At 32.3% G+C, this 115,343-nt stretch carries 116 protein-coding genes and 2 tRNA genes (2 of these 118 running past the window's edge); 59 read left to right on the top strand and 59 right to left on the bottom strand.

The features are described from left to right. Positions 1-692 carry the 5' portion of a ribonucleotide-diphosphate reductase subunit beta gene (locus tag P0R33_RS14890; protein ID WP_229355748.1) on the bottom strand. Its footprint begins 286 nt before the window's first position, so 692 of the gene's 978 nt are visible here — the first part of the coding sequence; its start codon is at positions 690-692; the stop codon falls past the left edge of the window. A gap of 335 nt (positions 693-1,027) precedes the next feature. Next, positions 1,028-1,597: a DUF3109 family protein gene (locus P0R33_RS14885; protein WP_184159595.1), complete on the bottom strand. Its 570-nt coding sequence runs from the start codon at positions 1,595-1,597 to the stop codon at positions 1,028-1,030. A gap of 317 nt (positions 1,598-1,914) precedes the next feature. On the opposite strand from P0R33_RS14885, the gene P0R33_RS14880 reads away from it, so the two are divergent. The 3 genes from P0R33_RS14880 to P0R33_RS14870 all read left to right on the top strand — a co-directional run bounded on the left by P0R33_RS14880 (position 1,915) and on the right by P0R33_RS14870 (position 3,408). After that, positions 1,915-2,493 carry a MarC family protein gene (locus tag P0R33_RS14880; RefSeq protein WP_276171959.1) on the top strand — a complete coding sequence of 193 codons (579 nt, stop codon included), beginning with the start codon at positions 1,915-1,917 and terminating at the stop codon, positions 2,491-2,493. 104 nt (positions 2,494-2,597) lie between these two features. Continuing rightward, the gene (locus tag P0R33_RS14875) at positions 2,598-2,801 is read left to right on the top strand and encodes a hypothetical protein (protein ID WP_095954910.1); all 204 of its coding nucleotides are present in this window, start codon (positions 2,598-2,600) and stop codon (positions 2,799-2,801) included. 1 nt (position 2,802) lies between these two features. Continuing rightward, positions 2,803-3,408: an FAD-dependent oxidoreductase gene (locus tag P0R33_RS14870; RefSeq protein ID WP_276175662.1), complete on the top strand. Its 606-nt coding sequence runs from the start codon at positions 2,803-2,805 to the stop codon at positions 3,406-3,408. 98 nt (positions 3,409-3,506) lie between these two features. Here P0R33_RS14870 and P0R33_RS14865 read toward each other — a convergent pair whose 3' ends face one another. From P0R33_RS14865 to P0R33_RS14845, 5 genes are all read right to left on the bottom strand, one after another. Beyond that, positions 3,507-3,824: a hypothetical protein gene (locus P0R33_RS14865; RefSeq protein ID WP_276171958.1), complete on the bottom strand. Its 318-nt coding sequence runs from the start codon at positions 3,822-3,824 to the stop codon at positions 3,507-3,509. A 130-nt stretch (positions 3,825-3,954) separates the two neighbouring features. Further along, the gene (locus tag P0R33_RS14860) at positions 3,955-4,320 is read right to left on the bottom strand and encodes a nuclear transport factor 2 family protein (protein ID WP_276171957.1); all 366 of its coding nucleotides are present in this window, start codon (positions 4,318-4,320) and stop codon (positions 3,955-3,957) included. A 17-nt stretch (positions 4,321-4,337) separates the two neighbouring features. Continuing rightward, complete coding sequence (locus tag P0R33_RS14855; protein ID WP_276171956.1) at positions 4,338-5,915, bottom strand: S41 family peptidase; 1,578 nt, start codon at positions 5,913-5,915, stop codon at positions 4,338-4,340. Then, on the bottom strand, positions 5,905-6,345 hold the full coding sequence (locus P0R33_RS14850) for a dCMP deaminase family protein (protein WP_276171955.1): 441 nt from the start codon (positions 6,343-6,345) through the stop codon (positions 5,905-5,907). The genes P0R33_RS14855 and P0R33_RS14850 overlap by 11 nt, the downstream gene beginning before the upstream one ends. A gap of 4 nt (positions 6,346-6,349) precedes the next feature. Then, positions 6,350-6,943 (bottom strand): HupE/UreJ family protein, encoded by a 594-nt coding sequence (locus tag P0R33_RS14845; protein ID WP_229355738.1) that lies wholly within the window; start codon positions 6,941-6,943, stop codon positions 6,350-6,352. A gap of 168 nt (positions 6,944-7,111) precedes the next feature. Between P0R33_RS14845 and P0R33_RS14840 the strand changes: the two genes are divergently transcribed. Further along, the gene (locus tag P0R33_RS14840) at positions 7,112-7,543 is read left to right on the top strand and encodes a TerB family tellurite resistance protein (protein WP_276171954.1); all 432 of its coding nucleotides are present in this window, start codon (positions 7,112-7,114) and stop codon (positions 7,541-7,543) included. 152 nt (positions 7,544-7,695) lie between these two features. Here P0R33_RS14840 and P0R33_RS14835 read toward each other — a convergent pair whose 3' ends face one another. Further along, positions 7,696-8,199, bottom strand: a complete 504-nt coding sequence (locus P0R33_RS14835) for a hypothetical protein (RefSeq protein ID WP_276171953.1) — start codon at positions 8,197-8,199, stop codon at positions 7,696-7,698. 36 nt (positions 8,200-8,235) lie between these two features. Beyond that, complete coding sequence (gene fbp / locus P0R33_RS14830) at positions 8,236-9,243, bottom strand: class 1 fructose-bisphosphatase (protein ID WP_276171952.1); 1,008 nt, start codon at positions 9,241-9,243, stop codon at positions 8,236-8,238. A gap of 261 nt (positions 9,244-9,504) precedes the next feature. On the opposite strand from fbp, the gene P0R33_RS14825 reads away from it, so the two are divergent. The 8 genes from P0R33_RS14825 to P0R33_RS14790 all read left to right on the top strand — a co-directional run bounded on the left by P0R33_RS14825 (position 9,505) and on the right by P0R33_RS14790 (position 18,253). Beyond that, a complete protein-coding gene (locus tag P0R33_RS14825) occupies positions 9,505-9,993 on the top strand; it encodes a GNAT family N-acetyltransferase (protein WP_276171951.1) in 489 nt (162 codons plus the stop codon). Positions 9,994-10,132: 139 nt separating this feature from the next. Next, positions 10,133-11,392 carry an aspartate kinase gene (locus P0R33_RS14820; RefSeq protein WP_276171950.1) on the top strand — a complete coding sequence of 420 codons (1,260 nt, stop codon included), beginning with the start codon at positions 10,133-10,135 and terminating at the stop codon, positions 11,390-11,392. Between the two features lie 464 nt (positions 11,393-11,856). Next, positions 11,857-12,207 carry an SdpI family protein gene (locus tag P0R33_RS14815; RefSeq protein WP_276171949.1) on the top strand — a complete coding sequence of 117 codons (351 nt, stop codon included), beginning with the start codon at positions 11,857-11,859 and terminating at the stop codon, positions 12,205-12,207. 60 nt (positions 12,208-12,267) lie between these two features. Then, positions 12,268-12,498: a DUF5808 domain-containing protein gene (locus tag P0R33_RS14810; protein WP_276171948.1), complete on the top strand. Its 231-nt coding sequence runs from the start codon at positions 12,268-12,270 to the stop codon at positions 12,496-12,498. 23 nt (positions 12,499-12,521) lie between these two features. Beyond that, entirely contained in the window at positions 12,522-12,749 is a 228-nt protein-coding gene (locus P0R33_RS14805) for a hypothetical protein (RefSeq protein WP_276171947.1), read from the top strand. Positions 12,750-12,820: 71 nt separating this feature from the next. Continuing rightward, complete coding sequence (locus P0R33_RS14800) at positions 12,821-16,252, top strand: hypothetical protein (protein ID WP_276171946.1); 3,432 nt, start codon at positions 12,821-12,823, stop codon at positions 16,250-16,252. Positions 16,253-16,315: 63 nt separating this feature from the next. Beyond that, positions 16,316-16,870, top strand: coding sequence for a hypothetical protein (locus P0R33_RS14795; protein ID WP_276171945.1), 555 nt, complete (start codon positions 16,316-16,318; stop codon positions 16,868-16,870). Between the two features lie 300 nt (positions 16,871-17,170). Then, positions 17,171-18,253, top strand: a complete 1,083-nt coding sequence (locus tag P0R33_RS14790; protein WP_276171944.1) for a glycosyltransferase — start codon at positions 17,171-17,173, stop codon at positions 18,251-18,253. A 93-nt stretch (positions 18,254-18,346) separates the two neighbouring features. Here P0R33_RS14790 and P0R33_RS14785 read toward each other — a convergent pair whose 3' ends face one another. From P0R33_RS14785 to P0R33_RS14775, 3 genes are all read right to left on the bottom strand, one after another. After that, a complete protein-coding gene (locus P0R33_RS14785; RefSeq protein ID WP_276171943.1) occupies positions 18,347-19,657 on the bottom strand; it encodes a porin in 1,311 nt (436 codons plus the stop codon). A 163-nt stretch (positions 19,658-19,820) separates the two neighbouring features. Then, on the bottom strand, positions 19,821-20,906 hold the full coding sequence (locus P0R33_RS14780) for an ATP-binding protein (protein WP_276171942.1): 1,086 nt from the start codon (positions 20,904-20,906) through the stop codon (positions 19,821-19,823). Positions 20,907-21,125: 219 nt separating this feature from the next. Then, positions 21,126-21,809, bottom strand: a complete 684-nt coding sequence (locus P0R33_RS14775; protein WP_095954934.1) for a response regulator transcription factor — start codon at positions 21,807-21,809, stop codon at positions 21,126-21,128. A 235-nt stretch (positions 21,810-22,044) separates the two neighbouring features. On the opposite strand from P0R33_RS14775, the gene P0R33_RS14770 reads away from it, so the two are divergent. The 4 genes from P0R33_RS14770 (at position 22,045) to P0R33_RS14755 (ending at position 27,794) form a co-directional block, all read left to right on the top strand. Beyond that, on the top strand, positions 22,045-24,792 hold the full coding sequence (locus P0R33_RS14770) for a TonB-dependent receptor (RefSeq protein ID WP_276171941.1): 2,748 nt from the start codon (positions 22,045-22,047) through the stop codon (positions 24,790-24,792). A gap of 138 nt (positions 24,793-24,930) precedes the next feature. Continuing rightward, on the top strand, positions 24,931-26,121 hold the full coding sequence (locus P0R33_RS14765; RefSeq protein ID WP_276171940.1) for a hypothetical protein: 1,191 nt from the start codon (positions 24,931-24,933) through the stop codon (positions 26,119-26,121). Between the two features lie 184 nt (positions 26,122-26,305). Continuing rightward, positions 26,306-26,644, top strand: a complete 339-nt coding sequence (locus P0R33_RS14760) for a T9SS type A sorting domain-containing protein (protein WP_276171939.1) — start codon at positions 26,306-26,308, stop codon at positions 26,642-26,644. 169 nt (positions 26,645-26,813) lie between these two features. Further along, positions 26,814-27,794 (top strand): acyl transferase, encoded by a 981-nt coding sequence (locus P0R33_RS14755; protein WP_276175661.1) that lies wholly within the window; start codon positions 26,814-26,816, stop codon positions 27,792-27,794. 380 nt (positions 27,795-28,174) lie between these two features. Here the strand turns inward: P0R33_RS14755 and tyrS are convergent, their stop codons facing one another. Beyond that, entirely contained in the window at positions 28,175-29,470 is a 1,296-nt protein-coding gene (gene tyrS / locus P0R33_RS14750; protein WP_276171938.1) for a tyrosine--tRNA ligase, read from the bottom strand. Positions 29,471-29,717: 247 nt separating this feature from the next. Here tyrS and P0R33_RS14745 point away from each other — a divergent pair, with 247 nt between their 5' ends. Beyond that, complete coding sequence (locus P0R33_RS14745; RefSeq protein ID WP_276171937.1) at positions 29,718-30,719, top strand: NAD-dependent epimerase/dehydratase family protein; 1,002 nt, start codon at positions 29,718-29,720, stop codon at positions 30,717-30,719. On the opposite strand, the gene P0R33_RS14740 is transcribed toward P0R33_RS14745, so the two are convergent. Genes P0R33_RS14740 through P0R33_RS14730 form a run of 3 tightly spaced genes read right to left on the bottom strand, consistent with a single transcriptional unit; the run spans position 30,720 to position 33,279 of the window. Next, positions 30,720-31,193, bottom strand: coding sequence for a DUF4296 domain-containing protein (locus P0R33_RS14740; RefSeq protein ID WP_276171936.1), 474 nt, complete (start codon positions 31,191-31,193; stop codon positions 30,720-30,722). A gap of 9 nt (positions 31,194-31,202) precedes the next feature. After that, positions 31,203-32,543: a dihydroorotase gene (locus P0R33_RS14735; RefSeq protein WP_276171935.1), complete on the bottom strand. Its 1,341-nt coding sequence runs from the start codon at positions 32,541-32,543 to the stop codon at positions 31,203-31,205. A 10-nt stretch (positions 32,544-32,553) separates the two neighbouring features. Next, a complete protein-coding gene (locus P0R33_RS14730) occupies positions 32,554-33,279 on the bottom strand; it encodes a polyprenol monophosphomannose synthase (RefSeq protein ID WP_276171934.1) in 726 nt (241 codons plus the stop codon). Positions 33,280-33,385: 106 nt separating this feature from the next. Here P0R33_RS14730 and P0R33_RS14725 point away from each other — a divergent pair, with 106 nt between their 5' ends. From P0R33_RS14725 to P0R33_RS14715, 3 genes are all read left to right on the top strand, one after another. Beyond that, a complete protein-coding gene (locus P0R33_RS14725) occupies positions 33,386-34,078 on the top strand; it encodes a DUF4271 domain-containing protein (RefSeq protein WP_276171933.1) in 693 nt (230 codons plus the stop codon). A gap of 14 nt (positions 34,079-34,092) precedes the next feature. Further along, the gene (locus tag P0R33_RS14720) at positions 34,093-34,842 is read left to right on the top strand and encodes a uroporphyrinogen-III synthase (RefSeq protein ID WP_109190797.1); all 750 of its coding nucleotides are present in this window, start codon (positions 34,093-34,095) and stop codon (positions 34,840-34,842) included. A gap of 233 nt (positions 34,843-35,075) precedes the next feature. Next, positions 35,076-35,546: an Lrp/AsnC ligand binding domain-containing protein gene (locus P0R33_RS14715; RefSeq protein ID WP_035681816.1), complete on the top strand. Its 471-nt coding sequence runs from the start codon at positions 35,076-35,078 to the stop codon at positions 35,544-35,546. Positions 35,547-35,744: 198 nt separating this feature from the next. Here P0R33_RS14715 and P0R33_RS14710 read toward each other — a convergent pair whose 3' ends face one another. The 3 genes from P0R33_RS14710 to P0R33_RS14700 form a co-directional block, all read right to left on the bottom strand. Beyond that, positions 35,745-36,431 carry a zinc metallopeptidase gene (locus tag P0R33_RS14710; protein ID WP_184159538.1) on the bottom strand — a complete coding sequence of 229 codons (687 nt, stop codon included), beginning with the start codon at positions 36,429-36,431 and terminating at the stop codon, positions 35,745-35,747. Between the two features lie 102 nt (positions 36,432-36,533). Continuing rightward, positions 36,534-37,163, bottom strand: a complete 630-nt coding sequence (locus tag P0R33_RS14705; protein ID WP_276171932.1) for a response regulator transcription factor — start codon at positions 37,161-37,163, stop codon at positions 36,534-36,536. A gap of 15 nt (positions 37,164-37,178) precedes the next feature. Beyond that, on the bottom strand, positions 37,179-39,167 hold the full coding sequence (locus P0R33_RS14700) for an ATP-binding protein (protein WP_276171931.1): 1,989 nt from the start codon (positions 39,165-39,167) through the stop codon (positions 37,179-37,181). A gap of 176 nt (positions 39,168-39,343) precedes the next feature. On the opposite strand from P0R33_RS14700, the gene P0R33_RS14695 reads away from it, so the two are divergent. Then, positions 39,344-39,742 carry an MmpS family transport accessory protein gene (locus P0R33_RS14695; RefSeq protein WP_276171930.1) on the top strand — a complete coding sequence of 133 codons (399 nt, stop codon included), beginning with the start codon at positions 39,344-39,346 and terminating at the stop codon, positions 39,740-39,742. A 394-nt stretch (positions 39,743-40,136) separates the two neighbouring features. Here the strand turns inward: P0R33_RS14695 and P0R33_RS14690 are convergent, their stop codons facing one another. Next, positions 40,137-43,175, bottom strand: coding sequence for a class I tRNA ligase family protein (locus tag P0R33_RS14690; RefSeq protein WP_276171929.1), 3,039 nt, complete (start codon positions 43,173-43,175; stop codon positions 40,137-40,139). Positions 43,176-43,364: 189 nt separating this feature from the next. Between P0R33_RS14690 and P0R33_RS14685 the strand changes: the two genes are divergently transcribed. The 6 genes from P0R33_RS14685 (at position 43,365) to P0R33_RS14660 (ending at position 47,341) form a co-directional block, all read left to right on the top strand. Beyond that, positions 43,365-43,712, top strand: coding sequence for a LysR family transcriptional regulator (locus P0R33_RS14685; RefSeq protein ID WP_276171928.1), 348 nt, complete (start codon positions 43,365-43,367; stop codon positions 43,710-43,712). Between the two features lie 259 nt (positions 43,713-43,971). After that, positions 43,972-44,847 (top strand): permease-like cell division protein FtsX, encoded by an 876-nt coding sequence (locus P0R33_RS14680; protein WP_276171927.1) that lies wholly within the window; start codon positions 43,972-43,974, stop codon positions 44,845-44,847. A gap of 91 nt (positions 44,848-44,938) precedes the next feature. Beyond that, a complete protein-coding gene (locus P0R33_RS14675) occupies positions 44,939-45,193 on the top strand; it encodes a DUF3098 domain-containing protein (protein ID WP_276171926.1) in 255 nt (84 codons plus the stop codon). 86 nt (positions 45,194-45,279) lie between these two features. After that, positions 45,280-46,077 (top strand): undecaprenyl-diphosphate phosphatase, encoded by a 798-nt coding sequence (locus P0R33_RS14670; protein ID WP_276171925.1) that lies wholly within the window; start codon positions 45,280-45,282, stop codon positions 46,075-46,077. Continuing rightward, the gene (gene truB, locus P0R33_RS14665) at positions 46,077-46,772 is read left to right on the top strand and encodes a tRNA pseudouridine(55) synthase TruB (protein WP_276171924.1); all 696 of its coding nucleotides are present in this window, start codon (positions 46,077-46,079) and stop codon (positions 46,770-46,772) included. Before P0R33_RS14670 ends, truB begins: the two co-directional genes overlap by 1 nt. An 8-nt stretch (positions 46,773-46,780) precedes the next feature. Next, entirely contained in the window at positions 46,781-47,341 is a 561-nt protein-coding gene (locus P0R33_RS14660) for a hypothetical protein (protein WP_276171923.1), read from the top strand. 357 nt (positions 47,342-47,698) lie between these two features. Here P0R33_RS14660 and P0R33_RS14655 read toward each other — a convergent pair whose 3' ends face one another. Further along, positions 47,699-48,316, bottom strand: a complete 618-nt coding sequence (locus P0R33_RS14655; RefSeq protein WP_276171922.1) for a thioredoxin family protein — start codon at positions 48,314-48,316, stop codon at positions 47,699-47,701. A gap of 190 nt (positions 48,317-48,506) precedes the next feature. Between P0R33_RS14655 and pyrH the strand changes: the two genes are divergently transcribed. From pyrH to P0R33_RS14640, 3 genes are all read left to right on the top strand, one after another. Continuing rightward, positions 48,507-49,214 carry a UMP kinase gene (pyrH, locus tag P0R33_RS14650; protein ID WP_184159517.1) on the top strand — a complete coding sequence of 236 codons (708 nt, stop codon included), beginning with the start codon at positions 48,507-48,509 and terminating at the stop codon, positions 49,212-49,214. A gap of 152 nt (positions 49,215-49,366) precedes the next feature. After that, entirely contained in the window at positions 49,367-49,930 is a 564-nt protein-coding gene (gene frr / locus P0R33_RS14645; protein WP_276171921.1) for a ribosome recycling factor, read from the top strand. Between the two features lie 117 nt (positions 49,931-50,047). After that, positions 50,048-52,543, top strand: a complete 2,496-nt coding sequence (locus P0R33_RS14640; RefSeq protein WP_276171920.1) for a DUF5686 family protein — start codon at positions 50,048-50,050, stop codon at positions 52,541-52,543. Between the two features lie 393 nt (positions 52,544-52,936). Here the strand turns inward: P0R33_RS14640 and P0R33_RS14635 are convergent, their stop codons facing one another. The 3 genes from P0R33_RS14635 to P0R33_RS14625 all read right to left on the bottom strand — a co-directional run bounded on the left by P0R33_RS14635 (position 52,937) and on the right by P0R33_RS14625 (position 56,764). Continuing rightward, positions 52,937-55,207 carry a cation:proton antiporter gene (locus tag P0R33_RS14635; protein ID WP_276171919.1) on the bottom strand — a complete coding sequence of 757 codons (2,271 nt, stop codon included), beginning with the start codon at positions 55,205-55,207 and terminating at the stop codon, positions 52,937-52,939. A gap of 113 nt (positions 55,208-55,320) precedes the next feature. Then, positions 55,321-56,040, bottom strand: a complete 720-nt coding sequence (locus P0R33_RS14630) for a response regulator transcription factor (protein WP_276171918.1) — start codon at positions 56,038-56,040, stop codon at positions 55,321-55,323. Next, positions 56,003-56,764 carry a histidine kinase gene (locus tag P0R33_RS14625; RefSeq protein WP_276171917.1) on the bottom strand — a complete coding sequence of 254 codons (762 nt, stop codon included), beginning with the start codon at positions 56,762-56,764 and terminating at the stop codon, positions 56,003-56,005. Before P0R33_RS14625 ends, P0R33_RS14630 begins: the two co-directional genes overlap by 38 nt. Positions 56,765-57,046: 282 nt before the next feature. Here P0R33_RS14625 and P0R33_RS14620 point away from each other — a divergent pair, with 282 nt between their 5' ends. From P0R33_RS14620 to rpoN, 3 genes are all read left to right on the top strand, one after another. Continuing rightward, a complete protein-coding gene (locus P0R33_RS14620) occupies positions 57,047-59,413 on the top strand; it encodes an MMPL family transporter (RefSeq protein WP_276171916.1) in 2,367 nt (788 codons plus the stop codon). A 468-nt stretch (positions 59,414-59,881) separates the two neighbouring features. Beyond that, on the top strand, positions 59,882-61,327 hold the full coding sequence (gene asnS, locus P0R33_RS14615; protein WP_276171915.1) for an asparagine--tRNA ligase: 1,446 nt from the start codon (positions 59,882-59,884) through the stop codon (positions 61,325-61,327). Positions 61,328-61,464: 137 nt separating this feature from the next. Beyond that, positions 61,465-62,925 carry an RNA polymerase factor sigma-54 gene (gene rpoN, locus P0R33_RS14610; protein WP_276171914.1) on the top strand — a complete coding sequence of 487 codons (1,461 nt, stop codon included), beginning with the start codon at positions 61,465-61,467 and terminating at the stop codon, positions 62,923-62,925. A gap of 225 nt (positions 62,926-63,150) precedes the next feature. Here rpoN and P0R33_RS14605 read toward each other — a convergent pair whose 3' ends face one another. Both P0R33_RS14605 and P0R33_RS14600 read right to left on the bottom strand, forming a co-directional pair. After that, entirely contained in the window at positions 63,151-63,570 is a 420-nt protein-coding gene (locus P0R33_RS14605; RefSeq protein ID WP_276171913.1) for a hypothetical protein, read from the bottom strand. Between the two features lie 32 nt (positions 63,571-63,602). Further along, entirely contained in the window at positions 63,603-64,193 is a 591-nt protein-coding gene (locus P0R33_RS14600) for a thymidine kinase (protein ID WP_276175660.1), read from the bottom strand. A 236-nt stretch (positions 64,194-64,429) separates the two neighbouring features. On the opposite strand from P0R33_RS14600, the gene P0R33_RS14595 reads away from it, so the two are divergent. From P0R33_RS14595 to P0R33_RS14550, 10 genes are all read left to right on the top strand, one after another. Next, on the top strand, positions 64,430-65,506 hold the full coding sequence (locus tag P0R33_RS14595; protein WP_276171912.1) for a hypothetical protein: 1,077 nt from the start codon (positions 64,430-64,432) through the stop codon (positions 65,504-65,506). Between the two features lie 105 nt (positions 65,507-65,611). Further along, positions 65,612-66,331 carry a 16S rRNA (cytidine(1402)-2'-O)-methyltransferase gene (gene rsmI / locus P0R33_RS14590; protein ID WP_276171911.1) on the top strand — a complete coding sequence of 240 codons (720 nt, stop codon included), beginning with the start codon at positions 65,612-65,614 and terminating at the stop codon, positions 66,329-66,331. 34 nt (positions 66,332-66,365) lie between these two features. Further along, positions 66,366-66,821, top strand: coding sequence for a hypothetical protein (locus tag P0R33_RS14585; protein WP_276171910.1), 456 nt, complete (start codon positions 66,366-66,368; stop codon positions 66,819-66,821). 9 nt (positions 66,822-66,830) lie between these two features. Further along, positions 66,831-67,175: a HopJ type III effector protein gene (locus tag P0R33_RS14580; RefSeq protein ID WP_276171909.1), complete on the top strand. Its 345-nt coding sequence runs from the start codon at positions 66,831-66,833 to the stop codon at positions 67,173-67,175. A 234-nt stretch (positions 67,176-67,409) separates the two neighbouring features. After that, the gene (gene recJ / locus P0R33_RS14575) at positions 67,410-69,113 is read left to right on the top strand and encodes a single-stranded-DNA-specific exonuclease RecJ (protein ID WP_276171908.1); all 1,704 of its coding nucleotides are present in this window, start codon (positions 67,410-67,412) and stop codon (positions 69,111-69,113) included. Beyond that, the gene (locus P0R33_RS14570) at positions 69,100-70,383 is read left to right on the top strand and encodes an MFS transporter (RefSeq protein ID WP_276171907.1); all 1,284 of its coding nucleotides are present in this window, start codon (positions 69,100-69,102) and stop codon (positions 70,381-70,383) included. The genes recJ and P0R33_RS14570 overlap by 14 nt, the downstream gene beginning before the upstream one ends. Further along, the gene (locus P0R33_RS14565; RefSeq protein WP_276171906.1) at positions 70,384-70,962 is read left to right on the top strand and encodes a hypothetical protein; all 579 of its coding nucleotides are present in this window, start codon (positions 70,384-70,386) and stop codon (positions 70,960-70,962) included. 137 nt (positions 70,963-71,099) lie between these two features. Next, positions 71,100-71,963 carry a carboxypeptidase-like regulatory domain-containing protein gene (locus tag P0R33_RS14560; protein WP_276171905.1) on the top strand — a complete coding sequence of 288 codons (864 nt, stop codon included), beginning with the start codon at positions 71,100-71,102 and terminating at the stop codon, positions 71,961-71,963. A 180-nt stretch (positions 71,964-72,143) separates the two neighbouring features. Further along, a complete protein-coding gene (locus P0R33_RS14555; protein WP_276171904.1) occupies positions 72,144-72,500 on the top strand; it encodes a hypothetical protein in 357 nt (118 codons plus the stop codon). 83 nt (positions 72,501-72,583) lie between these two features. After that, on the top strand, positions 72,584-73,792 hold the full coding sequence (locus P0R33_RS14550; protein WP_276171903.1) for a cytochrome c3 family protein: 1,209 nt from the start codon (positions 72,584-72,586) through the stop codon (positions 73,790-73,792). A 73-nt stretch (positions 73,793-73,865) separates the two neighbouring features. Here P0R33_RS14550 and P0R33_RS14545 read toward each other — a convergent pair whose 3' ends face one another. From P0R33_RS14545 to P0R33_RS14530, 4 genes are all read right to left on the bottom strand, one after another. Further along, positions 73,866-74,609: a UDP-2,3-diacylglucosamine diphosphatase gene (locus P0R33_RS14545; RefSeq protein WP_276171902.1), complete on the bottom strand. Its 744-nt coding sequence runs from the start codon at positions 74,607-74,609 to the stop codon at positions 73,866-73,868. A gap of 82 nt (positions 74,610-74,691) precedes the next feature. After that, positions 74,692-75,144 carry a 6-carboxytetrahydropterin synthase gene (locus P0R33_RS14540; protein ID WP_276171901.1) on the bottom strand — a complete coding sequence of 151 codons (453 nt, stop codon included), beginning with the start codon at positions 75,142-75,144 and terminating at the stop codon, positions 74,692-74,694. Positions 75,145-75,177: 33 nt separating this feature from the next. After that, positions 75,178-75,354: a hypothetical protein gene (locus P0R33_RS14535; protein WP_276171900.1), complete on the bottom strand. Its 177-nt coding sequence runs from the start codon at positions 75,352-75,354 to the stop codon at positions 75,178-75,180. A gap of 100 nt (positions 75,355-75,454) precedes the next feature. Beyond that, positions 75,455-76,219 carry an enoyl-CoA hydratase/isomerase family protein gene (locus P0R33_RS14530; protein WP_276171899.1) on the bottom strand — a complete coding sequence of 255 codons (765 nt, stop codon included), beginning with the start codon at positions 76,217-76,219 and terminating at the stop codon, positions 75,455-75,457. Positions 76,220-76,324: 105 nt separating this feature from the next. Here P0R33_RS14530 and P0R33_RS14525 point away from each other — a divergent pair. Next, positions 76,325-76,398 (top strand) — tRNA-Ala (locus tag P0R33_RS14525). 160 nt (positions 76,399-76,558) lie between these two features. On the opposite strand, the gene P0R33_RS14520 is transcribed toward P0R33_RS14525, so the two are convergent. Further along, a complete protein-coding gene (locus P0R33_RS14520) occupies positions 76,559-76,735 on the bottom strand; it encodes a hypothetical protein (protein ID WP_276171898.1) in 177 nt (58 codons plus the stop codon). A 390-nt stretch (positions 76,736-77,125) separates the two neighbouring features. On the opposite strand from P0R33_RS14520, the gene P0R33_RS14515 reads away from it, so the two are divergent. Further along, the gene (locus tag P0R33_RS14515) at positions 77,126-77,524 is read left to right on the top strand and encodes a hypothetical protein (protein ID WP_276171897.1); all 399 of its coding nucleotides are present in this window, start codon (positions 77,126-77,128) and stop codon (positions 77,522-77,524) included. 98 nt (positions 77,525-77,622) lie between these two features. Here the strand turns inward: P0R33_RS14515 and P0R33_RS14510 are convergent, their stop codons facing one another. The 3 genes from P0R33_RS14510 to P0R33_RS14500 are packed head-to-tail and all read right to left on the bottom strand — an operon-like array spanning position 77,623 to position 80,469. Beyond that, a complete protein-coding gene (locus tag P0R33_RS14510) occupies positions 77,623-78,591 on the bottom strand; it encodes a lipid A deacylase LpxR family protein (protein WP_276171896.1) in 969 nt (322 codons plus the stop codon). Further along, positions 78,569-79,357 carry a monofunctional biosynthetic peptidoglycan transglycosylase gene (gene mtgA, locus P0R33_RS14505; RefSeq protein WP_276171895.1) on the bottom strand — a complete coding sequence of 263 codons (789 nt, stop codon included), beginning with the start codon at positions 79,355-79,357 and terminating at the stop codon, positions 78,569-78,571. Before mtgA ends, P0R33_RS14510 begins: the two co-directional genes overlap by 23 nt. Further along, positions 79,357-80,469, bottom strand: coding sequence for an FAD-dependent oxidoreductase (locus tag P0R33_RS14500; protein WP_276171894.1), 1,113 nt, complete (start codon positions 80,467-80,469; stop codon positions 79,357-79,359). Before P0R33_RS14500 ends, mtgA begins: the two co-directional genes overlap by 1 nt. A gap of 228 nt (positions 80,470-80,697) precedes the next feature. Between P0R33_RS14500 and P0R33_RS14495 the strand changes: the two genes are divergently transcribed. Further along, entirely contained in the window at positions 80,698-82,599 is a 1,902-nt protein-coding gene (locus P0R33_RS14495) for a S9 family peptidase (RefSeq protein WP_276171893.1), read from the top strand. A gap of 175 nt (positions 82,600-82,774) precedes the next feature. Next, positions 82,775-85,207, top strand: coding sequence for an ATP-binding protein (locus tag P0R33_RS14490; protein WP_276171892.1), 2,433 nt, complete (start codon positions 82,775-82,777; stop codon positions 85,205-85,207). A gap of 24 nt (positions 85,208-85,231) precedes the next feature. On the opposite strand, the gene P0R33_RS14485 is transcribed toward P0R33_RS14490, so the two are convergent. The 12 genes from P0R33_RS14485 to pdxA form a co-directional block, all read right to left on the bottom strand. Further along, on the bottom strand, positions 85,232-86,587 hold the full coding sequence (locus P0R33_RS14485; protein ID WP_276171891.1) for a sigma-54 dependent transcriptional regulator: 1,356 nt from the start codon (positions 86,585-86,587) through the stop codon (positions 85,232-85,234). A 128-nt stretch (positions 86,588-86,715) separates the two neighbouring features. Next, complete coding sequence (locus P0R33_RS14480; RefSeq protein ID WP_276171890.1) at positions 86,716-87,012, bottom strand: hypothetical protein; 297 nt, start codon at positions 87,010-87,012, stop codon at positions 86,716-86,718. A 15-nt stretch (positions 87,013-87,027) separates the two neighbouring features. Next, complete coding sequence (locus P0R33_RS14475) at positions 87,028-87,321, bottom strand: PepSY-like domain-containing protein (RefSeq protein ID WP_276171889.1); 294 nt, start codon at positions 87,319-87,321, stop codon at positions 87,028-87,030. Positions 87,322-87,338: 17 nt separating this feature from the next. Further along, positions 87,339-87,629, bottom strand: a complete 291-nt coding sequence (locus P0R33_RS14470; protein WP_276171888.1) for a hypothetical protein — start codon at positions 87,627-87,629, stop codon at positions 87,339-87,341. A gap of 28 nt (positions 87,630-87,657) precedes the next feature. After that, positions 87,658-87,954, bottom strand: coding sequence for a hypothetical protein (locus P0R33_RS14465; RefSeq protein ID WP_276171887.1), 297 nt, complete (start codon positions 87,952-87,954; stop codon positions 87,658-87,660). A gap of 75 nt (positions 87,955-88,029) precedes the next feature. Continuing rightward, the gene (locus tag P0R33_RS14460; RefSeq protein ID WP_276171886.1) at positions 88,030-88,326 is read right to left on the bottom strand and encodes a hypothetical protein; all 297 of its coding nucleotides are present in this window, start codon (positions 88,324-88,326) and stop codon (positions 88,030-88,032) included. 372 nt (positions 88,327-88,698) lie between these two features. After that, positions 88,699-90,045: an acetyl-CoA carboxylase biotin carboxylase subunit gene (gene accC, locus P0R33_RS14455; protein ID WP_179001924.1), complete on the bottom strand. Its 1,347-nt coding sequence runs from the start codon at positions 90,043-90,045 to the stop codon at positions 88,699-88,701. Positions 90,046-90,150: 105 nt separating this feature from the next. Further along, positions 90,151-90,639 (bottom strand): acetyl-CoA carboxylase biotin carboxyl carrier protein, encoded by a 489-nt coding sequence (gene accB / locus P0R33_RS14450; protein ID WP_276171885.1) that lies wholly within the window; start codon positions 90,637-90,639, stop codon positions 90,151-90,153. Between the two features lie 23 nt (positions 90,640-90,662). Further along, a complete protein-coding gene (locus P0R33_RS14445) occupies positions 90,663-91,661 on the bottom strand; it encodes a beta-ketoacyl-ACP synthase III (protein ID WP_276171884.1) in 999 nt (332 codons plus the stop codon). A gap of 175 nt (positions 91,662-91,836) precedes the next feature. Further along, positions 91,837-92,031, bottom strand: coding sequence for a 50S ribosomal protein L32 (gene rpmF / locus P0R33_RS14440; RefSeq protein WP_008465217.1), 195 nt, complete (start codon positions 92,029-92,031; stop codon positions 91,837-91,839). Positions 92,032-92,040: 9 nt separating this feature from the next. Beyond that, positions 92,041-92,583, bottom strand: a complete 543-nt coding sequence (locus P0R33_RS14435) for a DUF177 domain-containing protein (protein ID WP_276171883.1) — start codon at positions 92,581-92,583, stop codon at positions 92,041-92,043. Positions 92,584-92,688: 105 nt separating this feature from the next. Further along, the gene (gene pdxA, locus P0R33_RS14430; protein WP_276171882.1) at positions 92,689-93,738 is read right to left on the bottom strand and encodes a 4-hydroxythreonine-4-phosphate dehydrogenase PdxA; all 1,050 of its coding nucleotides are present in this window, start codon (positions 93,736-93,738) and stop codon (positions 92,689-92,691) included. Between the two features lie 57 nt (positions 93,739-93,795). Between pdxA and P0R33_RS14425 the strand changes: the two genes are divergently transcribed. After that, positions 93,796-94,386 carry a riboflavin synthase gene (locus P0R33_RS14425; RefSeq protein ID WP_276171881.1) on the top strand — a complete coding sequence of 197 codons (591 nt, stop codon included), beginning with the start codon at positions 93,796-93,798 and terminating at the stop codon, positions 94,384-94,386. Between the two features lie 35 nt (positions 94,387-94,421). Here the strand turns inward: P0R33_RS14425 and P0R33_RS14420 are convergent, their stop codons facing one another. Next, positions 94,422-94,676 (bottom strand): hypothetical protein, encoded by a 255-nt coding sequence (locus P0R33_RS14420; protein ID WP_276171880.1) that lies wholly within the window; start codon positions 94,674-94,676, stop codon positions 94,422-94,424. Between the two features lie 480 nt (positions 94,677-95,156). Between P0R33_RS14420 and dcm the strand changes: the two genes are divergently transcribed. Next, positions 95,157-96,143, top strand: coding sequence for a DNA (cytosine-5-)-methyltransferase (gene dcm, locus P0R33_RS14415; RefSeq protein ID WP_276171879.1), 987 nt, complete (start codon positions 95,157-95,159; stop codon positions 96,141-96,143). On the opposite strand, the gene P0R33_RS14410 is transcribed toward dcm, so the two are convergent. Continuing rightward, positions 96,140-96,559, bottom strand: a complete 420-nt coding sequence (locus P0R33_RS14410) for a very short patch repair endonuclease (RefSeq protein ID WP_276171878.1) — start codon at positions 96,557-96,559, stop codon at positions 96,140-96,142. The genes dcm and P0R33_RS14410 overlap by 4 nt on opposite strands. A 300-nt stretch (positions 96,560-96,859) precedes the next feature. On the opposite strand from P0R33_RS14410, the gene P0R33_RS14405 reads away from it, so the two are divergent. Continuing rightward, positions 96,860-98,356, top strand: a complete 1,497-nt coding sequence (locus P0R33_RS14405; RefSeq protein ID WP_276171877.1) for a site-specific integrase — start codon at positions 96,860-96,862, stop codon at positions 98,354-98,356. A gap of 108 nt (positions 98,357-98,464) precedes the next feature. Further along, positions 98,465-99,082, top strand: coding sequence for a recombinase family protein (locus P0R33_RS14400; protein WP_276171876.1), 618 nt, complete (start codon positions 98,465-98,467; stop codon positions 99,080-99,082). Between the two features lie 24 nt (positions 99,083-99,106). On the opposite strand, the gene P0R33_RS14395 is transcribed toward P0R33_RS14400, so the two are convergent. The 3 genes from P0R33_RS14395 to P0R33_RS14385 are packed head-to-tail and all read right to left on the bottom strand — an operon-like array spanning position 99,107 to position 101,245. Further along, positions 99,107-99,865 (bottom strand): hypothetical protein, encoded by a 759-nt coding sequence (locus P0R33_RS14395; protein WP_276171875.1) that lies wholly within the window; start codon positions 99,863-99,865, stop codon positions 99,107-99,109. 53 nt (positions 99,866-99,918) lie between these two features. Then, positions 99,919-100,914, bottom strand: coding sequence for a DUF4238 domain-containing protein (locus tag P0R33_RS14390; RefSeq protein ID WP_276171874.1), 996 nt, complete (start codon positions 100,912-100,914; stop codon positions 99,919-99,921). A gap of 40 nt (positions 100,915-100,954) precedes the next feature. Then, positions 100,955-101,245, bottom strand: a complete 291-nt coding sequence (locus P0R33_RS14385; RefSeq protein WP_276171873.1) for a helix-turn-helix transcriptional regulator — start codon at positions 101,243-101,245, stop codon at positions 100,955-100,957. A gap of 60 nt (positions 101,246-101,305) precedes the next feature. Between P0R33_RS14385 and P0R33_RS14380 the strand changes: the two genes are divergently transcribed. The 3 genes from P0R33_RS14380 to P0R33_RS14370 all read left to right on the top strand — a co-directional run bounded on the left by P0R33_RS14380 (position 101,306) and on the right by P0R33_RS14370 (position 103,656). Continuing rightward, positions 101,306-101,752, top strand: coding sequence for a hypothetical protein (locus P0R33_RS14380; RefSeq protein ID WP_276171872.1), 447 nt, complete (start codon positions 101,306-101,308; stop codon positions 101,750-101,752). A gap of 345 nt (positions 101,753-102,097) precedes the next feature. Continuing rightward, on the top strand, positions 102,098-102,520 hold the full coding sequence (locus tag P0R33_RS14375; protein WP_276171871.1) for a hypothetical protein: 423 nt from the start codon (positions 102,098-102,100) through the stop codon (positions 102,518-102,520). 647 nt (positions 102,521-103,167) lie between these two features. Continuing rightward, positions 103,168-103,656: a hypothetical protein gene (locus P0R33_RS14370; protein ID WP_276171870.1), complete on the top strand. Its 489-nt coding sequence runs from the start codon at positions 103,168-103,170 to the stop codon at positions 103,654-103,656. 112 nt (positions 103,657-103,768) lie between these two features. Here P0R33_RS14370 and P0R33_RS14365 read toward each other — a convergent pair whose 3' ends face one another. From P0R33_RS14365 to P0R33_RS14335, 7 genes are all read right to left on the bottom strand, one after another. Beyond that, positions 103,769-104,212, bottom strand: coding sequence for a hypothetical protein (locus P0R33_RS14365; protein WP_276171869.1), 444 nt, complete (start codon positions 104,210-104,212; stop codon positions 103,769-103,771). Positions 104,213-104,387: 175 nt separating this feature from the next. Then, positions 104,388-104,540, bottom strand: coding sequence for a hypothetical protein (locus P0R33_RS14360; RefSeq protein ID WP_276171868.1), 153 nt, complete (start codon positions 104,538-104,540; stop codon positions 104,388-104,390). A 180-nt stretch (positions 104,541-104,720) separates the two neighbouring features. Then, entirely contained in the window at positions 104,721-105,008 is a 288-nt protein-coding gene (locus P0R33_RS14355) for a hypothetical protein (RefSeq protein WP_276171867.1), read from the bottom strand. A gap of 263 nt (positions 105,009-105,271) precedes the next feature. Next, positions 105,272-105,345, bottom strand: a tRNA-Ile gene (locus P0R33_RS14350). 146 nt (positions 105,346-105,491) lie between these two features. Further along, positions 105,492-105,896 (bottom strand): methylmalonyl-CoA epimerase, encoded by a 405-nt coding sequence (gene mce, locus P0R33_RS14345; protein WP_276171866.1) that lies wholly within the window; start codon positions 105,894-105,896, stop codon positions 105,492-105,494. A gap of 10 nt (positions 105,897-105,906) precedes the next feature. Next, positions 105,907-108,264 (bottom strand): hypothetical protein, encoded by a 2,358-nt coding sequence (locus P0R33_RS14340; protein WP_276171865.1) that lies wholly within the window; start codon positions 108,262-108,264, stop codon positions 105,907-105,909. Beyond that, entirely contained in the window at positions 108,224-109,228 is a 1,005-nt protein-coding gene (locus tag P0R33_RS14335; protein ID WP_276171864.1) for a hypothetical protein, read from the bottom strand. The genes P0R33_RS14340 and P0R33_RS14335 overlap by 41 nt, the downstream gene beginning before the upstream one ends. 174 nt (positions 109,229-109,402) lie before the next feature. Between P0R33_RS14335 and P0R33_RS14330 the strand changes: the two genes are divergently transcribed. Next, positions 109,403-111,091 (top strand): Ig-like domain-containing protein, encoded by a 1,689-nt coding sequence (locus tag P0R33_RS14330; RefSeq protein ID WP_276171863.1) that lies wholly within the window; start codon positions 109,403-109,405, stop codon positions 111,089-111,091. Here the strand turns inward: P0R33_RS14330 and P0R33_RS14325 are convergent. Further along, positions 111,088-111,855 (bottom strand): amidohydrolase, encoded by a 768-nt coding sequence (locus P0R33_RS14325; RefSeq protein WP_276171862.1) that lies wholly within the window; start codon positions 111,853-111,855, stop codon positions 111,088-111,090. The two genes, P0R33_RS14330 and P0R33_RS14325, sit on opposite strands and share 4 nt — an antisense overlap. A 183-nt stretch (positions 111,856-112,038) precedes the next feature. On the opposite strand from P0R33_RS14325, the gene P0R33_RS14320 reads away from it, so the two are divergent. The 4 genes from P0R33_RS14320 to P0R33_RS14305 all read left to right on the top strand — a co-directional run. Next, complete coding sequence (locus P0R33_RS14320) at positions 112,039-113,358, top strand: gluconate:H+ symporter (RefSeq protein ID WP_276171861.1); 1,320 nt, start codon at positions 112,039-112,041, stop codon at positions 113,356-113,358. Positions 113,359-113,363: 5 nt separating this feature from the next. Then, positions 113,364-113,831, top strand: coding sequence for a RidA family protein (locus P0R33_RS14315; RefSeq protein WP_276171860.1), 468 nt, complete (start codon positions 113,364-113,366; stop codon positions 113,829-113,831). A gap of 189 nt (positions 113,832-114,020) precedes the next feature. Then, the gene (locus P0R33_RS14310; protein WP_276171859.1) at positions 114,021-115,112 is read left to right on the top strand and encodes a D-TA family PLP-dependent enzyme; all 1,092 of its coding nucleotides are present in this window, start codon (positions 114,021-114,023) and stop codon (positions 115,110-115,112) included. Between the two features lie 15 nt (positions 115,113-115,127). Continuing rightward, positions 115,128-115,343 carry the 5' end (the start) of a membrane dipeptidase gene (locus P0R33_RS14305; protein WP_276171858.1) on the top strand. 855 nt of this gene lie beyond the right edge of the window, so 216 of the gene's 1,071 nt are visible here — the first part of the coding sequence; it begins with the start codon at positions 115,128-115,130; the stop codon falls past the right edge of the window.

Here is a 115,343-nt window from a genome sequence, read left to right as displayed (position 1 = left end):
GCATCAACAATGATTTCTTTAATTCTCTCTTTTGGCACTTTGTTTACCAAATGGTGATTGTGCAAGTGAACTGCAAAATCACAATGTACGCCTTCGTCACGAGAAATCAACTCATTAGAGAAAGTTAAACCTGGCATTAAACCACGTTTTTTCAACCAATAAATTGAACAGAAAGCACCTGAGAAAAAGATTCCTTCAACAGCAGCAAAAGCAATAAGCCTTTCAGCAAATGAATCAGACTCGATCCATTTTAAAGCCCATTCTGCTTTTTTAGCAATAGCAGGGAAAACTTCTAAAGCATTAAACAATTCTGTTTTTTCTGCTTCGTCTTTCACGTAAGTATCAATTAATAAAGAATACGTCTCACTGTGAATATTCTCCATCATGATTTGAAATCCGTAGAAAAATTTCGCTTCAGCATATTGCACTTCGTTTACAAAGTTCTCAGCTAAGTTTTCATTTACGATTCCGTCAGAAGCGGCGAAAAATGCCAAAATATGTTTAATGAAGTATCTTTCGTCGTCATTCAATTTATTATTCCAATCTGTCAAATCTTGGTGTAGGTCAATTTCTTCAGCAGTCCAAAAACTAGCTTCCATCTTCTTGTACCATTCCCAAATATCATGATGTTTAATCGGAAAAATAACGAAGCGATTTTTATTTTCTTGTAATATTGGTTCGATTTGTGACATGACAGATTCTGTTATTTTTTTTATTGAATTTTTACTGATTCAGTAGACTACAAAGATTGTCAATTAACGTCAAAAATGAAAGTCAAACTTATTCACAATTTGATGTAGTTTTTAACAACGTTAAATTTTTGAAACATTTTTCATACAATAATTAATTTACTGTAAATGAATCAATTAAAACAGACAAATACACCTTGAAGCCCCGTAAAATATAGACTTTTTAATATAAAAAGCAAGAAATTTTAAAGAGTTTTAAAAAAGTTTTTTTGAGTCAAAACTTTATTTTTTAGAGTCAAAATATGTAGTCAAAATGACTATAATTTATGAGATGATTTTTAGGAATTTTTATGTTCTTCTGCTACTTTTTCAAGTTCCAAATACCAATCTTCTCCAAAACGACGAATTAGCGCTTCTTTGACAAATTTATAAACCGGTACTTCCAATTCTTTTCCTAAAGAACAAGCATCGTCGCAAATATCCCATTTATCATAATTGACCGCCGCAAATTCTGTGAAGTCTTTTACGCGAATCGGATATAAATGACAAGAAACTGGTTTTTTCCAATCTACGATTCCTTGATTGTAAGCTTGCTCGATTCCGCAAAGCGCAGTTTTTCCGTCAAAGATTACATAAGCGCAATCTTTATTATCTATTAATGTAGTTTCAAGATCTCCGTCTGTTCCTTTTACCCAAGTTCCTTGCGCTTCGATTGCCGCAATTCCCTCTTTTCGTAAAAAGGGTTTTACTTTCGGATAAATTTCTTCTAAGATTTTCGTTTCAGCCTCATTCAAAGGCGCACCCGCATCTCCATCCACACAACAAGCTCCTTTACAAGCAGACAAGTTGCACACAAATTCTTTTTCCAGAATATCTTCTGAAATAATAGTTTTCCCTAACTGAAACATGATATAAAATACTGTTATTTATAAAGTGCAAAGATAGTCAAAGAAAGCACATAAAAAATGTACCGCAAAGATTCGCAGAGGTTTCTCGCAAAGATTCACAAAGATTTTCTTTCTTTATATACTATTTGAAATATTACTTCGTGAATCTTTGCGGAAAATCTTTGCGATACTCTGTGGCAAAAATCACAATTGTTACAAATATCACTTTTTTAAACAATAAAACGTGTTTTTATAACAAAAATACATTCTAACGAAAAATCACCTAACTTTATTAACTACTTTTGCAGCAGTTTTTTAAACCTTAAAATCAAAGCGATATGTTAGAAATCGATTTTAAAGAAATCATTACCGTTAGTATGGTGCTTTTTGCAGTAATTGATATTGTAGGTTCAATTCCGATTATTGTCAATTTAAGAGCGAAGGTTGGACATATCGAATCTGAAAAAGCTTCTATAGTTGCCGGCTCCATTATGATTGTTTTTCTATTTGTTGGAGAAGGTTTACTAAACTTAATTGGTATCGACGTACATTCATTTGCCGTCGCCGGATCTTTCGTTTTATTTTTTCTGGCGTTAGAAATGATTTTAGGAATTAGAATTTACCGTGACGAAGAACCTGGATCTGCCTCTATCGTACCACTAGCGTTTCCTTTGATCGCTGGAGCAGGAACCATGACGACTTTATTATCGCTTCGATCTCAATTTCATACAATTAATATTATCATTGCGATTTTACTGAATATCATTTTGGTTTATATCGTTTTGAAATCTTCTAAAAAAATCGAAAATTTGTTAGGAGAAAACGGACTTGGAGTCGTTCGTAAGACATTTGGTGTGATACTTTTAGCAATTGCTGTTAAATTATTCGCTGCTAATGTTAAAGGTTTGTTTGTCTAAAATTTATTTTTATAAATTTACCCCATAAAATATTCTAAAATATAACTCTTAGTCATTTTTAAGGAGTTCTACTTTATTATTTTAGACCAAACAGAAACAATCTTATGAAAATTTTTACTTCAATCTTAGTGCTTTTAGCATTAGCTTTAATTGTTTTTAATATTACGCTATTAGACTTTAAAAATCCTTTTCAGGGAGACAGTATTGTAGCTTTTATTGGAATCGCCGCTTCATTTTGCGCTGTTCTGATTCTTTTGATTTTTAGAATTTCAAAGAGAATCGAGGAAAAAATGAATGACAACAGATAATATGTTTGATGTTTTAATTATAGGCGGAGGAGTTTCGGGCATGTCCTGCGCTCTTGTCTTAGGATCCGCAAAAAACAAAGCATTTGTTACTGACAAAAAAATCGGAATTTTTACACATCAAAAAAATTCTACTTTACAAGAGGCAATATTTTATAACGCTTACGGAATTACACCAGGAAAATTAGGTTCTGAACTGCTTACAGAAAGCACACAGGATTTAGCGACAACTTATCCACACATTACTCAGATTGCAAATGAAAAAGTAATGAAAGTTGAAGGAACTTATCCTGAATTTACTGTAGTTACCAACAAAAACTCTTATAAAACAAAAAACATCGTTGTGGGAATTGGCTCTGCCAATACTTTTGACATAGAAGGTTTAATGCAATTTGTTGAACCTCACAAAAAAGCACTTCCAGAAAAACAACGTATTCAGCTTAAAAACGAAGATCACAAAGTTGCAGACGGCATTTATGTCATTGGAACTTTAGCAGGCTGGAGAAGCCAATTGGCAATTGCTGCCGGAAGTGGCGCTGCTGTTGCTACAGATATTCTAACTTTATGGAATAACGGTGTACAAACTCACGCGCACGACAGCATTCGATAAAATTATTAAACCATATAAGTGATATAAGTTCATATTATACTTTCCGTATAAACTAAATGAACTTATATCACTTATATGGTTTATTTTATTTTTTGTCTTTATTTAACTGAAACGATTTCTGTTACTTTAATATGGTTTTCATCTTCGGTTTTCCATTTTTCTCCTTTTACAGAAACTATATTACCGATTTTTAATTGTTTGTAGTTTTGAGGTCCGCCAACATTTACAATGCTGATTGTCGCAAAATATACTTCTTTTGTGTCTGTTGTAATTTTTGCTGTGTAACCGTCCTTTCCTCCTTCTATTGATTCTACTCTTCCTGAAACTAGAGTATTTGCATCGTTTTTCATAGTTGTACAAGAGATTACAAAAGCCATTAAAAACGCTAGTAAACTTATTCTTTTTAGATTTTTCATGATATAGATATTTATTTGCAGTAATCTTCAAGATTACATTTTTTTTAGCCACAGATTAAAAAGATTAACACAGATTACAAAAAAATCCTTTTAATCTCGTTAATCTGTGGCTATAAATTTTCTTCAAAATTTATGCCAGCTGAACGCAACTTCCCGCAATCACTTTTAGATTTTTACCAACTTTTTTCCAAACTCTTATATATTTGAAAACACCATTAATCGGATTATTATCATAAGATCCTTTTAATGAAACTGTAACAGCAACCACAGCTGCGCTATCAATTATATTGACGATTTGATCTGAAGCTTCTAAAAAATCTATTTTCATTTTACCTGAACGATACGATTGTAAATCAAATTCTTTGGTTATCGTTTGTCCGTCGGGCATATTAAAAAGCAAATCATCATGAAGAATTGTTTCCAAAGCCAAAACATCCGATTTTTTAACGGCAGTTAGAAGTTCAATTTCTGCATCAATAACGGTTTCTATTTTCATGATATAAAAATTTGAAGTTATTTTTTCGGATTCAGAACAGTCTTAATCATGGCATCATCTTTTAAAATGACATCATAATAATACAATTCTCCATAAAGCTGACGAGCAAATTCGGCTGTGATATATCGATCAACGAGTGCTTTGGTTTTATCGAGTTTTAAATCCAAACCAGTCATTAAAATATAGTTTTTGAACTTTTTAAAGTAAACATCTGAAGTTTTCATTTTAGCTAAAAACTCACTAAAACTTAGTCCCGCAAACGCATTTCGATTTTTATCTAATTCTTCAAAAACAAAATGTCCAACAATTCCTGTCTGTAATAAGTACGCAACATTTTCATTTCCGTGTTCAGCTTCCATCGGAACAAAAACATCTGGAACGATTCCGCCACCGCCGTAAACGATTTTGCCTTTTGGCGTTTTAAATTTTAATGAATCTGCTACTTTTATACTGTCTTTAGCATATAATTCGCCAGTTCTCAATCTCGCTTCAGATTCTTTAAAATATTCTTCATTTCCTTTTTTATAAGGTTTCTGAATCGATCTTCCTGTCGGTGTATAATAACGCGCAACGGTTAACCTTACAGCCGATCCGTCATTGAAATCCATTTCTCTTTGAACCAAACCTTTTCCAAATGAGCGTCGTCCAACAATGGTTCCACGATCATTATCTTGAATGGCGCCAGCTAAAATTTCGCTCGCAGAAGCACTATTTTCATTTATTAAGACGTACACTTTTCCAGTTTCAAAACTTCCTGCTTTTGTGGCATATGTTTTTTCAGTTGAACCGTTTTTACTTTTCGTGAAAACGATTAACTGCTTATCTTTTAAAAATTCATCTGCAATTGCAATCGCTTCTTCCATATAGCCGCCACCGTTATCACGAAGATCGATTACTAGAGACTCAATTCCTTTTTGTTTTAATCTCGTTAAACCCGTTTTAAATTCGTTAAAAGTAGTTTCAGCAAAACGATTAATTTTGATATAACCGATTTTATTTCCAATCATTATCGAAGCATCGACACTCTTAATCGGAATAACATCTCGTTTTACTTTAAACTTAAGTTTCTTTTTTTCTGATTTTCTAAAAACCGTCAATTCGATTTCAGAACCCTGAAGCCCTTTTAATTTCGAAAACAAACTATCCGAAGGCAATCTTCTGCCGTACAATTTGGTTTTTCCCGCATATAGAATTCGATCGCCAGATTTTAATCCTGCTTTCGCTGAAGGACCATTTTCAACTGGTTTTATAATCGCTACAGAATCTTTATACATATAAAAATTAATTCCGATTCCGACGAAATCTCCTTTCATACTTTCGGCAACTTCCGCTTGTTCGCTTGGTGGAATATAAACCGAATGCGGATCTAATTTAGATAGAATATTATCGACTGTAAGATTTACAATCGAATCGGTATTGACGCTATCAACATATTCTGTATTGATAAAATCAATAAGTTTATTAAGCTTGGTTTTAGAGTAATTTTTAGCCAAAAGCTGATCGCTTGCGGGAGCACTCATAAAGCTTCCTGCAATTGTTCCAAGAGCGAAAGTTGCTCCTATAACTATTGGTAAATATTTCGAATTAAATTTCATCCTCTTCTAAAACAGGAACATGTTCTACTTCAACACCTGCTTTTATTAAAAATTGAATTCCTGAATCATCACGATACCCATCTTTATAAACTACTCTTTTAATCCCAGATTGGTGGATTAATTTACTGCATTCCTTACAAGGCGAAAGCGTAATATATAGCGTTGCTCCTTCGCAAGATTGTGTTGATCTGGCTACTTTAAGAATGGCATTTGCTTCAGCATGCAATACATCCCAACGCGTTAATCCTTCTTCGTCTTCGCAGCAGTTTTCGAATCCAGATGGAGTTCCATTGTATCCATCAGAAATGATCATTCTGTCTTTTACGATAATAGCTCCAACTTTTTTACGTTTACAATAAGAAAGCTGCCCCCACTCTTTTGCAATTCGCAGATAAGCTTTATCGTATTTATTCAATTTTTTTTCTTCCATTAATTTATCTGTTCCAAATTGGACTTTCTATAATCATCGGGATAACCACTCCAATGATGAAAGCCGACATTACAAGTGCCCAATCACGTTTTGAAAAACGGAAAACTGTCTGCACTATATATGAAATTACTAAGACAACAAAAACCACTACAAGTTGCGCTGCTTCAATTCCTAACGCAAACTCTCCCAAAGGTAACAATTTTGACGTTGCAGAGCCTCCTAAAATTGTTTTGAAATAATTAGAAAATCCTAAACCATGAATAATTCCAAAGAATAAAGTTATAAAAAACACCAGATTAACACCATCGTTTTTAGAAGTCTTTCCTGCTGTAAATAAATGATAGAGCGCTGTTACCAAAATTGTAATTGGAATAAGAAATTCTACAAGATTTACTTTTATGGTTATAATACCGTAAACAGAAAGAATTAAAGCCAAAGTGTGTCCGATTGTAAATAAAGAAACGAGCAGAAAAATTCTTTTCCAGTCTTTAAATAAATACGGAACAGTTAGGGCGATTAAAAAAAGAACGTGATCGTAAGCATTGATATCTAAAACGTGTTTTAATCCTATTTGAAAATAAATCCAAAATTGTGACATAGGTATAATGTAATTAAATAATTAGGGGCTGTAAACTTACAATTAATTTTCAAACTTAAAGATTTAAAGCGGTCAAATCCTGCATTAAAAAAAGTTAAATTTTATGAGAAATTTAAAATTAATAATTTAAAAATAGGACTATATTTGTTCTTTAAAAACTAATTAATTATGCCATTTTCAGAATTATTTGATAACGAATTCAAACAAAGAAACAGAGGTCATTTCTCTGCAATTGTGCGTGTAGCTTTTGCTGACGGAAAAATCAACCAACAAGAACAAGAGTTTTTGGATAAAATTGCTTCAACATTACAAATTTCAGAAGAAGAATATAAAGAGATACTTTCAGATCCTTGGAAACATCCAATAAACCCTCCATATTTATACACACAGCGTTTAGAGCGTTTGTATGACTTAGCAAGAATGGTTCACGTTGATCACCATTTAGGAGACTTACAAGAAGTAATGTTAAGACGTATGGGATTAGCTTTAGGATTTACTCCAGGAAACGTAGATTTTATTGTTTCTAAAGCACTTTCTTTAGTAGACAAAAAAGTAGATTTGGATACTTTCCTTTTCGAAATGGAGAATATGAATAAATAAGAAGTTTTCAGTTTTCAGTCACAGTTTTCAGATTATATTGGATTTTTAAACTTCTATTAAATACAAACCCGACAGGTTAAAAAATCTGTCGGGTTTGCTATTTTATAGTAAAAAGTAAATTTGAAACTTGAAACAAAAAATCTTAGAGCGCTTTAACGCTTATAACCGTTTATGTTTTTAATTTCTTTTAAACTCATACCATAATTTTTGCCCACATTTAGATCCCAAACGTCAGGTTTAGAGTAAGTGCTTTTATCAAATAAATCTGCACCTTTAACAAATTGTACTGAACCAGTAATCTCTTTAATCATGCCTTTTTTTACTTTTAAATAATCATAAAGCATATTATTGGATTCACTGACTTTTTCAACAATAATTAAAAAATTCATTTCATTTGTATTTGTTCCCAATAAGGATGCATTTCTGACATAACCTGAATTTAAATATTTTACCTTACCAGTAAACTCAACATCTAAAGTATGTCCAAAAGATGTATTTTCTAAAGTCCTAACTATATTGAAATCTACTAATTCTGCATTATCAAAAGATTCTTCTGCTATTTTAGATTTAATTATATTCCGAATTGCATCTTCCTTTGGCAAATCGTTACAGGATATAAAAAGCATCAAGAAACCATATAACAATGTTTTTTTCATAAAGTATTTATTTTTCGTTTTTGTAAATTATATTAGCTATTGCGCATCAGCCATAAACTCCTCTGCTTTTTCTACCATATTATAGCTTCCGCAGAAAAACGGAACTCTTTGATGCAATTCTGTCGGTTGGATTTCCATAATTCTACCAAAACCGTCTGTTGCTTTTCCTCCTGCTTGTTCTGCTAGAAACGCCATCGGATTACATTCATATAACAAACGTAATTTCCCTTTTGGCGCTTTTGAACTTGTTGGATAAATATAAACGCCGCCTTTAATCATATTTCTATGAAAGTCGGCAACCAAACTTCCGATATATCTTGAAGTGTAAGGTCTGTTTTCTTTTTCTTCCTGACAGTACTTAATGTAATTTTTTACGCCTTGCGGAAAATGAACATAATTCCCTTCGTTTACCGAATAAATGTTTCCGTCTTTTGGAAATTTCATGTTTGGATGCGAAAGGTAAAAAGTTCCAATCGCTGGATTTAACGTAAATCCGTTTACTCCAAAACCTGTAGTGTAAACCAACATAGTTGAAGTTCCATAAATTACATAGCCTGCTGCAACTTGATTGATTCCCGGTTGTAAAAAATCCTCGCTTGTTACCGGAGTTCCAATTGGAGTAATTCTTCTAAAAACAGAAAAAATAGTTCCAACCGAAACATTTACATCAATGTTTGAAGATCCGTCAAGCGGATCCATTAAGATCACGTACTTATTATTATGACAGTTGTCGCTCCCCTGAACTGTAATAAAATCGTCGTTTTCTTCAGAAGCAATACCACAGACAATCTCACGGTTTATTAACGTCTGGATAAATACTTCGTTTGCATAGACATCTAATTTTTGCTGATCTTCTCCCTGAATATTTTGTTCGCCCGCGGCGCCAATAATATCCACAAGCCCAGCTTGGTTTACTTTATGATTCACAACCTTGGCTGCCAATCTAATAGAGTTGATAATTCGGGAAAGCTCTCCCGAAGAATACTGAAATGCTTTTTGGTTCTCAATAATAAACTCTCCCAGTGTTTTATTGCGTTCTTCCATTTCTAAATCGTTATAGTTTTGTTTTTAAGTCACAAATATCGCTTATTTTGTGAGAATGATTCAAAAATTATTTTGTTAGTTTGCTACTATTGTATATTTGCTAATAATCTGCGAAAAGCAACAACTAAAAAAATGCTTTTTTAGATAATAAATACTTAAAAATACGAATACAAAAAATTGTTTCTTATATATATTCGCAAGAGTAAATCTGATAAAGGAAAAAGCGATACTATAAAGGACAAAAAGTAAAATGAATTGATTATGAATATTAGAAAAGGGAATCCTGAAGACATGAAATCGGTGTTGGGACTTATTCAGGAGCTGGCGATATTCGAAAAAGAACCTGAAGCAGTTGTCATTACGGAGGAAGATTTAGTACGTGACGGTTTTGGCGAAAAACCATTATTTCACGTTTTTGTGGCAGAGATTGAAAACGAAGAAAAACAAAAAGAGATTGTTGGAATTGCATTGTATTATTACCGCTATTCTACCTGGAAAGGAAAAACAATTCACCTTGAAGACTTAATTGTAAAAGAGAAAATGCGCGGTACGGGTTTAGGTTCTGCTCTTTATGCTGAAATTATGAAACAAGGAAAAAAATACGGCGTAAGAAGAATAGAATGGAATGTTTTGGCATGGAACACTCCAGCAGTTAACTTTTACAAAAATTCTGGCGCAAAAATTCTTGAAGATTGGCAAGTTGTGCAAATGGATGAAGCTGGAGTTAATTCGTTCTTAGAAAAATTATAAAAAAATTAGCCTGCCACGAATTACACTAATTCACACAAATTAATTCGTGAAAATTCGCGGAATTAGTGGCAAAAAAAAATAAAACATTAGGATTTCGCCTCAAATCTGAAATCTATAATCTAAAATCTATAAATTAATAATGAGAGTATTTAAATTTGGAGGAGCATCTGTAAAAGATGCAGATGGAATTAAAAACGTATATGACGTTTTACAAAAAGTAGGTTACGAAGACGTAATTCTTGTAGTTTCGGCTATGGGAAAAACAACAAATGCTCTTGAAGTTGTAATCAAGAATTATTTTGAAAAATCGACAGAATTAAATTCTTCTGTTCAAGAAATAAAAAAATACCACAATCAAATCTTATTAGATTTGTTTGAAGACGAAAAACATGAAGTTTTTGCAGCAGTGAATGCTCAATTTGCTGAATTAGAATATTTCTTAGCGCACAATAAATCGCCAAACTATAACTTTGTTTACGATCAGGTTGTTAGTTTTGGAGAATTAATTTCTACTAATATTTTAAGTCATTTTATGAATTTCATGGGAATTCAAACGCAATGGCTTGATGTTCGTAATTTCATTAAAACCAATGCAAATTATAGAGATGCAGAGGTAGATTGGGAAACGACACAACAAAATATCAGCAAAAATGTTCCAAGAAAACAATTAAACATTACTCAAGGATTTTTAGGTGCTGACGAAAATAATTTCACTACAACTTTAGGTCGTGAAGGTTCTGATTATACTGCTGGAATTTTTGCTTATTGCTTAAATGCAGAAAGCGTTACAATCTGGAAAGACGTTCCTGGAGTTATGAATGCGGATCCGCGTTATTTTGAAAATGCAAGTTTATTGAATCAGATTTCGTATCGTGAAGCTATCGAATTAGCGTTTTACGGAGCGACGGTTATTCACCCAAAAACATTACAGCCTTTACAGAAAAAAGAAATTCCTTTGTATGTAAAATCATTCGTGAATCCTTTATTAAAAGGAACTTGCGTTTCTAAAGGTGTAGATCTGGAACCACAATATCCGTGTTTTATTGTAAAAAGAGAACAGCTTTTAATCTCTCTTTCATCTATTGATTTCTCTTTCATTATGGAAGAAAACATCAGTGAGATTTTTGGATTGTTTCATGAATTTAAAATCAAAGTAAACTTAATTCAGAATTCTGCGATTAGTTTTTCTGTTTGCGTGGAAGATAAATTTGGAAATTTCCCAGAATTGAATGCTATTCTTTCTAAAAAATTCAAAGTAGAATACAGCGAAAATGTCACTTTATACACGATTCGTCACTTTACAGAAGAAGCTGCTCAAACGGTTGAAACTAACAAAGAAGTTTTATTAAAACAAGTTAGCCGCGAAACGATGCAAATTGTGACTAAAGAATTAAACTAATATTGCTTTATACAAGGTAATTATTTCAATTCAAATTATATAAAAAGGCTTTACTAATTTTTAGTGAAGCCTTTTTTAGTTTTTCCGTTATTTAAATAATTATTTCATACGATTTTATTCCCATTTTGTTATTTTTACAAATATAAACGAGAGAAATAATTTACAATTATTCGGTTTCAGATTTTTACCTTACTATTTTTTTACATTTATATTAGATTGAAACAAATCAAACTATGAAGTTGAAACATAATAAAACACGTATTTTTATTACTTATTTGCTTAGTATTCTCTACATATTAATAATGTTTAGAATTATGTTTTTTGAGGACGGTGACTCTTTCGTGGAAAAAATAGTATTTAACAGAAGTAATCCCATGATGTACTTTGCTCTATTGCTAGCAGTGCTTTCTTCTTTTTTTATAAATTGGATAATTAAGCTACCAAAAAAAAATTAAAAAACTATCATGGAAATACTAACTCTTTTATCTAATAATCCGATTATTATAATAGTATTATTTATAATGCTAATAACTAAAGTGTTTCCTCCAAAAAACATAAATTCTTTGTATGGTTATAGAACATCAAATTCAATGAAAAATAAATTGAACTGGGATTTTGCACAAAAATACAGCACCAATCTTTTCTTAAAAATTCTATCTCTTTTATTATTAGTTCAAATTATACTGTATGCAATTTTTGGCAGTACTTCATTTACTAACTTTTCAGTATTTATAGGTTTAATATTTTGTGTTGCAATTGTTTTGTATCAAACGGAAAAGAAGTTAAAGCTAAATGAATCTAAAAAAAGCAATTAATACATCTACAAAAATTCCTTCTTATAATTACCTCATTTGAAAACAAAACAATCAATATAAATGCAACATAATCCAAATCCATCCGAAGAAGAAAAAAACAATTGGCACAACGATCCAAACAACTGGATTTGGGGACTTTTCTATTATAATCCAAATGACAAAAGAATGTTTCCTCCTAAAAAGATAAAAGAGATGGGATGGACAATTAACTTTGCTAATCCTAACTCCATTTTTATTTGCATTATCATAATTCTGCTTTTAATGATTTTATCTGAGGGCATAAAAAAATAAATTAATCTATTTTCTAAAATCATATGAAAGCACAAAAAAGATTTACACAGATTTTTTTAATAATTGTTCTATTATATATCACTTTCGATTTAGGCCCACTTCTTCAAAAAGAAAGCTTAAAAGACATTTCATTTTCAGATTTTAGAAATTCGATTGGTGTTGCATTATCAGGAACAGGAGTATTTTTAAGTTATGGATCAGCAATTAAAAAAGAAAAAAACTCCAAAAACAAGATTAATTCACAAGTTTAAAACTCAAAAAATCAAGCCCTGATTTTCCCAATTATAAATACTACTTTTGACTTTTTAGAGTTAAAGTATTTATGTTGAAAAAATTACTGTTTTTGACGGTTTTCTTCTGGTTTTCTGCGGTTCAGGCGCAGGACAAGGGAACGCTGTACAAAACCAAAAAAGCAATGGCTTCAAAAGATACTATTCGGCTAGAAAAAGCTAGTATCAATTCTAGTTTTTTTCAGCTTTTAAATACTCAAAACGAACCTATAGATTCGTCGTTCTACAAAATTGATTTTCAAAAAGGTTTTTTACTTTTAAATGAAAAATTCCAAGCGGCATCAGACACTTTAATTGTCAATTACCTTCAATATCCTGATTTCTTAACTAAAGAATATAGCCTTTATAAATCCGATCAAATTGTAACAAATGATGTCGGAACTGAAAAATTGTATCGAATTGACAACAACGCAAATGCTAAAAAAGTCGCTCCTTTTGACGGATTAAATACTTCCGGTAGCATTACTCGAGGCATTACAATCGGAAATAATCAGAGTACGGTTTTAAACTCCAATTTAGATTTACAGATTACGGGAAAAATTTCAGAAAAAGTAAGTTTAAGAGCTTCGCTTCAAGACAGTAATATTCCGTTGCAAGATGGCGGTTATTCACAGAAATTAGATCAGTTTGATAATATTTTCATGGAACTGTTTAGCGATGATTGGAATATTCGCGCAGGCGATGTCTTTTTAGAAAACAGGAAAACACAATTTTTGAGCTTCAATAAAAAAGTTCAGGGAATTTCTGCCAGTTTTGATTTTGATACCGAAAAAAGTAAAACCAATGTTTTTGCCTCAGTCGCTTTTGTGAAAGGTCAATACGCCAAAAGCACTTTTACAGGTCAGGAAGGAAATCAAGGTCCATATAAATTAAAAGGTCAAAATGGCGAATTATATGTTTTGGTTATTTCTGGTTCAGAACGCGTTTATGTAAATGGTGTTTTGCTGAAACGTGGCGAAAACAACGATTATGTTATTGATTATAATGCGGGAGAAATAGTTTTCACATCACTTTTTCCAATCAATTCCGAAATGCGTATTAATATCGAATACCAATATTCTGAGCGAAACTACAATCGATTGGTAACTTATGCGGGCGCAACGCACGAAAACAAAAATTGGAGCTTTGGAGGTTATATTTATTCTGAAAATGATATGAAGAATCAGCCTTTACAGCAAAATCTTTCTCCAGAACAAGTTCAGATTTTAAGCGAAGCGGGAGATGACGTTAATTTGATGAAAGCGCCTTCTGCTTACGAAGATAAATATGCCGACAACAAAATTTTATATAAAAAGACGATCATCAATTCGGTTGAAGTTTATGAGTATTCCAACAATTCTGCTGATGTTTTATATAATGTAAGATTTAGTTTGGTCGGTGCAAATGCCGGAAATTACATCATTCAAAACAATAATTCTGTCGAAAGAATTTATCAATATGTTGAACCTGTAAACGGAATTTTACAAGGAAACTATGAACCAATTGTACAGCTTGTTGCGCCGATAAAACTTCAGGTTGCAACTTTTTTAGGAAAATACAATCCGAATGAAAAAACTTTGGTCGATTTTGAATTAGCGGTGAGCAATAACGATCAAAATTTATTTTCTGGAATTGATGATGCTGATAATGAAGGAATCGCTTTTAAAACCAATCTTAAAAAACGGCTTTTCTCTAGAAGTTGGAGTTTAGATGCTTTTGCCAATTATCAATATGTACAGCAGGATTTTAAATCTGTCGAACGTTTGTACAATATAGAATTTAACCGCGATTGGAATTTAACCGGAACACTTTTGGGCAATCAAAGTCTTTTGGTTACAGGATTTAATTTTGATTTATTTTCTAAAGAAAAAACTTCAAACATCGGTTTGCTGACTTATCAATTTGAGAAATTAGATTTTAGTGAAAGTTATGCTGGTTCAAGACATACAACAACCGCTTTATTCAAACTTAAAAATTGGACAATCGAAAACAATGGAAGTTTTTTGAATTCTGATGCTACGGCTTCAGCTTCAAAATTTATTAGGAATCAAACCAGAACCAAATATCATTTTGGCAAAAACTGGATTGGCGGCAGTTTGCAATTGGAAGACAATCAGGAAAAAGATAAGGTTACCAATCAGTTTTCGGCTTTAAGTCAGCGCTTTTCAGAATATGGTGCTTTTGTTGGACGTGGAGATAGCACCAAAGTTTTTGTCGAAATTGGTTATTTGCAAAGGCGAAACGATAGTTTGCAAAACGGATTATTGCAACATGTAAATAATTCGCAAACCTATTATTTAAAGTCGAAATTAATTCAAAATAAAACTACCGATTTAGCGGTTTATGCCAGTTATAGAAATCTAGATTTTACAGACGAAACCCGAAAGAATGAACCTTCTTTAAATTCTAGAATTTTATACAACGATCGTTTTTTTAATCAGTTAATGCAGATTGGAACGGCTTACGAAACCAGCTCGGGAACCATTGCGCAACAAGAATTTACCTATGTTGAAGTTCCGACTGGACAAGGAGTTTATACTTGGAATGATTACAACGGAAACGGAATTCAGGAATTGGAAGAATTTGAAGTGGCTGTTTATCAAGATCAGGCGCGTTATGTTCGAATCTTTTTGCCTAATCAAGTTTATATTAAAACCAATCAGAATAAGTTTTCGCAGTCTTTAACTTTAAATCCGCTGCAATGGCAGAATGAAAAAGGATATAAAAAAGTGCTGTCTTACTTTTACAATCAAACCTCTTTTATACTAGATCGAAAAGTTAGAAATGAAGGAGAACTCGATCTTAATCCGTTCGGTTCTTCGGAAGACAATATTTTAGGACTCAACTCAAGTTTTAGAAACAGTTTATTCTATAATCGGGGCCGACAAAAGCATTCTGTTACTTATTCTTATCTTATTAATAAAGGAAAAAGTCTGCTTTCGATCGGATCGCAAAATGTTGGAAATTATTCGCATCAAATTCAATATACGCATTTGTATCAAAAAAGCTGGCTATTTAATTTCTTTACTAAAACCATCAAAACAGATTTAGTTTCAAAAGATTTTGCTGAGAAAAATTACGACATAAATGGCTGGCAAATTGCTCCAAAAGTGAGTTATTTATTTTCTAAAAACACCAAATTAGATTTCTTTTACGAACTTCAAAACAAGAAAAATCAAATAGGGAATCTTGAAACTTTAGACCAAAACAGAATTGGAACTTCATTTTCTTATGCTGGCGAAAGAAAAGTAACTCTAAATGGTGAATTTTCTTTTTATGAAAATAAATTCAACGGAAATGAGTTTTCATCTGTCGGTTTTCAAATGTTAGAAGGACTTCAAGCGGGTTCAAATCTAGTTTGGAAACTGCTTCTGCAAAAGAACATTACGTCATTTTTAGATATAAATTTAAATTATCTAGGACGTAAAAGCGAAACAGGAAATACGATTCATACCGGAAATATTCAGCTTCGCGCATATTTTTAATGCGTTGCGAAAAAGATGACAATAAATTGTGTAATTTTAATTGAAATTTAAACGTATAACCTTATGAAAAAATTATTATTGTTCTGTTTTATAGTTGTTTTCTCATCTAACTTCTACGCACAAGAAACAACTACAAAAGCTGCGAAGAGCAAAACAGAAGCCTCAGCTAAAAAAGCAAAATCAACCGCAGACAAAGCTTCGGCTGATGCAAAAAAGGAAGCTGCAAAATCTAAAAAAGCAGCAGATGATGCAAAAGCTGCTTCAACAAAAGCCAAAAAAGAATCAGCTGACGCTGCAAAAAAGACCGCTGACAAAGAAGCAACAAAAGCAAAAGCTGATGCTAAAAAAGCAACTGTAGAATCTGATAAAGCAAAAAGTGCAGCAGACAAAGCTAAAGCTGATGCTAAAAAATCAACTGCAAAAGCTGACGCTGCCAAGAAAGATGCTGCAAGTGCAAAAAAATCAGCATCAAAAACTTTAAAAGAAACAAACGAAAAAGCGCCATCTGTACCAGATAAAGTTACTGGCGAATACAATGGTAAAAAAGTATATACAGGACCAAGAGGCGGTAAATACTACATTAACAAAAATGGTAATAAAACGTATATTCAAGATTAAGATTCTGAGGGACTAAGGCACTGAGGTGCTAAGGTTTTAAAATACGATACTTTTAAGCCGAACTTATGTTCGGCTTTTTTTATATTGCAGCTAAACTTGCCAATTTCCTTATTAAGGTCATTTCAAGAAATCAGAATCGCTTAACATAGAGGTAATCTTATTTAAAAAAATGCAATTAATTCTGAATCATCCCTCGAAAATTCAAGTGTTTTATAAAATCTATAGTTAATAATTTAGTAATACCCTCTAAATAGCATCCCAAACATATTTCTTTATCTTCGTTTTTAAAACATTTTAAAAATGAGCATTGATTATTCTGCTAATAAAACTATTTTGATAGCTCCATTAAATTGGGGTTTAGGACATGCAACTCGATGTATTCCTATTATAAAAGCGCTTCAAGAAAATAATTATATTCCGATTATTGCGTCTGATGGAGTTGCTTTGGCTTTATTACGAAAAGAATTTCCTTATATACAAACTTTAGAATTGCCTTCTTATCATATTGAATATGCAAAGAATGGTAAAAATTTTAAATGGAAGCTGATTAAAAACCTTCCAAAAATGATTACAGCTATTTTAGATGAGAAAAAAATGGTAAATGGCTGGATTAAAAAACATGGCATTGACGGAATAATTTCTGATAATAGATTAGGTGTTTTCAGTAAAAAAGTGCCTTCCGTTTTTATGACGCATCAATTAAATGTGATGACTGGAAACACGACTTGGTTTACAAGTAAATGCCATCAGTATTTTATAAAAAAATATAATGAATGCTGGGTTCCTGATACCAACGGAGAAGTAAATCTTACTGGAGATCTTGGACATCTAAAAAACAATTCATTAAACTTAAAATATATTGGTCCTTTAAGTCGCATGAAGAAAAAGGAAACGCCAAAAGTATATGATCTAATGATTATACTTTCTGGTCCTGAACCTCAACGTACTTTCTTAGATGAAAAATTGCAAAAACAAGCTACAAAATTTCCTGGAAAAGTAGTTTTTGTAAAAGGAGTTGTAGAGAAAACACAAGAAAAATGGGAATCTGGAAATGTGACTTATTACAATTTCATGAATTCAAAACAGCTCGAACAAACTTTTAACGAAAGTGAATTTGTTTTGTGTCGTTCTGGCTATACAACCGTAATGGATTTGGCAAAATTGGGTAAAAAAGCATTTTTTATTCCGACTCCTGGACAATACGAACAAGAATATTTAGCTATAAAACTTCAAGAAGAAAATTTAGTTCCGTACGCAATGCAAGACGATTTTACGATTGAAGATTTATCTAAAGTAAAATCTTTTAAAGGATTATCCCAATTTAAAAATGATATTGACTGGGATTCTTTGTTTAAAGTTTTTGAAGATAATTCTCATTCATAAAAAAATCCGTTTAATCTGTGTCTAATTTTCGACGCAGATTAAACGGATTCACTATCGTGAAAACGCGGATTGCCGCAGCTTTTTATTTTTTTTTTAGAAATTAAACTGAGCTTGTAATCTCAATACATTTCCTTGCTGTCTGTTTATCGGAAGTGCACTGTCTTCAAATGTTCTGTCTGCAATTACATATTCTGCTGTTAACTCAAAAGCTTTTATTGGCTGCCATTCTACACCAATTTCGTAATCTCTTACTACATAACTTCTAGCATCTTTCTCATATTTTTTCCCTCCGTCGTAATATTGAAATTTAGCGAATGGATAAATAATTTGTTTTTTAAGATCCCATTTATAGTTTAATAAAACGTAACCTCCATTTAAATCTGTTTCGTCAACTGTATTGGTAAGTGTATTGTAACGAGGTCCTTTTCCTATATTATACTCTGTCTGAATCCCGAATGGTTTTGGATACAAAACAAAAGTTGCGCCTACTCTTTGGTCTTTTACATATTGCGGATCATTTACAATAACTCCTGACGAAATTTCTCCAGTAAAAGCCCATTTCCCCGTATAAGCCTGAATTCCAGGCTCTATAATCTGGTTTCCAATTACAAATGGATAACTCACTCTTGTAACTACATTTAAATCTCTATTTCCGTCAAGTTTATTTGCAATTTGCCCGTTGTAAACTCCAAAAGCAAAAACTCCAAAATCTCCAGAACCTTTGTAACCATCTTTTACCAACATTGCAAAACGCTCTCTTATTTCGGCTGGAGCCCAATAAAAAATTGCTCCTAAATCACGCTCGTTTAAGATCGAACTGTTAATTGCATCGGCACGATCTAAAGTTAAACGTTGTGAACTCGACTGCATATTTTCGAATCCGTAAGGAATTTTACTTTGTCCGATACGAACACGATATTCTCTTTTTTTATCGAAAGAAAGGTCAAAATACAAGTCTCGTATCTGCACAAAATTCTGAACTCCTGTACTTGGCGAACTTGCAAAATCTGGTTGAAAATAGAAAAATACATTTGGATGAACTTGTCCAGAAAACACTAAACGTGCACGACGAATAAAAAGTCCATTGTTTGCTTTTGCATCTGGAGCTGTCGAAGTTGTTCCCCAAGATTTATCGCACTGTTCGCAAGAAACTTTATCATTTGTAGACAGCAAGCCGTTGTATCGAACCTGTGCATAACCTCTTAATGAGATTCTGTCATACCAATGTTCTTCAACTCCACCTCCAGATTTAGTTTCTGGAAGCTTTGCTTTGTTTATAGAATCTAAAATACGCATTACTTCGTTTTTTACATCCTGCTTATTCAGTTCTTGTTTATTTGTTTCTTGTGCATAAGTTGCACATGTTAGCAGTAATAAAACAGCTAATAGTTTTCTTTTTATCATTAGTTCTGTAATTCCCTTAATTTCAGGATGCAAAGATGGAGCACCTATGTTAAGAAATCATTAACCAGATGTTACTATAATAAAAATTTAATGTTACGCCTCAAAACAGAATGTTTATTTATTGTTAAACACCTTTTTTTTAAGGCTTTCAGCAAAAGCAGTGTTACAATTTTTTAACGTCCGTTTTTACTATTTTATTTGCTTTTTCGAGTGTAAAAGAGAATTCAGAGCCAATTCCGAATTCACTTTCTACATAAACTTTCTCTTTATGAGCTTCAATAATGTGTTTTACAATTGCCAATCCTAAACCAGAACCACCTTCAGATCTAGTTCCGCTTTTATCAACTCGGTAAAAACGTTCAAAAAGTCTTGGAATATTTTGTTTTTCAACTCCTTCTCCATTATCACTAATGCGGATTAAGACTTTTTTCTTGGTTAGATTTACAACGCCAACTTCAGTTAAACCACCTTCTTTTCCGTATTTAATAGAGTTTACAATAAGGTTTTCTAGAACTTGCTGAATTCTGTCCTGATCCCCTCTAATCATAACCGACTGGACATTTTTACTTTCAAAAGCCAATTTAATTTTCTTTTTATCAGCTTTCATTTCCAGCAATTCAAAAACATTCTGAATCAATTCTACCACATCAAAATCGGTCATATTCAAATCTAAATCACCAGATTCTAATTTGGTAATCATATCCAAATCTTCAACAATATATATAAGACGTTCTACTCCTTTTTCGGCACGTTTTAGATATTTTTTTCTGATATTTTTATCATCCATCGCACCATCTAGCAAAGTTGAAACGTAACCTTGAACAGTAAATAATGGTGTTTTTAATTCGTGCGAAACGTTTCCTAAAAACTCCCTTCTATATTGTTCACGAATTTCGAGCATTTCGATTTCGAGTTTTTTATCGGTTGCAAACTTTTTCACTTCACGCGAAAGCGTTTCCATATCGGTATTAATCGGCTGATTGATTAGGGTTGTCGATTCTAATAATGAAACCTCATCGTAAATTTTCTTTACTCGTCTATAAATAAAGCGCTCTACGCGATATTGTAAAACTAAAAATGAAAATATATAGATAACAATAATGAAGATTATTCCGAATGCTACTTGATGTTTTAATTGATTTTTATAAAATAAAGACATCAGCATCAGTACAAATGCCGTTGCAAATAGACTTATATATAATGCCGATTTTATGGCAAATTTGTATGTTTTCTTAAAATTAATTTTCATTGAAATAGTTAAATATTAAAACCAATTAAAGATTATTTTTCACCATATAAGTAATATAAGTTGATTTAAAAATAACTTTTTTTTGGAATAAATAATAATTTTGAAAAGCCCATCTTTATCAAAGTCAAGACTTTGACAAAAATGAGCTTTTTTATTTTAAAGTAAACTATAATTTTAATGAACTTATATTACTTATATGGTTCACTTTTTATAGAAATACTAAACTTCAAATTTATAGCCTACACCTTTTATAGTTTTAAAAAGATCTTCTCCGATTTTTTCGCGCAGTTTTCTGATGTGAACGTCGATTGTTCTTCCTCCAACTACAACTTCATTACCCCAAACTTTATCCAAGATTTCGTCTCTTTTGAAAACTTTTCCTGGTTTAGAAGCCAATAGATAAAACAATTCGAATTCTTTTCTCGGTAAAGCAATTTCTACATTACCTTTTATGATTTTGTATTCTTCGCGGTTAATCTCTATTCCGCCAACATTCAAAGTATCACTAACTACTTCTTGTTCTTTTAACCTTCTTAACAGCGCCTTTACTTTAGACACCAATAATTTTGGTTTAATTGGCTTAGTAATATAGTCGTCAGCACCGGCATCAAAACCAGCAACTTGCGAATAATCTTCACTTCTTGCTGTAAGGAAAGTTATGATAACATTATTTAATTCAGGAATTTTTCTAATATGCTCGCAAGCCTCCATTCCGTCCATTTCTGCCATCATCACGTCCATAATGATCAATTCTGGCAACTCTTTCTGCGCTTTTGCTATTGCATCTTTTCCATTAGATGCCGTAACAATCTGGTAGCCTTCCTGAGCAAGGTTATAGCCAACGATTTCTAAGATATCTGGTTCGTCGTCAACTAATAAAATCTTAGTTTGTGTTTTTTTCATAAATAGCAAAAATTGAGATTTTTATATCGAATTTTTATTCTTTAACATTCGACATTTCTTATTTCACAGGGTAAATATACTAACAAAAGAACCGTTAAAAAATGGTGTTAACCGTAATTTAATCTCATAACAATTTGATAATCTTAACAACACAAAAACATAACAAGTCCGTAACATGGACTTTACAGCGTGGTTCTTTCTTTGCACAAAAATAAATTAACACAACACTGAACAAATGAAATTCAATTTAAGATTTCTATTTATTGCATTATTTATCTGTACGATTTCGATCGCGCAAAACAAAGGTACAATTTCTGGAGTTCTAACTGACAAAGACATGAACAACGATCCGTTACCTTTTGCTAATGTACTTATTAAAGGTACGAATATTAATGTAAATACCGACGTTGATGGAAAATATTCCATGAATGTAAATCCCGGGAATTATACTTTAGTTTTTAGTTTCCTTGGATACGAATCTGTAGAAGCTCCAGTTGCCGTAAAAGCAAACGAAACTGTAGTGATCAATCAAGCACTTTCTTCTGGAAGTTATACGCTAAAAGATGTAGTTGTACAAGCAACTGCCGTTAGCAAACAAAAAGAAACTGCTTTACTTTTAGAACAAAAAAACGCGGTAGATATTAAGCAAACTATCGGCGCACAAGAACTTTCTAGAAAAGGAGTTAGTGATGTAGCTGCAGCTGTAGCAAAAACATCTGGTGTTTCTAAACAAGAAGGAAGCAACAGTGTCTATGTAAGAGGTTTGGGTGACCGTTACAACTCTACTTCGATGAACGGATTGCCAATTCCATCAAATGATCCTCAGAGAAAGAATATTGCACTTGATCTTTTTTCAACTGATATTGTTGAATATATTTCAATTGACAAATCTTACGGTGCAAAAATGTACGGAGATTTTGCTGGAGGAAATGTGGATATCGTATCTAAAGATTACCGCGGAAAAGGAATGTTTGAAATCTCATTAGGATCAAAAGTTAACACTAATGCAGTATCAAACTCTAGCGACTTTTTATTACAGCAAGGACCAAACAAATCTGGTTTTGTTTCTTATGGAGTTCCAAACAATCCTCTAAACAGTTTTAGTTTTGAAAACAGCTTAAATCCTAAAAAAGAATCTCCATTTGGCGGAAACTTTAACTTAAAAGCTGGTAAAACTTTCAATATTGGTGAAGAAGGAAAATTAAGCCTTTTTGCTACTGCAGGATTTGGAAACGGTTACGAATATAGAGAAGGACTTACTCAAAGTGTAAATGCTCAAGGTGCTTCATTAAAATCTTTCCAACAAGAAAAATTCACTTACAACACCAATACTACTGGAATGTTCAACGCAAACTACCGTTTGAACAAAAACCACAAAATTGGGTATAACTTCTTGTTTGTTAACTCTTCTGAGCAAACTAGAGACACATATTTTGGAAGTGATCGTGATTTTGACAACTCTGATGCAAGCCTTCAGGTTCAAAGAGGTACGTTTACACAAAATACTGTTATAATCAATCAGCTTTTAGGAAATGATAAAATAACAGATAAAATCAACTTGGATTGGGGAGTTTCATACAATACTGTAAAAGGTGATATGCCAGACAGAACTCAAAACAAAATGTTCTACAATCCAACAACTGACAGATACACACTTGCTCAAAGAACCACTACTGATAATCAGAGATATTTTCAAGATCTTACAGAGAATGAAGCAGCGGCTAATCTTGCATTATCTTACAAATTAGGAGATAAAGACGGTGAGCCAAAAGGAAAAATTACTGTAGGTTATAACGGTAGATTTAAAAAACGTGATTTTGAAGCTATTCAATTCAACTTCAACATTAGCCAAGCTGGTCAGAACACAAGCGTTAATCCAAATAATTTAGACGCCTTTTTTAACCAAGAAAATTATCAAAATGGTTTATTCTCAACTGCTGCTTTTGCAGGAATGGCTCCTCAAACTTATGATGGAAAACAAGATATACATGCAGGTTTTGGTAATTTCGAATACAAATTCACAGATAAATTAAGCACTGTTATTGGTTTGAGATACGAAAGAATCTCTCAAACAGTTAACTGGAGAACACAGCTTGATGCTGGTGGAGGAACAAATACTTTTGAAAGAAATGAATTTTTACCAAGTGCTATCTTAAAGTATGAATTAAACGAAAAACAAAATCTTCGTTTTGCACTTAGTAAAACTTACACATTACCACAGTTTAAAGAACGTGCTTTGTTTATTTATGAAGATGTAATGGAATCTGTAATTGGTAACCCAAGTTTATATCCTTCACAAAACTACAATTTGGATTTAAAATGGGAAATGTTCCCGAAAAGCGATGAGTTATTCTCTGTTACTGCTTTTGGAAAATATATCATGGATCCAATCAACCAAATCATTATTGCTTCTTCTACAAATGATATTTCTTTTGTTAATATCGGAGATACAGGTTATGCTTATGGAATTGAGTTAGAGGCAAGAAAAAACATCTTTGAAATTGAAGGAGAATATACTAATAAACTTTCTTTTGGATTTAATGCTTCTTTAATGAAAACACATCAAGATATTGATGCTGATAAAGTTAGAAATGAAACAGACGGAAGATTGAACATCAACACTACAGATAGCAGTTCAGGATTTACAGGAGCTTCAGATTTGATTTTAAATGCTGATTTATCTTATGCTAAAAACTTCACAACCGATTCTGGAATTACTGCAACACTTGCTTACAACCATTATTCGGATAAGCTTTACGCAATTGGAAACGAAGGAAAAGGAAATTTAGTTGATAAAGCAATGGGATCTTTAGATCTTATTTTGAAAACAAAATTGACTAAAAGCTTTGGAATTGATTTTGGAGCAAGAAACTTATTGAATCCAGAATTTAAAAGAGTTCAAGAAAATGCAGGTGGAGATGTACTAGTATTCAACTACAAAAAAGGGTTAACATTTGGATTAGGAATGAACTACCAATTCTAATAACATAAAACAAATACTGAGTTATCAATTAATTAACATTTCAGTAAAAAACACATAACAAATAGATGACAACGGCTTAACGTTGATTAAGAGTTAAGTTCTAATCTTTGCATAAACACAAACTAATTAAAAAAAGTAATGAAAAAGACAATTTCAACAATTTTAGGCTTAGCAGCTTTATCACTTGTAACACTTACAACATCTTGTTCTAGTGACGACAACAACAACAGCGGACCAAAATCTGATTTCGTAGTTGTTAGAGATAATCTGCAAGGGGAAATCAACAGCGGTGAGGTAGTATTAGAGTCAGGAACTTATAAACTAACAGGAAAATTAGTAGTTAAAAATACTGCTAAACTTACAATTAAACCTGGAGTTATCATTGAAGCAACTGCTGTAGCTGCAGACCAATTACAAGCTGTAAGATATATTGCTGTAGCGCAAGGAGGACAAATCGACGTTCAAGGAACTGCTACTAGCCCAGTAATTATGACTTCAGAAACTAAAAAACCAGCTGCTTGGGGTGGATTAGTAATTTGCGGAAAAGCTCCAATCAACAAAGGAGTTACTGCTTCTGCTGAAGTTTCTGAATTGACTTACGGTGGAACTGACGTAAATGACAACTCTGGATCAATCAAATATTTAAGAATTGAGTACCCAGGTTTCTCTTACAGCAGTGATAAAGAATTTAACGGAGTTTCTTTCTTCGGAGTTGGAAAAGGAACTGTTGTTGATTACGTACAAGTTTACGAAAGCTCTGATGACGGATTCGAGTGGTTCGGTGGAACTGTAAACGCTTCTCACTTAGTAGTTTCTAACAAAGATACTGCATTAGTAGGTGATGATTTATTTGACTGGACTGAAGGATGGAATGGAACTGGTGATAACTTCTACGGAATCAGAACTAACGCTGGTAACAGAGGTATCGAAGCTGATAACAATGCTAACAACCACTTAGCTACTCCAATTTCTTTCCCAACAATCAACAACCTTACTTTAATTGGAGCTGGAGTTAATGACACAAGTGCAGAATCTCAAGCTTTCAAATTAAGAGTTGGTACTAAAGGTAAATTCAATAATGTTGTATTAAAAGGTTGGAAAACTGGATTTGATGTTCAACATGACGAAAGCATCGGATACGCTGGAACTGACTTGTTAGCTACAAACGTAAAATTCGAAGATGTAACTCTTAAATCTAAATCAACAACTACTGCATCTGTAGTTAACAATGATTTCGTTAAAGTTTACACAGAATCTACAACTGCAACTGGAGCAGGAAACGGATCAGGAGTTCCAACATGGACTGCTGGATGGACAAAAGGTCTATAATCTAAAAAATAAAATATTTTTAAAACACCCTAATTTCATTAGGGTGTTTTTTTGTTTAATAATATTCTCGATTGCAATAACTTCAAATCCAAAATGTTAAAAACATCCTAAATCTTACCCCTATTTTGTTTTGGCGTAATTTTTGTAATTTTTTTTGTATATTTACAATAACTAAAATATTGCGATGGCAAAAAACTACTTTTATATTACTTTCTTATTGGCTTTTTTCTTTACTGTTAGCGCTTCAGCGCAGGACAGCAAGCAATTACCAAAACCTCAAGAAACAACTTCTATTGAGGGACTTAGCTTGTATCCTAATCCAGTTACTAATGGAAAAGTCTACATCTCAACTAAAAACGATTTAGAGAAAGAAATTATTGTGTTTGATATTTTAGGAAAAAAAGTACTCCAAGCACATTTAGCTTCTAGAGAGTTAAGTGTTTCTGAACTTCCGCCTGGAGTGTACATCATTAAAATTAGCGAATTGAATGCATCGGCAACCCGAAAACTCATTATAAGATAAAATATAAAAAAAAGCTCCTCCCATAAGGAGCTTTTTTAGTATTCAGTATCCAGCTTTTAGTGTTCAGATTGTTTTATCTTTTTTATTTCTTTTCCAAACTGAACACTGAATCGCGAGACAAAAACTGAACACTGAACACTAAAAAATAATATCTTTGCAAAAAAAAGTTTTGATCACAGCCAGCGATATCTTTACCATTTCTAGTCAGAAGCAATTTGAAAAAATAGCACTAAAAGTGTTTCGTTTTCAGCTCGAGAATAACAAAGTATATCGTGATTTTTGTGATTTTTTAAAAGTGAATCCACAACAGGTAAAATCTTTGCAGCAAATTCCTTTTTTACCTATTCAGTTTTTTAAAAGCCATGATGTCGTTTCTAATTCGGATCCCGCACAAGTAACTTTTACGAGTAGCGGAACTACTGGAATGATTACAAGTCGACATTTGGTAACAGATGTTACGCTTTACGAAGAAAGCTATAGAAAAGGATTTTCGCAATTTTATGGAAACATTGAAGATTACGTTGTTTTAGCCCTATTGCCGTCATATTTAGAACGCGAAGGCTCTTCGTTAATTTACATGGTCGAAGATTTAATAAAGCTCTCTAATCAACCGGAAAGCGGTTTTTATTTGCACAATCACGATGATTTAATCAAAAAGCTTCTTGAATTAGATGAAGCTGGCCAAAACGTAATTTTAATTGGAGTTACTTATGCTCTATTAGATTTAATCGAAAAACATCAATTCGACCTTCAAAACACCATTATTATGGAAACTGGAGGAATGAAAGGAAAACGCAAAGAAATGATTCGCGAAGAATTGCATGAACAGCTTTGCAAAGGTTTTGGTGTCTCTTCTATTCATTCAGAATACGGAATGACCGAACTTTTAGCACAAGCTTATTCTTTAGGAGAAGGCATTTTTGAATGTCCTTCTTGGATGAATATCTTGATTCGCGATCCAGAAGATGCCCTGACCTACGTTGAAAGTGGAAAAACTGGCGGAATCAACGTTATTGATTTAGCCAATATCAATTCATGTTCTTTTATCGCCACTCAAGATTTAGGCAAAAAATATCCAAACAACTCTTTCGAGGTATTGGGACGTTTTGATAATTCTGATATTCGTGGTTGTAACCTTATGGTTCTTTAATATGGTTTAATCGTTGATTTGGTTAATCGTTTAATCGGTTTTGCATCGATTATATAATTAAACGATTAAAAAGTTCATCAATAACAATGTTAGGTATATTCCGTAGGAATATCTCGTCGGTAAAAAAATAGCATTATTCCTTGTGTGTGTGTCCTGTAGGGACACTTGATTTTACATTACAAATCTTTTTCATTGATCAAACGTTCCTACGGAACGTAGAACTGCAAACCAAATTATAGTTCTACCAACGAGACATTCCTACGGAATGATTTCTTGAAATAAAAAATTCCAATACATCTTTCGAGATATTGGAATTTATATTTTTAAGATTGAAGTTGAACAATCGGTTAAACAATTAACCGATTAAACAGTTAAACCATTTACACCACTCTAATTACAAAGTAATTCTTCTTACCACTTTGTAATAAAACAAACTGATTGTTAATTAAATCATTTGCTGTTAAAACAAAATCTTCTTTTATTTTTTCTCTATTTACAGAAATTGAATTTGCAGTTAAAGCTCTTCTCGCCTCTCCATTAGATTTAAAGAAACCCGTTTTTTCGTTTAAAACAGTAATAATTTCCAATCCGTTTTCTAAATCTGCTTTCTCGATTTCAGCTTGCGGAACTCCGTCAAAAACTTCTAAGAAAGTTGTTTCATCCAATTTTTTCAAATCTTCTGCCGTTGAGTTTCCAAACAAAATATTAGAAGCCTGAATTGCTTTTTCTAATTCTTCACGATTGTGAACAAAAACCGTAATTTCTTCGGCTAATTTCTTTTGTAAAACTCTTAAATGCGGAGCCGTTTTGTGCTCTTCGATTAAAGCATCAATTGTATCTTTATCTAAGAAAGTAAAGATTTTAATGTATTTCTCAGCGTCAACATCTGTTGTATTTACCCAAAATTGGTAGAATTTGTAAACTGAAGTTTTATCAGCATCTAACCAAACGTTTCCTCCTTCAGATTTTCCAAATTTAGATCCGTCTGCTTTTGTAATTAAAGGCGTTGTTAAAGCGTATGCTTTTGCATTTTCTCCACCCATTCTGCGTACTAATTCTGTTCCTGTGGTAATATTACCCCATTGGTCAGAACCTCCCATTTGCAAAATGCAATTGTTGTTTTTATATAAGTGATAAAAATCGTAACCTTGAATTAATTGGTAGGTAAACTCTGTAAAAGACATTCCTTCACCTTCTCCGCTAAATCTCTTTTTTACAGAATCTTTAGCCATCATATAATTTACGGTGATTCTTTTTCCAACTTCACGTGCAAAATCTATAAAAGAGAATTCTTTCATCCAATCGTAGTTATTCACCATTACAGGTGCGTTTGCTTCGTTTGAATTAAAATCTAAGAAACGAGACAGAACACTTTTTATTCCTGCAACGTTTTTAGCCAAAGCTTCTTCATCAAGCAAGTTTCTTTCATCAGATTTACCAGAAGGATCTCCGATCATTCCTGTTGCTCCACCAACTAAAGCAATTGGTCTGTGACCAAAATTCTTTAAATGAACCAATAAAATAATCTGAACCATACTTCCGATATGCAGTGAATCTGCCGTTGGATCAAAACCGATATACGCAGTGGTAGCTTCTTTTAGTAATTGTTCTTCCGTTCCAGGCATACTATCATGATATAACCCGCGCCATTTTAATTCTTCAACTAGATTCTTCATTTTTTATAAAATAATTTGCGCAAATGTAATCAATGTCAATCGCAATGACAAAAAAGTCTGCCACTAAGGCACTAAGGCACAAATATTATTTTAAAAAACAAAAACTTTCCGACTTAGTGCCTTTGTGGCAAAAACCAAAAAACTTTGCAACTTTGTCTCTCTGCAACTTTGAACCTTTATAAAAAACCTTTGCAACTTTGTCTCTCTGCAACTTTGCACCTTAAAAGCAAAAAGTTATCTTTACAAAATGGTATTAGTAACTGGCGGAACAGGTTTAGTAGGCTCACATTTATTACTTCATTTAATAGAAAATGGAGAAAATGTTCGGGCTATTTACAGAACCCAAAAGAATATTCAGAAAACAAAATCGGTTTTTGATTTTTATAAAAAAGCTGATCTATTCGAAAAAATTAATTGGCTTGAAGCCGATATTCTAGACGTTCCTTCATTAGAAAATGCTTTTATCGAAATAACAGAAGTTTATCATTGTGCCGCTTTAATTTCGTTTAATCCAAAAGACGAAGAAAAGCTTAGAAAAACTAATATCGAAGGCACAGCAAACATGGTTAATTTTTCGATTGCCAAAGAAGTTAAAAAATTCTGTTTTATAAGTTCCATTGCCGCTTTAGGCGACATTGCTTCTCACGAAACGCACATTACAGAAGAAACAGATTGGAATCCAGAAAAACCGCACAGCGATTATGCCATTTCTAAATATGGAGCAGAAATGGAAGTTTGGCGCGGACAACAAGAAGGATTAAATGTTATTATTGTAAATCCTGGAGTTATTTTAGGACCGATAAAAATGATGTCTGTTTTTGAACAAGGAAGCAGTGAAATTTATAAAAAAGTAGCAAACGGACTTTCATTTTACACGCTGGGAAACACAGGTTTTATTTCTATTGATGATGTTGTAAAAACAACTTTCCAATTAATGAAAAGTGATATTAAAAACGAACGTTTTACGCTTATTTCAGACAATATTGTTTTTAAAGATATTCTGAATACCGTTGCAGATGCTTTAAAAGTCAAAAGACCGCACATTCATGCCAAACCATTTTTCATGAATTTGCTATGGGTTTCTGATTTCTTATTTTCAAGCTTATTTTTTAGAAAAAGAAGCATTACAAAAGCAACAGCCAAAGCTTCTTATTCTACCAATTTATATAGTAACGAAAAAATAAAAACCGCTCTAGGAACGGTTTTTACAGATATTCATTATTACATCAAAGAAAGTTCGAAAGCTTAATTATCTTCTTCGATTTCTATGCGCCAATTCTAAAGAATCAATATTGACTTTTGGTGCTATTTTTCTAAACGAATCTTTAGAGACTTCTTTTATTTTGTTTTTCTTAGCCTTAGCTGCTTTTTTCTCATCTATTTTAGCCAGAGAATCTGCCGCTCTTTGATTTACAGCAATTCTCTTGTTGACATCATCAAACATTTCTTTATAACTTTCATAATCAGAAGCATAATACATGTTGTTTTGAGCAAATTGAAGGCTGTCTACTTTATACTTTCTTAAGATAAATTTCGTCGGATCGCTTTCTAACGAATCTAAAGACATTGGTTTCTGATATCTTATTGCTTCCAAAATCGCCAAATCATACATAATATCTACCATTTTTTCTTTCTCAATAAGTTTTGCTGGCTGTTTTACAAGCTCTTTTTTACAACTTACAGAAAGAAATAAAACCAATAGTATTACTATAAAATTCTTCATAATTGCTTTTTATCTGTCAAACAATAATCTTTTTCCAGCTCTGGTGTCTTTTACTTTGAAATTGTTATAAACCAATTCTCCGTTTACAAAGGTATGCGTAATTCTAGATTTAAAAGTATAACCCTCAAAAGGCGACCATCCGCATTTGTATAAAATATTATCTGGTTTTACGCTCCAAGGCAAACTTGGATTAACGATAACCAAATCGGCGTGATAACCTTCTCTAATAAATCCTCTCTTTTCAATTTTGAAAAGTTTAGCCGGATTGTGGCACATTTTCTCCACGATTTTCTCCACGCTAATTTTCCCTTGATGATGCGCTTCAAACATTGCCACAACTGCATGTTGCACAAGTGGTCCTCCAGAAGGCGCATTCAAATAAGATTGCTGCTTTTCTTCTTTTGTATGAGGAGCGTGATCGGTTGCAATTACATCAATTCTTCCGTCATTTAAAGCCTTCCAAAGTTCTGCACGATCATCGGCAGTTTTAACAGCTGGATTCCATTTAATGAAATTTCCTTTTGTTTTATAATCTTCATCTGTAAACCAAAGGTGATGAACGCAAACTTCAGCCGTGATTTTTTTCTCTTCTAATGGAATTTTATTAGTAAATAATTCCATTTCTTTCGCTGTTGAAAGATGAAAAATATGCAATCTTGCTCCCGTTTTTTTAGCTAAAGCGACTGCTTTTGAAGAAGAAATATAACAAGCTTCAGCACTTCTAATTAAATTATGTGCTGTTACTGGAACATCTTCTCCATATTGTTCTTTAAAAGCGGCAAGATTATTTTTAATCGTAGTTTCATCTTCGCAATGCACTGCAATTAACATTGGCGTGCTAGAAAAAATCTTTTCTAAAACTGCTTCATTGTCAACCAGCATATTTCCTGTTGAAGAACCCAAGAAAATTTTGATTCCCGCAACATTTTTTGGATTTGTTTTTAAAACTTCTTCCAAATTATCGTTTGTTGCTCCCATCATAAACGAATAATTCGCAAATGATTTCTGAGCTGCAATTTGATATTTATCTTCTAAAATTTCCTGAGTAACTGCATTCGGAACTGTATTTGGCTGTTCGATAAAAGACGTGATTCCGCCCGCAACTGCTGCACGAGATTCAGATTCGATATCTCCTTTATGTGTTAATCCTGGTTCTCTAAAATGCACTTGATCGTCAATCGCGCCCGGCATTAAATAACTTCCTTCTGCATCAACTACAATACAATCTGATGTTTTTAATGAAATGCTGTCTGCTATTTCAACAATCAAATCATTTTCAATTAATACATCACCTTCAAAAATTGCCCCTTCGTTTACAATTTTGGCATTTTTTATTAAAATCCTGTTCATCGTGGTTGGTTTATAATGAATTGACTAATTTTCTTAATCTAAGTGAAATTACGCCAAGTATAGCTTCTTTAATAATAGCATTACTCATTTTAGAAACTCCTTTTGTTCTATCTGTAAAAATAATTGGCACTTCTGTAATTTGAAATTTACCGCAATACGTTCTGTATTTCATTTCAATTTGAAACGCGTAGCCAACAAATTTTATTTTATTCAAATTGATTTTCTCCAGAACTTCTCTTTTGTAACATACAAAACCCGCAGTGGCGTCATGAATTTTCATTCCGGTGATAAATTTCACGTAAACTGATGCAAAATAAGACATCAAAACACGGCTTAACGGCCAATTTACAACATTTACTCCGGTAACATAACGAGAACCAATCGCTAAATCTGCTCCGCCAAAATGACAAGCGTCGTATAATTTTTCTAAATCATTTGGATTGTGTGAAAAGTCGGCATCCATTTCAAAAATGAATTGATAATCGCGTTCTAAAGCCCATTTAAAGCCGTGAACGTAAGCTGTTCCTAATCCTGATTTTTTAGCTCGTTGTTCTAAAAAAAGTTTTCCTGGAAATTCTTCCTGTAATGCAATTACTTTATTTGCAGTATGATCAGGAGAATTATCATCAATAATAAGCAGATGAAAAGATTTGTGTTGCGAAAGTACGGCTCTTACAATACTTTCTATATTTTCAATTTCGTTATAAGTGGGAATTATGACAATACTATCATTCATTTTTTCAAGGTAATTTCACCGCAAAAGTAAACTTTTTATAGCATTTGAATCATAATAAATATATAATAAAAGTATTGCATCAAAAAATTACTAATTTTGTAACGCTATGATTGAACAACTTCATCCTCGAATTCTAGAAAACAAAGACTGGGCAACGCTTTTGTTTGTGCTTACATTTGCTGTTGTTGCCATGACAAAATCTGCTTATGAAAGTAGATTTAGTGAGTTTAGCAAACTTATTTTTTCTGATAAATATGCTAAAATTTACCGGGACAATAATCATTTAAAAAGCAGCTTTACAGTTGGTTTGTTTTTTGTGCAGATAATCTCGTATGCATTTTTCATTTTGCTTACCATGCATATTTTTTCAGAGAATCCAAAAACGGGTGTTTATTCTGTTTTAAAAACGGACTGGATTTTGTTTATTCAGATTGCAACTTTCCTTCTTTATTTCATTCTAGGAAAATATTTAATCGAAAAAATTGTAGCGACTTCCTTCAATATTGATGAGTTTGTAGAATTATTTAACTTACAAAAAGTTACTTATAGAACATATATTGGTGTTTTAATCCTTCCAATTAACGCTATTTTGTTCTATTACAGCAATATTCCAAAAATTGTACCTCTAGCAATCATTGGTATTTCGCTGTGTATTAGTGTATACTCTTACTTTATTTCAATTAAAACATATCAAAACGCAATTATCGGTAAGTTATTTTATTTTATTTTATATCTTTGCGCTCTTGAAATAGCCCCTTATTATTTTCTTTATTATTGGATAACAAAAGGGAGTGCTTAGAAAATGTTTATAATATGAAAGTGAAAACAATTTTGGTGTCACAGCCTGAACCTAAAGTGGAGAATTCTCCTTACTTTGAGCTCCAACAAAAACACAAAATAAAAATTGATTTCAGACCATTTATTCATGTGGAAGGGGTTAGCGCAAAAGAGATTCGATTACAAAAAATCGATCTTAATCATTACACTGCGATCATTTTAACAAGTAGAAATGCTGTAGATCATTTTTTTAGAGTTGCTGATGAAATGCGTTACAAAGTTCCTGAAGGATTGAAGTATTTTTGTCAATCTGAGGCTGTTGCGTTTTACCTTCAAAAGTATGTTGTGTACAGAAAACGTAAAATTTACGTTGGGGCAAAAGATTTTGCAGATTTATCGCCGCTAATTAAGAAGTACAAAGACGAAAAGTTTTTGCTTCCTGCATCTGACCAATTAAATGCTGATGCGCCTGTAACATTAAACAGTCTAAAAGTAGATTGGGCACAAGCTATTTTTTACAGAACTGTAATGAGTGATTTATCTGACTTAGCAGACGTTTATTATGACGTTTTAGCGTTCTTCAGTCCAACCGGAATCAAATCTTTGTTTAAGAATTTCCCAGATTTCAAACAAAATGATACCAGAATTGCTGTTTTCGGAAGCACAACTCAGAAAGAAGCTTTAGATCATGGTTTAAGAATTGATATTCTTGCTCCAACTCCTGAAACTCCTTCTATGACAATGGCTCTTGAAAAATACGTTGCAGAAGCAAACAAAGGAAAATAAACCTGACCAGTAAAAATATTTAAATTCCAAATCCCAGATTAATCACCTGAGATTTGGAATTTTTCTTTTTAAACCAATTGCTGATTTTCTTTCGTTTCCCGTGGTTGAAACCACGGGCTATGTTTTTGGAATTTGGAATTTCTAATATTGGAATTTTATTCTTCCTTCATTTTAACTACATTTGATTTCTATTCTAAACCTAAATCACAAGTAATAGTTTCAAATTATAAGTTATGAAAATCAACTCCCTCTTAATTGAAATTGATGGTATCGACAAAGAAATTCTTCGTTACTTAATGGATGATGCCCGAAAACCAATTTTGCAAATAGCCAATAAAATCGGAATTTCAGGAGCCGCTATTCACCAGAGATTAAAAAAGCTGGAACAATCTGGCGTTATTTCTGGATCGAAATTCACTGTAAATCCAAAAGTGTTGGGTTATAATACAATGGCTTTTGTTGGAGTATATTTAGACAAAGCCTCACGAAATTCTGAAGCCGTAAAAGATTTAAAAAAGATTCCAGAAGTGTTAGAATGCCATTATACAACGGGAAACTGGTCGGTTTTAATTAAAATAATCTGTCGCGACAACGAACATTTGATGCAACTTTTAAATACTAAAATTCAAGCTATTGAAGGAGTTTCGAGAACAGAAACTTTTATTTCTTTAGATCAGCAGATTGATAGACAGATTCAGCTTTAATTAGAAAATGTGTCAATTTTGATAATTAGATAATGTTACGCTAGCTGTCACCCTGAGCGAAGTCGAAGAGCTTAATTACCTATAAGGCTTCGACTTCGCTCAGCCAGACAAACTTAATAAAACACAACCCCGACAGATTTTTAAATCTGTCGGGGTTGCTATAAATTACCTAATTGACTAATTATCTCAATTATCAAATTAATTCCTTCTACTTCCAGAATAAATCGAGATATAGTACAGCAACGTTGCGATTGAACCAATTGCCGCTACTACATAAGTTCTCGCTGCCCATTTTAGCGCATCTTTTGCTCCTGCTTGTTCCTCTTGCGTTAACATATGTTTATTTTCTAACCAAGCCAAAGCACGATTACTAGCATCATATTCTACAGGAAGCGTAATAATAGAAAACAAAGTTGTAGCCGCAAAAATGATAATTCCAACCAATAATAATTGTGGAAAAACTTTAATCATCAAGATTCCTGCAATTAAAATCCATTGTACGTAGTTTGAAGCTACACTTACAATCGGCACTAATTTAGAACGCATTGTTAACCATTCGTAACCAATTGCATGTTGTACCGCGTGACCGCATTCGTGTGCCGCAACCGCAGCTGCCGCAGCATTTCTGTGACTATAAACGGCTTCACTTAAATTTACTGTTTTATCTGAAGGATTATAATGATCGGTTAACTGACCTGGTGTCGAGATAACACGAACATCTGTAATTCCGTTGTCGGCAAGCATTTTTTCGGCAATTTCGGCGCCGCTCATTCCGTTTCTTAATTGTAATTTCGAGTATAATTCAAATTTACTCTTTAGCTGAGAACTTACCAGCCAGCTGAACAACATAATTGCTCCAGCAATAATTAGATATCCAGATCCCATAGTTTTTTGATTTTTAGATTGATTTTAAATTTACAAAACAAACTGCAAATTACGAACCATTTTAACAAAATGTCATTTTGACATTTTTATACTCATTTTGGCTTAATTCAGCATATTGTTTTTTAAAAGGAACGCAATTAATTCTGCCACATTTTTCATTTTATATTTTTGAAGAATATTTCGGCGATGTGTTTGGACTGTTAGAAAGCTCAAAAACAAATCATCAGCAATTTCCTGAGTCGATTTTCCTTGAGAAAGCAATAAAGCTATATCGCGTTCTCTTCTGCTCAAACCTGGAATACGTTCTAAATCTTCAGATAACGGCTGGCTGATAATCGTTTTTACTTCTTCACTAAAAACAATTTCACCGTCAATAGCTTTATAAATACAATTTTTGAATTCATCAAAAGAAGCGTTTTTTAAAATATAGCCATTTCCTCCGTTTTGAATAAATTGCATTACCAAACTTCTTTCAGACTGGCTGCTCATTCCGATAATAACTATTTTCGGATGCTTTTGCTTGATTGTTTTACACAAATCAACTCCATTTATTATAGGAAGAAAAATATCCATCAAAATCAAATCGATTTTATGGTCTTCTATATATTCCAAAAGTGATATTCCGGAACCGAATTTTTGTACAATTTCTATATTTTCTAAATCCGCCAATAAGCCCGCTATACCTGAAATAACTATCGGATGATCGTCTACAATTACTGTTCTGTATCTCATAATAATAATTTGAGGTTATATTTTCAATTCTATATAAGTTGAAGTTCCTTTGTTTGGAATAGAATCGATTTCTAGTTTTCCATTCAAAAATGCCACGCGATTTTTAATATTTCTCAGCCCCATTCCGTCTCTTTTTTCTGCATGTTTAACATTAAATCCGATTCCGTTATCTTCAACCGTGATATAAAAAACATCTTTGTTTTGCGAACAGGAAATTAAAATTTGCGAAGCTTTAGCATATTTCAGCGCATTATTTAGAAGTTCTTGAATAATTCTATAAATCATGATTTTAAAATGCTGCGGAAAAGTTGATTTTTTAATTAAATACTGAAAATCAATTGTTGTTTCTGAAGTAGAATGCGAAGCACAAAGATCTTTTAAAGCGTGTTCCAGACCTAATTTCATTAAACTTTCTGGCATTAAATTTTGAGAAATATTTCGAAGCTCTTTAATCGAATCATTAAGCATTCCGTTAATATTTGAATTAATTTCTTTATTTTCTCGATCAGCAAGATTCAAATGCATTTTTAAACCCGAAAGCATACTGCCGAGTCCGTCGTGCAATTCTCTCGCAATTCTTTTTCTCTCAATTTCTTCCCCCTCAATCAAAGCATTAGAAATCGATAATTTCTGCTGATTTTCGAGCGCAGATAATTCTTGTTTATGATTGAGTTCTTTTTGAAAACTCAGTTTCTTTTGATAATTGCTATAAATCCATAAAAACAAAACCGTTAAAAACAAAAGAAAAGAAAGCACCGCAAAAAGCATCGAATTCAAACGGTTGTTGTTGCCTTGCAAAACTGCTTTTTCATTTTCAGATTGAAGCAAATTGATTTTTCTTTCGCTTTCAGCTTTTTTATATTTCGCTTCGAGTTCTACAATTTCGCTTCTCAATTTTGCATCGTTGAGACTATCGTTTACAACATTGTATTTATTCGAATAAAAATAAGCCTTTGGAAATTCTTTTGTCGCATTATAAACTTTAGACAATTCTTTATAATAGTTCTTTTTATCAACAATAAAAGGCGTTTTTTCAATTAAATATTCCAAATTGCCTTTTGCTTTATCGTAGTTTTTCAGTTTAAAAAGCACTACATATTCGGCAAATTTTAAACGGTTTATGGCAATAGCATTTTGATGATTTTCTGCCGATTTAATTCCTTTTTCAAAACTCACTAATGCTTCTTTATGTTTGTTTTGTTTAGCGAAATAAAGCCCTTCCGAATAAAAATAAGAATCGTTTAAGTTGGATTCTGGATATTTTTCTAAAATCGAATATGCTTTATCTAGAATTTCTTTAGCATCATAAAAATGTTTGAGTTCAATTAAATTTTCTGCGTTTATAATATACGTTTCCATCTTAGATTCTACCAAAGTTGGCGATTTTTTAGATGTATTTTCAATATATTTCTGCGCTTGACCTAAATATTCAGAAGCTTTTTCGCGTTCACTATTATTCATAAAAATAATTGCAACCGCCTTATTCAAAGCACTGATCAATTCATAATCGCCACTTTTTTTAGCAATCGGAATCGCTTCATTGACCAGCAATTTCATATATGCATTTTCGTTATTCTTACGTTGTTGCATAATTCCATAGTTCTGAAGAATAATAGCACGAAGTTTATACGCTTCTTTATTACGATATTTTTTGAGTTTTGAATTGGCGTCAAGCAAAGCTTTTTCAAAACCTTCCATATCTCCTTTTTCGAGAAAACTCGAAGCATTATAAAAAATGGATGCATCTTTTAAGAAAGGAAATTTCACTTTTAACCGATTGGCTTGTTCGAGATATTCTTTAGAACTTTTTGCATTCTGCGCCATTAAAAACAGTTTAGACAATCTAAAACTATTCAAACTCTTAACGCTGTCGGATTTTGTGTTTTTTGTGATTTTAACTATACTGTCAATGTAAGCAGTATCATCATCTAATGAAAGAATTACCTGAGAATTGCAAATTGAAGAAAAAAACAAAAATAATAGTAAGATGTGGATTTTATGCATGATTGGGGCATTTACTCAAAGTTATTAAAGCTTAACGACTTTCGAAACAAAATCAAACACTTTTACCTGAAATCAGGTAAGAAAAAATACATTTTATCAGGTATTGTTACCCGAATTATTAGCTTCTAACTTTGTTTAAATCAGATTTTGAATATAAATAATTAAAGAATTTACACATGAAAACACATTTAAAACAAATAATGCTAGCATTAACTCTTGTATTTACATTTGCTTCTTGCAGCAGCGATAATGACGATAATGGCTCAGTAAATAAATCAAAAGATGTAAAATATGAAGTGACTGGAAATTACACTGGAACACTTAGCGTTACCTACATGGAAGCTGCTGGCGGTGTTTTAATTGAAGATATCACTAAACTTCCTTGGACAAAAGAATTTACTGCTACTGATGCTCCAGGAGCTTCTTTAAGCGTAAGTGGTTATGGAGGAACTGTAGGACAAACTCTTACTGTAAAAACTTATATTGGCGGAAAAGTTGAAAAACAACTTACAGCGACTACTACTCAAGATGGAATTATTGTTGCCGTTTGTCCAACATATGTTTTTCCACTATAAAAATTAGGAATTAGGATTTAATTTTTTTGTTTTTGGTAAAGGAAAGCTTCGTAATCGTTACGAAGCTTCTTTTTTTATATTTCATTTGAATTCTTTTTTGAGACTTATTAAAATATATGATTTGTTCTTTAATTACAAAGAGCACAAGGTTATTTGCTCGCAAAGGCGCTAAGTCGCAAAGTCTCTTTCTCGAAATAACAAACCATACTTATTGTCAGTCTGAGCGAAGTCGAAGACCACGCACGTAACTCTACAAAGATTGGCGATTTTCTTTGCGGAGCTTCTTACTTGGTCTTCGACTTCGCTCAGACTGACAGAACTATACGTAAAAAAAAATCCCAAAGCCCAATCGTAAAATTGGAATTTGGAATTTTTATATTGAAAATTAATTTGGTTAACCAACCAAATTGATAATTTTACCAGGAACGATAATCACTTTATTTGGTGTTCTACCGTCTAATTGTTTTTGAGTTCTTTCGTCTTTCATTACAATTTCTTCGATTTGTTCTTTAGTTAAATCTAAAGGCAATTCGATTGTGAAACGCATTTTTCCGTTAAAAGAAACTGGATATTCTTTATTAGTTTCAACTAAGTGTTTTTCTTCGAAAATTGGGAAAGCAACTTCTGAAATTGAAGTTGTATGCCCTAACTGTGACCATAATTCTTCAGCAATGTGTGGCGCGTATGGCGAAACTAAAATTGCTAATGGTTCTAAGATCGCTCTTGAATGACAGTTTTGAGAAGACAATTCATTTACACAAATCATAAACTGAGAAACCGAAGTATTGAAAGAGAAATTCTCGATATCTTCAGCAACTTTTTTAATTGTTTTATGCAATGATTTTAAGTTGTCTTTTATTGGTTCGTCGTTGTTTACGATTAAACCGTTGTCATCAAAATACAATCTCCATAATTTTTTCAAGAAACCAAAAACTCCAGAAATTCCGGCAGTATTCCAAGGTTTTGCCTGCTCTAACGGACCTAAAAACATTTCGTATAAACGTAATGTATCTGCTCCATATTCAGCACAAATATCATCTGGTGTTACTACATTATAGTATGATTTCGACATTTTTTCGACTTCACGACCTACAATGTATTTCCCGTTTTCATTCAAAATAACCTCTGCGTTTTGGTATTCAGAATATAATGGATGTTTTTTAAAAGCTTCTATATCTAATTCATTAGTTACATCATTAATAACAGATAAACTAACATGAATAGGCTGAACAAATTGCGAACTCATTTCACCATTTGATAACATCTCAAGCACTTTGTTCCAATCGAAGTCAACAGGATCTACATAATTTTCATCTGAAGTCTTAACTTTCGAATTTTCGCAAATCTCTTTATATACGCTTTTAGGAATAATAAACAATTTGTTGTTTTCTCTTAATACATAAATAAAAGCACTATTCCCCAAAATCATTCCCTGATTAATCAGTTTTTTGAATGGTTCTTCAGTTGGAGCAAAACCTTTGTCTTTTAAGAATTTATTCCAGAAACGAGAATACAACAAGTGTCCTGTTGCGTGTTCACTTCCTCCAATGTATAAATCTACATTTTCCCAGTAAGCTAACGCTTCTTTACTTGCAAATTCATTTTCGTTATGCGCATCCATATAACGCATCCAATACCATGAACTTCCCGCCCAACCTGGCATTGTGTTCAATTCTAAAGGAAAAATAGAAACTTTATCAACTAAATCAGTTGCAACAACTTTATTTTGTTTTGTATCCCAAGCCCAAACTGCTGCATTTCCTAATGGCGGCAATCCGTCTTCTGTTGGTAAATATTTCTCTACTTCAGGTAAAATAATTGGCAGATGCTGTGTGTCAATCATTTTTGGCAACCCATTCACATAATAAACTGGGAACGGCTCACCCCAATAACGCTGACGAGAAAAAACAGCATCACGCAAACGGTAATTTGTTTTACCTTTTCCTTGACCGATTTCTTCTAATTTATAAATTGCTTTTGCTGTCGCATCTTTGTAATTTAATCCGTTTAAGAAATCAGAAGCTGTAATTTCAACGTTATCTTTAGATCCGTAAGCAGCTTCGGAAATATCAACATTTGCGAAGATATTTTTGATTTCCTGCATTCCGTTCTGACCTTTAAAGAAATTAGCAAAAGCGTAATCTCTTTCGTCTCCGCAAGGAACCGCCATTACAGCACCTGTTCCGTAACCTGCCAAAACATAATCACCAATCCAAACTGGAATTGCTTCTTTTGTAAATGGATGTTCAGCATAAGCTCCTGTGAAAACTCCTGAAATCGTTTTTACATCGGCCATACGTTCACGCTCAGAGCGTTTTGACGTTTTTTCGATATACGCTTCAACTGCTTCTTTTTGTTCTGGTGTTGTAATTTTAGCTACCAAATCATGTTCTGGTGCCAAAGTCATAAAAGTAACTCCAAAAATTGTATCAGGTCTTGTTGTAAAAACTTCTATAAAGTCTAAAGTCGAATGTCCAAAGTCTGAAAGTTCAGCTTGACTTTCGACTTTTGACTTTTGACTTTTGACTTTGAATTTAACCAAAGCACCAACCGATTTCCCGATCCAGTTTCTTTGAGATTCTTTGATAGACTCACTCCAATCGATATCATTTAAACCTTGAAGCAAGCGTTCGGCATAAGCAGAAATTCGCATACTCCATTGTGTCATTTTTTTTCTTATAACAGGAAAGCCTCCACGTTCTGAAACTCCGTTTACAATTTCGTCGTTTGCCAAAACAGTTCCTAAGCCTGGACACCAGTTTACTTCGGTTTCTGCCAAATACGTCATTCTGTATTGCAACAAGATTTTCTCTTTTTGATCTTCAGAATATGATTTCCATTCGTCAGCAGTAAAAATCGCAACATTATCATCACAAACTGCTTCAACCAATGCATTTCCACTTTCTTCAAAAACAACTACAAGATCTTTAATATCAAATGCTTTTCCTTGTTTTTTGCAATACCAAGAATTGAACAATTGAATAAATATCCATTGTGTATGTTTGTAATAATCAGGATTTGAAGTTCGCACTTCACGCGACCAATCAAATGAGAATCCGATTTTATCTAATTGTTTTCTGTAACCAGCAATTTGTTTTCCTTCCTTATCTACTCCACCGTCAATATTTACACGCGTTGTATCTTCTGGACGCTGACCTGTTTGAATTGCATATTGTTCTGCCGGTAATCCGAAACTATCGTATCCCATTGGATGCAAAACATTGAAACCTTGATGTCTTTTGAAACGAGAATACACATCTGAAGCTATATAACCCAGCGGATGTCCTACGTGCAGTCCTGCTCCAGATGGATAAGGAAACATATCGAGAACATAATGTTTCGGTTTTTCAGAGTTATTCTTTGCTGCAAAAGTTTGATTTTCTGCCCAATATTTTTGCCATTTGGCTTCAATTTCGTTTGGATTGTATTTCATCTTAAAGGTTCAAAGTTGCAAAGTGACAAAGGTCCAAAGATTTTCTCACTTTAATGAATTATCGCGCAAATTTACATTTATTGTTGCTTGTTCCAAAGCTATTTCGTTGACAAACAAATAAATTTACTTTTTACGTATTATTGATTAAGTAAAAATACGTATTATTGTAATTAAAAAATACTTATTTTGATGATTGAAAATAAGAAATATAAGGTTGAAGTTCGTGTTTGGATTGAAGAAACTGAAGGCGCTTTTTTGGGAATTGGAAAAATCTGGCTGCTCGAAAATATCCGAAAAACGGGATCTATTACCAACGCTGCAAAAGAAATGAAAATGGCGTATCGTCAGGCTTGGCAATTGGTTGAAGAAATGAATCAGCGTGCTGAATCTCCTTTGGTCGAAAAACTTCTCGGCGGAAAAGGCGGCGGTGGCGCTCGATTGACCGAAGCGGGAGAAAAAGCAATTTCTGTTTTTTATGAAGTTGAAAATCGAATTAAAGAATTTGCCGAAAAAGAAACTCAGAATCTGAAGTTTTAACATTTAAATTTAACCGCAAAGTTCGCAAGGTTTTTATTTAACAATGCGAGAACAAAACGCAAAGTTCGCAAAGCTTTATCCATACTTAGCTTTGCGAACTTTGCGTTAATAACATAAAGCATTAAAAAATCTTTGCGTACTTTGCGGTTAAATCAACTTTTTATTTCTTATCTAATTGTACATTTATAGTATAAAAGTTCGTTAATAACTTTAAATAAAGAAATTCTTTATTATTTTTACCACATAATTTTAGCAAACTATGAGTTCTAACTTTGATAAATTTCAAAAGCGCAGGTTAATTTCCTCTTATTTTTCGGTAGTATTAAGTGTTTTCTTGGTTTTATTCCTTTTAGGAGTACTAGGATTATTCATTATTAATTCTAAAAAACTGGCAGACGATTTTAAAGAAAAAATCGCGATGACTGTTTTCTTCAAAAATGAAGCAAATGACAGCGTTGTTAAAGCCTTTAATACAGAACTAAAAAGAGCGCCATTTGCACTTTCTTATGTGTATGTGTCTAAAGAAAAAGCTGCTAAAGAACACACAGATATTATCGGAGAAGATTTTTTAACCTTTTTGGGAGAAAATCCATTGTTGAATTCGTACGATATTCACTTAAAAGCAGATTATGTTGAAAGAGACAGTATCGTGAAAATCGAAAACCGTTTCCGTAAAAACGCAATGGTTTCTGATATTGTTTACGACAAACAATTGGTAAATCTTGTAAACGACAACATCAGAAAAGTAAGTATGTGGATTTTGATTATCAGCGGATTTTTAACTGTAATTGCTGTTTTATTAATTAATAGTTCATTACGTTTATCAATACATTCTAATCGATTTATTATCAAAACGATGCAAATGGTTGGAGCTACAAAAGCGTTTATCCGTAAACCATTCGTAACTAGAAGCGTAAAATTAGGAATGTTGGGCGCTGGATTGGCCATTATTGCTTTGATTGCACTTTTACTTTATGTAGAAAGTAATTTCCCAGGTTTAGGAATTTTAGAAGATAAAGCCTTAATCGGATTGGTTTTATTAGCCGTTTTCGGATTGGGAGTTTTAATTACTTGGGTAAGCACGCATTTTGCAACACAACGTTTCTTGAATTTAAGAACTGACGATCTTTATTAATATTCTAGATTTCAGATTGTAGATTTTAGACTTTTTTAAAAAACTCATATAAAACAGAGGATTAGATTGCTTCGTTCCTCGCAATGACAAAATGAAAAACAACAACAATAACATAGAACAACAGCCAAAACAGGAATTCCTTTTTGACAGCATCAATTATAAAATCCTTTTAATTGGTATTGCCGTAATTGCTTTAGGATTTATTTTAATGTCTGGAGGAGGAAGTAAAGATCCAAATGTTTTTAACGAAGAAATTTTCAATTTTAGACGTATTCGTTTAGCGCCAACAACTGTTTTAATCGGTTTCGGAATCACGATTTATTCTATTTTCAAAAAATCTAAATAAATAGATTTAAAGGTTTTCAATTGGAAAGACTTGAGCGCAGCGAAAGGAACAATCTGAAATCTAAAATCTAAAATCTAAAATTCTAAATGAACACATTACAAGCTATTGTTCTTGCCATTATTGAAGGAATTACAGAATTTTTACCTGTTTCTTCAACTGGACACATGATTATTGCCTCTTCTTTTTTTGGAATCGCACACGACGATTTCACTAAACTTTTTACCATCGTAATTCAGCTTGGCGCGATACTTTCGGTTGTAATTTTATACTTCAAACGTTTCTTTCAAACTTTTGATTTTTACTTTAAACTTTTAGTTGCTTTTATTCCTGCCGTAGTTTTAGGATTATTATTAAGTGATTTTATTGACGGTTTATTAGAAAATCCAGTTACAGTTGCTGTTTCGCTTTTAATTGGAGGAATCATTTTATTGAAAGTTGACGAATGGTTCAACAAACCAAACGATCCAGAAGTTTCTACTGAAATTACGTATGCAAAAGCATTCAAAATTGGACTATTTCAATGTCTTGCGATGATTCCTGGAGTTTCTCGAAGCGGCGCTAGTATTGTTGGCGGAATGTCTCAAAAATTGACTAGAACTTCTGCAGCAGAATTTTCATTTTTCTTGGCCGTTCCAACTATGTTAGGAGCAACTGCAAAAAAATGCTACGATTATTATAAAGCAGGATTTGAATTGTCTCACGATCAAATAAACATGCTTGTAATTGGAAATATCGTTGCTTTTATTGTAGCCCTTTTGGCCATTAAAACTTTCATCGGATTTTTAACTAAAAACGGTTTCAAAGTTTTTGGTTATTACCGAATCCTTGCTGGAATCATTTTATTATTGATTCACTTTTTCATTCATCCGCTTACCATTATCTAATGACACCTGAAGAATATTTAAACGGACAAGTTTTATTGATTGACAAACCATTAAAATGGAGTTCGTTTCAAGCTGTCAATAAATTAAAATACCTTTTAATTAATAAAGTTGGACTTCCAAAAAAGTTCAAAATTGGTCACGCAGGAACTTTAGATCCTTTAGCAACTGGACTTTTATTAATTTGTACTGGAAAATTCACCAAAAGAATTTCTGAACTTCAAGGTCAGGCAAAAGAATATACTGGGACTTTTTACATCGGAGCCACTACTCCATCTTATGATTTGGAAACTGAAATCGATCAAACTTTCCCAACTGATCATATTGACGAAGCTTTGATTCACGAAACAGTAAAACAATTTTTAGGCGAAATTGATCAAAAACCGCCTATTTTTTCTGCAATCAAAAAAGACGGTGTTCGTTTGTACGAACACGCGCGCGCTGGAGAAACTGTAGAAATTGCAAGTAGAAAAACCACTATTCATGAATTTGAAATTACTCGAATTGCATTGCCAGAAGTAGATTTTAGAGTGGTTTGCTCTAAAGGCACTTACATTCGTTCTCTTGCTTACGATTTTGGAAAAGCAATGAATTCTGGTTCACATTTAACTGTTTTACGCCGAACGAAAATTGGCGAATACGATGTTAAAAATGCAATCGATATTACTTTATTTGAAGAAGAACTCCTAAAAAAATAAAATCTTGTATGAAAAGAATTTTACTGACTATTGCATTTATTTCATTCTTTAATTCATTTGTTCACGGTCAAGTAACCAAATTCACATACACACAATTTGATTTTGCAGTTTCTATAACAGGAAATCAAGATCGAGATGACTCTTATTATTATCCCGAAACAACTTCTTCAAATGCCTTTTTGGTTCCGAATGGTTTAGGATCAAAAATTGGGTGTGGAGTTCATTATCGAAAATGGCTTACTTTCGGAATTCATAGTGGAATTGACTATAAATGGGACGACAAACTTGTCGCAGTTCCTGTATATCTAAATTTCGGATTAAGTCCAAAAGTTGGCCCAGAAACCAGAATAATGCTACAAGCTGGATACGGAAAAGGTTTTGCCTTAGGCCGCGGCAACTTAAATGGAGAATACAAAAAGATAAAACTCGGAATTGGTAATGATGATTTTATCCTTTTTGCAGAAATCAGTGATTATGGTTTTCGCCTTTACGACCAAAAAAGCATAGGAAGTATTTCTTTTGGAGTAACCTTAACGGATTTCTTTAGCTTCAATTCTCAAGAAGACTAATTTTCTTTTTAAAAAATAAAAAAGCACATTACTTTTTTTATGGAGTAATGTGCCGTGTTTCCTAAAGTCGATAAGTAAAATTATTTCATACTTATTTCCTTGAGTTAATAGTGAGGCACATTTTTTCCTCCAAATAAAAATTGAGAGAAGAAATCATAAAACCTTTCGAATAACTTTTTCATAATAGTGTACTTTTTAAGTGTTAAACATTAAATAAACACCAATAAAAAGAGTAAATCAGAAAGTTATAATAGAAGTGGGTTAGCAATACTAAATTACACAATTAAACCCAAAATAAAAAGTCTTTAAGATAATTTTATCAACCAAATTATTTGTTTATCAACATATTAAGCAAATTTAAAGTCGATTATACTTAATATTTTCCATAATTTCCAGCAATTCTTCCTGAACAGAAATTCCTTTGTCTGCCAAATACCATAATTGCAAATCTGTTTTTATTTTTTCGTCAATCGGACCGACTTCTCTTTTGTGTTTTGCCATTAATTCTGAAGCTCCTTTTGGTCTTGGTCCCCAATCTGTACGAACAATTCCTGCTTCTTTACAAATAACAATTACTTTTGGAATTGCTCTTCCGCCATTCGTTAAATAATGACTCATTAAATCCTCATTTTCATCTCGAAATGCAATTCTTAAGTCTATTTTTTTATTTGAAGCCAAAGCCATTTTATTCAAAATCGGAAGAATCTGCGCAGCATCTCCGCACCAGCCTTCAGAAAGAACGAGCCAAATGTAATGATTGTCTAAGTTTTGAAGTTTAGCCGCAACATCATCAGAAATCGTGATTGTTTTTTCCAAACGGTTCATTCTAGCTTCATTCAATTTAGAATAATTGGTCAAACTTTCCGATTGTTCATTTCCAGTTGATTTTCCTTCGAATAATAAATCGGTTACAATTTTTCTATATTCAACATACGAATGACTATTGAATAGTCCTTTGGCTACGATGCTTTTCATATTTTTAATTTTTAGGATATATAAAAATACGAAATTTAGAAAGATGTAGAAATGACAATTATCACATTAGAAAAAAATAACATTTGAGATCTTTATTAATCTAAATTCATAACCACGATTAATTTTTTGCAAACATTATTTTTAAAAATCAGAATATGTCTATATTTGCACAAATTAACGCGACACACACATGAAATATAAAAGAATTCTTCTAAAACTTAGCGGCGAAGCGCTGATGGGTGATTTACAATACGGTATAGACCCGAAAAGACTAGCCGAATATGCAGATGAAATCAAGCAGATCCACGATAAAGGCGTAGAAATTGCCATCGTTATTGGAGGAGGAAATATATTTAGAGGCGTTGCTGGGGCAAGTGCTGGTATGGACAGAGTGCAAGGAGATTACATGGGAATGCTTGCTACTGTCATCAACGGAATGGCATTACAAGGCGCTCTTGAAGATAAAGGAATGAAAACTCGTCTTCAAACGGCGCTAAAAATGGAATCTATTGCAGAACCATACATCAAAAGAAGAGCTGACCGTCACCTTGAAAAAGGGAGAATTGTAATTTTTGGTGCAGGAACTGGAAACCCTTATTTTACAACGGACACAGCAGCAGTTTTAAGAGGAATTGAAATTAATGCTGATGTTATCCTTAAAGGAACTCGTGTTGACGGTGTTTACGATTCTGATCCAGAGAAAAACGCTTCGGCAGTAAAATTTGATCTTATTACTTTTGATGATGTTCTGAAAAAAGGATTAAATGTTATGGATACAACTGCATTTACTTTAAGCCAAGAAAACAAATTGCCAATCGTTGTTTTTGATATGAATAAAATCGGAAATCTTTTGAAAATTTGTGACGGTGAAAACATCGGAACTGTAGTACATATATAGACTACCTTAGATTATTAGAAGATTGGACAAATATCAATCTTTATAATTTTCAAAAAAGAATAGAAAACCAAAATAACACTAGATAGTAAATTAGAAGAGTCAATTTTTAAGTCTAAAAATCTAATCTTCTAAAAATCTAAAAATCTAAAAAAATGACTGAAGAAATAGACTTTATTTTAGAAAGTACTGAAGAATCTATGAACGGTACTATTGCACACTTAGAGAAAGAATTTCTTAATATTCGTGCAGGAAAAGCTTCTCCAGCTATGCTTGGAGGTGTATTTGTAGATTATTACGGGTCTCAAACACCACTTTCTCAAGTATCTAAAATTAGTGTTCCAGATGCTAGAACAATTACATTACAGCCATTTGAAAAAAATATGCTGCAAGCAATTGAAAAAGCAATCTTAATCGCAAACATTGGTTTTAACCCAATGAATAATGGAGACATGGTAATTATCAGTGTTCCGCCATTAACAGAAGAGCGTCGTCGTGATTTAGCAAAACAAGCAAAATCTGAAGCTGAAGATGCTAAAATTGGTATTCGTAACTCTCGTAAAGATGCTAATACTGATATTAAAAAACTAGAAAAAGAAGGAACTTCAGAAGATGTTTGCAAATCTGCAGAAGAAGAAGTTCAAAACTTAACAAACGCTTACATTAAAAAAATCGATGAATTATTGGTTGCGAAAGAAGCCGAAATCATGAAAGTTTAAGTAAGATTTGTGATAAAATAAAAATCCGTTTGGTTTATTTGCCAGACGGATTTTTTTATTCCTACTTTTGCATACGAAAATTAAAATCTTTTCGTTTTTGAAACTATATCATTCTGTATGAAGCTATTTTGTTTTTTGACTTTGTTTTTTACGCTTACACTTCAAGCGCAAATTCAAATAAACGGAATCATAACCGATTCGAACAATAAACCTCTTCCGTTTGCCACGATTACGACTTCTGAAAACAACAACACTATTACAGATGTTGATGGAAAGTTTATTTTTAAAATCAGTTCATCTGCAAATACACTTACTATATCTTATATTGGTTTTAAGACTAAAACTATTGCTTTATTAAACGGCAAAACTTTTTATGCAGTTTCTCTTGCACAGCAAACAGATGATTTAAAAGAAGTTGTTGTTTCTAATGAAAATCCGGCATTAACGATAATCAAAAAAGTTATTGCAAACAAATCGCTCAATGATCCGCAGAAGAAACTCAATAATTTTGAATACAAAACGTATAACAAACTTATTGTAACTGCCAATCCAGATTCGATAGACGGTCGAATAGATTCTAGTGCATCATATAAAAATCTGGATAAAAAAATCATCAATATTGATTCTTCCGATTATAAATTCAAAGAAATTGTAAGCAAACAGCATTTGTTTCAGACAGAGAAAGTTTCGCAATATCAATTCGCAAACAATAAATTAAAGGAAACCGTTCTTGGAACTAAAATAGCTGGTTTTAAACAGCCCATTTATGAAGTTCTCGCATTCAACTTACAATCTATTTCTATTTACGATCCGAAATATGAATTGTTTGAAACCAAATACGAAAACCCAATTGCAGCTAGCGCTCCTTCAAGTTACAATTACAAATTATTGGATACAGTAAGCATTCGCGGACGCGATACTTACATGATTTATTTCAAAAACAAATCGAAACGAAAATCATCTGGTTTAGAAGGTGTTTTATATATTGATAAAGAAAATTTTGCTGTTGCAAAAGCTGTAATGCGTGTTAAAGGCGTTTTGGATATTAGCGGAATTCATGAATTTGAATATAATCCGAAAGAGAAAATATGGTTTCAAAGCAATACAACTTTCAAAATTGTAAAAGGAAAAAATGATGACGACATTAGAATTTTGGGCGGAACGATTCAGTTTGATGGTGACGTTGAAGAGAATTTCGAACCTAGAAAAAAAGTTGCTTCTGATTTTACTTATTTAATTTCTGAGAGTAATAGCTTTGATATTCGTGTCAACACCAACAATCCGATAAAAAATCCATCGCTTTATATCGAAATTAAAGACGATGCAGCAAAAAAACCAGAAAACTTCTGGGAAGCCTATCGTAAAGAAAATCTTGACTTAAAAAGCCAGAAAACGTATTTATTGCTAGACAGTCTTTCTGTTAGCAATCGAATTGAGAAACGTTTAGGAATTGGCCGTAAAATCATTAATGGCTTTTATCCGATTGGTCCGATTGATTTGGATTTAAAGAAAATCATCAGTTATAACAATTATGAAGGATTCCGACTTGGATTGGGCGGAATTACAAACGATCGTCTGTCTAAAAATTTCAGAATTGAAGGTTACGGCGCTTACGGAACAAAAGATGGTGTTTTTAAATACAGCGTTGGTTCTGGAGTTTTATTGGATAAATATACCAATACGTGGCTTAACGGATATTATACCGATGATGTTCGAGAAATTGCAAGTACCGTTTTTGCCGTTGATAAACGTGTTTTCAAAATTTACGATCCGCGACCGATTAACATTAGTACTTTCTACCATTATACAGGTTGGAAAGCCAATGTTCAGACGAAAATTATTCCGAAAACGGAAGCTATTTTTGAATTTGCAAGAACATACATTGAACCAAAATTTGATTATCTTTTTAATTATAACGGACAATTGTATTCTGATTATATAATGACAACAGCGATGGCTTCTATTGTTTGGGCGCCATTTAGCGATTTTATGCAGACTCCGACAGGAAGAACAGAATCTGACAAAAGATTTCCGAGATTTACTTTTCAGTTTACGCAATCATTGCCAGATGTTTTAGATAATGACTTTAAATTCAGCAAAATCGATTTTAAAACAGAATACGAGAAAAAATATCTAAACGGTCAAAAAACAAGTTTGCTTTTGCAAGCTGGTTATGCGACTGGAGATGTTCCGATTACGCATTTGTACAATACGATGCCGAATAACTTGACAAAAGAAACTGTTATTCAGCGTATTACTTTTGCAGGAAGAAACAGTTTTGAAACCATGTTTTTTAATGAATTTTTCTCTAGTCAATATGTGTTTTTCCAAATTAAACATGGCTTTGATCGAATTAAAGTCATGAAAAAAGTCCGTCCTTCTTTGGTTTTGGTAACAAGAATGGCTTGGGGGCATATGGAAAATCCAGAACAGCATGTTGGACCAGATTATAAAACGCTGGATAAAGGTTTCTTTGAGTCGGGAATTGAATTAAATAAGATTTTCAAAGGTTTTGGTTTGGGCGGATTCTATCGTTATGGACCAAATCAGCTTTTGAAATTTGAAGATAATATTGCGGTTAAGATTTCTTATGTTCTTGATTTAGGGCTTTAATTTTTATTGAGATTTTAACGCAAAGCGTACAATCCCGATAGCTATCGGGATTCGCAAAGGTCTCTAAAGCTAATTTTAGGAAATAAATTTTGATGAGAGCGCAAAGCTATTACATCTTTTGTCCTTCTGAGCGATCCCGAGGCTTCGGGATAAGGATCTTTCAATAATTCTACAAAGAAAATCTACAATTTTTACTTTTAGTCAAAGTTTGTCATTTCGAGGAACGAGAAATCACACTCGCATATTGACAAAGATTGAAAACAATATACTTTACGAAATTTCTAGTGTGATTTCTCCCTTCGGTCGAAATGACAAACTAGACGAATTATAGAAAAAATAAAATCCCAAATTCAAACAAGAATTTGGGATTTTTTATATGAAATTTCTAAAACTTTACGGTTTCAAGATCAAAACCGAAGGCGTATTGTTCAACCATGTACTTTGAGATTCGATTAGTTTTTTCCAACTGTCTAAACTGATAATCATTAAATCTTGACCGTCTAAAAACTCTTTTTTAATTGTTCTGTCATTCATAATCATAATATGATTAGGAGCAATCTGTTCTATAGATCGAATCGTTTCCTGAATATCTCTGGTATTTTTAACTTCACCGCTAGCATCTAAAACTGTAATTTGCGAACCATTATTATTGATTAATTTTTTAGCATAATCTATTAAAAACGCATCTTCTTTACTGAACATAGGAATAAAAACCTGATTTATTTCTTCTAAATCTTTATCGATAAGAATACCGACCGGCATTTTAGTTTTTGCAATAATATGACGGGTTCTTTCATCAAAAGGATTATTTTCAAACAAACCTTCTTTTCCTGTAAACTTATCAATTAGACGATCTGGATTTACAATTCGGGTTGTAAATCCAAGAATTTTTCCAAGAAGAGTTCCGTCAAAAATAGATTGTCCTAAACCAATCAATAACAAGTCATATTCTCCATTATTTGCCGAATCAATAATATCAGTATCAATATCATTAGAAACTTTAAACAGACTCACAACATTCTGATTCAAACGATTAGATTCTTCTATAACTGGAACTAACATTTTTCGTTCATGATCTTTTACATCAAAAGAGTGAATTTCTGTACTTAATGATAAATGCATTGCAGTTACAATCGAATTGTCTGGCTGTTTTTTAACCAAACTGTTCGCAATCTGAAGCAGTTTTTTTCCTCTTTCTGGAGTCGCAAACGAAAGCAGAATTTTGTATTTGCTCTTATTTCCAATTTCCTGAGGCACGGCAGTTTCTTTATCTTTAAAAATAAATCCGATAAAATCTAAAGCTGGACCTGTCATAAAAGTGGTAATCAAAGCCATAATAACCATCATGGTAAAAATCTCCGTAGACAAAACGCCAAGATCATAACCAATATTCAAAACTACAAGTTCCATTAATCCGCGAGTATTCATAAGGGCTCCGATAGACAAACTATCTTTCCAGTTTTGCCCAACAAATTTTGCAGCTAGAGCACTTCCAAAGAATTTACCTGCAACAGCAACAGCAATAATTAATCCTGTTATTTTCCATAATTCAGGATCATTCAGCAAGCCAATTTGTGTTCGCAAACCTGTAAATACGAAAAATAATGGTAATAAAACGATAATAGCAACATCTTCTACTTTTTCGATAAATATATTTCTGAATTTACTGTTTTCTGGCATAATTGCTCCCGCCAAGAAAGCTCCGAATAAAGCGTGAATTCCGATTAATTCTGAAGCATAAGCCGAAATTAAAAGTGTAATAAAGAAAATCGCAACAACTGGTTTATTCAAACTTTCACGAGTTGCATTTAAATCTCCAACACGTTTCAAGAACGGACGAACGATTTTCAGCATTACAATTACATACAGAATCGCCAAACCAATAACGTATAATGAACTGGTAAACGAACCCGCTTTTACAATAGCAATTACAACTGCTAGAATACACCAAGCCGTAATATCATCGGCAGCGGCACAAGTAATGGCAATAGTACCGAGTTTTGTTTTCTGCATTCCTCTTTCCTGAACAATTCTGGCTAAAACCGGAAAAGCAGTTATACTCATGGCAATTCCCATAAATAATCCGAAAGAAGAAAATTCAACACCAATTGGGGCAAAAGTGTGGTATATAAAATAGGCTAAACTTAATCCTAATGCGAAAGGAATTACAATACTGGCGTGACTAATAACAACAGCATCATGCGCTTTATTTTTTAGCACTTTAAGATCCAATTCCATTCCGATAACAAACATGAAAAGAATCAAACCAATCTGGCTTAAAAATTGCAAGTTCCCTAAAGATTCTTTTGGAAATAAAGCGGCTGAAAATTCTGGAAAATACATTCCGACCAAAGATGGTCCTAAAACAATCCCTGCAATCATTTCACCAATTACAGACGGTTGACCAATTTTTCTAAAAAACCATCCAAATAAACGGGCAACTAAAATGATGGTTACGATCTGTGCCAATAAAATGGCTAAAGGATGCTGTAAATTATGAACCATAGAATCTAGAAAATCATTCCAATGGTTGCTTTCGATTTGTTTTTTAACGATGTTTCGTCCCGCTTCTAATGCGACACCTTTTGAAATTACCCAATAAATCAGCGCTGTAAAACCGCCAATAATTGTAATGTAAAATACAGAGTTTTTAATGTTATTCATAACTCGTTCTTTTGATTTATTGCCGCAAATATCAGAACTGAGTCTTACGTGAAAAAGCAAATTTCCAGCTAATTTTCAATGTATGTAACAAGTCGGAAAAACTTTGTAATAAGTTATAATTTTACCTTTTTCAAAAAATCAGAACGATAAGTTTCGCTCAGAATTAGAGCCGTATTTTTATTATTTTCTTCTAAATGATGAAGCACAATTTCGTTATGGTTAAAGAATTTTATTGCCTTTACAGCTACAATTTCTTTTTTGTTGATTCTGCAGAAATCGGCATCGGGCAATTCTTTTAAAAGCGTATCGAATTTCACATTTTTCAAATTCAGAAAACTTCCGTCTGCCAATAAAACCGTTTTATCACGACTATCGCTTGCCGCTGTTGTGATGTATTGAATTTTATTGAAATACAAAAGTGTTTTTCCTTTATCGGTATTCAATTGAATAAATTTTTTTGAATTATCCGATTTATCAAAACGCTCAAAAGCTTTCGTAATCGCTTTTTGAAGACGCTCCAGTTTTACAGGTTTTGTGATGTAATCAACTGCATCAATATTAAAAGCATCGGCAGCATAATCTTTATACGCCGTGCAGAAAATCACCAGTTTATTGTCCAGCATTTCAGCCAAATGCAAACCATCCATTCCTGGCATTTCGATATCAGAAATTAAGAGATCAAAATCCAGTTCGGGAATATCGGACAAAAGTTTCTGCGGATTGTTAAATGTCTTTACAATTTCCAATTCTGGAATTTGTTCGCAAAGCATTTTTAAATAAGTCAACCCCGGAAGCTCATCGTCCAGAAGCAAGCATTTCAGTTTTGTATTCAAGTAAATCTATTTTTAAATGTGCAATATAAATGTCGTTTTCTACAAACTTATCGAGTTTAAAATTATTCTTGTAGATAATTCGAAGTCTATGTTCTAAAGTCGCGTGTCCGAAACCGCTTCGCTCCTTTTTTAATACTTTTTTATCGGAGATTTTATTAGAAACCGTCATAAAAAAAGCGTTGTCTTTAAACTCAAAAACAACCGAAATAAAAGCGTCGGCACTTTGAAGATCGGCATGTTTAAAAGCGTTTTCTATTAAATCAATAGAAATCAAAGGCGCCAACAAAGGCTGATCGTATAATTTATCGTCTTCGTTAATATTGGTTTTGATTTTCAACTCGAAAAGCGGACTTATTTTTATTTTATTGATTTCGATTAAATTCAATGCAAAATTGATTTCTTCTTTTGCCGTTACGAATTTCTTTTTGCTTTCGTATAAAATATAATCCAGAACATTTGCCAGTTTGTCTAAAGCAAAATAGGTTTGATAAGCGTGCGACTGAATCGAATTTAAAATATTCTTAAACAAATGCGGATTTAATTTTGATTCTAAATTCTCCAACTGCAAATCGTTTACTTTAGATTCTAAAGCATAAAAACTTTTTTCAGCATCGTCTTTTGCTTTTTTGATTTGCATTAATTGATAAATCATAAAACAAATGATGATGATGAGCAATAGCAGAATTGCTAAAAAAATAAAAGTTGTTGTATTGTTTTGCTGCATAAAGCTGTTCTTGAATTATTTTATAATAGCAATTGTAGTATCAAAGATTGCCTGAATTCTTTTATCATCAATCCCTTTTAAACGACATAAAAAACAAAATGTTTCGTTTTCATTACAAATTCACTACAAATATGAGAAAAGCTAATCGTAATACAGTAAAAAAGAAGAAAATTATCACAACAGAAAATCTTCTAAATATGTGTTAACGTTAAGTAAAATATATGGGTTAATTTATGATTTCGAGCACTTTTCACTACATTTGCATCCATTTTTAAAGAATATATGAAAAACGCTGTCCAAGTCGGATTTTGGGAGAAACTAGCCCGAATTATACTTAAAAACAGAATAACTATTTTAGTTATTCTTTCCTTGCTAACCATTTTCTTTGGTTATCAATGGAAAAACTTGTCTATGACTTATACCGAAGCGAATCTGCTTCCAAAAGATCATATTGCCAATAAAGAATACCAAAAATTTCTTGATAAGTTTGGTGAAGAAGGAAATCTAATTGTTATTGGTTTTAAAGATCCTAAGTTTTTTACGCCTAAGAATTACGCTGCTTGGACCGAATTGATGAATGGTCTGAAAAAAGCAAAAGAAGTAGATTTGGTAATTTCTTTGAACGATTTGAAGAAATTGGAAAAAGATACTGTAAACCAAAAATTTGTTCTAGCGCCTTTTATTGAAGAAAGCAAAGCCCTTAATCCAGCTTATTTAAAAACGGTTCAATATGATTTGTTTCACAATCTTCCTTTTTACGAAGGTCTTTTGTTTAATAAAGAAAGCGGAAGCGTTCGTTCTGCCATTTACATGAACAAAGCGCTGGTAAATACAGCTGAAAGAAAGACTTTTATTCTAAAGGATTTAGTTCCGAAAATCGATAAATTCGAAAAAACTACTGGAATCGATCTTAAAGTTTCTGGAATGCCATACATCCGTACAATCAACGCAGACAATATGAAAGGCGAAATCGGACTTTTTATTGGAGCGTCTTTATTGACGGTTTCTTTGATTTTCTTTTTCTTTTTCCGTTCGTTTAGAGCTACTTTTATTTCGATTTGTATTTTAATTGTCGGTGTAACTTGGTCGTTTGGAACACTGGGATTATTTGGTTACAAAATCACGATTTTAACGGCAATTATTCCGCCACTGATTATTGTTATCGGAATTACAAACTGTATTTTCTTGATTAATAAATATCAACAGGAAATTAAACTTCACAATAATCAGGCAAAAGCGTTACAGCGTGTTATTTCAAAAATTGGATCTTCGACTTTGATGACTAATTTAACGGCTGCAATTGGTTTTGCCACTTTGATGATTACAGGAAACGAATTGCTTTTTGAATTTGGTTTGGTAACTTCAATCAACGTGCTTTCTGTTTATACTTTGACACTTTTTATCGTGCCAATTATTTACAGTTTTATGCCATTGCCAAAAGCAAAACACTTATACCACTTAGACAAAACGTATATTTCGACACTTTTAAATACTGTTGCAACGGTAGTAAAAGGCAAAAAAACAATCGTTTATATTATTTATGCGGTACTTTTTGCAGTAAGTTTAAATGGAGTTAGACAAATGAAAGTGTCGGGAAGTTTAATTGGCGAAATGCCAAAAAGCGCTTCTTTCTTTAAAGATATTTTATTTTACGAAAAAGAATTCAACGGTGTAATGCCGCTTGAAATTATGATTGACACCAAAAAGAAAAAAGGTGTTATGAAACCAGCAACAATTCGTAAAATGGATGAATTGCAAAATACTATTTCTGAAATTCCTGAATTGGCAAAACCGGTTTCTGTTGTAAACTTGGTTAAATATGCAAAACAGGCTTTCTACAACGGAAATCCTGAATATTACCAATTGCCAACTTCTCAAGAACAAACTTTCATTTTGGGTTATGCTAAAAATGCAACCAAAAACAGCAAAGAAAATTTAATGAAAGCCTACGTTGATTCAACTGGACAATACGCGCGAATCACGACTTTCATGAAAGATATCGGAACCGATGAAATGGCAAAAGTAGAAGGAAAACTTCGCAAAAAAATTGACGAAATTTTCCCGAAAGAGCGTTATAAAGTTACGATTACAGGAAAAGCTTTAGTTTTCCAAAAAGGAACAACTTATTTAGCACACAACTTAATCGAGTCGTTATTGTTCGCGATTTTGACTATTGCAATTTTAATGTTGTATTTATTCCGTTCGTTCAAAATGGTAGCAGCTTCTTTGATTACGAATATTTTACCGCTTTGTATTACTTCGGGATTAATGGGTTATTTTGGAATTCCTCTAAAACCTTCGACGATTCTGGTATTCAGTATCGCTTTCGGAATCTCGGTAGATAATGCGATTCAGTTTATGGCGAAATACAAACATGATCTGATGCAAAATAAAGGAAAAGTGAAGAAATCTGTTTTCAGCGCTTTGAGAGAAACTGGAGTAAGTACTTTCTATACTTCTGTGGTTTTGATTTTAGGTTTTGCAACTTTCACATTATCAAGTTTCAGCGGTACAATTGCTTTAGGAGGATTAATTTCTTGTACTTTGGTTTTTGCGATGTTTGCTAACTTGGTTGTATTGCCTTCATTGGTTTTAACTTTCGAAAAGAAGAAAACTAAGAAAGAAGAATTGGAGAGTTTGGAGAAATAATTTTTTTTTGCCACGAATTTCACGAATTGGCACGAATTAAAAATAAAAAAATCTTTGTCAAAGTTTCGAACTTTGACAAAGATTAACGTACAGTTTGTCATTCCGAGGAACGAGGAATCTCACACGAAGATCGACAAAGATTTGCCACAATATTGTCATTTCGACGAAGGAGACTCGAGCGATAGCGAATAGGCGAAGCAAATCTCCGCAAATAGCTCCGCTTAGTAACTCATAACTTTGTAGAGTTTCTTACGAAGATTTCTCCTTCGTCGAAATGACAAAACAAGAGAAATTGCTTCTTTTGAAACCAAATGCCCTAGCCCCGATCGTGGCGGCATCCTTTCTATTTTTCCTTTAAAAATAGAAAGATATAGCGAAGAGCGGGAAACAGCTTCAAAAATTAATTATTATCGATTATATTTGCAGTTGTTCAAAACGAATATTATTTAATATCAATTATATATAAAAATGAAACACACAAAAGTTAGAGACTTATTAAACAGTACGACTACGTTACAGGAAGTGAATGCAAAAGGTTGGGTGAGAACTTTTAGAAATAATCAGTTCATCGCTTTAAATGACGGTTCTACAATTAATAATATTCAATGTGTTGTTGATTTTGAAAATACACCAGAAGAGACTTTAAAAAGAATCACAACTGGAGCAGCGGTTTCTGTAATTGGAACTTTGGTAGAAAGTAAAGGTGCTGGTCAGAAATACGAAATTCAGGTTACAAAATTGGAAATCCTTGGAGATTCTGATGCAGAGAAATTCCCAATGCAGCCTAAAAAACACTCTTTAGAATTTTTACGTGAAAACGCTCACTTGCGCGTACGTACAAATGCTTTTGGTGCGATTATGCGTGTGCGTTCGGTATTGTCTTATGCAGTTCACAAATATTTTCAGGATAAAGGTTTTGTTTACGTAAACACGCCAATTATCACTGGAGCTGATGCTGAAGGTGCTGGAGAAATGTTCCAAGTTACTTCTTTGCCTTTGGATAATCTTCCAAAAAATGAAGAAGGAAACATCGACTTCAAAAAAGATTTCTTTGGAAAACACACTAACTTAACGGTTTCTGGACAATTAGAAGGAGAAACTTTCGCAATGGCTTTAGGTCAGATTTATACTTTTGGGCCAACGTTTAGAGCTGAAAACTCAAACACTTCTCGTCACTTGGCAGAATTCTGGATGATCGAGCCAGAAGTTGCTTTCAACAACCTTGATGACAACATGGATTTGGCTGAAGATTTTATTCAGTACGTAATTAAATATGCTTTAGACAACTGTAAAGACGATTTGAAATTCTTGGAAGGAAGACTTTTAGAAGAAGAAAAATCAAAACCTCAGGCAGAAAGAAGTGAAATGGCTTTGTTAGAGAAGTTGAACTTCGTTTTAGAAAACAACTTCAAACGTGTTTCTTATACTGAAGCGATTGACATTTTAAGAGATTCAACTCCAAATAAAAAGAAGAAATTCCAATATATCATTAACGAATGGGGAGCTGATTTACAATCGGAACACGAACGTTATTTAGTTGAAAAACACTTTAAATGTCCGGTAATTTTGTTTGATTACCCAGCAAACATTAAAGCGTTTTACATGCGTTTGAACGACAACACAGAACCAGGAAGAGAAACGGTTCGTGCAATGGATATCCTTTTCCCTGGAATTGGAGAAATCGTTGGTGGTTCTGAAAGAGAAGAACGTTACGATGTTTTGGTTGAAAAAATGAAAGCGTTAGAAATTGACCAAGAAGAATTATACTGGTATTTAGATACGAGAAGATTTGGTTCTGCAACACACGCAGGTTTCGGTTTAGGATTTGAACGTTTAGTATTGTTTGTAACTGGAATGACAAACATTAGAGACGTAATTCCTTTCCCAAGAACTCCTGGAAGTGCGGAATTTTAATCTGAGGTTCTAAGATACTGAGGTACTAAGATTCTAAGGTTTTAAAATATAATAATATTTGTTTCAGGTTTCAAGTTTCAAGTTGTGGCACGTTCTACAACCTGAAACTTGAAACTTGAAACTTTTAACAAAAACAAATGCTAAAGCAATTTTTAAATTTAAAATTATCCCAAAAATTATCTCCACAGCAAATTCAGCTGATGAAGTTAATTCAATTGCCTACGCAAGCTTTTGAACAGCGTTTATTAGAAGAAATGAACGAAAATCCAGCTTTGGAAGCTGGTAAAGAAGACGATTACGAAGCTGATGAATATGCAAATGAAGACTACGACGATTATGATGATGCAGAATCAGACAGAATCGAAGCAGACGACATTAACATTGACGAATATCTAAGCGACGACGATACGCCTGATTACAAAACTCAGGTAAACAATTACAGCGACGACGAAGAGCGCGAGACACCTTTTGCTGCTCCGATAAGTTTTCATCAGGATTTAATCAATCAGCTGAATACTTTTATTTTGAATGATGAAGAACGCGAAATCGCTGAATTCCTTGTTGGAAGTATTGATGATATGGGTTATATCCGCAGAAGCATTCCGGATATTGTAGACGATATGGCTTTTACTCAGGGAATTTATACTGATGAAGCAATGGTCGAGAAAATGATGACCGTTATTCACGAATTAGAACCTTCGGGAGTTGGCGCACGTGACCTTCAAGAATGTTTGTTATTGCAATTAAAGCACAAAACTCCAACTGAATATGTTGATTTAGCAATCGATATTATCGAAAATCAGTTTGATGCTTTTACGAAGAAACATTACGATAAACTTTTACAGAAATACAGCGTTTCGAACGAACAGCTTAAAAAAGCGATTCACGAAATCGAAAGACTAAACCCAAAACCGGGCGGATCTTTTACAGGAAATAATAAAGTTACGGAAAATGTTGTTCCAGATTTTGCAATCAGAATTGTGGACGGCGAATTGGAATTAACCCTAAACGGACGTAATGCTCCTTCCCTGCACGTTTCTAAAGATTATCAGGAAATGATGCAAACCTATAAAGAATCTCGTGATAAATCGACTGCTCAGAAAGATGCCGTTCAGTTTATCAAACAAAAGCTAGATTCTGCTAAATGGTTTATCGATGCGATTAGACAGCGCCAAGAGACGCTTTTTGTAACGATGAACGCGATAATGCATTATCAGGAAGAATATTTCTTGGATGGCGACGAAACCAAACTAAAACCAATGATCTTAAAAGACATTGCAGATATGGTTGGTTTGGATATTTCGACCATTTCTCGTGTTGCAAACAGTAAATATGTTGAAACTCCATACGGAACAAAACTAATTAAAGAATTCTTTTCTGAGGCAATGAAAAATGATCAGGGAGAAGATGTTTCTACTTTAGAAATTAAAAAAATTCTTCAAAACACAATTGAAGAAGAAGATAAGAGAAAACCGCTTCCAGACGATCAATTGGCTGAAATTTTAAAAGAAAAAGGTTATCCAATTGCAAGAAGAACTATCGCAAAATATCGCGAACAGCTGGATATTCCTGTAGCGAGAATGAGAAAGAAAATTTAGATTTTTTTTATAACCATATAAGAAATATAAGTTCATTTAAATAGTAACCCGACAGGTTTTAAAATCTTGTCGGGTTTTTTATGTTCTCAATTTATTGTCAGGCTGAGCGAAGTCGAAGCATTGCGTATAGGGCTTCGACTTCGCTCAGCCTGACAATCGTTTTCAAAAAAGCAAACCCGATAGATTTTTAAGATCTATCGGGTTTGCTTTATAAATTAATCTTGATTATTTATATTGATCTGGCAATATCTTCACATCAAATAAAAATTCTTTCTTTTTATCGCTATAATGATAAATCAAAGTATAATCATTATCTCTAAAAACCTGAAGTCCTGGATTTGCTTTTGCTGTGCTAATCAAACTTTTTTCAATTTCTTCTTTAATAACATTTATCTCAGCCGTTTCTTTAGCAACATTCAACAAAGTCAAATTATACTGAACAAATCTTTCTTCTGGAAGACTTACGCTGTCTAAACGAATTCCTTCTTGAATGTTTAACGGGCAATTTTTATTGTATTTTGCAACCAATTCAACTACTTCGGTATTTACTTCATTAGCATTTTCAGAAAGAAAAAGTTGAAAATACGCAACTAAAGCAACCGCAATTCCAATCAATATTAATAATAAAATGTTTTGTTTTCTCATATCTCAGATTAATTACGGCTTATAATATATTTTTATTTTTCCTGATTTTTTTTCATGGCATTAAAATACGCTGCACGGCTAAGTGGCTCGTATTCTTCTGTTTCACCGAGCATTACTAATTTATCATTTGCGGTTTTTCTAAAGCTGTAATTAGCTAAATTTCCAGTTCTGGTACAAACGGCATGAACTTTCGTCACATATTCCGCAGTTGCCATAAGTCCTGGCATTGGACCAAACGGATTTCCTTTAAAATCCATATCTAATCCGGCAACAATAACTCGAATTCCTTGATTTGCCAAATCATTACAAACTGTAATAATTTCGTCATCAAAAAATTGTGCTTCATCAATACCAATCACATCGCAGCCTTGCGCTAAAATTAAAATATTAGCCGCAGCAGGAACTGGTGTAGAGCGAATTTGATTGGCGTCGTGAGATACAACCATTTCGTCATGATAGCGTGTATCAATAGCAGGTTTAAAGATTTCGACTCTTTGTTTGGCAAATTGAGCGCGTTTTAATCTGCGAATCAGCTCTTCGGTTTTACCCGAAAACATTGATCCACAAATAACTTCAATCCAACCAAATTGTTCTTTGTGATTTACTGTATTTTCGAGAAACATTTTGTATTTTTCTGCCTTTAAAAATGAATAGTTTTTATTACTTTGTACTGGTAATAAATCGACGTAAAAATGTGTTGTTTTACATTTTTTCAAAAGTAGAAAATTTTTATCAAATCGAATATTAGCGAAAGCTTATTAACAGAAATAAAAAATTATCTTTTGATTTTTCCTTGAGAATAGAGACATTCAGACATTAAATACACTAAAATACCTTATTCACTATAATTTCAACAGTTATGAAAAAAAAATTGGAAGCCGATTTAATCAGCATTGCTCATCGAATTTTGAAGCTTAAGAACAAATCCGATATCAATCAATTGTACCTTGAAACTCAGAGATTATACGAGAAATTAGCGGTATTAAAATTTGTAGAAGAGAATTTCGACGCTGCAAAACCAACAATTGGACAAAATGATATTACTTCAGAGTTAGAAACAATTTTCGATAAAGAAGAAACAATTCATGCTCAAATAGAAATTCCTGAGCCATCAGCAATAATTGAACTTGAGGAATCTTACGAACCAGAAATTGCAGAAGAAATCGTTGCTGAAATTCCTGAAACAATTGAAGAAGAAATAGAAGAACCTATCGCTGCTGAAGTTGCTGAACCAATTATTGAAGAAGAAACCGAACCAATTGCTGCCGAGGTTATTGAATCAGTTGAAGAAAAAACAGAGGAACCAATTGTTGCTGAAATCATTGAACCTGCAGCAGAAAAAGAAATCGAACAAATTGAAGAATCTAAAACTGCGATTGACGAACTTTCTTTTACAACTGTAAATGAATTGAAACCAATTCCAGATTTCAAACCAGCTTTTGAATTAGAAACTGAAGAAATTAAAGAAGAGGAAAAAGAAGAACCAAAAGCTAAAAGCTCTCCAATTCCGACAATTTTGTTTGAAGATTTTGGAATAAATTATGCTGATGCCCAGTTTGTAAAAGTCGATAGTTTTGAAGCTGTTCCTGCTAAAACTCCTTCGATAAATGATTTTAAGGAAGAAAAAAAGGACGAGAAAAAAGTCGAAACTGCTATTCTAGAAACTCCCGCACAGCCAAAAGCAGTTAGTTTAAACGAAAAATTGGCAAGAGGTTTTCATATTGATTTGAATGACAGAATTGCTTTTACAAAAAACCTTTTCGGAAATAGCACTGAAGATTACAGTCGAGTTTTAAACCAGCTTTTAACTTTTGATTCTTATGCAGAAGCGCAAGAATTTATCGAAAATATGGTCAAACCAGATTATAATAATTGGGAAGGAAAAGACGATTACGCAGAACGTTTTCTTGGAATTATTGAAAAGAAATTCTCATAAACACGAATTTCACAGATTTTCACTAATTCATTTATGTGAAATTTTATGCACTTTAATCATTCGTGATAATTCGTGCAATCTGTGTTTAAATTATCAAAATTAATTATGTCAAAATTATATATCGTTCCAACGCCAATTGGCAATCTTGAAGACATGACTTTTAGAGCCATTCGGGTTTTGAAAGAAGTCGATTTGATTTTGGCGGAAGACACCCGAACAAGCGGAAAGCTCTTGAAGCATTTTGAAATCGGCACGCACATGCACAGCCATCATATGCACAACGAACACAAAACCACAGAAAATTTAATTGCTCGTTTGAAGGCTGGTGAAACCATCGCATTGATTTCAGATGCAGGAACTCCAGCAATTTCAGATCCAGGATTTTTGTTAACCCGCGCTTGTGTCGAAAATAAAATTGAAGTGGAATGTCTTCCAGGCGCAACGGCCTTTGTACCCGCTCTTGTAAACAGCGGACTACCAAATGACAAATTTATTTTTGAAGGTTTCTTACCCGATAAAAAAGGACGTCAAACTCGTTTTTTGGCTTTGGCCGAAGAAACACGAACGATGATTTTATATGTTTCTCCGCATAAACTTGTTAAAACTTTAGGTGAGTTTATCCAGTATTTTGGAGAAGACAGGCAGGTTTGTGTTTCCAGAGAATTATCAAAATTACACGAAGAAAATGTACGCGGAACAGCGAAAGAAGTTCTAGCGCATTTTGAAAAAACAGCTCCACGCGGCGAAATCGTCGTTGTCGTTGCTGGAAAAACAATAGAAAAGGAAGCCAAGAAAAGTAAATATTCTAAGGACGAAGAAGAATAAAAGCTATTTACAATCAAGAAAGTTCTCTTAATTAATGAAAAAAACAATTTTTATAATTATCTGTTGTGCATTATTAAGCTGTAATAATTCAAATCATAGTTTGAATGCAGAAAAAGCGTTATTGGATAAAATTTCGCAACTTGAAAATGAAAATCAAAAATTAAAAGATTCATTATCAAAAAATGAACGCGATTTTATAAATTCTCAGATGTTAATTGGAATTCCGGATGTAGAATCTTTTACAGTTGGAAAAAAAAATAATATTTCCTTCTTGTTTCACACATTAGATAAAAAACTACCTCAATACGAAATTTACAAGGTTGAAAATAAAAGAGAAATTAAAATCGGTCAAAACAATCAAACAAAATTTAATTACGAGTTTATCCCAAAATCAATAGGCGATAATAAAATACACCTATTAGTAAAAATCCCATCTGGAGGAAAAATTACTACTTTGCAGACTTCAATATCATTAAATGTAAAAAAATAAATCAAAATCATGAGCGTACAAGCCTTTTTAGAAAAAGTAAAACAAACTCCAACACAAATCACATTTCCTGAAACAATTGCAGTAATCGAAGAAAACTACAACTTTACTCCAACTGCTTTTCAAAACGGAACGCAACACAATGCTGCTGGCGAAAATTCTGGTTCTTGTAAATTGTTTTCTTTCGCGAAACTTCAGAATTTAAATAAAGAAGAAACTTTAGCATGTTTTGGCGCTTTTTATTTTGAAGAAGTTTTAGGCGATCCAAACGGAACAAATCATCAAAATATTAGAAATTTCATCAACTTAGGTTGGGACGGAATTCAATTTGAAGGAAATGCTTTAGAAGCGAAGTAATATTTTAGATTTTAGAATGTAGATTTTAGATTGCTGAAATCTACATTCTAAAAAAACTTTGGCAAAGTTAAAAACTGAATATCTCTACTACAGATTAAAAATCGTTTTAAATCTTTTATCCCGATAGCTATCGGGAGTGGCAAAAAAAATTACCAATCAGATTAAACGATTTCAGAAATCCACAATCTAAAATCAATAATCTAAAATCAATAATCTAAAATCTAAAATCAACCCATGCGTTGGACTATAAAACCAAAACCTTCTGAAGATAAAATAAAACATTTGGCACAAGCCTTAAATGTAGAAGATTTTGTAGCAACACTTTTGATTCAGCGTGGCATTGAAACTTTTGAAGATGCAAAAAACTTTTTTCGCCCTTCACTAGAACATCTTCATGATCCGTATTTAATGAAAGATATGGACAAAGCCGTTGCTCGAATCGAAAAGGCGATTGAAAATCAAGAAAATATTTTGGTTTTCGGCGATTATGATGTAGACGGAACAACTGCAGTTTCTTTGGTTTCTTCCTATTTAAAATCATATTATCCAAATATTGCCACTTATATTCCAGATCGTTATGACGAAGGTTATGGCATTTCATATAAAGGAATTGACTACGCAGACGATAACGGAATTTCTCTAATTATCGCTCTTGACTGCGGAATCAAATCAATAGATCATATCGCATACGCGAAAGCGAAAAACATCGATTTTATAATCTGTGATCACCATAGACCTGGAGAATTTCTTCCTGATGCGGTTGCGGTTTTAGATCCGAAAAGGGAAGACTGCTCCTACCCTTATGACGAATTGTGCGGTTGCGGAGTTGGTTTTAAATTGATTCAAGCTTTAGGTCAAAATCGAAATGAAACTATTGAAGATTTAGTTCCGTATTTGGATTTGGTTGCTACAGCAATTGCAGCCGATATTGTTCCGATTACAGGAGAAAACCGTGTTTTGGCTTACTTCGGATTAAAAGTCATTAACACCGAACCTCGGCCAGGAATTAAAGCTTTGGTTCATCAAGTAAAAAAGAAAGTTCTCGATATTACCGACGTTGTTTTTATTATTTCGCCAAGAATTAATGCCGCTGGAAGAATAAAACATGGCAATCATGCTGTTGAATTGTTAACTGAATTTAATTTTGAACAAGCACAGCAATTCGCTTCAGAAATTGAACAATACAACGCAGATCGAAAAGATTTAGACAAAAAAATAACAAAAGAAGCTTTTCAGCAGATTTTAGAAAATAACGAAGAAGAACGTTTTTCTACCGTAGTTTTTCAGGAAGATTGGCACAAAGGCGTTATCGGAATTGTGGCTTCAAGATTAATTGAAACCTATTATCGTCCGACTTTAGTTTTCACTAAAAGCGGAGATAAATATGCCGCTTCTGCCCGATCTGTAAAAGGCTTTGATGTTTACAATGCTTTAGATGCCTGTTCAGAACATTTGGAACAATTTGGAGGACATATGTATGCGGCGGGAATGACTTTGAAAGCAGAAAATTATTCTGTTTTTAAAGAAGCTTTCGAAAAACAAGTTTCTGCCACTATTCTTCCCGAGATGTTAACTCCAGAAATCGAAATTGACGCCGAAATTAATTTCTCAGATATCACACCTAAACTCATTCGAATTTTAAAACAATTTGAACCTTTTGGCCCACAAAATATGACACCGGTTTTTATGACTAAAGATTTAAAAGATACTGGCTATGCCAAAACTCTTGGCACTGAAGAAGAACACCTTAGGCTTTTCGTTAAACAAAACAACTCCGACGGAATTGCTGCAATTGGCTTTGGACTTGGGAAAAAATTAAACATAGCACAAAATCAAAATCCGTTTCAACTGGCGTATTGCATTGCCGAAAATGAATGGAACGGAACTGTTTCAACACAGCTTATGCTGAAAGACATTAGAACAAATGGAAGAAATTAAATCGAATAAGCCAGATCCATATCAGGCATTGCGTTACAGAGAATTCAATGTGTTTTTATTATTGCGTTTTGCCATGGTTTTCGCTTGGTCGATGCAGTTTATTGTAATTGAATGGGAAGTTTACAGTTTAACTAAAAATCCGCTTTCTTTAGGAATTATTGGTTTAATGGAAGTTATTCCAGCCGTTTCAATGGCATTGTTTGCTGGTCATATTGTTGATCAAAAAGAAAAGAAAAGTTTATTGGTGAAATGCATTTTCGGTTTTTCAGTAATCAGTTTTGGGCTGTTTTTATTGACTTGGCCAAAAGTGGTTGGCGGTTGGTCTTCTCATGTAATTTTGTATTCGATTTACGCTTTAGTATTTTTTGGAGGTTTGGTACGTGCCTTTCTCGGTCCAACTATTTTCTCTCTTTTATCACTTATTATTCCTAAAAAAGCATATCCAAATGCTGCCACTTGGAGCAGTACAGTTTGGCAAATTGGAGCCGTTATGGGACCAGCGTTGGCAGGATTTTCAATTAACTGGATTGGCGTTCATTGGTCAATGTGTCTGGTTTTCGGATTTTCTATTCTTTCCTTAATTGCCTTATCACAAATCAGCGCAAAACCAATTATTAATCCGAAAATTGGAGAATCGATAAAAGACAGTCTTACAGAAGGTTTGACATTTGTATTTAGAAACCAAATTGTTTTAGGAGCTTTGTCACTAGACATGATTGCTGTATTATTTGGAGGCGCTGTAGCATTATTACCTGTTTTTGCACAAGACATTTTAAAAGTGGGTTCTGAAGGATTTGGTATTTTGAGAGCCGCGCCTGCCGTTGGAGCCTTTATTACCATGATTGTTTCGGCCTATATTCCTTTATATAAAAACGCAGGAAAGAAACTTTTAGCAGCGATTTTCGTTTTTGGTTTATCGATTATTTTATTCGGATTCTCGACCTCATTTTGGCTTTCGGTTTTTGCTTTATTTTTGAGCGGATTGGCAGACGGAATCTCAGTTGTAATTCGTCAGACAATCTTACAGCTTAAAACTCCAGATCATATGCGTGGGCGTGTTGGCGCAGTAAATTCGATTTTTGTTGGATCTTCTAATGAATTAGGAGCTTTTGAAAGCGGTGCAACTGCAAAATTGATGGGAACTGTAACTTCTGTAATTTTTGGAGGAAGCATTACACTTCTTACTGTGTTAGGTTTTAGTTTTATATCTCCAACTTTTAGAAATTTAGATCTTCAAAAAGATATGGACGATCATCATAAATTGGAGTAAATGCCGAAATTGAAAAAAACACTCTTAAGAGTTCATTTAGCGACATTAATTATGCTTGTATGTAATGTCTTGATTATTGGCGCTTTTGGAGTTAGTTTAATCTCCAATCTTCTCTTAATTTTTAGAGTTTTATTTTACGTTTCAGCCGCTGTACTTTTCTTTTTTTATATAAAACCTTTTAAAAAGAAAGCAATCTATTTCGGATTTTATTTCTTCTATCCAATATTTGCTTTTTTGGGCTGGTTAATCGACGGAATTTTTGGAGCTATTCTTTCTTCTCTTTTATTTCTATTTTTTAGTCCAACAGACTGTAGATTTGAAAATGATCAAATTCAAATAAACAAACCGTTTACAGGGTTCTTAAGCGGATGCTGTAAATATGAAGTTATAGAGAAAAAATATTTCCTATTTCAAAAAAAAGTAGCCACTTTTCAGTTTGAAGAAGATTTGTATTTCAAAAAAAATGACATTAAAATTCATGATAATTCTTTGCAAATACATCTTCTCTTGAAAGAATTTAATCCAAATGAAGATAATTATATAGCTAAGGACTCAACTATCTATGTTTTATTGAAATAAAAATTTTAATAGATTTTCTTAGTTTCTATTTATAAATTTGTAAATCAGCAAAATGCATTTCTTTCAAATGTTAAAAATTGGCTAAAATAGATTTCTGATTTAATCTTATTTCATTTCTTTATTTAAAAAATAATTGAATGAAATATACTTCTACTCTAGTTTTCATCTTTTTATCTTTCGGATTTTATGCTCAGGAAAATATAATTTCTGGCGCAATAAAAGATTCAAAAACTAATTCTTCTTTAGAATATGTCAATATCGGAATCGTCAATAAAAATGCGGGAACAATTTCAAACGAAAAAGGAATTTTCAAATTAAAATTGAACGAAAAAGTAAATCAAAATGATACAATTGTATTTTCCCATATTGGTTTTGAAAGCAAAAAAATAATGGTAAATCAACTAAAATTAGAGAAAAATTTAATCGAAATGACGCCTTCCGAAAATACTTTAAAAGAAGTTATTGTCACATTCAAAAAACCAAAAGATAAACAATTCGGAAGAAGTTCGAAAGGACTTGGACTTATGCATTTCAATTTTTTTACTACTCTCGACAAAACCGTTGATGATTATTTAAGTCGTGAAAGAGGAATGGAATTCCGAATAAAAAAAGACTGCAAAGTAACCTACTTCAATTTCAACATAACTTCTAACGAATTTAAATCGGTTAAATTTAGATTGAATTTTTACAAAGTTGAAAATGGTTTGCCCTCTAAAATCTTAATTGAAAAAGATATTATTTTTGAAGTAAAAGACAACAAACTTGGATTATTTACAGTCGATTTAAAACCGTATGATATTTATCTCGATAAAGAAATGGGCGATATTGCGGTTACGATTCAATGGATTGAAAGTGCAAAAAGCGATGAAAAAAGTAAATACTTTTCTATTTCTACAGCAATGTCAGCCACAGAAAACAGTTTTTATAGAGAAAAAAACATGTCAAATTGGAGCAAAACAGGGCAAAGTTTGACTTTTTACCTCAACACTTTGTGTCAATAATTAATTATCGTGTTCTTGGTTTTGCGTAAATCCTTCGACTTCGCTCAGGAAGACATAAAATGAGATTTAATTCTTTTATTCAATCTCTTACTCTTTGGAAAAAAATAACATTTTTTATGAATTTTTTATTTAGAATTAATTTAAATAATATTTATATTTGTTGAATTAAAAGGTTTTACGATGAGAGAAATTGAACAGATATATCATAATAATTTTGGAATAGCTTTTTACTGGAAAGATCATAACACAACAATTTCAGACAAAATACAATTGGTTTTTAAAGAAACTGGCTTTTATTTTACAGTTCAAGAATTAAATCTTTTCTGCGATTTAATTGAAGACAGTATGATTGAAAACGCTTGTTGCGAAGCTTGCGAAATGAAATATTCTTGCCATAAATTTCTATTAAAAACGCCATGCAATTCTATAGATTTGGCAGTAAATATGACCGAATTAAAATCGATTAAAGATTTGGTTGAAGGTTCTTTGTTCAAAATTGAACTTGACGAATATATTTATGGAGTTGGAATGAATTAAGAAGCATTCTAAATATTTTAACAACATTTTTTCATTATTGAAATATATTTTGATTCAAATCAAAAAAAAGTATATTTACAGCAATGAAAAAAACTGTATTTCTACTAACCAACATTCTTTTGACAATTTTCTTTGTCAGCTGCAACAACAAATCAGAAGAATACATTGATCCGCGCGGAACTGATTTTGCGGGTTCAGAAAGCTGTGTACAATGCCACAAAGCACAATCTGAAATGGTATTTAAAAGTTCTCACTTTAAAGCTACCGCTCCGGCATTATTAGAAAATGTTTCTGGAGATTTCGATTCTAAAAACCATACTTTTATTTATGACAAAGACACCAAATTGGTCATGGAAAAACATGGCGACAGTTTGTATCAGGTTTTATATAAAAACGGAAAAGAAAGTGCGAGATATAAATTTGAAATTGTCTTTGGTACCAAACATGCACAAACTTCTGTTTATTGGAAGAATAATAATACTTACGAATTACCGCTTTCCTTTTATCATTCTATAAATAATTGGGCAACAAGTCCTGGATTTCCTGCTGATAAACCTTATTTTGACCGAATGGTTGTTAAGGATTGTTACGCGTGCCACAGTTCTAATGTAAGTTCCAGAATGGTTGAACAAAGTTCTGAACAAAAGAACTTTATGTCTATGGATGTGGAAGATATCATTAACAAAAAAACAATCGTTTACGGAATTGACTGCGAACGCTGCCACGGACCAGCTAAAAAACATGTAGAATTTCATTTAAAAAACCCAAATGTAAAGGTTGCTAATAGCATTACAAGTTATAAAACATTAAATCGTCAGCAAAAATTGGATGCTTGCGCATTGTGTCATTCGGGAAATGACGGGATGAAATTAAGATCTCGTTTTGAATTTAAACCTGGAGATAATTTAACGGAGTTTTTTCGTGAAAACAGAAATATTACTGATAGCGCAAAATTTGATGTTCACGGAAACCAATTCCGCTTAATGGCGCAAAGTAAATGTTTTATGAAAAGCGATAAAATGGATTGCATTACGTGTCATAACCCGCATGAAAATGCGTCTAAAAATATGGCATCGTATTCTAAAATCTGCATGAGTTGTCATCAAGGTTTAAAACACAATGAAACCACGCTTAAAACAATGCCTGAGAAATTATTAGCCGATAATTGTGTAGAATGTCATATGCCTAAAAAAGCTTCAAACGCGATTAGTTTTCAGCTTTCAAACAGCAAACAATTGTCGAATTATATTTTGAGAACGCACCGAATCGGAATTTATCCGAATGCGAAATAAAAGTTTGTTTAATTTTTTTGACAAATGAGTATTATTTGCCTTTTCAACTTTTGACTTTTGACTTTTGACTAACTTATTTTTGGAATTCTTTCAATTCGAATTTTTCGCCGTCAAAAACACCGTACGTAAAATAGCCAATCCAATCGCCAAGATTAACATATTCTGAGTTTTCGCCAACTGAACGAATCATTGGCAAATGGCGATGTCCGAAAACAAAATAATTATAATGTTTAGTTTCTAATTTTCGCTTGGCGTACAAAATCAGCCATTCTTTTTCTTCGCCTAAAAACTTAATATCTTCATCGCCAGAAATCAATTTATTTTTGACCGATAAATATTGTGCTAAACTAACGCCAACATCTGGATGAAGCCAACGAAAAAGCCATTTTGAAAACGGATTTGTAAACACCTTTTTCATTCTTTTATAACCTTTATCGCCAGGACCTTTTCCGTCGCCGTGACCAATTAAAAAAGTCTTTCCGTTAAAAGTAAATTCTTTGTTATCATGATAAACCGGAATATTCAATTCGGTTTCAAAATAATCATTCATCCATAAATCATGGTTTCCAACAAAAAAATAAATCGGAATTCCGCTGTCGCGAATTTCAGCCAGTTTGCCTAGAATTCGAACAAATCCTTTTGGAACGACCGTTTTGTATTCAAACCAAAAATCAAATAAATCACCCAATAAAAAAATAGCTTCAGCATCTTCTTTAACCTCATCTAGCCAAGCAACAAATTTTTTCTCGCGCGGCAAACTCAATTCAGGAGTTGGAGCACCAAAATGCTGATCTGAAGCAAAATATATTTTTTTCATTTAATTTTTTGTGAGATGTGATTTGTGAAATGTGAGATGCAAAAGTTTTGCGTCTTACTTCTTACAATTTACTTTTTACTAATTACAAATTATCTGAAGCGTACCATTCTGCAAAAGACGATTCTGTTTCTTGAAGTTTTAGTGAGAAAAGAGAAATTCCAGCAGGAAGTCTTGCTATAATTCTTTCAGCAAAATCAACCACCATATTTTCGCTTGTTGGCTGATAATCAACCAAAATCACATGATGACCTCGGTTTTTTAATTCAGCTGCTAATTCAACATGCGGAGTAGTCTGATTGAAAACAGTTGCATGATCAAACTGATCGACGATTTCTTCTTTTACAATTTTCTTTAGATCCGAAAAATCAATCACCATTCCGAATTTCACATTCGATCGGTCTGTAATTGGCGAACCAATAACCGTTACCGATAATTTATAACTGTGTCCGTGAACGTTCTTGCATTTTCCGTCGTAACCGTACAATGCATGTCCAGTTTCGAAGCTAAATTGTTTTGTAATTCTGATATTACTCATCGATGTTTAATTTTAAGCTTGCAAATTTACAAATTAATAACCGTTTTTATCTCTTTTTTTAGCGCGGTTATACATCCACAAAGCAATTCCGCCTAAAATCAGAAACGGAATAAAAGATCCGATGACAACGCCAATTTGATAACCGCTGTCTGGAGCGTCTTTTATTTTCTCTGCAATGTCAACTTTTTGGAACAATGAAATGAGTTTCATTTTAAATTATATTTAGTTTTATTTTTTTTAGCCACAGATTAAAAGGATTAGAATGATTTTAAAATAATCCTTTTTAATCCTTTTAATCTGTGGCATAAAATCATTTTTTAAACTGAAGCAATGCCTTTTTTGTAAAATCAGACAAAACCAATTTACCAGTAATTGCGGCGCGCTCAAAAAGAAGCGATTCCCAAGTTTCTGTACCTTCCCAGATCACTTTTTTCATTTCGTATAAAGCTTCTGGATTGTATGAACTTAATTTTTGAGCAAAACTTTCGACTTCTTCATCTAGTTTTTCAATAGAAGTTAAAACAGAATAAAGTCCTTTTTGGAAAGCCCAATCTGCCGATTTCCATTCGTGAGGAGCCAAAGTCATTTGCGTCATTGCCGTTTTGCCAATTTTACGAGAAACGGCTGGTTCAATTACAAATGGTCCGATTCCGATTGCTAATTCAGATAATTTAATTTCGCTTTGCCGAGTTGCAAAAACATAATCGCAAGCCGAAATAATTCCGACACCGCCTCCAACAGCTTTTCCTTGCACACGACCAATAATTAGTTTATTACAGTTTCGCATCGCATTTAATAAGTGTGCAAAACCTGAAAAGAATTCTAATCCCTCCTCTTCATTTTCAACTTTCAAAAGTTCATCAAAAGAAGCGCCAGAACAAAAAGTTTTATTCCCCTCACTTTTTAAAATAATAACCGAAATGTCTTCATTTCTGCTTAACGAATTAATTTCTGCCGTAAGCGCGTCTAACAATTGACGCGGAAAAGAATTACTTGCAGGATGACCAAACTGAACTGTTGCAATTGTATTTTGAAAAGAAGTTTCTAAACTTCCATTTAGATTTTCTGAACTCATAAAAATAGATTTAAAGGTAAAGTTACGCTTTTGAAAAATTATATTCCTGAAACTCCTCGAAATTTGTTTTTTGAGAATTATTTGACTTTATTTGTTTACACTTTTGGGGGATTAGCTCATCTGGCTAGAGCGTTACGCTGGCAGCGTAGAGGTGATCGGTTCGAGCCCGATATTCTCCACAAAATAGAAACCCTTGTAAATTTAGTTTTTACAAGGGTTTTTATTTTATACGCAATCTTGTCATTTCGAGGAACGAGAAATCGCACTAGTTTATCGACAAAGATTGTGGAATTCCGAGTGTGATTTCTCGTTCCTCGAAATGACAACTTCAGTGTTAAATTATTTCTCATTAGCTGAATCATCAGCATCGACATCTTTTTTCTCTGTTTTTTTGAAATCGTTATTTAGCAAATTTTCCAATTTCTTTTTTTCCTTTAGATTTTTTCTGATCGTTAACACAACCAAAATCACAACCAAGATTGCTACAACTCCAATTATATTCCAATTAATATCCATAGTTTTTAATTTTAACTTAAATATAAAGATTTAAAGTATTTAGCGTATTATCAAAAGGTTAAGTGTTATTTAGAAATTGAGTTTAAAAATTTAGCAGCAGAAGTATTATTTTCAAAAGACCACTTGTCCCGCTGTTCGCTATATCTTTTTCCTGCTAAAGAAGCAGTAAAAAGGATACCGCTGCCATCGGGGCTAGACAAGAAATTCTAATTTTCATAAGAAGTTTTTTGATTAGACCAAATATATAGAGCAATCAGGCTTATTGTAATACAATTATGCCTTTTGGCGGACATTCTAAAAGTTTTATAGCTACATCTTTGTAAAATTACTGACTTTAAATCCTTTGATTTCAAGTAAACTGGATATTACTTCACCTTAATTATAAAAACCATGAGAAAATTACTTTTACTACTTAGCTTATTTATCATTACAACATCTTGTTCTTCATCAGATAATGACGATTCTGGAAAAACTAACAATGGATCAAATAGTTTTGCCCCGCCTGAATGGATAATAGGAACTTGGAAATCGAATTTTGGAGGAACATATACTTTTACGAAAGATGATATCATCTACGGAGCTGGAGGCACTAAAACATCAACAAAAGAACAAGTTGCCACACTTAAAAAAGCTGGCATAGAGGTATCTGTAAAAGAAACCAAAAATAATTCATCATACAGTGCAGATTACAAATTTTCAGAATCAACAGTTACATTTAGTTTTACTAAGACTTCTGACACTGTAATGGAATCCACTGGATTTTTAGATGGAACTTATACAAAACAATAACTAAACAAAAAACCGTATTCTTAAATTGGAATACGGTTTTTTTTATTTTGCAGCAAATTTTATTCAAGAAGTTTTGCCATATATCTTAATAGCAAAAACTACCTCAACAAAAACCCCATTCGTATCGACCCAAAAAAGTATCCTTTATTCGTATCAATTCCTGGATCGTTTAATTCTCGTCCGCGATAAATAAAAGAGTATGAAATATTGAAATTGTTATAGCGATATTTTAAACCAGCTTCGGCATTAAAACGAAGTGGCTCTAATTCGAAAGTAATCGGACTTGTGTCGTTAAACATACTTCCTTCAATCGTTGCATCATAGAATTGATAATTAACGCTTGGCATCGCATAAAAATAAAATTCTCTAATATTCGTTTGTATTTCAGCACTTACTGAGGCATCGTGCATATTAGAATCGTATAGCGGAAGCAAATTTTTAAACCCAAATCTAGCCATAAATCCTGTAGAAACTCCTGTAAAAATAGTTCCTACATTGGCTTCAGACTGCCAATGAAGATCTACAAAATCATTATGTTGAGATGGAAATAGCTTTTTAGAATACATCACATGCGCTTGCAAGCCCAAGGCATTGTGAATTTGATTTTCCCATCCAAATACTTTTTTGTAGCCAATAATTTTGTGAAATCCTTCTTGCAATTCTTCTCCCAAAGCATTTGGACCAAGAAAACCAATTTGAAAATCGGTCTTCAAAACCGATTCACTTTGATAAAAGAAACTTTTTCCGGCTTCAGCAAAAAGATAACCCGCAAAAGGACGATCATTTATATCAACTGCTTCTTCATTTATAAATCTCGGATTGTAAAGATATTGTCCAATTCTAAACTCGGTAATTTCTTTATTGATTTTCTGGTTGTTGTTTTTACTCAAAAATCGGTAAAAAAGCTCTAAACCATTTGTATAATACATGTCATTTTTAGACGATGTATACAAATCATTATCCGATACAAAACCTATTTCTGTTTTTTTTCCTTGTCCAAAAGTGAGTGTTACTGTCAATATCAGAAAAGCAAAAAGCTTTTTTTTACTTCTCTTTCTCTTTTCCATCATAATTGATTTTTCCAACGTAACGCATTTCGCGAACAATTCTTTCTTTTCTTCTATTGATATAACTTGAAGAACCTGTGGCCTTAAATTTTCTCGGATTTGGCAGAATTGCCGCAATTCCAGCCGCTTGCATTGCTGTTAGACTCGACGCATCGCGACGATACCAATGTTCTGTTGCCGCATAAGCGCCGTAAACGCCATCGCCCATTTCAATACTGTTTAGGTAAACTTCCATGATACGTTCTTTGCCCCAGATAATTTCTATCAAAACAGTAAAATAAGCTTCAAGACCTTTACGCAAATAACTTTTCCCTTGCCATAAAAAGACATTTTTAGCGGTTTGTTGCGAAATGGTACTTCCGCCACGAATTCTGCGTCCGCGTTCGTTGCTTTTATATGCTTTTTGAAGTGCTTTAAAATCAAAACCATTATGCGTTAAAAAAGTCGCATCTTCACTGGCGATTACTGCTTTTTGCAAATTCATTGAAATTTTTTCGAGTGGTTCCCAATCATGATCAAAATACACTTCTTTACCTCCAAGTTTATTTTCGATGGCACGAATAAGCATTAACGGAGTAAAAGGAACTGGCACATATTTGAAGAAAATAACTGAACCAATAGATAATCCAAAAAACCACAAAGCAGCTTTAATAAAGAACCATTTTATTTTTTCTCCTAAAGAACGATTTCCTTTCTTAGAAGTTGATTTAGGCTTGGGTTTACTTGCGGTTGTTTTTTTTGGTGCTGGTTTTTTGGGTGCTGCCATTATATTAAATCTGCTAATTCGGTTCCTATTAAACTGCCTATTGCCACTCCCATTCCGCCTAAACGCACTCCACAAAACACGTTTTCAGATAGTTGAGCTACAACAGGATTTTTACTATTTCCGATTCCCATGATACCGCTCCAACGGTGCGCAATCTGGAAATCCTGATTTGGTAAAATTACATTTTTCAGTAAATCTTCCAATTTATTTTGAATAATTTTCGTCTGTCCAAATTCGGTTGTGGTTTCTCCCTCAAAATCTAGATTTCTTCCACCACCCAATAAAATCCGATTGTTTATATTTCTAAAATAATAATAACCACGATCTAAATGAAACGTTCCTTTTATGTCTAAATTGTGAATGGGTTCTGTAATTAAAACTTGCGCTCTTGCCGGTTTTACCGCTCCATTTGTTAAAGAATTAGCAAAACCGTTTGTAGCAAAAAGCAGTTTTTGGGTTTTAAAACTAAAATCATTCAAAACCACTTCAACGTGATTTCCTACATCGGCGTAAGAAGTTACGGTTTGCTGATTTAGAACTAAAATATCTGAAGAAATAGCTTGCTTTAACAATTCCTGCATCATATTTCCCGTATCAATCTGCGCTTCAAACGGATTAAAAATCAAATAATCTTGAACATTTCCAAATCCGAAACGATCTGTTTCTTTTGCAAAAACTTCGGCTTTAAAAAGCGGTTTTAAAACTTCGTTTATAAACGGAATTTTAGAAATACATTCATTAAATCCTGATTCGTCTTCTTTCAAAAATAATTCATAACCACCATGAGGTTTAAAATCGATTGCAGCATCTCCCAATCTTTTTCGAAGTAATTGCAAACCTTTCCAGCGTTTTTCAATCAAATGCACCACGTCATCTTCCGAATGTGTTTTCAAATCTTCTAGAATTTCAGAAAGACTTCCGAAACAGGCAAAACCTGCATTTTTGGTACTGGCACCTTGAGGCAACATTCCTTTTTCTAGAACCAGAATTTTGGCAGCTGGAAATCTTTCGCGTAAGCGCAAAGCTGTATGTAAGCCGACGATTCCGCTTCCAACAATTGTGTAGTCAATAGCTGTGAACCAGTTTTTTAATTCCCAATAGCTTAGTTCCATTTTCAGAGTTTTTTATAAAAATAAGATTTTTTTTGAACCATATAAGTAATTTAAGTTCATTTAAAAATCTTTGTCTGGCTGAGCGAAGTCGAAGCCTCTCAACTATGTGCACTTCGACTTCGCTCAGGGTGACAATAGTAAACTTTAACAATAATTGGAATTTGAAATTTAACTTATTGGAATTTAAATGTTGTATTTTTAGCGCCACAAAAAATAGAATAATCGATTATGAAAAAAGTAGTATTAACAACCTTAATAATGATGAGTTTAAACGCTATCGGACAGAATGTAATGTCGCCGGAATTGTTATGGAAATTAGGAAGAGTAACACCTCTTGGCATTTCTAAAGATGCAAAAAATGTTGTTTTTAAAGTTTCTACGCCTTCTGTAGAAGAAAACAAATCGTCTTCAAAATTGTATACAATTCCTGTAACTGGAGGAAATGCAGTTGAAATTAAAGACACAAAAGATATTTTGGCAGACAAAAATATTTCTCCTGATGGAAAATATGTTGTTTATAATGAGGAAGTAAAAATCGATAAAGTTTTAGGTAAAGATTTTTATCCAAAATTAGACAAATCTGATGCTCAAATCTATGACGGATTAGATTATCGTCATTGGGATACTTGGAACGAAGGAAAATTTAATCACGTTTTTTATAAAGAAAACAAAGATGGTGCAAAAGGAATTGACATCTTGAAAGGTGAAACTTTTGATTCTCCACAAAAACCATTTGGCGGTGACGAAGATTATATCTGGTCGCCAGACAGCAAAAGTATTTTTTATGTTTGCAAGAAAAAAGCAGGAACGGCTTACGCAATTTCTACAAATACAGATATTTACGAGTACAATTTAGAAACTCAAAAAACAATCAATAAAACGGATGGTAATTTAGGTTACGATACGGCTCCGCAATTTTCTCCAACAGGAAATTTAACTTGGTTGCAAATGAAACGCGACGGTTATGAGTCTGATAAAAACGATATTATTGTTGAATTTAAAGGAATCAAAACAAATCTGACTGCGAATTGGGACGGAACTGTAGATAATTTTATCTGGAGTAAAGACGGAAAAACTGTATTTTTTGTAGCGCCAATTGACGGTACAAAACAAATTTTCTCTGTTAATTTTCCAGGTTTAACTAAAATTGCAATCAACGTTCATCAGATAACAAAAGGAGATTTTGATGTAAATGATTTAGTTGGATTTTCTGGAGATGATCTTATCGTAACAAGAAACGATATGAATCACGCTGCTGAAATTTACTCTTTTAATTTGAAGAAAAACACTTGGAAACAACTTTCAAATGTTAACACAGAAACGTACAAATCTTTGGCGTTAAGCAAAACAGAAAGACGTTATGTTACAACAACTGACGGAAAAAAGATGTTGGTTTGGGTTATTCTTCCTCCAAATTTTGATGCCTCAAAAAAATATCCAACATTATTGTATTGCCAAGGCGGACCACAAAGTGCGTTGACACAATCGTATTCTTACCGATGGAATTTCTCTTTAATGGCTGCAAAAGGTTATGTGGTTGTAGCGCCAAACCGTCGCGGAATGCCAGGTCACGGTGTTGAATGGAATGAGCAAATTAGTAAAGATTGGGGCGGACAAGTTATGGACGATTATCTTTCTGCAATTGATGATGTTGCAAAAGAAAGCTACGTTGACAAAAGCCGTTTAGGTTGTGTTGGAGCTAGTTACGGTGGATATTCTGTATTTTATTTAGCTGGAATTCACAAAAACCGTTTCAAAACTTTTATTGCTCACGATGGTGTTTTCAATACCGTTTCTATGTTAGGAACGACAGAGGAAGTTTTCTTTAACAAATGGGATTTTGGCGGAGCTTATTGGGAAAAAGATAATGCTGTAGCACAAAAAGCTTACACGACTTTTAATCCTGCAACTTTGGTTCAGAATTGGAACAAACCAATTTTAATTTTCCAAGGAGGAAAAGATTTCCGTGTGCCGATCGGACAAGGACAAGAAGCTTTTCAAGCGGCTCAATTAAGAGGAATTAAAAGTAGATTTGTGTATTTTCCAGAAGAAAATCACTGGGTTTTAAAACCACAAAATGCTCAGATTTGGCAAGGTGAATTCTTTAAATGGTTAGAAGAAACTTTATAGTCAATAAAAAATTTAAAAAAACAGCCGTAGATTTTACATAATCTACGGCTGTTTTTGTTTTCAAACATGACAATTATATAACAGATTAGAAAGGTTTAGGTTTCCAAAAACAGATTTTTTTAGATAAATTGCAATGTTTTAATAATCCCGAATTTCCCAAATCCTTCAATAAAATATGGAGACTAAAAAAAGTTACACCGCAATAAAAGTTTTATTCAGCTATGTTGCATTATTAGCTTTGGTTGTCACCGTTGGATGGTTTCTGTATTCTGAAAATGTTGTTTATAACAAACTGGAAGACAAAATTGCTTTAGAAAAAAACAAAATACTTCGCGTAAGCAGACTTTACTCAAATGTTTATAAAACGGAAAGTCTGGCAAGACAAACCATTCAAAATAACTCTCAAAAAGATTTCAAAAACTATTTGATCGAAACAGATTCGCTTCGCAAACGTATCGATACTCTAAAACAAATTGTTACAACCGAATATCAAAAAACACTTTTAGATAGTGTAACTTATTTTTTGGCTGAAAAAACCGAAAACATTAAGCAATTAAGAGAAATTAAAAACAAGGCAGACGACGAAACTTCTGTAAATAATGCCATTGATGAAATTACCAAAATGGAGTTCAATCTGAGAAAATTGGAGCTTCAAGATTTCACCAAAAACCCAAATCAATTGGGGAGTTACCAGCGAAACGTTTTACAGCGTTATGTTGATTATATGAATTCTAATATTCCAGATGACAGCACCAATACTTTAAGCAAAAAAGCTTCAGATTCTATTTTAGCTAATTCTAAAAAGCTTTTGAGTTCGGTAAAATTAAAGGCTGAGAAGAAAAAAGAATCTTTAAATTTTGAAGAAAACAAATTGCTTCAGAACGAAATCGCGATTTCAGATCAGCTTCGAAAAATACTTCGAATTATTGAACGAGAAATCATCATCAACTCCATAAAGAGCAATACATTAAAAGAAAAATCATTAAAAAGAGTCAACGAAATCGTTACGGCTTCGGCAGTAATTGGCTTATTATTGACTTTATTTTTCTCCATTTTAATTGTGAGCGATTATTCGAAATCGCAAGTCTATAAAAAGCAATTGGAGATCGCCAATTTCAAAACTAAAAACCTACTTAAAAGTCGCGAACAATTAATTTCGACTGTTAGTCACGATTTAAAGACGCCTTTAAGTACCATTGTCGGTTATTCTGAACTTCTTGGAAATTCGGACATTAATACCAAACAATCTTATTTCGTTAAAAACATTAAAAATTCTTCTGAGTATATTTCTCAGTTAGTTCAAGATTTGCTGGATTTTTCGAAAATAGAAGCTGGAAAAATTACTATAGAAAAAGTTCCATTTTTGTTGCCAGAAATTATTGAAGATATTGCTAGAAATATTCAAACCGTTTATAAGCATAAAAACATCGATTTGATTATCAATATTGATGAGAAATTTCAAAAACGTATTGTTGGCGATCCGTTTAGATTGAAACAGATTCTGACCAATATTATCGGAAATGCCTATAAATTTACAGAAGAAGGCCATATTAGAATTGCCGCTTTCGCGAATGATGAGCAATCTTTTACAATTACAATTCAAGACACAGGAATCGGAATTGAGAAAGAAAACCAGAAATTAGTTTTTGAAGAATTTGCTCAAGCGAATGAAAACATCGAAAAAAAATATGGCGGAACTGGTTTAGGATTATCAATTTGCCAGAAAATAATTTCTATTTTGGGAGGTAAATTAAACCTTGAAAGTGTTTTTGGAAAAGGAAGCACTTTTAAAATCCAATTGCCATTATTATTTGACAATAGTCAAAATAATCCTGTTGCTCCATTAAAACCTAAAACTGCCAAGAATACTAAAAAACAAACTTTTATTGTGGTTGATGATGATATTAACCTTCTAAATCTGACTTGTGGTGTTTTAAGACAAGAACAACATCAAGTTCTATCTTTCAGCAATCCGGCAAAGGCTTTAGAAGCTATTCAGAATACACCTTTTGATTTTGTCATTACTGATATTCAAATGCCAGGAATTGACGGATTTGAGCTATTGGAGAAATTTCGTGAATTTCCTATTTATAAAAATCAGCCTGTAATTGCTTTAACTGGCCGAACAGATTTGGATATGTCTGTTTACAAAAATGCTGGTTTTACTACTGTTGTAAAAAAACCTTATTCGCCAAAGATTTTATTGGAAACAATTCAGCATATTTTAGATCACGAAGAAATTCCAGAAACTGAAATTGCAGAAACAGAAAATCAAAATTCTTCGCAAATGTATTCTCTGGAGACTCTAAATGATTTTCTAGGGAAAGATGAATCGGCTTTGAAAGAAGTTTTGAATTCTTTCATAGAAACAAGTATCGAGAATTTAAGATTTTTAGAAACTGCAGTTAACGATGAAAATCACGAAGAGATAAAATCTATTGCGCATAGAATTGCACCGATGTTCAGACAAATTCAAGCCAATGAAATTGGCGAACTTCTTAAAGATTTGGAAAAAGAAGATCTAAACACAATTGATATAAAAAGCACTTATGCTGATTTAAAAAGTAAAGTAGAAATGCTATTTGAAAATTTAAAACAGGAAATTTAAAATACAACCTTTATCAAAACTACTTTACTCAATATTGTAATGTTTCAATTTGTTGTAAAGTGTTTTTCTTGTAATTTTTAAGAGTTTAGCCGCTTCAGATTTATTATTTTTCGCTTTTGATAAGGCATGAATAATAGCTTCTTTTTCGTTATCAGACAAAGCAAAACTTTCGTCTGCACTTGAATCCTTTTTTTGAATTTGAAAAAATTCTGCCGGAAGAACTTCACTTTCTATAAAATCACCGCGAGTTAAAAGTGTGGCACGTTTTACACAGTTTTGCAATTCACGCAAATTTCCTGGCCAATTGTAATTTTGAAAAATAGAAACCACTTCTGGAGAAAATCCTATTACACCTTTATTTAATTGCTGATTGGCTTTTTCAAGAAAATAATCAGCAAAAAGCATTAAATCTTCGTCACGATCTTTTAAAGATGGTGATTCTATAGAGAATTCGTTGATTCTATGGTATAAATCTTCTCTAAAATCGCCGTTTTTTACCGCTTCGCGCAAATCTTCGTTTGTAGCCGTAATAATGCGTATATCAACGTTTATTTCCTTATTGCTTCCAACGGGTTTAATTTTTCTTTCTTGAAGTGCTCTCAATAACTGAATTTGATTTTCGTACGAAAGGTTTCCGATTTCATCCAAAAATATAGTTCCGCCATTTGCAGCTTCAAAATAACCCATTTTATCACTGATTGCTCCAGTAAAAGATCCTTTCAAATGTCCGAAGAATTCGCTTGCCGCTAGTTCTTTTGGAATGGCTCCGCAATCAACCGCAATAAAATTATTGTTTTTTCTTTGACTTTGCTGGTGAATGCTTTTGGCTATAATTTCCTTTCCAGTTCCGCTTTCACCAATAATCAAAACTGACATATCAGTCGGACTTACCAATTGAATATGATCTAAAAGTTTTTTTGAAGCAACAGAGATTCCTTTTACAAATTCATTTTCTGTAGAAGTTTGTTTTTTGGGTGCTTTTTTTTCTTTAGCAGGAGCTTGTTCCTCTTCTTCTTCTTTTGGAGCTTGCAACGCATTATTAATTACAAGTAAAACCTCATCAGGATTGAAAGGTTTAGAAATATAATCGGCTGCACCATTTTTAATTGCTTTAACAGCAGTATTTACATCAGAGTAACCTGTCATTAAAATAATTGGAATATGCGGATGAGAGTTCTTAAATTCAGACATTAGCCCGATGCCGTCAAAATCAGGCAAACGAAGATCTGTCAAAATCAAATCAAACGATTCTTTTTTGATTGCTTCGCGTGCTTCTGCGGCTGAGAAAGCAATGGTAACATCATACGATTTCTTGATTAGAAATTTTTCTAATAGTTTACAAAACGCGATGTCGTCTTCTATCAATAATATCTTCGGCATTTGCTTTTAGGGAGTTTTTTGCTAAAATAAGACTATTAAAATTGGATTTTCACAAAATTATGCAAAAAAAAAGAGATTGCACGTCGCAATCTCTTTTTCACCAAAAACATAAATCTAAATTCACCTAATTATATTTTCAACCAGTTACCATTGACATCTGAGTACACAGTAGCCTTCTGGTCTCCAACTGATATTTCTAGTTTGTATTCTTTCTTTTCGTTTACAAATGCCTTTTCCAGTTTTGCTCCCGGATAAGCCGTCTGCAAAGCCGTTTTAACAGCTGCAGGCACAGCATCTGCAGTAACTTCTGTATATTCAGTTTGAACAATTACAGTTGCTTTTGTGTCTTTAGAAACAGGCAATACATTTGCATGAATTGACATTGTTCCCAAAACAACCACTGCTGATAAGATTAACTTTTTCATGATGCTGATTTTTAATTATTTTTTGATGATGTTACCAGAAGCATCTGTAAAAATAGTATACTTCTTTTCTCCACTTGAAATCTCAAGTTTATACTCGTTTTTCTCGTTTTTATAAGCCTTTTCAAGCTTAGTGTTCGGGAAAGATTTTTCAATTGTAGACTTCACTGCTGCCGGAACAGCATCTGCAGTTACTTCGGTAAATCCATCTTGAATAAGTACTGATTGAGTGATCGAAATCGCTGGAAGAACTGCGGCATTAACCGATAAACTTCCTAACACAATCGCCGCTGATAAAACTAACTTTTTCATAATATTGTGGTTTAAAATTATTTTTTAAGAATGTTACCAGAAGCATCGGTATAAACGATCGATTTTTCACCTCGAACTGTTATCTCAATTTTATACTCCTTTTTGTCATTCACCCATGCTTTTTCAAGCACTACACCAGGATAAGCGTCGTCTAAGCCTTTTTTAACAGCTGCTGGAACTCCGTCTACTTCTTTATATCCATCCTGATCATTTACTGTCTGCACCATTGTGTTGGTTACAGCAGTGGTTTCTGCGTGCATCGACAAACTGCCTAAAACAATTGCTGCCGATAGAATCAACTTTTTCATAGTAATAGTTTTAAGGGTTAGTAATTAATTATTTTTTAATCCAAGTTCCATCTGCGTTAGCAAATAGATTTCCTGTTTTGTCTCCAACAGTCACTTCAAGCTTGTATTCAGACTTTGTATTTTTAAATGCTTTTGTTAAAACTGCATCTGGATACGCTTTTTTAAGCGCGTCTGTTACGGCTGCTGGAAGTTCTTCCAATTTAATCTCTGTATAATCATCTTGGATAGAGATTGTTTTTACGATAGTATTTGAAATTGGCGAAGTTGAAGCAAATGATGTTAAACCTCCCAAAACGATTGCGGCTGATAAAAATAAATTTTTCATGATAATTCTGTTTTAATATTGTTAATTTGATCTTAGTATTCTTGATCTGGATTTTCAAAATCTATACGATTTAGATTATTTTTTAATCCAAGTTCCGTCTGCATTAGCGAAAAGATTCCCAACTTTGTCACCTACAGTAACGTCAAGTTTATACTCAGATTTTTCGTTTTTATATGCTTTTGTAATTATAGCTTCTGGGTATGCTTTTTTCAAAGATTCAGTAATTGCTGCTGGTAATTCTTCTAATTTGATTTCAGTGTACTCGTCTTCAACAGAAATCGTTTTTACGATTGTATTATTTACTTGTGTAGTTGAAGCGAATGAAGTTAAACTTCCTAAGACAATTGCGGCTGATAAAAATAAATTTTTCATAACGTATATATTTAAATTAATAGTTGTTTACGCTTTAGGTAATGAAATTATTATGCCGTAAAAGAAAAGAACTGTGCCAAACGCGTTAAAGCCTTGTTTTTACAAGGGTTTTCATCAATGTGCCAAAAATTGACCAATATTAAAAAGTGTGTAAATGAAGAAAAAGGTGTGTAATAAGTAAACACTTAGAGTGTAACCTTGATAGAAATTTCAATAAATCAAATTCCAAATTCTAAAGTCTAGAATGAGGTTTTAAGTTTTTAAATTTAGGTTAAGGTTCCAATATTGGAATTTGGGATTTCCTTTTATTGGATTTTTTTGTAAAAGCTTATAAAAAGAAAAAGGCTGTCAAAAAATTGACAGCCTTTATAATTATTCTGGATTATTCATTTTAAATGTATCCATAAATGCAGTTGTGTAATCTCCTGCAATATATTTTGGATCATCCATTAATTGTCTGTGGAAAGGGATTGTAGTTTTCACGCCTTCAATTACGAATTCATCAAGAGCTCTTCGCATTTTGCTGATAGCTTCTTCACGAGATTGTGCAGTTGTAATTAACTTAGCAATCATAGAATCGTAGTTTGGCGGAATGCTATATCCTGAATACACGTGAGTATCTAAACGAACTCCGTGTCCTCCTGGCATATGAAGCGTAGTAATTTTTCCTGGTGACGGTCTGAAATCATTATAAGGATCTTCAGCATTAATACGACATTCGATAGCATGTAATTCAGGAAGATAATTTTTACCAGAAATTGGAATTCCAGCGGCAACCATAATTTGCTCACGAATCAAATCATAATCGATAACTTGTTCTGTGATTGGGTGCTCTACTTGGATACGAGTATTCATTTCCATGAAATAAAAGTTTCTGTGTTTGTCAACCAAAAACTCTACAGTTCCAGCTCCTTCATATTTAATGAACTCAGCAGCTTTAACAGCAGCCTCACCCATTCTAGCACGAAGTTCATCTGTCATAAACGGAGAAGGAGTTTCTTCCGTTAATTTTTGGTGACGACGCTGTACAGAACAATCTCTTTCAGAAAGGTGGCAAGCTTTACCATAAGCATCACCAACAACTTGAATTTCGATATGACGTGGTTCTTCAATAAGTTTCTCCATGTACATTCCGTCATTTCCAAATGCTGCAGCAGCCTCTTGACGTGCACTTTCCCAAGCTTTTAAAAGCTCTTCTTCTTTCCAGATAGCGCGCATTCCTTTTCCACCACCACCAGCTGTAGCTTTCATCATAACTGGATAACCAATTTCTTTAGCTGTTTTTTGTGCATGTTCGTAAGATTCTAATAATCCGTCTGAACCTGGTACACAAGGTACCCCTGCCGCTTTCATTGTAGCTTTTGCAGAAGCTTTATCTCCCATTCGGTCGATCATTTCAGGAGCCGCACCAATAAATTTGATTCCGTGCTCTTGACAAATTTTTGAGAATTTAGCATTCTCAGAAAGAAATCCATAACCTGGATGAATTGCGTCTGCATTTGTAATTTCTGCAGCTGCAATGATATTTGACATTTTCAAATACGATAAGTTACTCGGAGGAGGGCCTATACAAACCGCTTCGTCAGCAAATTTAACGTGTAAACTTTCTGCGTCGGCTGTAGAGTAAACTGCAACAGTTTTGATTCCCATTTCCTTACATGTACGAATTACACGTAGTGCAATTTCTCCTCTATTCGCAATTAATATTTTTTTAAACATCTTATTTTAATTAGATAATTAGACAATTTGAGAATTAGATAATTTTAGATGATCAATAAAAATCGCTTATAAATCAATCTAAAATCTAAAATCTAAAATCTAAATTTATGATGGATCTACTAAGAATAAAGGTTGGTCAAATTCTACTGGAGACATATCGTCAACTAGAATTTTCACAATTTTACCAGAAACTTCAGATTCGATTTCGTTGAATAATTTCATTGCTTCAATTACACAAAGAACATCGCCTTTAGATACAGTACTTCCTACTTCAGTAAATACTGGTTTGTCTGGAGATGGTTTTCTATAGAATGTTCCAATGATTGGAGATTTTATAGTAATGTATTTAGAATCGTCTTTAGCAGCCGGAGCTTCTGGAGTTACATTTACAACTGTTGGAGCTGTAACTTGTGGAACTTGAGCTTGCGGTAAAGCTGCTTGAGCAGGTAATTGCTGTACATAAGTTGCTTCAGTTACATTTGTTTCTAAAGTTGTTCTGATCGTGATTTTCACATCATCCATTTCTAACTTCACTTCTGCAACGCCCGAATTTGCAACAAATTTGATTAGGTTTTGAATTTCTTTTAAATCCATAATGATTCGTTTTTAGTTTTAATTTATTTCTTATCGTAAGCCCATTTTAAATAGATAGATCCCCAAGTGAATCCACCACCAAAGGCAGCAAAGATAACATTATCTCCTTTTTTCAATTTATCTTCAAAATCAGCTAATACTAATGGAAGAGTTCCAGAAGTAGTATTTCCGTATCTTTCGATGTTTACCAAAACTTTAGAATCATCCAATTCTAATCTTCCAGCAGTAGCATCAATAATACGTTTGTTTGCCTGGTGTGGTACCAACCAGTCAACATCCTGATTTGTCAAATTATTTCTTTGCAAAATCAATTCGCTGGCATCTGCCATGTTCGTTACAGCATATTTGAAAACAGTTTTACCGTCTTGCATAATATTGTGCTGTCTATTTTTTACTGTTTCTTCGCTAGGCGGAATCAAAGAACCCCCTGCAGGGATTTTAAGAAAATCGCGTCCTACACCATCACTTCTTAGATATTCATCCTGCAAACCTAAACCTTCATAATTTGGTTCGAAAAGAACTGCACCAGCTCCATCACCAAAAATAATACAAGTTGCTCTGTCTGTATAATCTACAATTGATGACATTTTATCGGCACCAATTAAAAGTACTTTTTTGTAACGTCCAGACTGCACGTAAGCCGCAGCAGTAGACATTCCGTATAAGAAACTTGAGCATGCTGCTTGCAAATCGTATGCAAATGCATTTGTTGCTCCAATTTCTGTTGCAACATATACTCCTGTAGAAGCCACCATCATATCTGGTGTTGCTGTTGCCATGATAATCATATCAATCTCTAACGGATCAATATTTGCTTTTGCAATTAAGTCCTGTGCTGCTTTTATTGCAAGGTATGATGTACCTTTATCAGCATCTTTAAGAATTCTTCTTTCTTTAATTCCTGTTCGAGTGGTTATCCACTCATCATTGGTTTCAACCATTGTTTCTAGAACTTTGTTTGTAAGCACAAAGTCAGGAACGTATCCTCCAACAGCGGTAATTGCGGCTGTGATTGTATTCATTATATTCTACTATTTTCCTTTCAAATTATCATTAATTTGAAAAATTTTTAAAAGGCTTGAAAATTACAAAAAAAAACGAAACGATTTTGTCTATATTTTCCTAAAAAACGAAAATTATAACCAACAAAAAAAACTCTCACTATGTGAGAGTTCTAGTATAATTTACAAAAACGTATTAAGCAACCGCTTCAGATTTATCGATAACAACTTGCCCTCTGTAGTACATTTTACCTTCATGCCAGTAAGCTCTGTGGTACAAATGTGCTTCTCCAGTAATTGGACATGTAGCGATTTGAGCTACAGTAGCTTTATAATGTGTTCTTCTCTTATCTCTTCTTGTTTTCGAGGTCTTTCTCTTAGGATGTGCCATTTTACTATATTATTTATCCGTTAATAGTTTCTTTAATTTTTCCCAACGCGGGTCAATATCTTCTTCTTTGTTACTCTCTTCCTTTTGTTCTTTTACACTTAATTCATTCAATTTTGTTAAAGCTTCTGTCTGCAGACTTCCATCTTTAACTCCTGGATGAATTCTTTTTTGAGGTACAGAAAGCGCAATCATTTCATAAATATACTGCGCAACATCTATTTCAAACTCACCATGTGGTAAAATCAACAATTCTTCATTATCATTATTGAATTCCTCTCCAAAGCGAACAATAAGCTTCATTCTCCCTTTTATAGGTAAATCAAAATCTTCGCCTGTTAGATCACAAGGCACATTTACAGTCCCTTTGTGTTTGAATTCTAATTCTAACATTGTGCTTTTCTTTTCGAAAAGCAATTTGACTTTTATATCCGAACTTTGAAACTCATCGTATTCAAAATTCTTAAAAAACTCATTATTTATCTGATACTCAAAATGGTGTTTTCCTAGTTTTAATCCTACGAAAGGAATTAAAAATTCTTTTGTTTTGCTCATTTCAACATCAATTTGATCAATTCGTTTCTAAAACTAGATATCTGAATTGGGGTGCAAAGATATAAAATTATTATAAATCTAATAATCTTATTCACCTTTTTTTGTTTATAACTGTTTTTCTTTTATTTTAAGAGGTTTTTGGCTAATCTCCTCATACTGATTACGCGAGCGAAAAATATCTATTGCAAGATAGACTGCTTCTTTAAATGAATTGTAATCTGCCATATCTTTTCCTGCAATATCATAAGCTGTGCCATGATCTGGAGAAGTTCTCACCTTATTTAAACCCGCTGTATAATTGACTCCTTTTCCAAAAGATAGTGTTTTGAACGGAATTAATCCTTGATCGTGATACATGGCTACAATTGCATCATATTTTTCATAATGACCGCTTCCAAAAAAACCATCCGCTGGAAACGGACCAAAAACCATTGTTCCTGAATCGAATATTTTCTTTAATGTCGGTTTTAAAACCAAATCATCTTCTTTTCCGATAACACCACCATCACCAGCATGCGGATTCAATCCTAAAACTGCAATTTTAGGCTTCACAATACTAAAATCCTGAACCAAAGATTTTCTAATGGTTTCAATTTTTGTAGTAATTAATTCTTCCGTTAAATGTGAAGCAACTTGGTTTAATGGCACATGATCTGTAATTAATCCTACTCGTAAATTATCTTGAACCATCATCATAAGCGCATTGCCTTCTAATTCCTGATCTAGATAATCGGTATGGCCTGGAAATTTAAAATCATCCGATTGAATATTATATTTATTGATTGGCGCTGTTACCAAAACATCAATTTCTCCATCTTTAAGAGCTTTAGTTGCTGCAACAAATGATTTAATGGCATATTCTCCAATTTTTGAATCATTTGTTCCTAAATTAATATCAACGCCTTCTCTCCAAAGATTATAAACGTTTACTTTTCCCGGAATGACCTGATCTAACTTATCAACTCCATGAAACTGAACTGTCGATGTAAAACTTTTTTTTACGAATGAAAGAATCTTCGCATTTGCAAAAATAACCGGCGTACACAATTCCAACATACGAGAATCTTCGAATGTTTTCAGTATAACTTCGCTTCCAATACCGTTTAAATCTCCTATTGAAATTCCAACAATTATATTTTCTGCTTTTTTATTCATGAGCTCAGTTTATTTATTACTAATTTTGATGTGCAAATTTAGTAAAATAAAACCACAATGTTCACAGGAATTATAGAAACACTCGGTAAGGTTCACGAAATCAAAAAAGACCAAAACAATCTTCATATAACAGTTGACTCTTCCATAACACAGGAATTAAAAATAGATCAGAGCGTTTCGCATAACGGAATCTGCCTTACAGTTGTCGCAATTAGAGACTCGTTTTATACCGTAACCGCAATAGACGAAACTATTTTGAAGACAAATATTGGCGATTGGCAGGTTGGCGATATTGTTAATTTAGAAAGAGGAATGAAGCTTGGCGATCGTCTGGATGGACATATTGTACAAGGACACGTTGACCAAACCGGAACTTGTATTAACATCGAAGAAGCTAACGGAAGCTGGAATTATACTTTTGAGTACGACAAAAACTTAAACAATATTACTATCGAAAAAGGTTCGATTACTGTAAACGGAGTAAGTTTAACAGTTGTAAATTCTAGAACGAATGAATTTAGCGTATCAATCATTCCTTATACTTTTGAGCACACTAATTTTAAGGATTTCAAAGTTGGAACAAAAATCAATTTAGAGTTTGATGTTGTTGGAAAATATATTTCCAGACTTTATTCTATAAACAAATAATTTTAATCAGATTTTTAAACAAAAAAAGCCTCAATTTAAATTGAAGCTTTTTTTGTTTTATTTTTATATATAACTGTCATTCCTAAAATTAAACCACTAATTGCCAGAAAGACAATATTTTGATCGATTGGAATGTATGGTGTTCCGTCATCCTGACAAAAAGTACATGCCGTTGAATTTGTATTCGCACCTTTTGCCGTTGGCGCTGGCGGATTAGGAGTAGCAAATGCTACTGAGGCATTGAATAATATTATTGCAACTGCTAAAAAGGGGGCTTTTAGTTTTCTCATAAATTCAAGCTGTTTGATTCAACGAGCTAGTATTAAATAAACATATTTTTCTTTTATAGAAATTTCTCACAAATATATTTTTCCCTACAAAATCTTGGACAAAAGTATAAGTTTTTTACATAAAAGCAACTTTTAAAACAAAAAACATAAAAGAAATTTTAACACTTTTTAATCCAAAACACCGAATACCTTTCTGAAAACGTTATAGCCCATAAAAAGCTCATTTTCATAATATTCGCTTAACTTTAAGCCTTATAAGAATTTCCTGATTTTAACAAAAATGAAAATACAATTTTAATTAAAAATTTCTATTTCATTCCATTTACGTAAAATTACTCCAACCGGTTTTTTGACTTTTTAATTATCATTTATTTGTTCCTTCTAAAACAATTTTCTTTACAAAAGATTGTAATTAGAAAACAGTCTTTCTATTTTTACTATCAGGAAATTTTCAGACTCAAAACCACTCAACTAACAAAAATGGCAAACAAATATACCGTAGGAAGTTTATACGCTGGTGTTGGCGGTATTTGTCTGGGTTTTGAAAATGCAGGTTTTAAACTAGAATGGGCGAATGAATTTGATAAAAAAGCCTGTATTACTTATAAAAACAACTTCGAACATACATTGATTGAAGGAGATGTGATGGAACTTGATGTCAAAAAGCTTCAAAAAGTAGATATTCTGACGGCAGGATTTCCTTGTCAGCCTTTTTCGCTCGCGGGTCATAGAAAAGGTTTTGAGGATGTTCGAGGCAATCATTTTTTCAAAATATTAGATTTTGTTGATGAAATGCGACCTAAAGTAATATTTCTAGAAAATGTCAAAAACCTGAAAAGTCATGATAATGGAAACACCATGAAAGTAATAGAACGCGAAATTAAAAAACGCAATTATACTTTTGACAGTGCCATTTTGAACACTAAAGATTTCGGAAACATTCCGCACAATCGTGAGCGAATTTTCATGATTGCTTTTGACAAAGATTTCGTCAAAAAAGGATTTAAATTTGATTTTCCAGAAAAAGAACAATTAACAAAAAAGGTTACCGATCTGATTACAAAAGAACAAGTAGAAAAAAAATTTTATTACACCGAGGACAAATACATGTACAAGATGCTAAAAGAAGCAGTTGTGCGCGAAGACAGAATTTATCAGTTTAGACGGCAATATGTTCGGGAGAACAAAAGAAAAGTCTGCCCTACTTTAACAGCAAATATGGGAACTGGCGGCCATAATGTTCCTATTATTACAACCGATTTTGGGTTTAGAAAATTAACTCCAAGAGAATGTTTTCGTTTTCAAGGATTTCCAGACAGTTACAAATTACCCAAAATTTCCAATTCTAACCTTTATAAACAAGCTGGAAATTCAGTCAGTATGCCTGTTATTCAAAGATTAGCTTCTGAGATTTTCAAATGCATTGAGAAAATAGAAACCAAGAAAACAAAAGTTCAAAGAGTTTAAATACTCCGAATCATAATTGCTCCTTCAATTTTGGCGACACATACTTCAAGATTTTTCTCAATTTCTTTACTCCAAAATCGTAAAATTATCCAGTTTTTCGAAATAAGAAACGCATTAACTTCCTGATCTCTTTCTATATTTCTCTGAATTTTCGGAATCCAATATTCCCGATTCGATTTGATTCTTAATTGTTCTGTTTCCCAATCTTTTCCGTGAAAGAATTCGCTGTCCACAAAAATCGCGATTTTATATTTGGCAAAAGTTAGATCCGGTCTTCCAAATATCTTTTTATTATTTTTTCGATATCTGTAACCCAATTTCCATAACGCTTTAGCAAGCCTTACTTCGCCTTTTGTAGCAGTGCTTTTTATCGCCTGCATAGTTTTGCTCCTCTGCTCGGGAGTCAATCTATCCATCTGAAGATTAAATTTGTTTCGGATGGATAAAGTTAAGGGATTTTATAGAATGAAAGTTTAAATATTGACTATTAGAAATTTCATTTTTTACATTTTCGAAAGGATAAAAAACAAAAAAGCCTCTACATGTTCTGTAAAGACTTTCTATTTCTAAAAGAGTGGTCCCACCTGTAATACAAAATCACAATCACAAAAATACAACATTCTGATAGCTAGTGTTTTAATAAATTAGAAAAACACATATATCCATATTTTGTTTTACACTTGTTTTACACTACATTTGGTTTTTAATCTTTTTATATGAAAATCACTTACAATCCTTGTGTTAAAAAAAAATATTCAACTGATAATTTTGGGATTCTTCAAGTAAGAAGAACAGAAAACAGAAAATCTACTTATTTCTCTTTGGGAGTATCAATAAAAGTAAAAGATTTACTAAAAAGTGGTTTAGTCACTAGTACTCATTCAAGTCACAAAGAACTTAATAAAAAAATTGAGGAAAAGATTCTTGAATTAAGAAAAAGAGATTCCCCAGACGAGATAATAATTGACGATGTAAATAACGACAAAGTTTCTTTTATTCAATTTTTCAAAAGTCAATTAGACGATTATGATAAAAGAAAAGAAATTGGAACATACAAAGTTCACCTTACAAGTTTTAATCACCTTAAATCTTTTTTAGACAAAACAAATCGAAGAGATTTTCTCTTTATTGACTTAACAACTTCTTTCATTAGAGACTTTGACACCTATTTAATAGATGAAAAAATAGCTGTAAACACACGTATTAAGTATATTAAAAAAATAAAAAATGTTTACAACAAAGGAGTTGAATTTGACAAATTTGTTCCAATCAAAAATCCTTTTCTTTCTTTTAAAACAAAATCTGCTCCCGTTAACAAAATAACCCTTGGAAAAAAAGATATTGAAACAATTTTAAGAGTCGAAATTGAAAAGAAAGACCCCCTCTATAACTGTAAAAATTATTTCATCTTTCAAATTTTTGCTCAAGGAATTAGAGTAAGTGATTTAATGACTTTAAGATGGGAAAATCTAATAACAGGAGAAATTTTATTTTACCAATTTAAAACTAAGAAACCACATAAAATCCCATTAAATTTCATAATTCTATTGAGATTGAGTGACTACTTTTTAAAAGATGAGAAAATTTTAAACAAGAAATTTGATTTTACTATAAACAATATTGAATATAACTTGAACTATAGAGAAGTAGAAAAACACTATCAAAAATTACAAAAAGAGAGTATTTTTGATTTTTTACTTTTAAGTAACTCAACAAAACCCGAGGACAAACAAAAACTAATAGAATTAGAATACTGTCTAAATCAGTGGTTGGAAGAAATAAATAAAATCAAACATTCCTTAAAAACTGCTCTCATTCTTGAAATTGTAAGTTTTGCAAAAGCAAATTCTAACAAATTTATTTTTCCAATTCTTGACAATAAGATGTTTGAAGATGTTAAATTCAATTCTGAAAAAAACAATTTAACAAAATACCAATATAATCAAATGTCTTCAAAAACTGCTTATTACAACAAACAGTTAAAAAAACTACAAGAGAAATGTGGGTCAGATGTTGTATTCACTAGTCATCTAGCAAGACATTCCTATACTGGTTTAATGATTGAAACTACAAACAAAGACATTTACACGATTTCAAAAACATTAGGTCACAGTAGTCTATCAATGACCGAACATTATGTAAGTGAGTTTTTATGGGAGAGAATTGAGGAAAGTAATAATGATATGAATAACACATTTTTGACCATATCTTAAATTAGATAATTGTACCAAATTAAAAGTGTATCATTTTAATCTTTAAAAACAAGGTTATATGATACACTTTCCGTATCTTTATAATATAAAATATTAAAAAGATACAAAATGAAAATAGTTATATATTCAAGGGTTTCAACTAACAATCAAGATTACAAGAGACAAACAGAGGAATTATTAGAGTTTTCAAAAAATATGAATTATGAGGTTTCGAGTATTTTTGAAGAAAAGATTTCTGGGGGAAAAACAAATGAGGAAAGACCAGAACTTATGAAAATGATAAACTTTATCAAAACCAATAAAATTGACAAAGTTCTTTGTTGGGAATTAAGTCGATTAGGAAGAAACACTATAGAAGTTTTAAAAACAATCCAATTGTTAAATGAGAATTGTATCTCTCTTTATATAAAAAACCACAATATTGAAACACTTAATGACAAATTTGAGATAAACCCAATGTCTCAATTCTTAATCCAAATTCTTACTTCTGTTAGTGAAATGGAAAAAACACAGATTAGACAAAGAATAAAATCAGGTTACGATAGTTATAGAAAAAACGGCGGAAAAGTTGGAAGAAAAGACGGATTCAAAAAAGACAACGAAACACTTTTAACAGAACATAAAGAAGTTGTAAAATTATTAAAACAAGGATATTCCATTAGAAAAATAATGAAATTAACCGACAAAAGTAGCGGAACTGTTCAAAAGATTAAAAAATTACTATAATTTTTTAATCTTTTTCACGTATACCTAATCTCTTTCTAATTTTAATTTATACATTTTTCCCTTAAAACTACCCTCCATTAGAATTCCTAAATTATTAATTTTAAAATCACAATAATTCAAAAATTTTTTTTCCAAATTATCTTTATAAAGAATATCTATTTTTACTTGAAAATCATTCTTTAACTTTTCAAAAATCGCTTCCTTTTCACTATTGGGTAAAATTTCAATTAAAAGTATCGATAATTCTAATATTAATTTTACTGAATTAGGTATTTCAATTTTAATATCTTCATTATTGTCTTTGACTGGTAACAGATAATCGTAATTTATCTTAGTCTCATATTGGAACGGATAATTCCCTCCACCCAATAGTCCTATCGATTCATCATAACTTATCCAACAACTCGTCTGACTTAATTGAATATCAATATCAATATTCTGTCGTTTAAGTTCAACGATTATAAATTCTAAATAATCACTATATCTTATTTCCCATTTTACAACTATCGAAATATCTTTTGCAATCCCTTGTCCAATATTCTTTACTTGAAGAGATATATTACATTTTAATTTATTTATTACTTGTTCTCTATTTAAATAAGAATTAATAGGTAATAATACTTCCGGATATTGACACAGAAAAACGAATTCATTATTTAATGGTAACAAATATGGTTCAAATGTTTTATGTCTTTGAATTCTCATTTCCCTTAATGTAAACCAAACTACTATTAAACTAAACACAGCAGTTAATGCTACCACTAAGTCAATTATATCCTTCAATTTTTCCAGCTTTATTTGTTATTGATATATTTATTTGTTGTAAACAAAATTTATTACTCTTTGTTATCTAATTTTTGAATAAATCTTCTAAACTCTTCTCTATCCTCTTCATTCATTTCATCAGTTGGTTTCTCAGTAATCTCTTTAGTTGAGATATACGATTCTAATTCTTTTTTTGTCCCCAACATAAATCTTTCAGAGTTTTTCATTTGTTGATAATTAGACGTTAATTTCTCTATCCCTCCCATAAATCCACTTGAAGTTCTTCTAAAAATTCTATTCTCAAGACCTTCTGTTTTTTCAGGTATTAAAATCAACATATGTTTTGGATCTAATGGTAGATAAAATAAATTACTTGGATCAAAAGGAGAAAATCGTGATTCATTTAAACCTCCAGCAATCACAGGATTATCACTCACAACAAACTCTAAACTCTCCTCATCTAACTTAACAACAGTTAATGAATCTGACTGCAATCGAACACTTATTAATTTAAATGCAACTTCTAATTGTGTCAATATCATATGAGGTTGTCGTTCGTCATTAAATTCTTTTGTAAACTGTTCTAATGTTTTACCTGCTATAGAAACTCTTTCCCCTTCAAATGTAAAATAATCTTTTCCTGTTTGTTTACATAAGTGAAACATTTGATAAAAAACCCGACTCATTAAACTTTTACTAGCATTAACCCATTTTGTTGTTCGATAATACATAGTAATAACAGTAGAAATAATTAACTCTCTTTCTTCATTTGTAATTTCAGTTTTTTGTGGATCAACAAGAATTTCATAAATAGAAGAGTAATGTTGTTCAAATTCCTCTGCATAGAATTTTTCAATTGCCATTTTCTGAGAATCCGTTTCTCCTGGCATTGTGTAAAAATCTTTTTCTAAAGCAATATTTTTAATATTAACTTCAAATATTTTACTCTTATCAACTGATGAATTTGGCAAGACAGATATAAAATATTCTTGTCCCTCTTGTCTCGAAAAACGTTGTAGATAAGTACGTGGAACGTAATGCTGTCTTTTTACTAAATTTCCTGCCATAGTCTATTTGTGTCGTTATCAACAAAAAAATAATGAAAAATTATTCACTATCAAAGTTAAACATAAAAGACATTTCAACACCCAACCCTACAGATAAAGATTTCACAGTACAAATTGTCGGGTTTACTGCACCCCTTTCTATTCTTGTTATTTGTGGTAAAGAAACATCAGCAAGATTTGCTAGTTCCTCTTGGGACATATTTTTTCCCTCTCGCATTTTTTTAAGATGCTTCCCAAACTTTGATAAATACTTTTTGTCTATTGTGTAAATCAATTTTACAGAATGTTTTTCCGTAAAATTCTTATAATCATCTATGATTAATCTAATCATAGATGATTAGATTGAAACTTTTTGATATATTTACCCTAATAAATTAATTAACAATTGAAAATGAGAAAAAACAACTTGATTTTAATGATGATTAGTATAATACTAATCTCTTGTGGAAGTAAAAATGACAACAACGAGTTAAAAGAAAAAAACGAAGAAATTCAAAAAACTCAAATAGTAGTTAATACTGATTGTCAATGTTCTGAATTAAATTTAGAAAAGAATTTACTCAATGGAATTCCTCGCAAATTAAAAGACATTCAAAAAAAAGATTCTAATAAACCATACACCGGAACTTGCATTGAAAAAGATCAAAACGATTCTATAATTAGAAAAGTAGAAATTAAAAATGGGTGGGTAAATAGGGAAATTATTAGAAAAAAAATAGAAAAAAATAAATCTTACATTACAATTAGTGATTTTACGTTTGAAGATGCAACAAAAACTAATGGTTGGAAAATCGACATTAATGAATTGAGAGAAAAAGACGAAAGTATTAGTTCTTAATATGTCTACAGTTTCGAAGAAATCAAAAACAAAAACATCTATAACCGTTGGAGTATCTCTTTAGAAAATCGGGACTTAAGTTATAACCCAAGTGGTGAAATTAAATATGGAGTTTACAATATTGTATTTTCTCCTGAAATTCAAAATGGACAAGACAAAAACTGGAAACCTAACTGTATGTCGACTGCTGACTCTTACAGTCCCAATCCTGGTCATAGTCCTTGGGAAATGAAAAAACTTTCTTTTGAACAATTCTCAAAAACAATGAATGAATTAAAAAAAGAAGTTCCTCATTTTAATTATTGGAATTAAATAGAAGATTTAAAACAAATAACAATCAAAAAAATGAAAAAAATATTTACATCAATATTAATACTAATCTTTAATTTCGGTTTTTCACAATTAAATGGGGTCTACAAAAGTAAGGATGGTCTATACAAACTTAAGATTTCAAATTATTCAAAACAGACACAATCATTTAATTTTATCTGGGAAGGAACAAATTCAGACGACGTTTGTAGTTGCGGAGGTCAGGGAATTGCAAGAGAAGATATTGACGAACCAAAAAATGGAGAGTATTTCTTAACCGAAGAAGACCCACAAGGAGGATATAACTATATACTACAATTTAACACCAAACCCAATAATATTTTAAGTGTTAAAGTACTGGGAAATATTGATATGTTATGGGGTTGTGGAAATGGTTGTCGTATTGGAAATGAAATTTTCTATAAAGTAATTCCCAAAAAAACTTCTAATAAAAAATAATTTACAATCAAATTTTGAATACTGAACAGAGAAACTAATCTTTAATTAGTCTCTCTGTTTTTTTATATATAAGACTGTGAAATTAAAACGATACCTATTGCAAGAGAATGATATTACCATAATTGGAAGAGGTAAGACAATATATACTAACCAGTTAAACACATTTTTAATTGGTTGTAATGTAACCAAAATAGTAGATGAATTCGAAACGAATAAAATTAAAAACTACTTATTGAATGACTGGGAAGTCATATTTTATTTTATTGTTTACGACTTTGTCCTGACATTTTCTATTGATGAGTATGATACAATACTTCACTTACTAAAATCATTCATTAGAGATGATAAAATAAAAAATGTTCTTCAATCCCAACAAAACGATTTTACCTATTTAAAACTAATCTAAATAATTAAAATTTTTTATTATTTTTTTCAGTATTCATCAAGGGTCATAATTTTCCAAATTTTTATCATTTTTTATTACTTTTTTTTCCTTTTAATTTTGTCAAAGAAATCAAAAGAAAAGTCTCTAAATTATCTCATCAGAGACTAGTAAACAAAACATTATAAATTCAAAAATTCAAAAAACTTGCTTTTGCGAGAGTGAATTTTATTGCCTAAAAATTATTAATATTAAATATAAAACTATGAGAACATTATCTATTTTCGATGGAGGATACACTACTTATCCTAAAATTTTTAAAAGAAAAGAAAAAACAAGTTTAAACACATCCTTACTTATAATTAAAATTTTTTGTTTAGGACCCGATAAAAAATTTAATAAAGGGACTATTAATTCTTTAAAGCATAATTTGGGTATAGAAATAAGTGGAATTCCAACTTTTAAAACACCTTATATTTCTAAAGGGGGTAATTCATTCTATAATGGATATAATCTAAATTTAAAATTAGAAGATAATATCGTTTCTTTAAGAGTATCTAAAGAAGATAAATTTTTAATTATTAATTGTTGGGAATTACACTCTATAACAAAAGCATTAAATATTAAAAATGCAAAATGTGATTTTATTACAGATCAGTTTGTCGGGAACTTAATTCAAAGTGGAAAATTATCAGTACAATTTAGAGTCAGTATTCACAAAAATCATGGTACATACTGGAAGCTTGACTTATAGAAAATTTTATAGTATGTCAAATAGAAAAACAGCATCAATAAAATTATTAAATTGTTTTATTATGTATCTACAAGAATAAAAGGGTTTAACATTTGAGTTAAACCCTTTTTATTTATATTGTTATTTTATAATTATAATTATCATTGGTGAATAAGTTCTTTTGTTTAATCAAATAATTAACGTATTCCCTTTTATCATTTCGATTTGTTATATCTTCAATATATACATCTGGATTTTTAAATAATGTATAAATATAATACTCTAAATGTTGAGGTGTGATACTAGTACCTAAAACAATGTGTGTATGAACGTCACAACTTTCAGGTATTTGATTTCCCATTGACACTTTAGTCGGATACTCTATAACAAAGAGATAATTTATTTTTTCAAATGAACCTTTATAATCTTTATTTATTTGATTGAAAAGTTTATTAGTTAAAAAAAACCTTAGTTCTTCATTAGTTTTACAACCAGTATTTGTTATTGTTATAGAATAAATAGGATTGTTTTGAGAGATTATTTTATTAAAACTAAATCTAATATCATCTACAATCATTTGAGACGTTTTAAAAGAGTTTTTCTTTTTTATCAATTTCATTCATTACTTAATATTTTATATAATTCAACCAATACAGATAAATAAAATATCTATACACTTGAATTTGTTAAATCTAGTTGCTTTTTATTGCTGTCTATTCACTTTTATTCCAGAGTGTGAGAACTCATTATATTTAATTTAATCTCTCGAGTTTTATTCTTAATTCATCGACTTGAATTTTAATTCTAAGTCTCTCCCTCTTTTTAGGGTCTTTTTCAAACTTCAACTTAAAGTTACAAATATCAATACTCATTTGAAACTTCTTTATTTTATCATTATCAATCATATAGTTTTATTTAATTTTTCTATAAGAATAATTTCCATCAATTCGAATAATGTTTCTTCTGGATACAAGTACAAATTCTTATACTTAATAATCTCTGTTTGTTGTTTTTTAATTTCTCTTTGAACTTTTGACCGTGAAACTTTTAAAATTTGTGTAATGGTTTCAATATCATACAAAGTTTTATTGTCTTTTATAAACTTTATCATTTCTCACTCTCCAATATTTTTTTTCTAATTCTAGATATTCTTTTAAAAGATCATCAACGTTTTCATCATCATTTTGTTCTTCTTTATCTAGTTTTTCATTTTCATCAACATCATTTAAAATATTATCAATATCCTCAACTTCTTTATTCTTTACTTTCCTTTTATCTTCCTTCTCAATGTCAGATATCTTTTTATTTTTTTCACCATATTTCTCAACAATAAATTTCACAAAACTGGTATGTAAGTGTGTGTCTTTCTTCATTACGTAATTTCTTTTTTTCTTGACGTAAAACAAATCGTTTCAAATCATATATTATATATTTGAAATTATAGTGAATGTTTAGAAAGACTGGATTTTTTAAAGAGAAGAGTGAGGTTTTGTGTCTAATTGTATATATCAGTATATACAATTATGCATTTTTCTGAAAAGATAAAACAAAGATTGTTTTACACTTTGTTTTACACCTTAAAAAGAAAAAACACTTTAACTTGTTGTTTTACAACTTGTTAAAGTGTTTGTTTATGTGGTCCCACCTGGGCTCGAACCAGGGACCACCTGATTATGAGTCAGGTGCTCTAACCAGCTGAGCTATAGGACCGGTTTAGAGGATGCAATATTACTACTATTTTTCATTCACTCCAAATATTTTAAGACATCATTTGTATTTAATTTTAAATCTTTCTTCGAATTTCAAAAACGAAATTGATTTTCAATGTCTTATTCAAAAACTAAAATGACATTTTTCTATTTAATTTCTTGGCAAAGCTCCACCAAAACGCCATTTGTGTTCTTCGGATGCAGAAAAACCACCAATTTATTGTCGGCGCCTTTCTTCGGAACTTCATTTATCAATACAAAACCTTCACTTTTTAATCTTGAAATTTCAGATTCGATATCATCAACATCAAAAGCGATATGATGAATTCCTTCTCCTTTTTTTTCTAAAAATTTCGCAATCGGACTTTCTGGATTTGTCGCCACCAAAAGTTCAATTTTATTATTTCCAGTCTGAAAAAAAGAAGTCAAAACGCCTTCGCTTTCTACCGCTTCCATTTTATACGAGGGAACGCCAAGCATTTTTTCGAACAAAACATTGGCATCGTCCATATTTTTTACCGCAATTCCGATATGTTCTATTTTGTTTACCATTCTTTCAAAATTATTGGTTTACATATGTATTAAAATAACCGCATTCTGCAATTACATCCTGATAATATTTCGTGTCAGAATAGTCTTTTCTTAGAGTTTTAAACGAATTCCATGCAATAAAATTAATTTTATCATCTTGAATTTCCCAATAACTATTTATCGCGCTGTACTTTTTATTGTAATAATCATTTCGCTCGCATTTCGAAATCAGATAGAGGCATTTTGCTTTTTGTTCTTTATTAGAAGCCGCTTCAAATGCTTTTTGATAATACATTTTCGAAACCGAATTATTGGTAATCATTTCTTTCATGGCATCTCTAAACGAATACGGACTTGAACCGTAACCTACAATATTAATTTCGTAGAAAGTTCTTCCGTTTCCAAAATGAGAAATATTGTAAAATGCATTTCCTAACAAAAGACTATTGGTATAAACATCTTCGTTCTTAACCAATTTATCTTGCATTTCTTTTATTGTTGTCAAGAAATCCATGTAGGTATATTTTCTTTTTTGATACGCAGCATGATCGCAATCGTGGCAATCTTTTATGCTTCCGTTAAACGGATTTCCTAAAAACTTATAATATTGAACAGAATCTGCTTGTTTCAAAAACTCAATTGCTTCTGGAATTTTGTTTTTAAAAGTCGCCTGAACTGCTTGAAAATTATTAATATCTTTCAATTTCAAACTATAAATTCCGGCTCCAATTTTCTCAATTTCAGATTTATTCGTTTTCTCCAAAAAGCTTTTTATTGCCAATAAATCTTTTTCATTATCATAAAATGAATTTCCGTCGTTCCAATAACTGTAACGCGATTCGCCAAAAATCTCAGCCAAAACTAGATTTCCTTTTTCTTTATAAAGGTTAGACAAATAACTTCTGCTCCATGAAGAAGCATTTTGATAACGAAATTCTTGTCCTTTATAATTTTTAGGAAGTTCGTAATACAACCAATTCAAATCGGCAAGAATTGTTTTCTCATTTTTATCAGTCAGTTTATCAATCTTGCTCAAATTGTTTACAAAACGCAATAATCGAAGTTGCATTCCAGCCAATTCTGTTTTGGGCAACGTTTTTTCTGCTTTGCTAAAATTCTTATCTGCATTGGCATAATCGCCTTTTAGTGTTTGAAGATATCCAATTGCCATATCCCACAAATACGGTTTTTCGGTATTTCCAGCAGCAGAAATTTTAACCATTAAATCGAATTCGCCATTATTAATTTTGGCTTTATTTTCGATTTTATTTTCTGCAACGGTTTGTGGTTTTGGCTTTTGATTTTCGCCTCCACTCTGCTGAAAAGAATTATTGATTTTTTGTTCTAACGAATTTACCAAACGAGTTGCCAAATAATTCAAATGTTCACTTTTTGGATCTAACTCGTAGATTTTTTCAATGGCTTGTTTTTCATCTTTATAATATCCGTGAATCGCCCAAAGCGCCGCTTTTTCTTTATTATTTTTTGCCATCGCCAAAGCTTTACTCCAATCTGACTCGTTTTTTGGACGAAAACTATACGCCGTTACAACTCTTAATTCTGGACATTTATCAAAAACTTGAGCGTACAAATAATTCGAAACCGCATATTTTTTTTGTTTATGATTGATTCCCGCCACGTACGCCAAAGCACGATAATACAAAGTGTTTTTAGCTACAGAACTTTCTGTTTTATTAAAAAAGTCAATGGCTTTTTGTTTGTCATTACTATAAAAACGCGCTTTCATAGTCAAAAACCAATATCTGTTTTTCAAAAACGGATCAGACAAAGTGTTGTAAACATTTTCGATCGACTGTATCATTTTGGCATCATTAAACGTTTTTGCCACAACCGGATCGTAACTCCAATAATCTTCGCCAATAGAAACTGTTTCTATCTTTTGAGCCAAATACAAAAATTCGATAAAGTTTTTTACTTTCTCATCTTTCAAATTGAGCTTTTTGCCCCATTTCTGAGAACCTTTATTTTCCTTTTTTGTTTTATAAAAAACATGCAAATCTGTTACTTCTTCCTTGTTTTTGATTTTGTCTTTTTCATCAGAGTAATATCTTGGCTTTTCATCTCCAATTAAAAAATAATTTACCGTTGTAGTATCAACTTTTCCTTTTAAATAATCAGCCCAATCCGATTTTATATTTTTATTGAAGCGAGAATTGTGTTGCGTATCAAATCCAATACCGTAGAAAATGCCGCCCGATAAAAACAAAGGCGAATACGATTTGTCGGCAAAAGTTTCTGGCGTAAAATTAGAATTGTAACCAAAGAAATCCCAATCGTCTCCTCCAGCGCAGGCGTATATAATTCCGTATGCAGAAAGCAAAACGGCACTAGAAACAAGAAATAACTTGCTTAAAAGTATTTTTTTCATAATTATTTAAATTGAATTCGTCTAAATCGTAAAATATAATTTCGTTTGGCTTTTCCATCAGATTCTCTTCCAAATCTTTTGCCATTTCTTTTAAATCTTTTGTTTTAATTTCTTCTATTTTCAGCAAATCATTCTCTTCATAAAAAACTCCATTTTTATAATTGGATTGTTTTACTCTGAAAAAAATCGGACTTGTCTTTTCAAAATTTGAATCTTTTTCTAAAGCCGAACTATTTATTTTAGAACGAAGTCCGACCACTTTATTGTTTCGAATGTGAACTGCCCAAGAATAAATTGGAAATGCAAAATCAAGATAAAGCGGATATTTCTTTAAACTTTTAAGATATCTTGCTGCCACTTTGTGATCGTAAATAGAATTTAAGGAATCGGGCGCAATAGTTCCCATATTATAATACATCAAAACGCCAGAATCTACATTCGGAATTTTAGTCTTTTTGAAATATTTTACTTGGTGAAGTCGAATTGTTGCCGAAAGTTTTTTCTTCGAAAGCTGTTTAAAAACTTCAATAAATTTAAGGTAATTGTTTTTGCTTTCTAAACTCCAATCGCAATCAATTTGAATTTCCTGACAAGTAATTTTATTTTTAGAATTGATTTGTTCGATAAAATCAAAAGTTTTTTGTGCCAAATCTTTCACATCAAGTTTCGGCTGCAACATAACTTTGTTCTGAATAAAAACAACGGGAACAATTTGATATTGTTTTGGATTTTCCTCAAATCGAATGGGACTAATCGGAATGGGAAGTTTAGATTCTGGATGCAATCCGATGTCAAAATATCTCAAATAAAGCTTCTTAACTTTATTTTCTTCTAAAACTTCTTTTTCTTTTTCTGAAAATTTAAAAATCGTTTTCCAATAATAAAAAGAGATTGTAGGCGTATCATTTTTACTGCAAGCAAACAGCAAAAAGAGGCATAAAATGGAAAAAAAACGTTTTGACAAAACTCAGAAAATTACATTTGAAACCAAAAGTAAGAAATTATGGCTGTTTAAAATGTTCGAAACAGTAAAAAATCGTCAAGAAATCTAAAAAACCAAAACCCTAATAAATAGCCAAAAAATTTCAATTAAAGCAAATATAATTGTTATTTTGTGCAATCAAATTGAAAAACCCTTATGTTGAAAAACACCTTAAAATATATTTCATTCATTATTCTAATATCAATGATAAGCTGCGCTAAAAGAGGCAGTATTACCGGCGGTTTAAAAGATACTTTAGCTCCAGTTTTGATATCCAGTTATCCTGAAAATTACAGTACAAACTTCAAAGGAAATACGATTACTTTAAATTTTGATGAATATATCAAGCTTAAAAACCTGAACAAACAGCTTATTATTTCTCCGCCGATGAAGCACGAGCCACTTTTCTCGCCAACATCGGTTAGTAAATTTATTAAAATCGACATTAAAGATACTTTACAGCCTAATACTACTTACAGTTTTAACTTTGGACAGGCAATTACAGATAACAATGAAGGAAATGCTATAAATCAGTTTAAGTATGTTTTCTCCACTGGTCCGTATATTGACTCTTTAAAATTAAGCGGCCGAATTAAAGATGCAAAAGATAAATATGTAGATAATTTTGTTTCTGTAATGCTGTATGAAGTAAATGACAAATTTAAAGATTCTACTATTTACAAAGATTTTCCGCGATATATTACCAACACTTTAGATAGTTTGAGAACTTTTCAGTTTGAGAATTTAAAAGAAGGGAAGTATCTTTTGGTTGCTTTGAAGGATAAAGGAGGGAATAATAAATTTAATCCGAAAGACGATAAAATCGGATTTTTAAAACATTATATCACGATTCCGACTGATACGGTTTACGAAATAGAATTATTTAAAGAAGTATTGCCTTTCAAAGCTTTTAAACCAATTCAGGCTTCTGGAAACAGATTATTGCTTCCATACGAAGGAAAACAAGATCTTAAAAATGCTAAACCAAAAATCGTTCTTAAAAACGGAAATGAAGTTTTGGAAACCATAGTTACGCAATTCCCTAAAAAAGACTCACTTCAGCTTTGGTTTAAGCCTCTAAAAGCAGATTCATTATCATTGCAAGTATCAAAAGATAACTTTGATAAAAAGTTTTCTTTGAAGATTAAAAACATGAAAAAGGACACCTTAAATATTACGGCGGTACAAAATGGGGTTATCAATTTTAGAGAACGTTTTACGCTGGAAACCGAGACTCCTTTGGTAAAATTTGACAAATCTAAAATTTCATTGGTCAATAAAGATTCTACAGCAGTTGATTTTACTACAGAATACGACGAATTTGACCAAAAATTATATATCGATTTCAAGAAAGATCCTGTTGAGAAGTATAATTTTACATTCTTGCCAGGCGCTTTGACTGACTTTTACGAAAAGACAAATGACACTTTATCTTTTAAATTAACTACAAAAGAATTAGAAGATTATGGTAATTTGGTATTGAATCTCAAAAATGTAAAACGTTTTCCGATTATTGTAGATATAACAAACAAAAAAGGAGACGAAGTACTTGCGAGTGCATATTCTGAAGGCGAAACCAAAATTACATTCAATTTAGTTGTTCCTACAGAATTTACGATTCGTGTCATTTATGACGACAATAAAAATAAAATTTACGACACCGGAAATTTCTTAAAGAAAACCTATTCTGAGGAAGTGTTTTATCATCAAAAGGGCGTCGATGTCCGATCGAATTGGGATGTAGACGAAAGTATTGACCTTAGCATACCATTTAGTCCAGAAGTCGAGAAAAAGACAGACGACAAAAAGAAAAAAGAAGCCGAAAAGAAACGGAAGGCTTTCTAGATTTTAATTTCGAAATGATCACGATCTCCTAGAAAATTCAGTTTTCTGCGAGTTTCCAACATTATATTTTTATCCAATTCAGCCACAAAAACACCTTCTGTTTCTTGTGGCTTTATTATATAATTTCCCCAGAAATCAATAAGTTGCGTATGTCCGTTATGCTCAAAATTATTATCATCAAAACCTATTCTGTTTACTCCCACAACATAAGATAGATTTTCTATCGCGCGCGCATTTAGCAAAGTATCCCAAGCACTAGTTCTCACTTTTGGCCAGTTAGCAACATATAAAAGCAGATCGTAATTTTCTACATTTCTCGCAAAAACTGGAAATCGCAAATCGTAACAAATCTGTAAGCAAATTTTCCAGTCTAAATAATCAACAATTACTTTCTCAGTTCCTGGAGTGTAAAACTCATTTTCTCCCGCAAGCGAAAACAAATGTCTTTTGTCATAATATTTAAAATCCCCAGAAGGAAAAACAAAAAACATTCGATTATAAAAATTTCCATTTTCGGTAATAACGACACTTCCTGTTATGGCAGCATTTTTTTGTTTTGCCTTTAATTTCATCCATTCAACAGTTTCACCTTTCATGGTTTCTGCAACATCCGAAGCATTCATTGTAAAACCCGTTGAAAACATTTCAGGAAGTACAATTAAATTTATTTCCGAATCAATTTCATTAATTTTTGAATCGAAATTTTCTCTATTTTTTAAAGCATCTTCCCAAAAAAGGTCTGTTTGAATCAAAGCAATTTTCATTTCAGTATATTTTTATATAAAGGTAGAAAACATCGGCTTAATCTTTATTTATAAACCAATATTTTTAACATTAGTATTGCAAAAAAACCGCAATTTTTGCAAAAAAAATGCGATGTGTAAAATTATTTTATATATTTGAAATTCTTACCATAATTATAACTAACTAAAAACCAACCATAAATCATGAGCATTTTGATACTCACAGCTTGCATTATTTTCTTGATTTTACAGATTGCTTGGTTTAAAATTAATCCGTTTATCGCGTTTATTATTACGTCGCTTTTGGCCGCACTTTTTTTAGGATTGCCAGTAGAAACGATTTCTCCAGTTTTGCAAAAAGGACTTGGCGAAATGCTCGGATCAATAACTTTGATTATCGTTTTCGGAACTTGCATTGGTAAACTCGCCGTTTCTTCTGGCGCTGCAAAAGTTATTGCCAAAACGGTCATGAATTGGACGGGCAGAAAATATGTTCGCTTGGGTTTAATGATAACTGGATTCATTATCGGAATTCCGCTTTTTTACAGCGTTGGTTTTGTGCTTTTGGTTCCGCTGATATTTTCAGTCGCGCATCAATTTAAATTGTCGAAAGTTTATTTGGGAATTCCGATGCTGGCTTCACTTTCTGTTGCACATGGTTTTCTGCCGCCGCATCCTTCGCCAATGGCTTTGAGCAGTATATTAAAAGCAGATATTGGTTTGGTTTTAATTTACGGAATCATAATCGCCATTCCGACCATTTTAATTGCAGGACTTTGGTTTTCAACTCGCTTTAAAAACATCAAAACCGAATCGGATCAGGAAATTTTAAATGTGGAAGAAATTACAAATGAAGGTAAACTGCCAAGTTTTGGATTGAGTTTATTCTCCGCCTTATTTCCCGTTTTCGGATTGACGATTACTTCTCTACTTCCATTAATTTCAGATAATGAAAAACTGATTGCTATTTGCAAAATTATCGGCGATCCAAGTATCATTATGCTTTTATCGTTGCTGCTTTGTACTTATACCTTAGGAATTAAAATGAACAGAAGTATGTCTTCTGTAATGGACGATTATACACAAGCAATAAAAGATGTCGCTTTAATTGTTTTAATTGTTGGCGGCGCGGGTTGTTTAAAAGAAGTTATGATTGTAAGTGGTGTAAACGAAACTATTGTTGCAACTTTAAATCAAGTTAATATTCATCCGTTTTTATTGGCTTGGATTATGGCGGCGATAATTCGTATTTGTGTTGGTTCTGCAACTGCGGCAGGATTAATGACAGCCAGCGTTTTATTACCTTTACTACAATCTAACAATCTCGATCCCAATCTCTTTGTACTTTCTGTTGGCGCTGGAAGTTTAATGTGTTCGCATGTTAACGATCCGAGCTTTTGGATGTTCAAAGAATATTTCAACATTAGTCTAAAAGACACTTTTAAATCCTGGACAGTAATGGAATCAATGGTTTCTGTTTTAGGAATTGTATTTATATTTATTTTAAACGCTTTAATACATTAAAAATCATGAGTTTAAATCCGCAAGAAAAATTCGAAAGTCTAGGTTTATCGCTTCCTCCTGCTCCACAGCCATTGGGAATTTACAAACCGTATTTAATAGACGGAAAATATCTATACTTATCTGGTCACGGACCCGTGCAAGACGATAAATCTTTAATCATCGGACGCATTGGAGAAGATATGGATATTGAAGCAGGAAAATTAGCCGCAAGACAAGTTGGCTTAACTATGCTTTCTACAATCGTGACCAATTTTGGAAGCTTAAGCAAAGTAAAAAGAGTGATCAAAGTTCTCGGAATGGTAAATTGCACATCTGATTTCTTAAAACATCCTTATGTGATTAATGGCTGCAGCGAATTATTTGCAGAAGTTTGGGGACAAGAAAACGGAATCGGTGTAAGAAGCGCCGTAGGTTTTGGATCGCTTCCCGATAATATTCCCGTTGAAGTTGAAGCGCTTTTTGAATTGTATTAAATATTTTTTAAACACATATAAACATAGATTTATATCACTTTTAATGAGCTTAAAATAAATGACAAATCATTTACATAGCTATGATTATTTAAACAAGTGAAACGCCTTTCACCAGCATCTAAAAACTATGTCTCTATGTGTTTAAAAATTATGTTCAAAATAATTACAATTAGCTAAAAACCAAGAATTATGCAAAAGAACTGGTGGGAAATAAATTCTGAAACTCTTATCGATACTCCGTTTTTAGCCGTTTACGAAGATCGAGTACGACAAAATATCGAAAAGTTGATTTCTTATGTGAAAGGCGACACGCAAAGATTGCGTCCGCATATTAAAACACATAAAAATGCTGAAATTTTAGAGCTTTTTAAAATTTATAATATCAAAAAAATAAAATGCGCAACAATTGCTGAAGCTGAATTAGCTGCCAATCAAAATATTGAAGACATTCTTTTAGCCTATCAACCAGTTGGATTAAAAGCAGAAAGATGGGTTTCATTAATTAAAAAATTTCCTGAAATCCAATTTTCAACGATTGTAGATAATCTCAAAACGGCTTCACATTTAAATGAAATTGCCAAAAGAAACAATCTTGTTTTGTCTGTTTATTTGGATTTAAACACCGGAATGAATCGAACAGGATTTTCGATTTCTGAAGATTGGACAGCATTAATTGAAGAAATTTTAAAATTAAAAAATCTCAATTTTAGAGGAATCCACATTTATGACGGTCATATAAAAGGAACTGTTGAAGAACGAAATTTAGAAGCTTCTAAGTCTTTTGAGCAAATTAGCAATAAATCAGAAAACCTTAAAATTGTCGCTGGCGGTTCTAATACTTTTCCATTTTACGCATCACAAGAAAATGTAGAATGCAGTCCGGGAACTTTTGTTTTTTGGGATTCTAATTATCAAAATAATTTGCCTGAACAAGATTTTAAAGCTGCATTAATAATTGTTGGAACTATAATTTCTAAACCAACAAGAAATACTTTTTGTGTCGATATTGGTTATAAAGCCGTTTCATCTGAAAATCCGATTGATAAAAGATTGGTTATTTTAAATGATGATAATTTGATTCCAACTGCACATTCAGAAGAACATTTGATTTTAGAAAATCGAGGTAAAAATGAATATGAAATTGGAGATATTATTTATGCAGAACCTTATCATGTTTGTCCGACTGTCGCATTATATGATAATCTTCAAGTAGTAAATAAAAAGCATCAAATTTATACGCAATGGCCAGTTGGCGCACGAGGACGAAAAAATACTATTTAAATTTTAATCTGAATTATGTTTATACTAGATGCCCACTTAGATCTCAGCATGAATGCGATGGAATGGAATCGAGACTTAAGAAATGATGTCCCGACTTTACGCCATTTAGAAAAAGGGATGACCGATAAACCTGATCGCGAACGTGCCACGGTTTCTTTTCCTGATCTCAGACGTGGCAATATCGGAATTGTTGTGGCGACTCAAATTGCAAGATTTGTAAAACCCGACAGT

The organism is Flavobacterium sp. YJ01 (genome assembly GCF_029320955.1).
In the GTDB taxonomy this organism is placed as follows: Bacteria; Bacteroidota; Bacteroidia; order Flavobacteriales; family Flavobacteriaceae; genus Flavobacterium.
The sequence above is the reverse complement of the archived record's forward strand: the minus strand, read 5'-3'. Positions and strand labels throughout refer to the sequence as shown.

Coding starts and splice junctions, on each gene's coding strand:
- P0R33_RS14885 (WP_184159595.1), bottom strand. CDS start 1,597: ATGTTTCAGTTAGGGAAAACTATTATTTCAGAAGATATTCTGGAAAAA.
- P0R33_RS14880 (WP_276171959.1), top strand. CDS start 1,915: ATGTTAGAAATCGATTTTAAAGAAATCATTACCGTTAGTATGGTGCTT.
- P0R33_RS14875 (WP_095954910.1), top strand. CDS start 2,598: ATGAAAATTTTTACTTCAATCTTAGTGCTTTTAGCATTAGCTTTAATT.
- P0R33_RS14870 (WP_276175662.1), top strand. CDS start 2,803: ATGTTTGATGTTTTAATTATAGGCGGAGGAGTTTCGGGCATGTCCTGC.
- P0R33_RS14865 (WP_276171958.1), bottom strand. CDS start 3,824: ATGAAAAATCTAAAAAGAATAAGTTTACTAGCGTTTTTAATGGCTTTT.
- P0R33_RS14860 (WP_276171957.1), bottom strand. CDS start 4,320: ATGAAAATAGAAACCGTTATTGATGCAGAAATTGAACTTCTAACTGCC.
- P0R33_RS14855 (WP_276171956.1), bottom strand. CDS start 5,915: ATGAAATTTAATTCGAAATATTTACCAATAGTTATAGGAGCAACTTTC.
- P0R33_RS14850 (WP_276171955.1), bottom strand. CDS start 6,345: ATGGAAGAAAAAAAATTGAATAAATACGATAAAGCTTATCTGCGAATT.
- P0R33_RS14845 (WP_229355738.1), bottom strand. CDS start 6,943: ATGTCACAATTTTGGATTTATTTTCAAATAGGATTAAAACACGTTTTA.
- P0R33_RS14840 (WP_276171954.1), top strand. CDS start 7,112: ATGCCATTTTCAGAATTATTTGATAACGAATTCAAACAAAGAAACAGA.
- P0R33_RS14835 (WP_276171953.1), bottom strand. CDS start 8,199: ATGAAAAAAACATTGTTATATGGTTTCTTGATGCTTTTTATATCCTGT.
- fbp (WP_276171952.1), bottom strand. CDS start 9,243: ATGGAAGAACGCAATAAAACACTGGGAGAGTTTATTATTGAGAACCAA.
- P0R33_RS14825 (WP_276171951.1), top strand. CDS start 9,505: ATGAATATTAGAAAAGGGAATCCTGAAGACATGAAATCGGTGTTGGGA.
- P0R33_RS14820 (WP_276171950.1), top strand. CDS start 10,133: ATGAGAGTATTTAAATTTGGAGGAGCATCTGTAAAAGATGCAGATGGA.
- P0R33_RS14815 (WP_276171949.1), top strand. CDS start 11,857: ATGGAAATACTAACTCTTTTATCTAATAATCCGATTATTATAATAGTA.
- P0R33_RS14810 (WP_276171948.1), top strand. CDS start 12,268: ATGCAACATAATCCAAATCCATCCGAAGAAGAAAAAAACAATTGGCAC.
- P0R33_RS14805 (WP_276171947.1), top strand. CDS start 12,522: ATGAAAGCACAAAAAAGATTTACACAGATTTTTTTAATAATTGTTCTA.
- P0R33_RS14800 (WP_276171946.1), top strand. CDS start 12,821: ATGTTGAAAAAATTACTGTTTTTGACGGTTTTCTTCTGGTTTTCTGCG.
- P0R33_RS14795 (WP_276171945.1), top strand. CDS start 16,316: ATGAAAAAATTATTATTGTTCTGTTTTATAGTTGTTTTCTCATCTAAC.
- P0R33_RS14790 (WP_276171944.1), top strand. CDS start 17,171: ATGAGCATTGATTATTCTGCTAATAAAACTATTTTGATAGCTCCATTA.
- P0R33_RS14785 (WP_276171943.1), bottom strand. CDS start 19,657: ATGATAAAAAGAAAACTATTAGCTGTTTTATTACTGCTAACATGTGCA.
- P0R33_RS14780 (WP_276171942.1), bottom strand. CDS start 20,906: ATGAAAATTAATTTTAAGAAAACATACAAATTTGCCATAAAATCGGCA.
- P0R33_RS14775 (WP_095954934.1), bottom strand. CDS start 21,809: ATGAAAAAAACACAAACTAAGATTTTATTAGTTGACGACGAACCAGAT.
- P0R33_RS14770 (WP_276171941.1), top strand. CDS start 22,045: ATGAAATTCAATTTAAGATTTCTATTTATTGCATTATTTATCTGTACG.
- P0R33_RS14765 (WP_276171940.1), top strand. CDS start 24,931: ATGAAAAAGACAATTTCAACAATTTTAGGCTTAGCAGCTTTATCACTT.
- P0R33_RS14760 (WP_276171939.1), top strand. CDS start 26,306: ATGGCAAAAAACTACTTTTATATTACTTTCTTATTGGCTTTTTTCTTT.
- tyrS (WP_276171938.1), bottom strand. CDS start 29,470: ATGAAGAATCTAGTTGAAGAATTAAAATGGCGCGGGTTATATCATGAT.
- P0R33_RS14745 (WP_276171937.1), top strand. CDS start 29,718: ATGGTATTAGTAACTGGCGGAACAGGTTTAGTAGGCTCACATTTATTA.
- P0R33_RS14740 (WP_276171936.1), bottom strand. CDS start 31,193: ATGAAGAATTTTATAGTAATACTATTGGTTTTATTTCTTTCTGTAAGT.
- P0R33_RS14735 (WP_276171935.1), bottom strand. CDS start 32,543: ATGAACAGGATTTTAATAAAAAATGCCAAAATTGTAAACGAAGGGGCA.
- P0R33_RS14730 (WP_276171934.1), bottom strand. CDS start 33,279: ATGAATGATAGTATTGTCATAATTCCCACTTATAACGAAATTGAAAAT.
- P0R33_RS14725 (WP_276171933.1), top strand. CDS start 33,386: ATGATTGAACAACTTCATCCTCGAATTCTAGAAAACAAAGACTGGGCA.
- P0R33_RS14720 (WP_109190797.1), top strand. CDS start 34,093: ATGAAAGTGAAAACAATTTTGGTGTCACAGCCTGAACCTAAAGTGGAG.
- P0R33_RS14715 (WP_035681816.1), top strand. CDS start 35,076: ATGAAAATCAACTCCCTCTTAATTGAAATTGATGGTATCGACAAAGAA.
- P0R33_RS14710 (WP_184159538.1), bottom strand. CDS start 36,431: ATGGGATCTGGATATCTAATTATTGCTGGAGCAATTATGTTGTTCAGC.
- P0R33_RS14705 (WP_276171932.1), bottom strand. CDS start 37,163: ATGAGATACAGAACAGTAATTGTAGACGATCATCCGATAGTTATTTCA.
- P0R33_RS14700 (WP_276171931.1), bottom strand. CDS start 39,167: ATGCATAAAATCCACATCTTACTATTATTTTTGTTTTTTTCTTCAATT.
- P0R33_RS14695 (WP_276171930.1), top strand. CDS start 39,344: ATGAAAACACATTTAAAACAAATAATGCTAGCATTAACTCTTGTATTT.
- P0R33_RS14690 (WP_276171929.1), bottom strand. CDS start 43,175: ATGAAATACAATCCAAACGAAATTGAAGCCAAATGGCAAAAATATTGG.
- P0R33_RS14685 (WP_276171928.1), top strand. CDS start 43,365: ATGATTGAAAATAAGAAATATAAGGTTGAAGTTCGTGTTTGGATTGAA.
- P0R33_RS14680 (WP_276171927.1), top strand. CDS start 43,972: ATGAGTTCTAACTTTGATAAATTTCAAAAGCGCAGGTTAATTTCCTCT.
- P0R33_RS14675 (WP_276171926.1), top strand. CDS start 44,939: ATGAAAAACAACAACAATAACATAGAACAACAGCCAAAACAGGAATTC.
- P0R33_RS14670 (WP_276171925.1), top strand. CDS start 45,280: ATGAACACATTACAAGCTATTGTTCTTGCCATTATTGAAGGAATTACA.
- truB (WP_276171924.1), top strand. CDS start 46,077: ATGACACCTGAAGAATATTTAAACGGACAAGTTTTATTGATTGACAAA.
- P0R33_RS14660 (WP_276171923.1), top strand. CDS start 46,781: ATGAAAAGAATTTTACTGACTATTGCATTTATTTCATTCTTTAATTCA.
- P0R33_RS14655 (WP_276171922.1), bottom strand. CDS start 48,316: ATGAAAAGCATCGTAGCCAAAGGACTATTCAATAGTCATTCGTATGTT.
- pyrH (WP_184159517.1), top strand. CDS start 48,507: ATGAAATATAAAAGAATTCTTCTAAAACTTAGCGGCGAAGCGCTGATG.
- frr (WP_276171921.1), top strand. CDS start 49,367: ATGACTGAAGAAATAGACTTTATTTTAGAAAGTACTGAAGAATCTATG.
- P0R33_RS14640 (WP_276171920.1), top strand. CDS start 50,048: ATGAAGCTATTTTGTTTTTTGACTTTGTTTTTTACGCTTACACTTCAA.
- P0R33_RS14635 (WP_276171919.1), bottom strand. CDS start 55,207: ATGAATAACATTAAAAACTCTGTATTTTACATTACAATTATTGGCGGT.
- P0R33_RS14625 (WP_276171917.1), bottom strand. CDS start 56,764: ATGCAGCAAAACAATACAACAACTTTTATTTTTTTAGCAATTCTGCTA.
- P0R33_RS14620 (WP_276171916.1), top strand. CDS start 57,047: ATGAAAAACGCTGTCCAAGTCGGATTTTGGGAGAAACTAGCCCGAATT.
- asnS (WP_276171915.1), top strand. CDS start 59,882: ATGAAACACACAAAAGTTAGAGACTTATTAAACAGTACGACTACGTTA.
- rpoN (WP_276171914.1), top strand. CDS start 61,465: ATGCTAAAGCAATTTTTAAATTTAAAATTATCCCAAAAATTATCTCCA.
- P0R33_RS14605 (WP_276171913.1), bottom strand. CDS start 63,570: ATGAGAAAACAAAACATTTTATTATTAATATTGATTGGAATTGCGGTT.
- P0R33_RS14600 (WP_276175660.1), bottom strand. CDS start 64,193: ATGTTTCTCGAAAATACAGTAAATCACAAAGAACAATTTGGTTGGATT.
- P0R33_RS14595 (WP_276171912.1), top strand. CDS start 64,430: ATGAAAAAAAAATTGGAAGCCGATTTAATCAGCATTGCTCATCGAATT.
- rsmI (WP_276171911.1), top strand. CDS start 65,612: ATGTCAAAATTATATATCGTTCCAACGCCAATTGGCAATCTTGAAGAC.
- P0R33_RS14585 (WP_276171910.1), top strand. CDS start 66,366: ATGAAAAAAACAATTTTTATAATTATCTGTTGTGCATTATTAAGCTGT.
- P0R33_RS14580 (WP_276171909.1), top strand. CDS start 66,831: ATGAGCGTACAAGCCTTTTTAGAAAAAGTAAAACAAACTCCAACACAA.
- recJ (WP_276171908.1), top strand. CDS start 67,410: ATGCGTTGGACTATAAAACCAAAACCTTCTGAAGATAAAATAAAACAT.
- P0R33_RS14570 (WP_276171907.1), top strand. CDS start 69,100: ATGGAAGAAATTAAATCGAATAAGCCAGATCCATATCAGGCATTGCGT.
- P0R33_RS14565 (WP_276171906.1), top strand. CDS start 70,384: ATGCCGAAATTGAAAAAAACACTCTTAAGAGTTCATTTAGCGACATTA.
- P0R33_RS14560 (WP_276171905.1), top strand. CDS start 71,100: ATGAAATATACTTCTACTCTAGTTTTCATCTTTTTATCTTTCGGATTT.
- P0R33_RS14555 (WP_276171904.1), top strand. CDS start 72,144: ATGAGAGAAATTGAACAGATATATCATAATAATTTTGGAATAGCTTTT.
- P0R33_RS14550 (WP_276171903.1), top strand. CDS start 72,584: ATGAAAAAAACTGTATTTCTACTAACCAACATTCTTTTGACAATTTTC.
- P0R33_RS14545 (WP_276171902.1), bottom strand. CDS start 74,609: ATGAAAAAAATATATTTTGCTTCAGATCAGCATTTTGGTGCTCCAACT.
- P0R33_RS14540 (WP_276171901.1), bottom strand. CDS start 75,144: ATGAGTAATATCAGAATTACAAAACAATTTAGCTTCGAAACTGGACAT.
- P0R33_RS14535 (WP_276171900.1), bottom strand. CDS start 75,354: ATGAAACTCATTTCATTGTTCCAAAAAGTTGACATTGCAGAGAAAATA.
- P0R33_RS14530 (WP_276171899.1), bottom strand. CDS start 76,219: ATGAGTTCAGAAAATCTAAATGGAAGTTTAGAAACTTCTTTTCAAAAT.
- P0R33_RS14520 (WP_276171898.1), bottom strand. CDS start 76,735: ATGGATATTAATTGGAATATAATTGGAGTTGTAGCAATCTTGGTTGTG.
- P0R33_RS14515 (WP_276171897.1), top strand. CDS start 77,126: ATGAGAAAATTACTTTTACTACTTAGCTTATTTATCATTACAACATCT.
- P0R33_RS14510 (WP_276171896.1), bottom strand. CDS start 78,591: ATGGAAAAGAGAAAGAGAAGTAAAAAAAAGCTTTTTGCTTTTCTGATA.
- mtgA (WP_276171895.1), bottom strand. CDS start 79,357: ATGGCAGCACCCAAAAAACCAGCACCAAAAAAAACAACCGCAAGTAAA.
- P0R33_RS14500 (WP_276171894.1), bottom strand. CDS start 80,469: ATGGAACTAAGCTATTGGGAATTAAAAAACTGGTTCACAGCTATTGAC.
- P0R33_RS14495 (WP_276171893.1), top strand. CDS start 80,698: ATGAAAAAAGTAGTATTAACAACCTTAATAATGATGAGTTTAAACGCT.
- P0R33_RS14490 (WP_276171892.1), top strand. CDS start 82,775: ATGGAGACTAAAAAAAGTTACACCGCAATAAAAGTTTTATTCAGCTAT.
- P0R33_RS14485 (WP_276171891.1), bottom strand. CDS start 86,587: ATGCCGAAGATATTATTGATAGAAGACGACATCGCGTTTTGTAAACTA.
- P0R33_RS14480 (WP_276171890.1), bottom strand. CDS start 87,012: ATGAAAAAGTTAATCTTATCAGCAGTGGTTGTTTTGGGAACAATGTCA.
- P0R33_RS14475 (WP_276171889.1), bottom strand. CDS start 87,321: ATGAAAAAGTTAGTTTTATCAGCGGCGATTGTGTTAGGAAGTTTATCG.
- P0R33_RS14470 (WP_276171888.1), bottom strand. CDS start 87,629: ATGAAAAAGTTGATTCTATCGGCAGCAATTGTTTTAGGCAGTTTGTCG.
- P0R33_RS14465 (WP_276171887.1), bottom strand. CDS start 87,954: ATGAAAAATTTATTTTTATCAGCCGCAATCGTTTTGGGAGGTTTAACA.
- P0R33_RS14460 (WP_276171886.1), bottom strand. CDS start 88,326: ATGAAAAATTTATTTTTATCAGCCGCAATTGTCTTAGGAAGTTTAACT.
- accC (WP_179001924.1), bottom strand. CDS start 90,045: ATGTTTAAAAAAATATTAATTGCGAATAGAGGAGAAATTGCACTACGT.
- accB (WP_276171885.1), bottom strand. CDS start 90,639: ATGGATTTAAAAGAAATTCAAAACCTAATCAAATTTGTTGCAAATTCG.
- P0R33_RS14445 (WP_276171884.1), bottom strand. CDS start 91,661: ATGAATACAATCACAGCCGCAATTACCGCTGTTGGAGGATACGTTCCT.
- rpmF (WP_008465217.1), bottom strand. CDS start 92,031: ATGGCACATCCTAAGAGAAAGACCTCGAAAACAAGAAGAGATAAGAGA.
- P0R33_RS14435 (WP_276171883.1), bottom strand. CDS start 92,583: ATGAGCAAAACAAAAGAATTTTTAATTCCTTTCGTAGGATTAAAACTA.
- pdxA (WP_276171882.1), bottom strand. CDS start 93,738: ATGAATAAAAAAGCAGAAAATATAATTGTTGGAATTTCAATAGGAGAT.
- P0R33_RS14425 (WP_276171881.1), top strand. CDS start 93,796: ATGTTCACAGGAATTATAGAAACACTCGGTAAGGTTCACGAAATCAAA.
- P0R33_RS14420 (WP_276171880.1), bottom strand. CDS start 94,676: ATGAGAAAACTAAAAGCCCCCTTTTTAGCAGTTGCAATAATATTATTC.
- dcm (WP_276171879.1), top strand. CDS start 95,157: ATGGCAAACAAATATACCGTAGGAAGTTTATACGCTGGTGTTGGCGGT.
- P0R33_RS14410 (WP_276171878.1), bottom strand. CDS start 96,559: ATGGATAGATTGACTCCCGAGCAGAGGAGCAAAACTATGCAGGCGATA.
- P0R33_RS14405 (WP_276171877.1), top strand. CDS start 96,860: ATGAAAATCACTTACAATCCTTGTGTTAAAAAAAAATATTCAACTGAT.
- P0R33_RS14400 (WP_276171876.1), top strand. CDS start 98,465: ATGAAAATAGTTATATATTCAAGGGTTTCAACTAACAATCAAGATTAC.
- P0R33_RS14390 (WP_276171874.1), bottom strand. CDS start 100,914: ATGGCAGGAAATTTAGTAAAAAGACAGCATTACGTTCCACGTACTTAT.
- P0R33_RS14385 (WP_276171873.1), bottom strand. CDS start 101,245: ATGATTAGATTAATCATAGATGATTATAAGAATTTTACGGAAAAACAT.
- P0R33_RS14380 (WP_276171872.1), top strand. CDS start 101,306: ATGAGAAAAAACAACTTGATTTTAATGATGATTAGTATAATACTAATC.
- P0R33_RS14375 (WP_276171871.1), top strand. CDS start 102,098: ATGAAAAAAATATTTACATCAATATTAATACTAATCTTTAATTTCGGT.
- P0R33_RS14370 (WP_276171870.1), top strand. CDS start 103,168: ATGAGAACATTATCTATTTTCGATGGAGGATACACTACTTATCCTAAA.
- P0R33_RS14365 (WP_276171869.1), bottom strand. CDS start 104,212: ATGATTGTAGATGATATTAGATTTAGTTTTAATAAAATAATCTCTCAA.
- P0R33_RS14360 (WP_276171868.1), bottom strand. CDS start 104,540: ATGATTGATAATGATAAAATAAAGAAGTTTCAAATGAGTATTGATATT.
- P0R33_RS14355 (WP_276171867.1), bottom strand. CDS start 105,008: ATGAAGAAAGACACACACTTACATACCAGTTTTGTGAAATTTATTGTT.
- mce (WP_276171866.1), bottom strand. CDS start 105,896: ATGGTAAACAAAATAGAACATATCGGAATTGCGGTAAAAAATATGGAC.
- P0R33_RS14340 (WP_276171865.1), bottom strand. CDS start 108,264: ATGAAAAAAATACTTTTAAGCAAGTTATTTCTTGTTTCTAGTGCCGTT.
- P0R33_RS14330 (WP_276171863.1), top strand. CDS start 109,403: ATGTTGAAAAACACCTTAAAATATATTTCATTCATTATTCTAATATCA.
- P0R33_RS14325 (WP_276171862.1), bottom strand. CDS start 111,855: ATGAAAATTGCTTTGATTCAAACAGACCTTTTTTGGGAAGATGCTTTA.
- P0R33_RS14320 (WP_276171861.1), top strand. CDS start 112,039: ATGAGCATTTTGATACTCACAGCTTGCATTATTTTCTTGATTTTACAG.
- P0R33_RS14315 (WP_276171860.1), top strand. CDS start 113,364: ATGAGTTTAAATCCGCAAGAAAAATTCGAAAGTCTAGGTTTATCGCTT.
- P0R33_RS14310 (WP_276171859.1), top strand. CDS start 114,021: ATGCAAAAGAACTGGTGGGAAATAAATTCTGAAACTCTTATCGATACT.